At 58.9% G+C, this 81,409-nt stretch carries 79 protein-coding genes, 2 pseudogenes and 1 CRISPR repeat array (1 of these 82 only partly in view); of the genes and pseudogenes, 44 read left to right on the top strand and 37 right to left on the bottom strand.

The genetic code is table 11. From position 1 onward, the window contains the following. The coding region (locus tag HMPREF1024_RS32170) for an IS1-like element transposase (RefSeq protein ID WP_369085667.1) at window positions 1–137 on the bottom strand (137 nt) is incomplete at its 3' end. Continuing rightward, window positions 134–268, bottom strand: a complete 135-nt coding sequence (locus HMPREF1024_RS32165; RefSeq protein WP_369085666.1) for an IS1 family transposase — start codon at window positions 266–268, stop codon at window positions 134–136. The genes HMPREF1024_RS32165 and HMPREF1024_RS32170, both read right to left, overlap by 4 nt. Before the next feature lie 107 nt (window positions 269–375). Here HMPREF1024_RS32165 and cas3 point away from each other — a divergent pair. The 8 genes and pseudogenes from cas3 to cas2e all read left to right on the top strand — a co-directional run. Then, a pseudogene (gene cas3 / locus HMPREF1024_RS14500) lies at window positions 376–2,825 on the top strand (CRISPR-associated helicase Cas3'); the annotation flags it as partial. Between the two features lie 11 nt (window positions 2,826–2,836). Further along, entirely contained in the window at window positions 2,837–4,393 is a 1,557-nt protein-coding gene (gene casA / locus HMPREF1024_RS14505; RefSeq protein WP_009308515.1) for a type I-E CRISPR-associated protein Cse1/CasA, read from the top strand. Further along, window positions 4,390–4,932 carry a type I-E CRISPR-associated protein Cse2/CasB gene (gene casB, locus HMPREF1024_RS14510; protein WP_009308514.1) on the top strand — a complete coding sequence of 181 codons (543 nt, stop codon included), beginning with the start codon at window positions 4,390–4,392 and terminating at the stop codon, window positions 4,930–4,932. Before casA ends, casB begins: the two co-directional genes overlap by 4 nt. A gap of 18 nt (window positions 4,933–4,950) precedes the next feature. Beyond that, on the top strand, window positions 4,951–6,006 hold the full coding sequence (cas7e, locus tag HMPREF1024_RS14515; protein WP_009308513.1) for a type I-E CRISPR-associated protein Cas7/Cse4/CasC: 1,056 nt from the start codon (window positions 4,951–4,953) through the stop codon (window positions 6,004–6,006). Between the two features lie 10 nt (window positions 6,007–6,016). Continuing rightward, the gene (cas5e, locus tag HMPREF1024_RS14520) at window positions 6,017–6,763 is read left to right on the top strand and encodes a type I-E CRISPR-associated protein Cas5/CasD (protein WP_009308512.1); all 747 of its coding nucleotides are present in this window, start codon (window positions 6,017–6,019) and stop codon (window positions 6,761–6,763) included. Further along, window positions 6,745–7,395 (top strand): type I-E CRISPR-associated protein Cas6/Cse3/CasE, encoded by a 651-nt coding sequence (gene cas6e, locus HMPREF1024_RS14525; RefSeq protein WP_009308511.1) that lies wholly within the window; start codon window positions 6,745–6,747, stop codon window positions 7,393–7,395. Before cas5e ends, cas6e begins: the two co-directional genes overlap by 19 nt. Beyond that, window positions 7,392–8,312, top strand: coding sequence for a type I-E CRISPR-associated endonuclease Cas1e (gene cas1e / locus HMPREF1024_RS14530; RefSeq protein ID WP_009308510.1), 921 nt, complete (start codon window positions 7,392–7,394; stop codon window positions 8,310–8,312). The genes cas6e and cas1e overlap by 4 nt, the downstream gene beginning before the upstream one ends. Then, the gene (gene cas2e / locus HMPREF1024_RS14535) at window positions 8,312–8,605 is read left to right on the top strand and encodes a type I-E CRISPR-associated endoribonuclease Cas2e (protein ID WP_009308509.1); all 294 of its coding nucleotides are present in this window, start codon (window positions 8,312–8,314) and stop codon (window positions 8,603–8,605) included. Before cas1e ends, cas2e begins: the two co-directional genes overlap by 1 nt. Before the next feature lie 96 nt (window positions 8,606–8,701). Then, a CRISPR array of direct repeats spans window positions 8,702–10,984; the repeat unit is 29 nt; unit sequence GTGTTCCCCGCGCCAGCGGGGATAAACCG. Window positions 10,985–11,064: 80 nt separating this feature from the next. Here the strand turns inward: cas2e and HMPREF1024_RS14540 are convergent. The 3 genes from HMPREF1024_RS14540 to HMPREF1024_RS14550 are packed head-to-tail and all read right to left on the bottom strand — an operon-like array spanning window position 11,065 to window position 15,351. Then, window positions 11,065–13,086 (bottom strand): hypothetical protein, encoded by a 2,022-nt coding sequence (locus tag HMPREF1024_RS14540; RefSeq protein WP_009308508.1) that lies wholly within the window; start codon window positions 13,084–13,086, stop codon window positions 11,065–11,067. Continuing rightward, on the bottom strand, window positions 13,073–14,260 hold the full coding sequence (locus HMPREF1024_RS14545; RefSeq protein ID WP_009308507.1) for a DUF3142 domain-containing protein: 1,188 nt from the start codon (window positions 14,258–14,260) through the stop codon (window positions 13,073–13,075). Before HMPREF1024_RS14545 ends, HMPREF1024_RS14540 begins: the two co-directional genes overlap by 14 nt. 35 nt (window positions 14,261–14,295) lie before the next feature. After that, a complete protein-coding gene (locus tag HMPREF1024_RS14550; RefSeq protein ID WP_009308506.1) occupies window positions 14,296–15,351 on the bottom strand; it encodes an aminopeptidase in 1,056 nt (351 codons plus the stop codon). Window positions 15,352–15,597: 246 nt separating this feature from the next. Here HMPREF1024_RS14550 and cysG point away from each other — a divergent pair, with 246 nt between their 5' ends. From cysG to rpoS, 13 genes are all read left to right on the top strand, one after another. Beyond that, window positions 15,598–17,004 (top strand): siroheme synthase CysG, encoded by a 1,407-nt coding sequence (cysG, locus tag HMPREF1024_RS14555; RefSeq protein WP_074195922.1) that lies wholly within the window; start codon window positions 15,598–15,600, stop codon window positions 17,002–17,004. A 9-nt stretch (window positions 17,005–17,013) separates the two neighbouring features. Then, a complete protein-coding gene (gene cysD / locus HMPREF1024_RS14560) occupies window positions 17,014–17,922 on the top strand; it encodes a sulfate adenylyltransferase subunit CysD (protein ID WP_002915160.1) in 909 nt (302 codons plus the stop codon). A gap of 9 nt (window positions 17,923–17,931) precedes the next feature. Next, window positions 17,932–19,359, top strand: a complete 1,428-nt coding sequence (gene cysN / locus HMPREF1024_RS14565) for a sulfate adenylyltransferase subunit CysN (RefSeq protein ID WP_004181094.1) — start codon at window positions 17,932–17,934, stop codon at window positions 19,357–19,359. Then, window positions 19,359–19,964, top strand: a complete 606-nt coding sequence (gene cysC, locus HMPREF1024_RS14570; RefSeq protein ID WP_002915158.1) for an adenylyl-sulfate kinase — start codon at window positions 19,359–19,361, stop codon at window positions 19,962–19,964. Before cysN ends, cysC begins: the two co-directional genes overlap by 1 nt. A gap of 50 nt (window positions 19,965–20,014) precedes the next feature. Next, window positions 20,015–20,341: a DUF3561 family protein gene (locus HMPREF1024_RS14575; RefSeq protein ID WP_002915157.1), complete on the top strand. Its 327-nt coding sequence runs from the start codon at window positions 20,015–20,017 to the stop codon at window positions 20,339–20,341. 140 nt (window positions 20,342–20,481) lie between these two features. Next, window positions 20,482–20,799 (top strand): cell division protein FtsB, encoded by a 318-nt coding sequence (gene ftsB, locus HMPREF1024_RS14580; RefSeq protein WP_009308504.1) that lies wholly within the window; start codon window positions 20,482–20,484, stop codon window positions 20,797–20,799. A 19-nt stretch (window positions 20,800–20,818) separates the two neighbouring features. Then, a complete protein-coding gene (ispD, locus tag HMPREF1024_RS14585) occupies window positions 20,819–21,529 on the top strand; it encodes a 2-C-methyl-D-erythritol 4-phosphate cytidylyltransferase (protein WP_004151063.1) in 711 nt (236 codons plus the stop codon). After that, entirely contained in the window at window positions 21,529–22,008 is a 480-nt protein-coding gene (gene ispF, locus HMPREF1024_RS14590) for a 2-C-methyl-D-erythritol 2,4-cyclodiphosphate synthase (RefSeq protein WP_004181093.1), read from the top strand. The genes ispD and ispF overlap by 1 nt, the downstream gene beginning before the upstream one ends. After that, window positions 22,005–23,054 (top strand): tRNA pseudouridine(13) synthase TruD, encoded by a 1,050-nt coding sequence (truD, locus tag HMPREF1024_RS14595; protein ID WP_009308503.1) that lies wholly within the window; start codon window positions 22,005–22,007, stop codon window positions 23,052–23,054. The genes ispF and truD overlap by 4 nt, the downstream gene beginning before the upstream one ends. Further along, window positions 23,035–23,796 (top strand): 5'/3'-nucleotidase SurE, encoded by a 762-nt coding sequence (gene surE, locus HMPREF1024_RS14600; protein ID WP_004174648.1) that lies wholly within the window; start codon window positions 23,035–23,037, stop codon window positions 23,794–23,796. The genes truD and surE overlap by 20 nt, the downstream gene beginning before the upstream one ends. Further along, the gene (locus HMPREF1024_RS14605; protein ID WP_002915108.1) at window positions 23,790–24,416 is read left to right on the top strand and encodes a protein-L-isoaspartate(D-aspartate) O-methyltransferase; all 627 of its coding nucleotides are present in this window, start codon (window positions 23,790–23,792) and stop codon (window positions 24,414–24,416) included. Before surE ends, HMPREF1024_RS14605 begins: the two co-directional genes overlap by 7 nt. 125 nt (window positions 24,417–24,541) lie before the next feature. Beyond that, window positions 24,542–25,678 carry a murein hydrolase activator NlpD gene (gene nlpD, locus HMPREF1024_RS14610; RefSeq protein WP_004149542.1) on the top strand — a complete coding sequence of 379 codons (1,137 nt, stop codon included), beginning with the start codon at window positions 24,542–24,544 and terminating at the stop codon, window positions 25,676–25,678. Window positions 25,679–25,835: 157 nt separating this feature from the next. Further along, window positions 25,836–26,828 carry an RNA polymerase sigma factor RpoS gene (gene rpoS / locus HMPREF1024_RS14615; protein WP_002915106.1) on the top strand — a complete coding sequence of 331 codons (993 nt, stop codon included), beginning with the start codon at window positions 25,836–25,838 and terminating at the stop codon, window positions 26,826–26,828. A gap of 52 nt (window positions 26,829–26,880) precedes the next feature. Here the strand turns inward: rpoS and HMPREF1024_RS14620 are convergent, their stop codons facing one another. Further along, window positions 26,881–27,258 (bottom strand): hypothetical protein, encoded by a 378-nt coding sequence (locus HMPREF1024_RS14620; protein ID WP_009308502.1) that lies wholly within the window; start codon window positions 27,256–27,258, stop codon window positions 26,881–26,883. After that, window positions 27,255–28,457, bottom strand: a complete 1,203-nt coding sequence (locus HMPREF1024_RS14625; RefSeq protein WP_009308501.1) for an MFS transporter — start codon at window positions 28,455–28,457, stop codon at window positions 27,255–27,257. Before HMPREF1024_RS14625 ends, HMPREF1024_RS14620 begins: the two co-directional genes overlap by 4 nt. Window positions 28,458–28,565: 108 nt before the next feature. Here HMPREF1024_RS14625 and HMPREF1024_RS14630 point away from each other — a divergent pair, with 108 nt between their 5' ends. Then, window positions 28,566–29,453, top strand: a complete 888-nt coding sequence (locus tag HMPREF1024_RS14630; RefSeq protein ID WP_009308500.1) for a LysR family transcriptional regulator — start codon at window positions 28,566–28,568, stop codon at window positions 29,451–29,453. Window positions 29,454–29,461: 8 nt separating this feature from the next. Here HMPREF1024_RS14630 and HMPREF1024_RS14635 read toward each other — a convergent pair whose 3' ends face one another. Next, window positions 29,462–29,869 (bottom strand): MarR family winged helix-turn-helix transcriptional regulator, encoded by a 408-nt coding sequence (locus HMPREF1024_RS14635; RefSeq protein ID WP_002915102.1) that lies wholly within the window; start codon window positions 29,867–29,869, stop codon window positions 29,462–29,464. 173 nt (window positions 29,870–30,042) lie between these two features. Between HMPREF1024_RS14635 and HMPREF1024_RS14640 the strand changes: the two genes are divergently transcribed. The 4 genes from HMPREF1024_RS14640 to HMPREF1024_RS14655 all read left to right on the top strand — a co-directional run bounded on the left by HMPREF1024_RS14640 (window position 30,043) and on the right by HMPREF1024_RS14655 (window position 32,801). Next, window positions 30,043–30,636, top strand: coding sequence for a non-oxidative hydroxyarylic acid decarboxylases subunit B (locus tag HMPREF1024_RS14640; RefSeq protein WP_002915099.1), 594 nt, complete (start codon window positions 30,043–30,045; stop codon window positions 30,634–30,636). Continuing rightward, window positions 30,636–32,063 (top strand): non-oxidative hydroxyarylic acid decarboxylases subunit C, encoded by a 1,428-nt coding sequence (locus HMPREF1024_RS14645; RefSeq protein WP_004151060.1) that lies wholly within the window; start codon window positions 30,636–30,638, stop codon window positions 32,061–32,063. The genes HMPREF1024_RS14640 and HMPREF1024_RS14645 overlap by 1 nt, the downstream gene beginning before the upstream one ends. Window positions 32,064–32,073: 10 nt before the next feature. After that, window positions 32,074–32,310: a non-oxidative hydroxyarylic acid decarboxylases subunit D gene (locus HMPREF1024_RS14650; RefSeq protein ID WP_002915098.1), complete on the top strand. Its 237-nt coding sequence runs from the start codon at window positions 32,074–32,076 to the stop codon at window positions 32,308–32,310. Window positions 32,311–32,648: 338 nt separating this feature from the next. Then, the gene (locus tag HMPREF1024_RS14655; RefSeq protein WP_002915097.1) at window positions 32,649–32,801 is read left to right on the top strand and encodes a Hok/Gef family protein; all 153 of its coding nucleotides are present in this window, start codon (window positions 32,649–32,651) and stop codon (window positions 32,799–32,801) included. Between the two features lie 118 nt (window positions 32,802–32,919). On the opposite strand, the gene mutS is transcribed toward HMPREF1024_RS14655, so the two are convergent. The 9 genes from mutS to HMPREF1024_RS14695 all read right to left on the bottom strand — a co-directional run bounded on the left by mutS (window position 32,920) and on the right by HMPREF1024_RS14695 (window position 43,353). Beyond that, window positions 32,920–35,481 carry a DNA mismatch repair protein MutS gene (mutS, locus tag HMPREF1024_RS14660; protein ID WP_004151059.1) on the bottom strand — a complete coding sequence of 854 codons (2,562 nt, stop codon included), beginning with the start codon at window positions 35,479–35,481 and terminating at the stop codon, window positions 32,920–32,922. Between the two features lie 268 nt (window positions 35,482–35,749). Continuing rightward, entirely contained in the window at window positions 35,750–36,097 is a 348-nt protein-coding gene (locus HMPREF1024_RS14665; protein WP_008806210.1) for a DUF1493 family protein, read from the bottom strand. Continuing rightward, window positions 36,082–36,531 carry an STM2901 family protein gene (locus tag HMPREF1024_RS28755; protein WP_004188736.1) on the bottom strand — a complete coding sequence of 150 codons (450 nt, stop codon included), beginning with the start codon at window positions 36,529–36,531 and terminating at the stop codon, window positions 36,082–36,084. Before HMPREF1024_RS28755 ends, HMPREF1024_RS14665 begins: the two co-directional genes overlap by 16 nt. Before the next feature lie 11 nt (window positions 36,532–36,542). Next, window positions 36,543–37,025: an Hcp family type VI secretion system effector gene (locus HMPREF1024_RS14670; RefSeq protein ID WP_002915094.1), complete on the bottom strand. Its 483-nt coding sequence runs from the start codon at window positions 37,023–37,025 to the stop codon at window positions 36,543–36,545. Between the two features lie 278 nt (window positions 37,026–37,303). Beyond that, the gene (locus HMPREF1024_RS14675; protein ID WP_009308499.1) at window positions 37,304–38,083 is read right to left on the bottom strand and encodes a heme ABC transporter ATP-binding protein; all 780 of its coding nucleotides are present in this window, start codon (window positions 38,081–38,083) and stop codon (window positions 37,304–37,306) included. Continuing rightward, complete coding sequence (locus HMPREF1024_RS14680) at window positions 38,076–39,071, bottom strand: iron ABC transporter permease (RefSeq protein ID WP_009308498.1); 996 nt, start codon at window positions 39,069–39,071, stop codon at window positions 38,076–38,078. The genes HMPREF1024_RS14675 and HMPREF1024_RS14680 overlap by 8 nt, the downstream gene beginning before the upstream one ends. Next, window positions 39,071–39,889 (bottom strand): hemin ABC transporter substrate-binding protein, encoded by an 819-nt coding sequence (locus tag HMPREF1024_RS14685; protein ID WP_004181072.1) that lies wholly within the window; start codon window positions 39,887–39,889, stop codon window positions 39,071–39,073. Before HMPREF1024_RS14685 ends, HMPREF1024_RS14680 begins: the two co-directional genes overlap by 1 nt. Next, window positions 39,886–40,917 carry a hemin-degrading factor gene (locus HMPREF1024_RS14690; protein WP_009308497.1) on the bottom strand — a complete coding sequence of 344 codons (1,032 nt, stop codon included), beginning with the start codon at window positions 40,915–40,917 and terminating at the stop codon, window positions 39,886–39,888. The genes HMPREF1024_RS14685 and HMPREF1024_RS14690 overlap by 4 nt, the downstream gene beginning before the upstream one ends. 72 nt (window positions 40,918–40,989) lie before the next feature. Further along, window positions 40,990–43,353: a TonB-dependent receptor gene (locus tag HMPREF1024_RS14695; RefSeq protein WP_009308496.1), complete on the bottom strand. Its 2,364-nt coding sequence runs from the start codon at window positions 43,351–43,353 to the stop codon at window positions 40,990–40,992. 215 nt (window positions 43,354–43,568) lie between these two features. On the opposite strand from HMPREF1024_RS14695, the gene HMPREF1024_RS14700 reads away from it, so the two are divergent. Next, on the top strand, window positions 43,569–43,862 hold the full coding sequence (locus HMPREF1024_RS14700; protein ID WP_009308495.1) for a SelT/SelW/SelH family protein: 294 nt from the start codon (window positions 43,569–43,571) through the stop codon (window positions 43,860–43,862). 39 nt (window positions 43,863–43,901) lie between these two features. Here the strand turns inward: HMPREF1024_RS14700 and HMPREF1024_RS14705 are convergent, their stop codons facing one another. Then, on the bottom strand, window positions 43,902–45,611 hold the full coding sequence (locus HMPREF1024_RS14705; protein WP_009308494.1) for a thiamine pyrophosphate-requiring protein: 1,710 nt from the start codon (window positions 45,609–45,611) through the stop codon (window positions 43,902–43,904). 35 nt (window positions 45,612–45,646) lie between these two features. After that, the gene (locus HMPREF1024_RS14710) at window positions 45,647–46,588 is read right to left on the bottom strand and encodes an AEC family transporter (protein ID WP_009308493.1); all 942 of its coding nucleotides are present in this window, start codon (window positions 46,586–46,588) and stop codon (window positions 45,647–45,649) included. A gap of 184 nt (window positions 46,589–46,772) precedes the next feature. On the opposite strand from HMPREF1024_RS14710, the gene HMPREF1024_RS14715 reads away from it, so the two are divergent. Both HMPREF1024_RS14715 and HMPREF1024_RS14720 read left to right on the top strand, forming a co-directional pair. Further along, the gene (locus HMPREF1024_RS14715; RefSeq protein ID WP_009308492.1) at window positions 46,773–47,660 is read left to right on the top strand and encodes a LysR substrate-binding domain-containing protein; all 888 of its coding nucleotides are present in this window, start codon (window positions 46,773–46,775) and stop codon (window positions 47,658–47,660) included. Window positions 47,661–47,727: 67 nt separating this feature from the next. Further along, window positions 47,728–48,069 (top strand): nitrous oxide-stimulated promoter family protein, encoded by a 342-nt coding sequence (locus HMPREF1024_RS14720; RefSeq protein WP_009308491.1) that lies wholly within the window; start codon window positions 47,728–47,730, stop codon window positions 48,067–48,069. Between the two features lie 59 nt (window positions 48,070–48,128). Here the strand turns inward: HMPREF1024_RS14720 and HMPREF1024_RS14725 are convergent, their stop codons facing one another. From HMPREF1024_RS14725 to HMPREF1024_RS14765, 9 genes are all read right to left on the bottom strand, one after another. Next, complete coding sequence (locus tag HMPREF1024_RS14725) at window positions 48,129–48,983, bottom strand: metal ABC transporter permease (protein ID WP_009308490.1); 855 nt, start codon at window positions 48,981–48,983, stop codon at window positions 48,129–48,131. Beyond that, window positions 48,977–49,825: an iron/manganese ABC transporter permease subunit SitC gene (sitC, locus tag HMPREF1024_RS14730; RefSeq protein WP_009308489.1), complete on the bottom strand. Its 849-nt coding sequence runs from the start codon at window positions 49,823–49,825 to the stop codon at window positions 48,977–48,979. Before sitC ends, HMPREF1024_RS14725 begins: the two co-directional genes overlap by 7 nt. Beyond that, on the bottom strand, window positions 49,822–50,643 hold the full coding sequence (locus HMPREF1024_RS14735; RefSeq protein WP_009308488.1) for a manganese/iron ABC transporter ATP-binding protein: 822 nt from the start codon (window positions 50,641–50,643) through the stop codon (window positions 49,822–49,824). The genes sitC and HMPREF1024_RS14735 overlap by 4 nt, the downstream gene beginning before the upstream one ends. Next, a complete protein-coding gene (locus HMPREF1024_RS14740; RefSeq protein WP_009308487.1) occupies window positions 50,640–51,557 on the bottom strand; it encodes a metal ABC transporter substrate-binding protein in 918 nt (305 codons plus the stop codon). The genes HMPREF1024_RS14735 and HMPREF1024_RS14740 overlap by 4 nt, the downstream gene beginning before the upstream one ends. Before the next feature lie 180 nt (window positions 51,558–51,737). After that, window positions 51,738–52,700 carry a LacI family DNA-binding transcriptional regulator gene (locus HMPREF1024_RS14745; protein WP_009308486.1) on the bottom strand — a complete coding sequence of 321 codons (963 nt, stop codon included), beginning with the start codon at window positions 52,698–52,700 and terminating at the stop codon, window positions 51,738–51,740. Between the two features lie 56 nt (window positions 52,701–52,756). Then, window positions 52,757–53,671: an ROK family protein gene (locus tag HMPREF1024_RS14750; protein ID WP_009308485.1), complete on the bottom strand. Its 915-nt coding sequence runs from the start codon at window positions 53,669–53,671 to the stop codon at window positions 52,757–52,759. Window positions 53,672–53,721: 50 nt separating this feature from the next. Further along, entirely contained in the window at window positions 53,722–54,036 is a 315-nt protein-coding gene (locus tag HMPREF1024_RS14755) for a PTS lactose/cellobiose transporter subunit IIA (protein WP_002914983.1), read from the bottom strand. A 23-nt stretch (window positions 54,037–54,059) separates the two neighbouring features. After that, a complete protein-coding gene (locus tag HMPREF1024_RS14760; protein ID WP_009308484.1) occupies window positions 54,060–55,382 on the bottom strand; it encodes a PTS cellobiose transporter subunit IIC in 1,323 nt (440 codons plus the stop codon). A gap of 9 nt (window positions 55,383–55,391) precedes the next feature. After that, window positions 55,392–55,706 carry a PTS sugar transporter subunit IIB gene (locus HMPREF1024_RS14765; RefSeq protein ID WP_002914979.1) on the bottom strand — a complete coding sequence of 105 codons (315 nt, stop codon included), beginning with the start codon at window positions 55,704–55,706 and terminating at the stop codon, window positions 55,392–55,394. A gap of 177 nt (window positions 55,707–55,883) precedes the next feature. On the opposite strand from HMPREF1024_RS14765, the gene HMPREF1024_RS14770 reads away from it, so the two are divergent. From HMPREF1024_RS14770 to HMPREF1024_RS14780, 4 genes and pseudogenes are all read left to right on the top strand, one after another. Next, the gene (locus tag HMPREF1024_RS14770; protein ID WP_004151052.1) at window positions 55,884–57,155 is read left to right on the top strand and encodes a PTS sugar transporter subunit IIC; all 1,272 of its coding nucleotides are present in this window, start codon (window positions 55,884–55,886) and stop codon (window positions 57,153–57,155) included. 213 nt (window positions 57,156–57,368) lie between these two features. Further along, the gene (locus HMPREF1024_RS14775; protein ID WP_002914972.1) at window positions 57,369–58,706 is read left to right on the top strand and encodes a carbohydrate porin; all 1,338 of its coding nucleotides are present in this window, start codon (window positions 57,369–57,371) and stop codon (window positions 58,704–58,706) included. Window positions 58,707–58,718: 12 nt separating this feature from the next. Continuing rightward, window positions 58,719–60,912 (top strand): annotated as a pseudogene (locus HMPREF1024_RS0126425) (CBM35 domain-containing protein). Window positions 60,913–60,962: 50 nt separating this feature from the next. Continuing rightward, complete coding sequence (locus HMPREF1024_RS14780; RefSeq protein WP_002914970.1) at window positions 60,963–62,363, top strand: glycoside hydrolase family 1 protein; 1,401 nt, start codon at window positions 60,963–60,965, stop codon at window positions 62,361–62,363. Window positions 62,364–62,416: 53 nt separating this feature from the next. On the opposite strand, the gene flhA is transcribed toward HMPREF1024_RS14780, so the two are convergent. The 6 genes from flhA to hypA all read right to left on the bottom strand — a co-directional run bounded on the left by flhA (window position 62,417) and on the right by hypA (window position 68,337). After that, entirely contained in the window at window positions 62,417–64,489 is a 2,073-nt protein-coding gene (flhA, locus tag HMPREF1024_RS14785) for a formate hydrogenlyase transcriptional activator FlhA (RefSeq protein ID WP_004185384.1), read from the bottom strand. A 236-nt stretch (window positions 64,490–64,725) separates the two neighbouring features. Then, on the bottom strand, window positions 64,726–65,736 hold the full coding sequence (hypE, locus tag HMPREF1024_RS14790) for a hydrogenase expression/formation protein HypE (protein ID WP_009308481.1): 1,011 nt from the start codon (window positions 65,734–65,736) through the stop codon (window positions 64,726–64,728). Beyond that, window positions 65,733–66,854: a hydrogenase formation protein HypD gene (gene hypD / locus HMPREF1024_RS14795; protein WP_004145781.1), complete on the bottom strand. Its 1,122-nt coding sequence runs from the start codon at window positions 66,852–66,854 to the stop codon at window positions 65,733–65,735. The genes hypE and hypD overlap by 4 nt, the downstream gene beginning before the upstream one ends. Continuing rightward, the gene (locus tag HMPREF1024_RS14800) at window positions 66,854–67,126 is read right to left on the bottom strand and encodes a HypC/HybG/HupF family hydrogenase formation chaperone (protein WP_002914934.1); all 273 of its coding nucleotides are present in this window, start codon (window positions 67,124–67,126) and stop codon (window positions 66,854–66,856) included. Before HMPREF1024_RS14800 ends, hypD begins: the two co-directional genes overlap by 1 nt. Further along, window positions 67,117–67,989 (bottom strand): hydrogenase nickel incorporation protein HypB, encoded by an 873-nt coding sequence (gene hypB / locus HMPREF1024_RS14805; RefSeq protein WP_004181043.1) that lies wholly within the window; start codon window positions 67,987–67,989, stop codon window positions 67,117–67,119. Before hypB ends, HMPREF1024_RS14800 begins: the two co-directional genes overlap by 10 nt. Before the next feature lie 3 nt (window positions 67,990–67,992). Next, window positions 67,993–68,337, bottom strand: coding sequence for a hydrogenase maturation nickel metallochaperone HypA (hypA, locus tag HMPREF1024_RS14810; protein WP_002914928.1), 345 nt, complete (start codon window positions 68,335–68,337; stop codon window positions 67,993–67,995). A gap of 209 nt (window positions 68,338–68,546) precedes the next feature. Here hypA and hycA point away from each other — a divergent pair, with 209 nt between their 5' ends. The 9 genes from hycA (at window position 68,547) to hycI (ending at window position 76,351) form a co-directional block, all read left to right on the top strand. Continuing rightward, window positions 68,547–68,996 carry a formate hydrogenlyase regulator HycA gene (gene hycA, locus HMPREF1024_RS14815; RefSeq protein WP_002914925.1) on the top strand — a complete coding sequence of 150 codons (450 nt, stop codon included), beginning with the start codon at window positions 68,547–68,549 and terminating at the stop codon, window positions 68,994–68,996. A gap of 82 nt (window positions 68,997–69,078) precedes the next feature. After that, complete coding sequence (locus HMPREF1024_RS14820) at window positions 69,079–69,687, top strand: 4Fe-4S dicluster domain-containing protein (RefSeq protein WP_004151047.1); 609 nt, start codon at window positions 69,079–69,081, stop codon at window positions 69,685–69,687. After that, window positions 69,684–71,510 (top strand): formate hydrogenlyase subunit 3, encoded by a 1,827-nt coding sequence (gene hycC / locus HMPREF1024_RS14825; protein ID WP_004890213.1) that lies wholly within the window; start codon window positions 69,684–69,686, stop codon window positions 71,508–71,510. Before HMPREF1024_RS14820 ends, hycC begins: the two co-directional genes overlap by 4 nt. Before the next feature lie 2 nt (window positions 71,511–71,512). Next, the gene (locus HMPREF1024_RS14830; protein ID WP_004149485.1) at window positions 71,513–72,436 is read left to right on the top strand and encodes a respiratory chain complex I subunit 1 family protein; all 924 of its coding nucleotides are present in this window, start codon (window positions 71,513–71,515) and stop codon (window positions 72,434–72,436) included. Window positions 72,437–72,452: 16 nt separating this feature from the next. Then, a complete protein-coding gene (hycE, locus tag HMPREF1024_RS14835) occupies window positions 72,453–74,162 on the top strand; it encodes a formate hydrogenlyase subunit HycE (RefSeq protein ID WP_009308480.1) in 1,710 nt (569 codons plus the stop codon). A 9-nt stretch (window positions 74,163–74,171) separates the two neighbouring features. Further along, the gene (locus HMPREF1024_RS14840; protein WP_002914893.1) at window positions 74,172–74,714 is read left to right on the top strand and encodes a formate hydrogenlyase complex iron-sulfur subunit; all 543 of its coding nucleotides are present in this window, start codon (window positions 74,172–74,174) and stop codon (window positions 74,712–74,714) included. Next, window positions 74,714–75,481, top strand: coding sequence for an NADH-quinone oxidoreductase subunit B family protein (locus tag HMPREF1024_RS14845; protein WP_002914891.1), 768 nt, complete (start codon window positions 74,714–74,716; stop codon window positions 75,479–75,481). The genes HMPREF1024_RS14840 and HMPREF1024_RS14845 overlap by 1 nt, the downstream gene beginning before the upstream one ends. Then, window positions 75,478–75,888, top strand: coding sequence for a formate hydrogenlyase maturation HycH family protein (locus HMPREF1024_RS14850; protein ID WP_002914887.1), 411 nt, complete (start codon window positions 75,478–75,480; stop codon window positions 75,886–75,888). The genes HMPREF1024_RS14845 and HMPREF1024_RS14850 overlap by 4 nt, the downstream gene beginning before the upstream one ends. Continuing rightward, window positions 75,881–76,351 (top strand): hydrogenase maturation peptidase HycI, encoded by a 471-nt coding sequence (gene hycI, locus HMPREF1024_RS14855; protein ID WP_004174683.1) that lies wholly within the window; start codon window positions 75,881–75,883, stop codon window positions 76,349–76,351. Before HMPREF1024_RS14850 ends, hycI begins: the two co-directional genes overlap by 8 nt. On the opposite strand, the gene HMPREF1024_RS14860 is transcribed toward hycI, so the two are convergent. The 3 genes from HMPREF1024_RS14860 to ascF all read right to left on the bottom strand — a co-directional run bounded on the left by HMPREF1024_RS14860 (window position 76,348) and on the right by ascF (window position 79,731). Then, window positions 76,348–76,656, bottom strand: a complete 309-nt coding sequence (locus HMPREF1024_RS14860) for a SymE family type I addiction module toxin (RefSeq protein ID WP_002914883.1) — start codon at window positions 76,654–76,656, stop codon at window positions 76,348–76,350. The genes hycI and HMPREF1024_RS14860 overlap by 4 nt on opposite strands. Before the next feature lie 181 nt (window positions 76,657–76,837). After that, entirely contained in the window at window positions 76,838–78,262 is a 1,425-nt protein-coding gene (locus tag HMPREF1024_RS14865) for a 6-phospho-beta-glucosidase (RefSeq protein WP_004181034.1), read from the bottom strand. 26 nt (window positions 78,263–78,288) lie between these two features. Next, the gene (gene ascF, locus HMPREF1024_RS14870) at window positions 78,289–79,731 is read right to left on the bottom strand and encodes a PTS cellobiose/arbutin/salicin transporter subunit IIBC (RefSeq protein ID WP_002914879.1); all 1,443 of its coding nucleotides are present in this window, start codon (window positions 79,729–79,731) and stop codon (window positions 78,289–78,291) included. 267 nt (window positions 79,732–79,998) lie between these two features. Between ascF and HMPREF1024_RS14875 the strand changes: the two genes are divergently transcribed. Then, entirely contained in the window at window positions 79,999–81,012 is a 1,014-nt protein-coding gene (locus HMPREF1024_RS14875; protein WP_004174685.1) for a LacI family DNA-binding transcriptional regulator, read from the top strand. A gap of 136 nt (window positions 81,013–81,148) precedes the next feature. Beyond that, window positions 81,149–81,409: the 5' end (the start) of an electron transport protein HydN gene (gene hydN / locus HMPREF1024_RS14880; protein WP_002914875.1), read on the top strand. Its footprint extends 267 nt past the window's final position; the window shows 261 of its 528 coding nt (coding positions 1–261); it begins with the start codon at window positions 81,149–81,151; the stop codon falls past the right edge of the window.

Below are 81,409 nucleotides of genomic sequence, written 5' to 3'. Positions count from 1 at the left end.
GCGCAGACAATCACATCACTGCCCGGCTGTATGCGCGAGGTTACCGACTGCGGCCTGAGTTTTTTAAGTGACGTAAAATACGTGTTGAGGCCAACGCCCATAATGCGGGCGGTTGCCCGGCATCCAACACCATTCATGGCCATATCAATGATTTTCTTGGTGCGTACCGGGTTGAGAAGCGGTGTAAGTGAACTGCAGTTGCCATGTTTTTACGGCAGTGAGAGCAGAGATAGCGCTGATGTCCGGCAGTGCTTTTGCCGTTACGCACCACCCCGTCAGTAGCTGAACAGGAGGGACAGCTGATAGAAACAGAAGCCACTGGAGCACCTCAAAAACACCATCATACACTAAATCAGTAAGTTGGCAGCATCACCGCATGATATTGGGAAATTCTCCCGTTCATTTCAGCAATTATATACCCATGATAATCTCTGCGTGCAGAAGGATAGTCGAAATACATATGAAAAAATATCCCATGCGTCACTGGGATATTGGCTATGGAATTCCCACTTCAGCGATTGTCCAGAATTATTTCCGAACTCATCACTTTCCATTCGTAAACTTAAGCGTGTAATTACTCTGTGGATGCCCTTAACCACTGGCCATCACGGGCGTCCGCCGGTGGGGATGCGCGATCTGGATAATTTCCATCCATCCGATATTAAAGCAGCGCATGACTTTCTGTTAGCTATTAAATCGCTATTCCCGGACATGGAAATCCCGTCCTTTTGGGATGATGATGCAGGTGTGGAGCTGTTCAGTCACCTGTCGTGGTTTATTTCGGCTGCGGTGGTACTGGCTGACTGGACGGGCTCATCGATCCGCTTTTTTCCCCGGGTCTCCCAACGAATGCCGCTTGATGTCTACTGGCGGCAGGCAAACGCGCAGGCAGAGCAGGCAGTGAATGTTTTCCTCCTGCTGCGGCTGTTGCACCATTTACGGGAATAGAGACATTGTTTCCTTTTATCCAGCATCCTACGCCGCTCCAGAAGGCGGTGCTTGAGCTGGATATCAGCCAGCCTGGACCGCAGCTGTTTATCCTTGAAGATGTTACCGGAGCAGGCAAAACGGAGGCGGCGTTAATCCTGACCCACCGCTTGATGTCTGCCGGAAAGGCGCAGGGGCTGTTTTTCGGTCTGCCGACGATGGCGACGGCCAATGCGATGTTTGACCGGCTGGCACAATCGTGGCTTGCCTTATACCAGTCTGACGCGCGCCCCAGCCTGGTGCTGGCGCACAGCGCTCGCGGGTTGATGGAGGGCTTTAATCAGCGTATCTGGCCCGGCGCTGTCTCCGGTTCGGAAGAGCCTGATGACGAACAGCCATTCAGCCAGGGCTGCGCGGCATGGTTTGCCGACAGCAATAAAAAAGCGCTTCTGGCCGAGGTGGGGGTGGGCACGCTTGATCAGGCGCTGATGGCAGTCATGCCCTTTAAACATAACAACCTGCGGTTGTTGGGACTCGACAATAAAGTGCTGCTGGCCGATGAGATCCATGCCTACGATGCCTATATGTCGCGGATTCTGGAAAGCCTGATTGAGCAACAGGCGCGCAGCGGCAACTGCGTTATCTTGCTTTCCGCTACGCTCTCGCAGCAGCAGCGCGATAAGTTGGTTGCTTCCTTTAGTCGCGGTAGCGGCTGCGCGCTTGCGGCGCCGCTTCTGGGTGATGACGATTATCCCTGGCTGACGCAGGTGGCGGGGCGAGAGGTGAGCTCCCGCTATGTCGCCACCCGCAAAGAGGTCGAGCGCAGCGTGAACATCGGCTGGCTGGATAACGAAGAAGCCTGCCTCACCCGTATCGAACAATCCGCCAGCGAAGGCCGCTGTATCGCCTGGATACGCAATTCCATTGACGACGCCGTGCGTATCTATCGCCAACTGCTGGCCCGAGGCGCGATCCCCGCCGAAAAAATCTCGTTATTCCATAGCCGCTTTGCCTTTTATGACCGTCAGCGAATTGAGACGGAAACCTTATCGCACTTCGGCAAGGACGACAGCACGCAGCGGGCGGGTAGGGTGCTGATTGTCACTCAGGTCATAGAGCAGAGCCTGGATATCGATATGGACGACATGATCTCTGATTTAGCGCCGATCGACTTGCTGATTCAGCGCGCGGGTCGGCTTCAACGCCATATCCGGGATCGTCGCGGTCGGCTGAAAATCGGCGGAGAGGACGAGCGTGCGTCGCCACAGTTGCTGATCCTCGCCCCGGAGTGGGATGAAGCGCCGCAAGAAGAGTGGCTGACCAGCGCGTTGCGTAACAGCGCTTATGTCTATCCCGATCACGGCCGTCTGTGGCTGACGCAGCGCGTTTTGCGACAGCAGGGGGCCATTCGGATGCCACAATCTGCCCGATTATTGATTGAATCCGTCTACGGGGAAGATATCGCTATTCCCGATGGTTTAGCCAAAGCCGAGCAAGCGCAGTTGGCAAAATATTACTGCGATCGCGCGTTTGCTCACCAAATGCTCCTGAACTTCAAGCCGGGATATAGCCCCGATAGCAGTGATTTCCTGGCTGACAAGCTCTCTACTCGCCTGGCAGAAGAGTCGATCACGCTGTGGCTGGCGAAAAACGTCGATGGACAGTTGCTGCCTTACGCCTGCGGCGCGCATCAGTGGGAAATGAGCATGCTGCGGGTGCGGGAAAGCTGGTGGCGTAAACACAAAGCTGAATTCACGCTCCTGGCTGAAAAGCCGCTGCAGCAGTGGTGTGTACAACAGCATCAAAACCCGGATTTCGCCGTGGTGATTATTGTTACAGACTCGCCGGATTGCGGTTATTCGGCCAGTGAAGGACTCATCGGAACAATGGAGGTCTAGCAGCTAACTACATGAATACTTTCTCTCTTTTAACTACTGCCTGGCTTCCGGTCCGTTACCGCGATGGTACAACGGGTAAGCTGGCGCCGGTTGGTCTGACGGATGAGGACGTGGTGGATATTGCCGCCACGCGAGCAGATTTACAAGGTGCTGCCTGGCAATTTCTGATTGGACTGTTGCAGTGCGCTGTTGCTCCCAAAAACCGCAATGGCTGGGAAGATACCTGGGAAGAGGGGTTAAGCGCAGAGACGCTCGTTGCGGCATTAGCGCCGCTGGAGGCTGCCTTTCAGTTTGGCCCGGATACACCTTCGTTTATGCAGGATTTCGATTCGTTAGCGGGCGATAAGGTGTCGGTTGCCTCCCTGTTACCGGAGGTCCCCGGCGCGCAGACCACTAAATTCAATAAAGACCATTTTATCAAACGTGGCGTGACCAACTCTTTTTGCCCGCACTGCGCTGCGCTGGCGTTGTTTTCTTTACAGCTGAATGCGCCATCAGGCGGCAAAGGCTACCGCACCGGACTGCGCGGCGGTGGGCCGCTGACCACGCTGATTGAACTGCAGGAGTATGAGGGGGAGCGACTCACGCCGCTATGGCGCAAGCTGTGGCTCAACGTGCTGCCGCAGGATGCCGCGGATATGCCGTTACCTGCCGCTTACGATGAGTCCGTTTTCCCGTGGCTTGCTCCAACGCGCACCAGCGAACAAGCCAGCGCCATCACTACCCCGGAGCAGGTAGATAAGCTGCAGGCGTACTGGGGAATGCCCCGCCGTATTCGCCTGGATTTTGCTGCCACTCAGCCAGGGACCTGCGACATCTGCGCCAGCGAAAGCGATGGGCTACTCAGCCAGATGGCGGTCAAAAACTACGGCATAAACTACGACGGCTGGCGCCACCCGCTCACGCCGTATCGTCTGGCGCTAAAAGGTGACGGCGGCTTCTTTTCCGTCAAACCCCAGCCCGGCGGGCTTATCTGGCGCGACTGGCTGGGGTTAAGCCAGGACAATCAGACGGAAAGCAACAGTGAATACCCAGCCCAGGTCGTGAAGGTGTTCAATGCACGCGGTCTCAGGAACATCAAAGCCGGGCTATGGGGATTTGGCGCCGACTTCGACAACATGAAGATTCGCTGCTGGTACGAACATCATTTCCCGCTGTTGACGGATGAAAGCACGATCCCGGATTTACGCAAAGCAGCACAAACCGCCGCACGCCTGCTGAGCCTGCTGCGCAGCGCGCTAAAAGAGGCATGGTTTGACGATCCCAAAGGCGCGCGCGGCGACTTTAGCTTTATTGATATCGATTTCTGGAACCAGACCCAGCCGCTTTTTTTGAACCTCATCCACGAACTGGAGAATGGCCAACCCGCGCAGGAGCGGCTGGACAAATGGCAAAGAGAGCTGTGGTTATTCGTTCGTCGCTGCTTTGACGATCGTGTCTTTACCAATCCCTATGAAAACAACGACCTGGCGCGCTGCATGACCGCGCGTAAAAAATATTTCGCCACGTCGGCGGAAAAGCAGAGTGCAAAAGCCGCCAGGGCTAAAAAGCAGGAGGCTGCGCAATGAATGTTGTAAGTGATGAACATAAGGCCACTCTGCGCCAATGGCATGAAGAGCTGCAGGAGAAGCGCGGTCTGCGGGCCAGCCTCCGGCGTAGCGCGACGTTGAACGATGTCTGCCTGTCGGAAGGCTTCCACTCCCTGATGGTGCAAACACATTCTCTGTGGAACACCCAGGGGAAGGCGTGGCGTTTTACCGCGCTGGCGCTGGTGGCGGCGCTGGCGGCGCAGGTAAAAACGATTGATGACCGCCAGACGTTCGCCGCTCAGCTGGGGCAGAAAACGGGCGATACCCCGGTGATGTCGAAACTGAGGTTTGCCCGGCTTTCGGCGGTCAAAACCCCCGATGAGCTGCTGCGCCAGCTGCGTCGCGCGATAAGTCTGCTCCACGGCTCTGTCAATCTCTTGTCGCTGGCGGAAGATATCTTTCGCTGGTGTCGTGAGCAAGACGATTTACTGAATCACCGCCGCCGTCAGCAGCGGCCAATCGAGTTTATCCGTATCCGCTGGGCGCTGGACTATTACCAGGCCGGCGATGCCGAATGATTTTAAAAGGAATTTCAAATGACGACTTTTATTCAGCTTCACTTACTGACTGCTTATCCTGCCGCTAACCTCAACCGCGACGATACCGGCGCGCCGAAAACGGTGATGCTTGGTGGGGCGACCCGTTTGCGCATCTCTTCACAGAGCCTGAAACGCGCATGGCGTACCTCCGAACTTTTTGAGCACGCACTGGCCGGCCATATTGGCATCCGCAGCGGCCGCATCGCCCGCGAAGCCGCGGAAATTCTGGTGAAGAGCGGGATTGAACCCAGGAAAGCGGTGGATTACGTCAAAGCTATTGGTGAATGCTTTGGCAAAGTTAAAACTAAAGCGGATCAAAACGATCCGCTGAAGTGTTCGGAAACGGAACAGCTGGCGCACATTAGCCCCGCAGAGTTTGACGCCGTGAAAGCGCTGGCGCACCGCCTGGCGGAAGAAAAACGTGCGGCCACGAAAGAAGAAGCGGCGCTGCTGCGCCATGACCGCATGGCGGTGGATATCGCGATGTTTGGCCGTATGCTGGCGGACCAACCGACCTATAACGTTGAAGCTGCCTGCCAGGTGGCGCACGCTTTTGGCGTTAGCGAAACCATTGTTGAGGACGATTTCTTTACGGCGGTGGATGACTTACGCGCGGCCTCTGAAGACGCCGGCGCGGGCCACTTAGGGGAGACAGGTTTTGGCTCGGCGCTGTTTTATACCTATATCTGCATTGATAAAGATCTGCTGGTGAACAACCTCAACGGTAATGAAGAACTGGCGAACAAAACGCTGCGCGCCTTCACCGAAGCGGCGCTAAAAGTCTCTCCAACCGGCAAACAGAACAGCTTCGCCAGCCGCGCCTATGCGTCCTGGGCGCTGGCGGAAAAAGGTACCGATCAACCACGCTCACTGGCGGCGGCATTTTATCAGCCCATTAATGGCGGCGATCAGCTGGATGTCGCGGTGCAGCGGATTACTGCGCTGCGGGAAAATATGAATACCGTCTACGGGCAGCAGACGGCATTTCAGCACTTTGACGTGATGAATAAGCAGGGAAGCATGAATGACGTGCTTGATTTCATCTGCGCGTAAGGGGCGGCTAATGAGCCAATATCTGGTTTTTCAGCTTCATGGTCCGATGGCGTCGTGGGGCGTGGACGCCCCCGGCGAGGTCCGTCATAGCCATGAGCTACCCTCCCGTTCAGCATTGCTGGGGCTGCTGGCGGCGGCATTAGGGATCCGCCGTGAAGAAGAACAGCGGTTAAACGCCTTCAACCAGCATTACTCCTTTTTGCTCTGCGCCAGCAGCGAACCGCGCTGGGCGAGGGATTATCATACTGTACAGATGCCGAAAGAAGTGCGTAAGGCGCGCTATTTCAGTCGCCGCGAAGAGTTACAGGATCCTGAGCTACTCAGCGCGCTGATCTCCCGGCGCGATTATTATACCGATGCCTGGTGGATGATTGCGGTGGCGGTCACGCCTGATGCGCCTTACTCGCTGGAGCAGTTGCATGAGGCGCTACGTTACCCGGTATTTCCGCTGTATCTGGGACGCAAAAGTCATCCGCTGGCGCTGCCGTTAATGCCGCTGCTGCTTGAAGGCCACGCCGCAGAGGTACTTCGCCAGGCTTATCGCCAGTATCAGGAAAGATTTAACCTGCTGAGGCTTTCTCTGCGACAGCTGCAGGATCAATGCTGGTGGGAGGGTGAGCATGCTGGTTTAGTCGCCAATAAAATACTGCGGCGCCGCGACTGTCCGCTTAACCGCCAGCATTGGCTGTTTGGCGAGCGCTCCATGAATCAGGGAACCTGGCTCAGTAAGGAGGAAACGTGTACCTCTCAAGAATAACGTTGTATACCGCGCAGCTTTCGCCATTACAGCTCTTGCACCTGGTGGAACGCGGTGAATATGTCATGCATCAGTGGTTGTGGCAGCTTTTTCCAGGCGGGCAACAGCGGCAGTTTCTCTATCGGCGCGAAGCGTTGCAGGGCGCATTTCGCTTTTTCGTTTTGTCACCACAGCTGCCTGCTGAGAGCGAGATTTTTGAGATCCAAAGCCGTTCGTTTAATCCCGAACTGCGGGCTGGCCAGAGATTGTGTTTTAGCTTGCGGGCAAATCCAACGATTTGTAAAGCCGGCAAGCGCCACGATCTGCTGATGGACGCTAAGCGCCAGGTTAAAGAGCAGGTTGAACCTCGGGATATCTGGGCGCATCAGCAACAGGCGGCGCTGGCCTGGTTAACGCGGCAAGGTGAACAAAGCGGGTTTTCTTTAGCGGAGACCGTGGTGGATGCTTATCGTCAGCAGCAGATACGGCGCGAAAAATCGCGCCAGACCATTCAGTTCAGCAGTGTGGATTACACCGGCATGTTGGTGGTGAACGATCCAGCGTTATTTTTGCAGCGTCTGGCGTCGGGATACGGTAAAAGCCGGGCTTTTGGCTGCGGAATGATGATGATTAAACCCGGGGATGGCGAGTGACCTTCGTGCCGTTAAACCCCATCCCGCTGAAAGATCGGACATCGATGATCTTTCTCCAGTACGGGCAGATCGATGTACTTGATGGCGCATTTGTATTAATCGATAAGACCGGGATCCGCACGCATATCCCGGTAGGATCGGTGGCCTGCATTATGCTGGAGCCGGGAACGCGGGTTTCTCATGCGGCAGTGCGTTTGGCCTCGACCGTCGGGACGCTGCTGGTGTGGGTGGGGGAGGCGGGCGTGCGGGTTTACTCTTCCGGCCAGCCCGGCGGCGCGCGGGCCGACAAACTCTTGTACCAGGCTAAGCTGGCGCTGGATGATGATTTGCGCTTGAAGGTGGTGCGCAAAATGTATGAACTGCGTTTTCGTGAAGCGCCACCCGCGCGCCGTTCTGTGGAGCAGCTACGCGGTATTGAAGGATCTCGCGTTCGGCAAACCTACGCTCTGTTGGCGAAACGCTACGGTGTGAAATGGCACGGGCGCAATTATGATCCAAAAGACTGGGCCAGGGGGGATGTTGTAAACCAGTGTATTAGTGCAGCGACGTCGTGTTTATACGGTATATCTGAAGCAGCGATTCTGGCGGCAGGCTATGCGCCTGCCATCGGTTTTATTCACAGCGGTAAGCCGCTTTCGTTTGTTTATGATATTGCTGACATTATTAAATTTGATTCCGTCGTGCCAAAAGCATTTGAGATCGCCGCCAGCCATCCTGCGGAGCCGGATAAAGAAGTCAGGCTGGCCTGTCGCGATATTTTCCGCAGTACAAAGCTGACAGGCAAATTGATTCCGTTGATTGAAGAGGTGCTGTCTGCTGGCGAAATTGAACCGCCTCAACCACCGCCGGATATGCTGCCGCCGGCGATACCCGAGCCCGAGTCGATGGGAGATAAAGGGCATCGAGGGCATGGCTGATGAGTATGCTTATGGTGGTGACGGAAAATGTTCCACCTCGCCTGCGAGGACGGCTCGCAATCTGGCTGCTTGAGATCCGCGCTGGGGTATATGTTGGTGATACCTCAAAACGGATCCGGGAAATGATCTGGCAGCAGGTGATACAGCTAAGTGACGGTGGAAATGTCGTGATGGCCTGGGCGACAAACAGCGAATCAGGTTTTGAGTTTCAAACCTGGGGAGAAAACCGCCGTATACCGGTAGATTTAGATGGCCTACGACTGGTTTCATTCCTTCCCGTTGAAAATCAATGAGTTGGATGTTCTTTAATAATGTGAGATTGTTGTGATAAAGTTGGTAAATTGTTGTGTGCTTAAAAAGCTATTATAAAACAGTAATATATCTTTAGTGTGTTCCCCGCGCCAGCGGGGATAAACCGTTTCTTGATGCTATGTTGAAGAAGATGAGGGGGTGTTCCCCGCGCCAGCGGGGATAAACCGATTTGGCAGAGGCTGGTCGTGTCGATGTCGAAGTGTTCCCCGCGCCAGCGGGGATAAACCGATACGTCTGTTACTTTGCTATTATTAGAAAGCGTGTTCCCCGCGCCAGCGGGGATAAACCGTTTCCTGTACTGTTCAGTTGCATAGTCCAGCAGTGTTCCCCGCGCCAGCGGGGATAAACCGAAATCGCAACGCACATCGAAGCCGGAAAAGTTGTGTTCCCCGCGCCAGCGGGGATAAACCGAATACACGGGCGTTCAGGTTAAATATTTTGACGTGTTCCCCGCGCCAGCGGGGATAAACCGTGTCATACGACCTGGTAAACGACCGTTCCATGGTATTCCCCGCGCCAGCGGGGATAAACCGGTTTTGTCGACAAAGTACGTCTGCTCTCTTGAGTGTTCCCCGCGCCAGCGGGGATAAACCGGTTGTCAGTCAGGGAAAATCTATCCGCAGGGGGTGTTCCCCGCGCCAGCGGGGATAAACCGTGATTGTCGCTATACCAGCGCTCAAGGAAAATGTGTTCCCCGCGCCAGCGGGGATAAACCGGTCAGATCACGTCAACCACGCTTGATTTTACCGTGTTCCCCGCGCCAGCGGGGATAAACCGCTCACTAACGCCGTTGCCTGCGATAGCTGATGGTGTTCCCCGCGCCAGCGGGGATAAACCGGTGATCGGCCCGGCAATGCGTGAGCTAATCAAGTGTTCCCCGCGCCAGCGGGGATAAACCGCGTTTAACGCAGTGCGAAAAATTACGACACCAGTGTTCCCCGCGCCAGCGGGGATAAACCGAACTGAATGTTCCAAATCCGGTTGGACGACCAGTGTTCCCCGCGCCAGCGGGGATAAACCGTTCAGCAGCGCGCTCGTCCCCCTCCTGTCGGAGTGTTCCCCGCGCCAGCGGGGATAAACCGCTCTACTACGATAACGGATCCCACGCGGGCTGGTGTTCCCCGCGCCAGCGGGGATAAACCGGCTGCCAGCCCATTCCGTAATTGCCTGTTTCAGTGTTCCCCGCGCCAGCGGGGATAAACCGCAGTAGCAGCCATCGCTGAGGTGAAGGGCTGGGTGTTCCCCGCGCCAGCGGGGATAAACCGGCGAATATAGGCATTAATGCTTTTAATAATATGTGTTCCCCGCGCCAGCGGGGATAAACCGCTCCGTCACCAGTTCTGTGCTATCCGGCACAAGTGTTCCCCGCGCCAGCGGGGATAAACCGCTCGGTGACCGGCAGATCGTTTTGAAACACATGTGTTCCCCGCGCCAGCGGGGATAAACCGCGTCTGGCGAGGTTTACGACGAGCTGACGTTCGTGTTCCCCGCGCCAGCGGGGATAAACCGTCACGTTTGCAGAACTCGCGGAGGAAGAAGAAGTATTCCCCGCGCCAGCGGGGATAAACCGAACGTAATTGGCTTACGGGGCGGTCGGCACAAGTGTTCCCCGCGCCAGCGGGGATAAACCGCGCGCTGCGAATTTGTTGGTCGATTTCGATCTGTGTTCCCCGCGCCAGCGGGGATAAACCGTGGGTAGAGGTTAACTGGTTATTGGTCATTGAGTGTTCCCCGCGCCAGCGGGGATAAACCGATCGCGGAGGCCTTCGGTGTGTCTCTTTCCTGGTGTTCCCCGCGCCAGCGGGGATAAACCGCCGTTGTCAATATCTCCCGGCGTCCGCGCCAGGTGTTCCCCGCGCCAGCGGGGATAAACCGCTGCAGGTAAATGACTGGATGGGGGAAGAGGTGTGTTCCCCGCGCCAGCGGGGATAAACCGCACGTCCGGAAACCACGGGTTATCCGTGTAATGTGTTCCCCGCGCCAGCGGGGATAAACCGCAGAGGTCCTTATCTTTTCAACGTCAAAGTCGGTGTTCCCCGCGCCAGCGGGGATAAACCGGCAATCCCAGAGCGCGAATATCTTGGGCTCTCGTGTTCCCCGCGCCAGCGGGGATAAACCGGGGATGAGCGTTTTCCGGTGGATTCTGATGTGGTGTTCCCCGCGCCAGCGGGGATAAACCGGTGATCGTCATGGATATCACTGCCGTTCCGTCGTGTTCCCCGCGCCAGCGGGGATAAACCGCAGACAGACAGCAGGCAGCAAACAGGGAAGACGTGTTCCCCGCGCCAGCGGGGATAAACCGGGGTTCACTTGGGTGAAACTGAACTAACTGTGTTCCCCGCATTCGCGAGGATAAGCCCGTCCACTAACGTTATCGATCCTGAGAGTGGGCACGAAAGCTTGCGGAGAATAAATATCGCTACCTGCCGCTCTAGCGATATCACTGTTTTTTTACCGTCTCCTGGATCGCGCTAAAATCCGGCTCCGGGCAATCCCGACCAAAATTTTCGGCCCATGGGAACGGGGCGCCGTACTTAACATAGCGCTGATACAGGCGTTTGGTTAATTGAGCATCCCGCCCCCATACCCATCCTGTTGCATTACACAGCACGGCAGCATAGGCCTGTGATTTATATGGCAACAGGTCGGCCGCTTTTTCCGCCAGCGTCACCGCCTGCCAGCGATAGTGTAAGAAATGACTGTCCTGTTTTAGCAGGGATCGCTGAACGCGTTGCCGTTCGCCATCACTTATCCACGATGTCACGGCCGAATTATCTTCCGGTCCCTGGTTGTAATAGGGCCATGAATACCCGCCTCCATACAGCGCAAAATCGGGAGCCATCTCATAGCCTGTCAATTCCATCCCTTGATGACGCAGGATTAGCGCCGCTTGCCACCAGCCCTGCGCCTGAGCTGTTTTGTGTCCCTTTTTCGGAAAGGCATCGATAAACGCCCGGGCGGCGTCTCGATCTTCGGCCAGCGCAAAATAGACCAGCGCTTTTTGATACTGGCCCGCGCGCATCAGGCGTCGGGCGAGCAGGTTGCGTAGCCTGGCGTCAGCGCTATCGCGCCCGGCATTTTTCGGCGTAGTAGGGGCTGAAGGAGAAGGTGCCGGGACATATTTATCCACGAAAGCAAGGAGTTCATTGACCGTGAGCACTCGTTCGGCAATGTGCGCGACATCCGGCCAGTAATTTTCTTTCGCCTGATACATCAGCCGCATTGCCTGCAGATAGTCGTCGCGGTTGAGCGCGAGTATCGCCTGCTCGGCATGAATACGGCAGACCGGCGTAACAAACTCCTCGCCGACAATGTCATCACTATAGGACTGGAAACCCCAGGTTTCATTTGGCGGAAATGACGCCGCGGCTTTGGCGTACCATGCCGCTGCCGCGTTGACATCACCGGCCCGCAGCGCCATTTTGGCCCTTACCCAGGCGGTGAGCCCATTTTCTTTGGCGTTTTTCAACATCAGCGTCACCAGCGGATATTGGCCGTTACGATAGGCGAGGGCGATCAGGCGGTCGCTACCGGCCATATCGCGATCGACTTTCTGCGCCAGCTTCGCTATCAGCTCATTATGGTAATTTTTGACCTCTGTCGGATCAAAGGGCCGCGGTTCCGGCTCGTACAACAAATTGGACGAACGAGTAAAAAAACTCGCAATCAGCAGTTGCTGAATAACCGGATCGTCCAGGCCAGGTTGCAGGAACTGTTCGTTTTCCGGGTGGTTGAGGACGTCGACAGTGTAGCGTAAAGAGAGGCTGCCACTGGGGGAACCCTGCGCCGCCTGCCGGGCATAAAGATGAGCCGCGGCAATGGGGTCGCTTTGCCAGTGTTTGATACGTCCCTGCTGGCCAAGACTTGCCAGCGAGAGCAGCTCCGGATCCTGCTGACCTTCACGAACGGCGTCAATGATCTGCTGGTAGAGATCGAAGGCTTCGCGCAATTCCTGCTCACTACCGTGAGAAGAACGACTATCAGTAAGCGGATAATCACGCATCAAATTGCGGGCCAGCGAATAACGCGCCTTGAGCCCCCACTCGCCCTGTTGTTCCACGGGCAAGGCCAAAAGCTGGCGAAAATAGTCACGCGCCCGGCTATCGCGTTCAGCAAACGCCACTGCGCCGAGCACGTACAGGCGGCTGGCGGTCGGGAGATCAGCGGCCATTTTTTCCGCGGCGGCTAACGAACCGCTGGCCCGGATCGTCTTCAGCAGCGTCTCCTCGGCCGTGGGAGAGGTAGGCTTGTCGGCAGATGTATCACGCCATTGCGGAAGTCGCGGATCGGCAAGCACCAGGCGGCTGCTCTCTAAAGCAAAGCTCCCCTCCGGCAGATACAGCAGATTAGCCTGGCGATCTGCTAACAAATAGTTGGGGAAAAACGGCCCACAGGCGTGGCTGCTGGCAGCAACAAGCGTCGCCGCCAGGAAGGCGGCCAGAGGTAATTTACGGGTTAACATGAAACTTTCCTTGTGGTGGCGTTGAGCATCTTGCCCAACCAATGGCTTGCGTCCGCCCGGCGCGCAACAGCGCAGGGGCGGTGAGGGAAAACGTTTGTTCGATAAAGCGGTAGCTTCCGGCGCCGTCGGCGGCCAGACAATCTTCCGTGGTTAGCGTTATTTTCGCCGGGAGTGGGGCATCAATATTGCCTGTGTTTTTAATCGCCAGTTCGTAGAGCGTGGACTCTGCGCTGGCGTTGGCCTTATCGGGAAGCGCCAGCCACTGCCAGCGGGAGGTTAACGGCTGATGGCGGATGACTGCCGCCAGCGTACTAAGCGACCAGGCGCGGGTATCGTTATCCAGAGGCAGACGAAACCAGACGATACCTGAAAAATGATGCGGCGGCTGTTGTTCCAGTTCGCGAGTAAACGTGTCGATTTGCCGCGGTGAAACGCTCAGTTCTTGTTTTTCAGCCGCAATCCACAGCGGCGACTCGCTTTCAACGCTGGCGGGCTGTCCCGGGGCAGCGATGAGCGCGGAACCATAGGCCGGGAGCGCGAGGTAAAAAGGGTGAGGAGCGATAAGCGCATATTGCCTGCTCCAGCGCCGGGCCAGTGTCGGGTCGAACAAGCCGGTCCCCGGGGATTGCACGCTATGAAGTTGCAATACGGAGCTATCTACCGCTTTCAGCAAAGGACGCAGTCCGGGGGAGGTGAGCCAGGTCGGGAGCGCCGTGATGCTGAGCGTAATATCTGAAGGCAGCCCCTGGCGCATGGCCATCAGGAGGCGTTGATAATCGGAGAGCCGCGAAGTGGGAGCATCATAATCGATTTCAATGGCGGTGAGATTAACGCCTGCCTTGCGCCAGTGGGTCACAAGGCGCTTTATCTGCGGCAGCATTGTGGTGGTATCAAGCTGCGTCAGGCTGCCGTCCAGGCGGACGACCAGACACACCGGGCGGCCATCCTGCTGTAATAATGAAGTGTTAACGCGGGCAAGGCGGACGCCTTCCTGAGGATGAAACTGGATCCCCAGAACGCGCAAAGTGGCAAACAGCGCCTGGCTTTGCTGTAGCGCGGTCTTATGCTGGTCATTCCAGACCCGCTGCCAGATATAGACCTGGCTGTCGGCGAGGGCGCCTGCGCTGGCAGCCAGCAGCAGAAAAAAAACGCCCGAACAGCGTAAATTGATCATGGCGACAATCCTTGTTGCCGGTGATGACTACCCGATTATTTTAATGACGATGGCTTCTCCACCTTCGCCAGCTCTTTCACCAGCGGCAGCATGACTTTCACTACCTCGCGTCCGCGGTGTTCGATGCGCCCGGGCAGCGCGTGGTCGATATACTGCTGATTATCCAGCTGGACGTCATGCCAACTGGTTCCCTGCGGGAAACTGGCCGATTTGCTCCGCTGCTGATAGCCATCTTTTTTGCCGAGTGACCAGTTAGTCGCCTCGACCGACAGCACCGGGATCCCGGCGTTGTCGAAGACGCTGGCGTCATTGCAGCAGCTGGTGCCTTTCGGATAAGCCGGATTGAGTCCCGGGTTGGTGTAGGCGGCGATGCCCTTGCTGCGAGCGATAGCCAGCGCGCGATCGCGGGTCAGCTTGCGCACCGAGGCCGGCGTGCTGCGGCCGCTGTTGAAATAAAGCTTATCGCCCACCACCAGATTATCGAGATTGATCACCAGCAGGGTATTTTTCTTTTCCGCTTCGCTCATCCGCTGCAGCAGGTTTTGCGCGCCGAGACGGCCTTCCTCTTCACCGCTGGTGGCGATAAAGCGGATGCCATAGCGGGTAGGGACGTTCTTTAAATGCTCCGCCAGCTCCAGCAATACGCCAAGTCCCATCGCGTTGTCGTCGATGCCCTGCAGCGTCAGGCCGCCGAGGTTGTTCTCCACGTCTTTATCGCTCTGCGGCGCATAGGTGTCGAGGTGTGCCATGATAATAATCTGCTGGCGCACTTTACCTTCATGGGCGGCGATCACCGTACTGCCGGTGGCGTTATGCCAGTTCTTGCGCTGATTGCTGTCGGTATAGATATAGCGGGTATTGAAGCTTCGCACGTCGCTCTGATAACCCATCAGGGCGAACTGCTGGCGCAGATAGTCAGCTGAGAGCATTTCCGGCGGCGTTCCGGTCATTCGTCCCGGGAAGACGGTGGCGATATGGCGGGCCTGGCTACTGGCGGTGTCGCCCAGCGCGCTGAATGCGGGGGCGGCGGCAAAAACAAAACCGGTGCCGAGCGCCAGCGGAAGCAGACGGCGGCACAACGCGGAAAACATAAGGGGTCCTTACACGAACAAGACAATTTGACGCGTACAGTATGAAACTGTGACCGCGGTTAAACAATTTCAATTGCTCTTAAATAGCGGAAAAATAGCGCGTTAAGCACTTTTTGATATTTGTATTTCCGCCGCGTTATTCCTTTGTGTCACAACTCATTCCATTTCGTAATTTCATTTGCTCTAAGGCGCACCCTATAGTCGCAGTATCGCTGAATGTAAGAGAGTTGTTGCACCGTGGATTACTTGCCCCTTTTTGCCGAACTGAAACAAAGGCCCGTGCTGGTGATCGGCGGCGGCGAGATTGCTGAACGTAAGATCAAGTTCTTGCTGCGCGCCCAGGCGCAGGTGCAGGTGGTCGCTGAAACGCTGTCACCGGCGCTGGCCGATCTGGCTGCGCGCCAGGCACTCAGCTGGCGGGCGGCGGAATTCAGCGACTCGCTGGTGGATGATGTCTTTCTGGTGATTGCGGCCACCGAGGATGAGGCGCTTAACCAGCGGGTATTTGCGGCAGCTAACGCGCGCTACCGGTTGGTCAACGTGGTGGATAACCAGGCGCTGTGCTCGTTTGTTTTCCCTTCTATCGTCGACCGTTCGCCGCTGCTGGTGGCGATCTCCTCCAGCGGTAAAGCGCCGGTGCTGTCGCGCATTCTGCGTGAAAAAATCGAAGCGCTGCTGCCGACGAATCTCGGTCGGCTGGCGGAATCAGCAAGCTACTGGCGCAACCATCTGAAAACCCGCCTGACGACTACCGAAGCGCGTCGCCGCTTCTGGGAGCGCGTCTTTACCGGCCGCTTCGCCAGCCTGATGGTGGCGGGCAACTCTGCGGAGGCGGAAAAGGCGCTGCAGGATGAGCTGGATAAGCCCGAACGCGAGACGGGAGAAATTATTCTGGTTGGCGCCGGGCCGGGCGATGCCGGGCTGCTGACCCTTCGCGGTCTGCAGGCGATCCAGCAGGCGGACGTGGTTTTCCACGATCATCTGGTGACTCAGCCGGTTCTCGAGCTGGTGCGCCGCGATGCCGAACTTATTTGCGTCGGCAAACGCGCCGGCGAGCATTCGGTGCCGCAGCATGAAACCAATCAGCTGCTGGTGGAGGCGGCGAAGGCGGGGAAAACCGTCGTGCGCCTGAAGGGCGGCGATCCGTTTATTTTTGGCCGCGGCGCAGAAGAGCTGCAGGCTGCCGCCGAGGCGGGGATCCCGTTCCAGGTGGTGCCGGGCGTCACCGCTGCCGCCGGGGCGACGGCCTACGCCGGTATTCCGCTGACCCATCGCGATTATGCGCAAAGCGCCGTCTTTGTCACCGGCCACTATAAGCCGGACAGCGCCCCCTTCGACTGGTCGCTGCTGGCGAAGAGCCAACAGACGCTGGCGATCTATATGGGCACCATGAAGGCGGCGGAAATCAGCGCCCAGCTGATCGCCCACGGTCGCGACAGCGACACGCCGGTGGCGGTGATTTCCCGTGGCACCCGTGACGATCAGCAGACGATAACCGGCACATTGCAACAACTCGAACACCTGGCGAAAGACGCCCCGATGCCCGCCCTGCTGGTGGTAGGCGAAGTGGTGCAGTTGCATCAGCAGCTCGCCTGGTTTCAACATACATCATCCGCCGAGGGGTTTAACGCTTCGGTGGTCAATCTGGCTTAAGGAACGGTTATGGACCAAAAACGACTCACTCACCTGCGGCAACTGGAGGCGGAAAGCATCCATATTATTCGTGAGGTGGCCGCCGAATTTTCTAACCCGGTAATGATGTACTCCATCGGGAAAGATTCCAGCGTAATGCTGCATCTGGCGCGCAAAGCGTTTTATCCGGGAACCCTGCCGTTCCCGCTGCTGCACGTCGATACCGGCTGGAAATTCCGTGAGATGTATGAGTTCCGCGACCGGACCGCTAAAGCCTATGGCTGTGAACTGCTGGTGCATAAAAACCCGGAAGGGGTGGCGATGGGCATCAACCCGTTTGTCCACGGCAGCGCCAAGCATACCGATATCATGAAAACCGAAGGGCTGAAGCAGGCGCTGAACAAATACGGCTTTGACGCCGCGTTCGGCGGCGCGCGTCGCGACGAAGAGAAATCCCGCGCGAAAGAGCGCATCTACTCCTTCCGCGACCGCTTCCACCGCTGGGACCCGAAAAATCAGCGTCCGGAGCTGTGGCACAACTACAACGGCCAGATTAACAAAGGCGAAAGCATCCGCGTCTTCCCGCTCTCCAACTGGACCGAGCTGGATATCTGGCAGTACATCTATCTGGAAAATATTGAAATCGTGCCGCTGTATCTGGCCGCTGAGCGTCCGGTGCTGGAGCGCGACGGTATGCTGATGATGATCGATGACGACCGTATCGATCTGCAGCCGGGCGAGGTGATTGAAAAACGGATGGTGCGTTTCCGTACCCTCGGCTGCTGGCCGCTGACCGGCGCGGTGGAGTCTGAAGCGCAGACGCTGCCGGAAATTATTGAAGAGATGCTGGTATCGACCACCAGCGAACGTCAGGGGCGCGTCATTGACCGCGACCAGGCCGGCTCGATGGAGCTGAAGAAACGTCAGGGGTATTTCTAAGGAGCCGCCATGAACACGACCATTGCCCAACAAATTGCCAACGAAGGCGGCGTAGAAGCTTACCTGCACGCGCAACAGCACAAGAGCCTGCTGCGTTTTTTGACCTGCGGCAGCGTCGATGACGGCAAAAGCACCTTAATTGGCCGCCTGCTGCACGATACGCGCCAGATCTATGAAGACCAGCTCTCTTCGCTGCACAACGACAGCAAGCGTCACGGCACCCAGGGCGAAAAACTGGACCTGGCGCTGCTGGTGGACGGCCTGCAGGCTGAGCGCGAGCAGGGCATCACCATCGACGTGGCCTATCGCTACTTCTCGACCGAAAAGCGCAAATTTATCATCGCCGACACCCCGGGGCACGAGCAGTACACGCGCAATATGGCCACCGGCGCGTCCACCTGCGACCTGGCGATCCTGCTGATCGATGCGCGCAAGGGGGTGCTCGACCAGACCCGCCGTCACAGCTTCATCTCGACGCTGCTGGGCATTAAACACCTGGTAGTGGCGGTCAACAAAATGGATCTCGTCGAGTTTAGCGAAGCGCGCTTCAACGAGATCCGGGAAGATTATCTGACCTTTGCCGAGCAGCTGCCGGGCAACCTTGATATCCGCTTTGTGCCGTTGTCGGCGCTGGAAGGCGATAATGTCGCCAGCCAGAGCGCGAATATGCCGTGGTACAGTGGCCCGACGCTGCTGGAAGTCCTCGAAACCGTAGAGATCCAGCGGGTGGTCGAGAGCCAGCCGCTGCGCTTCCCGGTGCAGTATGTTAACCGTCCGAACCTCGATTTCCGCGGCTTCTCCGGCACGGTCGCCTCCGGTACCGTGCAGGTTGGCCAGCGTCTGAAGGTGCTGCCGTCGGGCGTCGAATCGAGCGTGGCGCGTATCGTCACCTTCGACGGCGACCTGCAGGAAGCCGCCGCCGGCGAAGCCATTACCCTTGTGCTGAAAGATGAAATCGACATCAGTCGCGGCGACCTGCTGGTTGACGCGCAAGCCTCGCTGCCGGCGGTACAAAGCGCCAGCATCGACGTGGTGTGGATGGCCGAACAGCCGCTGACCCCGGGCCAGAGCTACGACATCAAAATCGCCGGCAAGAAGACCCGCGCTCGCGTCGACGCTATCCGCTACCAGGTCGATATTAACAACCTGACCCAGCGTGAAGTCGAGTCTCTGCCGCTGAACGGCATCGGCCTGGTGGAGCTGACCTTTGACGAACCTTTAGTGCTGGATCCGTATCAGCAAAACCCGGTGACCGGCGGGCTTATCTTTATCGATCGCCTGACCAACGTCACCGTCGGCGCCGGGATGGTCAACGAGCCGCACCTGCAGGCATCGACTTCGGCATCACAGTACAGCGCCTTCGAGCTGGAGCTGAACCAGCTGATCCGTAAACATTTCCCGCACTGGGACGCCCGCGACCTGCTGGGAGGCAAATAATGGCCCAGCATGACGAAAACGTCGTCTGGCATGCCCACCCTGTGACCCAACAGCAGCGGGAACAGCATCACGGCCATCGCGGCGTGGTGCTGTGGTTTACCGGCCTTTCGGGGTCGGGTAAATCCACCGTCGCCGGGGCGCTGGAGGAGGCCCTGCATGAGCGCGGCGTCAGCACCTATCTGCTGGACGGTGACAACGTGCGCCATGGCCTGTGCAGCGACCTGGGATTCAGCGATGAGGATCGCAAAGAGAACATTCGCCGCGTCGGTGAAGTGGCCAGGCTGATGGTCGATGCCGGGCTGGTGGTATTGACGGCATTTATATCTCCGCACCGTGCGGAACGGCAGATGGTGCGCGAGCGCCTCGGGGAAGGACGCTTTATCGAAGTGTTCGTCGATACCCCGCTGGCCATCTGCGAGGCGCGGGATCCGAAAGGATTGTATAAGAAAGCGCGGGCAGGGGAATTACGCAATTTCACCGGCATAGACTCGGTCTATGAGGCACCGGAAAAGGCGGAAATTCATCTGGATGGTGAACAATTGGTAACAAATTTGGTGCACCAACTATTAGACCTGCTGCAACAGAGCGATATTATCAGATCCTGAAACGGTAGCGGCATCGAGGGGTGCCGGTTGCCCGGTCTACAGGATTCGATATGCGCAATACCCAGAACCTCAGTATTATTCGTTCAGAACCGCCTCCGGCGATCGGCGACGAGACCACCTGGTCTTTGTCGGGCGCTGCCGTGGGCTTTATTTCGTGGCTGCTGGCGCTGGGTATTCCCTTCCTTCTCTATGGCAGTAATACACTCTTCTTTCTCCTCTACACCTGGCCATTCTTCCTTGCGTTGATGCCGGTGGCGGTGGTGGTCGGTATTGCGCTGCACTCTCTGCTCAATGGCAAACTGCTCTATAGCGTCAGCGCGACCATCCTGACCGTTGGACTGATGTTTGCGCTACTCTTCCTCTGGCTGTTGGGATAACCCGTTGCTGGTATGAATCAAGCATGGGTATCGACAGCAAAAATATGGTACAGTCCCCGCGTTACGCGGCATCGTCCGCGCGCCCCGGTAGCGTACCCGGGCGAGTTTTGGGATGATGATGCCGTTTTTCAGGGGGCAGGATGGGTAAACTAACGCTGCTATTATTAGCTTTGCTGGTCTGGCTACAGTATTCGCTGTGGTTCGGTAAAAACGGCCTGCACGACTACACGTGGGTTAACGACGACGTCACCGCCCAGCAGGCGACTAACGCCAAATTAAAAGCACGCAACGATCAGCTGTTTGCCGAAATTGACGACCTCAACGGCGGGCAGGAAGCGATTGAGGAGCGTGCGCGCAATGAACTCAGCATGACCCGCCCGGGCGAAACCTTCTATCGTCTGGTACCGGATGCGTCTAAACGCAATCAGGCATCGGGGCAACAGCAGAACAATCGATAACCAGGCCCAGGATTACAACATGGCAGCCACTTTTCCGGGCGTTTGCGCCGTGGTGCCGGCAGCCGGTTTCGGCCGCCGCATGCAAACGGAATGCCCGAAACAATATCTCTCAATCGGTAACAAAACGATTCTCGAACACGCGGTCGCCGCGCTGCTGGCGGATGCGCGCGTCCAGCGGGTGGTGATTGCCGTCAGCCCCGGCGATCGCCGCTTCAGCCAGCTGCCGCTGGCGCAGCATCCGCAAATTACCGTGGTGGATGGCGGCGCCGAGCGCGCCGATTCGGTGCTCGCCGGCCTGCAGGCGTTGCCGGAGGCGCAGTGGGTGCTGGTGCATGACGCCGCGCGCCCCTGCCTGCATCAGGACGACCTCAGCCGCCTGCTGTCGCTCTGCGAAACCAGCCGCGTCGGCGGGATCCTTGCGGCGCCAGTGCGCGACACCATGAAGCGCGCCGAGCCGGACAAAACCGCTATCGCCCATACCGTCGACCGCAATGACCTGTGGCATGCGCTCACCCCGCAATTTTTCCCTCGCGAGCTGCTGGTGGATTGCCTCACTCGCGCGCTAAACGAGGGAGCCACTATCACCGATGAAGCCTCGGCGCTGGAGTACTGCGGCTTCCATCCGCAGCTGGTCGCCGGACGCGCGGATAATATTAAAGTGACGCGCCCGGAAGACCTGGCGCTGGCTGAATTTTACCTCACCCGTTCCCGACACCAGGAGAAAGCTTAATGCGAATTGGACATGGTTTTGACGTACACGCTTTTGGCGGTGAAGGCCCAATCATCATTGGCGGGGTACGCATTCCTTATGAAAAAGGGCTGCTGGCCCACTCCGACGGCGACGTCGCGCTGCATGCGCTGACCGACGCGCTGCTTGGCGCCGCGGCGCTGGGCGATATCGGCAAGCTGTTCCCCGATACCGATCCGGCGTTTAAAGGCGCCGATAGCCGCGAACTGCTGCGCGAAGCATGGCGCCGCATTCAGGCCAAGGGCTATACGCTCGGCAACGTCGACGTCACGATTATTGCCCAGGCGCCGAAAATGCTGCCGCATATTCCGCAGATGCGCGTCTTTATCGCTGAGGATCTCGGCTGCCATATGGACGACGTCAACGTGAAAGCGACCACCACCGAGAAGCTCGGCTTCACCGGCCGCGGGGAAGGGATCGCCTGCGAAGCGGTTGCGCTGCTGCGTAAGGCCGACAAATGATCGCCTTTGACCAACTGACCTGGCTGCACGGCAAGCCGCAGAGCAGTGGGCAGCTGAAAGCCAATCCGGAAGATTTTCTGGTGGTGGAAGATCTGGGATTTGCCCCGGACGGCGAAGGCGAACACGTGCTGGTGCGGATCCTGAAAAACGGCTGCAATACGCGCTTTGTCGCCGACGCGCTGGCGAAATTCCTTAAGATCCACGCCCGTGAAGTGAGCTTCGCCGGGCAAAAGGATAAGCACGCCGTCACCGAGCAGTGGCTGTGCGCGCGGGTGCCCGGCAAAGAGATGCCGGACCTGAGCAAATTTCAGCTCGAGGGCTGCCAGGTACTGGAATATGCCCGCCATAAGCGTAAGCTGCGTTTAGGCGCGCTGAAAGGCAACCAGTTTACCGTGATCCTGCGCGAGATTAGCGATCGCCAGGACGTGGAGACGCGTCTGCAGGCCATCGCTGAACGGGGCGTACCGAACTATTTCGGCGCGCAGCGCTTTGGCATTGGCGGCAGTAATCTGCAGGGCGCGTTGCGCTGGGCGGAAAGCGACGCGCCGGTGCGCGATCGCAATAAGCGCAGTTTTTGGTTGTCGGCGGCCCGCAGTGCGTTGTTTAATCAGCAAGTCAGTATTAGATTAAAAAAAACGGAATTTAATCAGGTTGTTGATGGCGATGCGCTACAATTAGCGGGGCGTGGGAGCTGGTTTGTCGTCACACCGGAAGAACTCGAGGTTTCGCAGGCGCGGGTGCACAACCGCGAACTGATGATCACGGCTGCGCTGCCGGGCAGCGGCGACTGGGGAAGCCAGCGCGACGCTCTGGCCGCTGAGCAGGCCGCCATCGCCGAAGAAACTTCGCTGCAGGCGCTGTTGGTGCGGGAGAAAGTTGAGGCGGCGCGCCGGGCGATGCTCCTCTATCCGCAGCAGCTTAGCTGGAACTGGTGGGATGACGTAACCGTTGAACTGCGTTTCTGGCTGCCGGCGGGCAGCTTCGCCACCAGCGTGGTCAGGGAGCTTATCAATACAACGGGTGACTATGCGAATATTGCTGAGTAACGATGACGGGATCCATGCGCCGGGGATACAGACCCTGGCAAAGGCCTTAAGGGAGTTTGCCGAGGTCCAGGTTGTTGCACCCGATCGTAACCGCAGCGGAGCCTCGAATTCGCTGACGCTGGAATCATCCCTGCGTACGTTTACCTTTGAAAATGGCGACATCGCCGTCCAGATGGGCACCCCGACCGACTGTGTCTATCTCGGCGTGAACGCGCTGATGCGCCCGCGTCCGGACATCGTGGTTTCCGGCATTAATGCCGGCCCCAACCTGGGCGACGACGTCATCTATTCCGGCACCGTGGCCGCGGCGATGGAAGGCCGTCATCTGGGGTTCCCCGCGCTGGCCGTGTCGCTGAACGGCTATCAGCATTACGATACCGCCGCGGCGGTAACCTGCACCATTCTGCGCGCCTTAAGCCGCGAGCCGCTGCGTACCGGGCGGATCCTTAACATCAACGTGCCGGATCTCCCGCTTGATCAAATCAAGGGCATTCGCGTGACCCGCTGCGGCAACCGCCATCCGGCCGACCAGGTGATCCCGCAACAAGATCCGCGCGGCAACACCCTGTACTGGATTGGCCCGCCGGGCGATAAGCGCGATGCCGGGCCGGGCACCGATTTTGCGGCAGTGGATGAAGGCTATGTTTCCGTGACGCCATTGCACGTCGATTTAACCGCCCATCAGGCGCATGAGGTGGTCACCGATTGGCTGGAACGTGTCGGGGTTGACAGGCAATGGTAAGTAAACGTGTTGAAAGTTTGTTGAATCAACTGCGCACGCAGGGCATCGTCGATGAACGTGTCCTCGAGGCGATCGCGCTGGTCCCGCGCGAAAAGTTTGTTGATGAAGCCTTTGAACATAAAGCGTGGGAAAACACCGCGCTGCCGATTGGCCAGGGGCAGACCATCTCCCAGCCGTATATGGTGGCGCGGATGACCGAGCTGCTGACGCTGACGCCGGAGTCGCGGGTGCTGGAGATCGGCACCGGTTCCGGCTACCAGACGGCCATCCTGGCGCATCTGGTGCATCACGTATGCTCGGTAGAGCGAATTAAGAGTTTACAGTGGCAGGCGCGTCGTCGCCTGAAACAACTTGATTTACATAATGTTTCAACCCGTCATGGCGATGGGTGGCAAGGTTGGCAGGCGCGGGCGCCGTTTGATGCCATTATTGTGACGGCGGCGCCGCCGGAAATACCGACCGCGCTGCTGGCGCAGCTGGATGATGACGGCGTGCTGGTGCTGCCGGTCGGCGAAGAGCATCAGTTTCTCAAACGGATCCGTCGTCGGGGCAACGAATTTATCATTGATACCGTCGAGGCCGTTCGCTTTGTTCCCCTGGTGAAGGGGGAGCTGGCCTGAGACCCGGATTATTCCAGGTTTTTTTTGCCTGACTTTAGGCGTAGGGTGGACACATTTTTCAGTGTCCTGGCCGGGCGCCGCCCGGTAAGCAAGATATTGGCAGTTAACATATTCCTGGGGGATAAATGAGCGCGGGAAGCACCAAATTTACCGTCAGCCGTATTGCGGCTCTTTCACTGGTTTCACTCTGGCTGGCCGGGTGTACCAACACCAATAATCCGCCTGCGCCGGTTAGCTCTGCCGGCGGCGCCGCCTCTTCCAGCACCAACTCCGGCATGCTGATTACGCCGCCACCCTCCGGCGTCAAGTCCGCTCCTCAGGCGCAGCCGATTCAGCCGATGCAGACCCAGACCATTCAGCCGCAGCCGGCGCCGGTGGCGCAGGAGCCGGTACAGACGGTAAATGGCCGGATCGTTTACAACCGCAAATATGGCGATATTCCGAAAGGTAGCTATACCGGCGGCAGTACCTATACGGTAAAACGCGGCGACACGCTATTCTATATCGCCTGGGTCACCGGCAACGATTTCCGCGACCTGGCGCAACGCAACAATATCCCGGCCCCGTACGCGCTGAACGTGGGGCAGGTACTGCAGGTCGGTAACGCCTCAGGCCAGCCGATCACCGGCGAAAACGCCGTTTCTCAGGCCAGCGCAAGAGCGAGCGGCGGTGCGACGACCAGCACAACTTCTGCACAAAAATCGACCGCGGTGGTTGCTTCACAACCGACTATTACGTATTCTGAATCTTCAGGTGAACAGAGTGCTACCAAGATGTTGCCTAATAATAAACCAGCGACTACAACCACAACGGTTGTCGCGCCGGTGACGGCACCAACAACGGTGAGCACAACCCAGCCGACTGCAAGCAGTACGTCAACCAGTTCGCCGATCTCAGCATGGCGCTGGCCGACTGATGGCAAGGTTATCGAGAACTTTAGCGGCGCGGAAGGCGGCAATAAAGGTATCGATATTGCAGGCAGTAAGGGACAGGCTATTGTCGCGACCGCCGATGGGCGCGTCGTCTATGCCGGTAACGCACTGCGCGGCTACGGTAATCTTATTATCATCAAACATAACGATGATTACCTGAGTGCCTACGCTCATAACGATACCATGCTGGTTCGGGAGCAACAGGAAGTCAAAGCGGGGCAGAAAATCGCTACCATGGGTAGCACCGGAACCAGCTCAACAAGATTACATTTTGAAATTCGTTACAAGGGGAAATCCGTCAACCCGCTGCAGTACTTACCGCAGCGATAATTTGGCAAAGTACGGATAAGCGAAGCATCAGCTAACAGGCGCCAGGGCGGTGTCTACGTTCCTCTCGCAGAGAGGGCAGGGGAAATCGTCCAGGCGTCGTTTGTTGATGTGCCGTGGAAGGTGCTTTGCTCAGGGATCACGGGTAGGAGCCACCTTTATGAGTCAGAATACGCTGAAAGTTCATGATTTAAATGAAGACGCGGAATTTGATGAGAACGGAATTGAGGTTTTCGACGAGAAAGCCTTAGTAGAAGAGGAACCCAGTGATAGCGATCTGGCTGAGGAAGAGCTGCTGTCGCAAGGCGCAACCCAGCGCGTACTTGACGCCACTCAGCTTTATCTTGGAGAGATTGGTTATTCCCCACTGCTGACCGCGGAAGAGGAAGTCTATTTCGCGCGTCGCGCACTGCGTGGTGATGTCGCTTCACGCCGTCGCATGATTGAAAGTAACTTGCGTCTGGTGGTGAAGATTGCCCGTCGTTACAGCAATCGTGGTCTGGCGCTGCTGGATCTGATTGAAGAAGGTAACCTCGGCCTGATCCGCGCCGTTGAGAAGTTTGACCCGGAACGTGGGTTCCGTTTTTCGACCTACGCGACCTGGTGGATCCGCCAGACTATTGAACGGGCGATCATGAACCAAACCCGTACGATCCGTTTGCCGATCCATATTGTTAAAGAGCTGAACGTCTATCTGCGTACCGCGCGCGAGTTGTCCCATAAGCTGGACCACGAGCCTAGCGCGGAAGAGATCGCCGAACAGCTGGACAAACCGGTCGATGACGTCAGCCGTATGCTGCGTCTGAACGAGCGCATCACCTCCGTGGATACTCCGCTGGGTGGCGATTCAGAAAAAGCGCTGCTGGATATTCTGGCCGATGAGAAAGAGAACGGCCCGGAAGACACCACGCAGGACGATGATATGAAGCAAAGTATCGTCAAATGGCTGTTCGAACTGAACGCCAAGCAGCGTGAAGTTCTGGCACGTCGCTTTGGTCTGCTGGGTTATGAAGCTGCCACGCTGGAGGATGTGGGCCGTGAAATTGGCCTGACCCGCGAACGCGTGCGGCAGATCCAGGTGGAAGGTCTGCGTCGCCTGCGGGAAATTCTGCAGGGACAGGGGCTGAATATCGAAGCGCTCTTCCGCGAATAAGACGTTTTCTGTCAAAAAGGCCCCCTCGAAAGTCGGGGCCTTTTTCTTTGGGCTAGCCGAGGCGGGTTTCCTGCAGATGGCGCCAGACAATTTTCCCTTCCGCTTGCTGAAAAATCGCCGTCGACCAGCGAACGTTCTGACTGCTATCCGCCAGCGTTTGGCTTTCACGATATAGCACTGCGGCGCCGTCGTGCCACTCGCTGATGATTTCCATCTGATCCACTACGATATCTAACCCCGGACGGCTGCCGCCGGCGTGGTGGAAAAAACGGCTCACCGTTAGGTAGTCCATCTTCTCACCGCTCAAGGGGATCATGGTAAAATCGGCGGCAAAACGCTTCATCAGCGCCTCAGCGCTTCCTTCGCCATGGCTTAACCAGCGTTCGATAAGGACATGGGCATCGAGGACTTCCTGCAGATAAGGATTCATGACTTCTCCAGAGTGGTGTGCAGGCGATGGATAATCGCCCGATTATTCAGCCGCAGGCAAAACAGCAGCGGCAACAGGGTAATGACGGCGGCGCTAATAAATACCCCCTGCCAGGCGTAGGCCGGCGGGAATACCCTCAGCAGCAGGGCGAGCAGGGCGCTGCCGGCAAAGAAGCTGAGCTGGCGGTTAAGATTCCATAGCGCGCTGGCGTCAGGCATCTCTTCGGCAGGCGTATGCAGGAAAGCGCTGCTTTGCGCGGTGCTGCTGCATAAGCTGCCTCCGCCGCCCATCAGCGTAAAGGCCAGAATCAACAGCGCCAGCGGGCTGTCCGCATCGATCTTCAGCAGCAGCATGATCCCCATCGCCTGAAGCAGGCAGCCGATGACGACCAGCGGCCGGGGCCCGAAGCGGTTGAAATATCTGCCGGTAAAGGTGATGGCGGCAAACGAGGCCAGCGACCAGGGCACCATCAGGGCACCGATTGCCCCCGGCGCCATCCCGGTGACGCGTTGCAGGTAGTACATCCCCACCACGTTGACGCCAATAAACATCCCCGGCACGCAGAGGTAGATCAGCATCGCGAAGCGCAGCAGGGGATCGGCCAGCAGCGACAGTGGAAGAAAGCGAGTCGGGCGAACCAGACGGGGGGTGTCGTTCAGCCATCGCACCGCCAGCACAAAGGTTAGCAGAGCGACAGGCAGGCTGGCGAAAAAGACCCAGCGCCAACTGAACGCCTCGACTAACAGGCCGCCGATCGCCGGCGAGCAGGCGGGGGCCAGCAGGCCGACCAGCATCACCGCCGCCGACAGCTTCGCCCGCTCATGCGGCTGAAACAGCGGCCACGTCAGCGCCTGGCCGAGGGGGATTAACAGCCCGCCGCCCATCCCCTGCAGCGTCCGCCATAAAATCAGTTCGCTCAGGCTGTTGGCAAGCCCTGCCGCCAGCGCGCCGAGGCTGAACAGCCCCAGCGAGAGTAAAAACAGCCGTTTCGCCCCCCAGCGCTCGCTGAGCCAGGCGCTGAACGGCACAACGACCGTCAGACCGAGAATATAGGCATTACTGACCCACGCCAGCTGCGAGACGGAAACCGCCAGCGCGCGGCTGATTGCCGGAAAGGCGATGCTGGCGATAAACATATTGATCAAATCGAGAAAAAAGCCGAACAGAAAAACGGTGGCAACGCGGTGGCGGTAGGTCATGGTTCACTCCCTCAGACAGGCGGCTACTGTAAACCTGCCGCAGCGAGGGATAAACGGGACTAATCGGGATATACTGTCTGAATATTTTTGACAATCATCCGGACGACGATGCTTAATCTTCAGCGCGTGACCATGTTTATCGCCGTGGTAGATGCCGGCAGTTTCACCCAGGCCGCAGCGGCGCTGGGGCAGACCAAGGCGGTGGTCAGCTTTAACGTACGGCAGCTGGAAAATGAGCTGGGGGTGACGCTGCTGCTGCGTTCGACGCGGCGTTTGCGGCTCACTGACGCCGGGGTGCTGTTCTATCAGCGCGGGGTGGCGCTCCTGAACGCGGCGGAAAATCTCCAGGATGAGGTGCGGGCCAGCCATAGCGGCTTAAGCGGGGAGCTACGGATCACCACCACGCCGGAGTATGGCGCGCAGGTTATCATTCCAGCGCTGGCCGCGTTCGCCCGTCGTCATCCGGCGCTGCGGGTGCGCCACGTCTCCTCCTCCCATCATGCCGACCTCATTTCAGAACGATTTGATGTGGCGATACGCCTCGGTACGCTGGCCGATTCCCGCTATCGGGCGACGCGGATAGCCAGTTTCGCGATCCTGCCCGTCGCCTCTCCGGCCTGGCTGGCAAGCCATCCGGTGCAGACGCTGTCCGATCTGGCGCAAGCTGAGTGGATTATTCACGAGCGCCTGCCGACGCCGCTGCGCTGGCAGCTGCGCACGGATCACCGGACAGAGGTGGATTTCGCGATAGCCAGCGCGCCGCGGTTTTCTGCTGATAGCGCTACGGCGCTGATGAGCTTTGCTCTGGCGGGATGCGGCGTCGCCTTGCTGCCCGCATGGCTGGTAGCCAAAAAGGTGGCGCAGCGGGAGCTGGTGCCGCTCCTGCCGGAATACCATTTCCCACAGCAGGGCGTGTATGCCCTTTATCCCGACTCGCAGCATTTGCCGACCCGGGTGCGGGCATTTATTGACTTCCTGCGCGAGAAGGTCGGTTAAGCGCCCGTTCAGGGCGCCATCATTTTGTGCACCAGCCGGGAGAACTGCTCGCGCTCGTCATCGCTCAGGCGGCCGAGAAACTCGTCATCGACCTCATTGCCCTGCGGAATGGAACGGTTAAGCAACGCCTCGCCTTCGTCGGTCAGATAGACAAAACGGCGGCGTTTATCGGCCGGATCGTGCTCCCGGCGCACCAGGCCGCGCGCTTCCATTCGGCTGAGCATCTCCGCCAGCGTAGCCTTGGTGCTGACCGCCGCTTCAATCAGCGCCACCTGTTCGATCCCGGGGTGCTCCGCTACCGAGCGCATCACCGCATACTGAGGTTTAGTCAGGTCCGGCAACGCCTGCTGCCAGCGGGCGGTATGCTGTTGAAAAAGCTGGCGCAGCAGGTGGAATGCTTCGTTTCGTAACTCCATGAATACTCCGTAACAAAACTGTCACCTCTATGATAGCCGTTCGTACGCCTTTTTATACCCTTTCTGCGTTTTGATTAAAAATGCGCACGTATACGAACGATCTTGCCAATAAGGGCTGGAGGGGGTAGTTTAAATATAAAGTTCGTACACGAACAAAAGTAATGAGGTCTGGAATGAAACTGATTATTGGGATGACGGGGGCCACCGGGGCACCGCTTGGGGTGGCATTGCTGCAGGCGCTGCGCGATATGCCGGAGGTGGAAACCCATCTGGTGATGTCGAAATGGGCCAAAACCACCATCGAGCTGGAAACGCCCTGGACGGCGCGCGAAGTGGCCGCGCTGGCGGACTTTTCCCACAGCCCGGCAGACCAGGCCGCCACCATCTCATCCGGTTCATTTCGTACCGACGGCATGATCGTTATTCCCTGCAGTATGAAAACGCTTGCAGGCATTCGCGCGGGTTATGCCGAAGGGCTGGTGGGCCGCGCGGCGGACGTGGTGCTCAAAGAGGGGCGCAAGCTGGTGTTGGTCCCGCGGGAAATGCCGCTCAGCACGATCCATCTGGAGAACATGCTGGCGCTGTCCCGCATGGGCGTGGCGATGGTCCCGCCGATGCCAGCTTACTACAACCACCCGGAGACGGTTGACGATATCACCAATCATATCGTCACCCGGGTGCTGGATCAGTTTGGCCTCGACTATCACAAAGCGCGCCGCTGGAACGGCTTGCGCACGGCAGAACAATTTGCACAGGAGATCGAATAATGGCTTTTGATGATTTGCGCAGCTTTTTGCAGGCGCTGGATGACCAGGGACAACTGCTGAAAATCAGTGAAGAGGTGAACGCTGAGCCCGATCTGGCGGCGGCCGCCAATGCGACCGGACGCATCGGCGACGGTGCCCCGGCGCTGTGGTTCGATAATATTCGCGGCTTTAACGACGCTCGCGTGACGATGAACACCATCGGCTCGTGGCAGAACCATGCCATCTCGCTGGGCCTGCCGCCTAACACGCCGGTGAAAAAGCAGATTGATGAGTTCATTCGCCGCTGGGATAACTTCCCGGTGACGCCAGAGCGCCGCGCCAACCCGGCGTGGGCAGAAAATACTGTTGATGGCGATGATATCAACCTGTTCGATATTCTGCCGCTGTTCCGCCTCAACGATGGTGACGGCGGTTTCTACCTCGATAAAGCCTGTGTCGTTTCGCGCGATCCGCTGGATAAAGATAACTTCGGTAAGCAAAACGTCGGTATCTACCGCATGGAAGTGAAAGGCAAGCGCAAGCTCGGCCTGCAGCCGGTACCGATGCACGATATCGCGCTGCATCTGCACAAAGCGGAAGAGCGTGGGGAAGATCTGCCGATCGCCATTACCCTCGGTAACGACCCGATTATTACCCTGATGGGCGCCACGCCGCTGAAATACGATCAGTCTGAATATGAGATGGCTGGCGCGCTGCGCGAGAGCCCGTATCCCATCGCTACCGCGCCGCTGACCGGCTTTGACGTGCCCTGGGGTTCGGAAGTGATCCTCGAAGGGGTCATTGAAGGGCGTAAGCGTGAGATCGAGGGGCCGTTCGGTGAATTTACCGGTCACTACTCCGGCGGTCGTAACATGACGGTAGTGCGTATCGACAAAGTCTCTTATCGCAGCAAACCGATTTTTGAATCGCTCTACCTCGGTATGCCGTGGACCGAGATTGACTATCTGATGGGCCCGGCGACCTGCGTACCGCTGTATCAGCAGCTGAAGGCCGAATTTCCGGAGGTGCAGGCGGTCAACGCCATGTACACCCATGGTCTGCTGGCGATCATCTCCACCAAAAAACGCTACGGCGGTTTTGCCCGCGCGGTGGGCCTGCGGGCGATGACCACTCCCCACGGCCTCGGCTATGTGAAGATGGTGATCATGGTTGATGAAGACGTCGACCCGTTCAACCTGCCGCAGGTGATGTGGGCGCTCTCCTCGAAGGTTAACCCGGCGGGAGACCTGGTGCAGTTGCCGAACATGTCGGTCCTTGAACTTGACCCAGGCTCCAGCCCGGCAGGCATTACCGACAAACTGATTATCGACGCCACCACCCCGGTTGCGCCGGACCTTCGCGGTCACTACAGCCAGCCGGTGCAGGATCTGCCGGAAACCAAAGCCTGGGCTGAAAAACTGACCGCTATGCTGGCCAACCGTAAATAAGGAGAAGAAGATGATTTGTCCACGTTGCGCCGATGAAAAGATTGAAGTCATGGCGACCTCGCCGGTGAAAGGGGTCTGGACCGTGTATCAGTGCCAGCACTGTCTTTACACCTGGCGAGATACCGAGCCGCTGCGCCGCACCAGCCGCGAACACTATCCGGAAGCGTTCCGCATGACGCAGAAAGATATCGATGAGGCGCCGCAGGTGCCGCACGTACCGCCGCTATTGCCGGAAGATAAGCGTTAATGAAAGGGGCCCGCTAAGTCGGGCCTTTTTTATATTTAGTACAATTATGGAAATTATTTTTTCATTAAATTAAAAAATTACGTGAAGGGTTAATATACCGGGATGACTTTGCGAGCCTGCATCCAGATTATTATAAATTCCGTCTGATTAATTCCTTGCAGATAAATTTCACGCCCTGACGAGTGTAGAATTGCGGCGGGTGCTTGAGGCTGTCTGGCCTTGAGCATTACCAGAACCCCAGACAGACGAAAGCCCCAGGAGATATTTCTATCAACTGAGGCTAGCGAATGAACATAGACAATTCAGATGTTAGTCTCTTCTTTGCAGGGAGGCAAGATATGCTGACAAAATATGCCCTTGTGGCAATCATCGTACTCTGTATTACGGTACTGGGATTTACGCTGTTGGTGCACAGCTCACTATGCGAGCTGAGTATTAAAGAGCGTAATATTGAGTTTAAAGCTGTTCTCGCTTACGAATCGAAGAAGTAGCATCCGCGCGAGGGCAACCCCGCGTATGGGTTGTCAGGACGCATCCTCTAGCACCCATTTTTTGTTTACTAAAACGGCAGCGCTTCACAGCGCTGCCGTTTTTCACCTTAATGGGTGGCTAGACCAGGCTTTTCAGACGGTAGATCCACTCCAGCGCCTGACGCGGGGTCAGGGAGTCCGGATCAAGATTCTCCAGCGCCTCAACCGCAGGCGAGGTCTCTTCCGGGGCGGCGAGTAGCGACATCTGCGTGCCGTCGACCTGGGTCGCCGCCGCGTTGGGCGAGATACTCTCCAGCTCGCGCAGTTTCTGCCGCGCGCGCTTGATCACCTCTTTCGGCACCCCCGCCAGCGCGGCGACCGCCAGGCCATAGCTCTTGCTGGCCGCGCCGTCCTGCACGCTGTGCATAAAGGCGATGGTATCGCCGTGCTCCAGCGCGTCGAGGTGGACGTTGGCGACGCCTTCCATTTTCTCCGGCAGCTGGGTGAGCTCGAAGTAGTGGGTGGCGAACAGCGTCAGCGCCTTGATTTTGTTGGCCAGATTTTCCGCACAGGCCCACGCCAGCGATAGCCCGTCGTAGGTGGACGTGCCGCGGCCAATCTCATCCATCAGCACCAGGCTATGCTCGGTGGCATTGTGCAGGATATTGGCGGTTTCAGTCATCTCCACCATAAAGGTCGAGCGGCCGCTGGCCAGGTCATCCGCCGCGCCGACGCGGGTGAAGATGCGATCGATGGGCCCGATCTCCACCTTCTGCGCCGGGACGTAGCTGCCGATATAGGCCAGTAGCGCAATCAGCGCGGTCTGGCGCATATAGGTACTTTTACCGCCCATGTTCGGCCCGGTAATGATCAGCATCCGCCGCTGCGGCGCCAGCTGCAGCGGGTTAGCGATAAACGGCTCTTTCAGCACCTGCTCGACCACCGGATGGCGGCCTTCGCTGATGCGAATGCCTGGCTTATCGCTAAAGGTCGGGCAGCAGTAGTTCAGGGTTTCCGCGCGTTCCGCCAGGTTGACCAGCACGTCCAGCTCGGCCAGCGCGCTGGCGCTGGTTTGCAGATCGGCGAGATGCGGCAGCAGCAGGTCGAACAGTTCGTCATAAAGCTGTTTTTCCAGCGCCAGCGCTTTGCCCTTGGAGGTCAGCACCTTATCTTCGTATTCCTTCAGCTCAGGAATAATGTAGCGTTCGGCGTTTTTCAGCGTCTGGCGGCGCACGTAGTGGATCGGCGCGAGGTGGCTCTGGCCGCGGCTGATCTGGATGTAGTAGCCGTGGACGGCGTTGTAGCCGACTTTCAGGGTATCGAGGCCCAGCCGCTCGCGCTCGCGGATCTCCAGCTTATCGAGATAATCGGTGGCGCCATCGGCCAGCGCCCGCCACTCGTCCAGCTCTTCGCTATAGCCCGGGGCGATGACCCCGCCGTCGCGGACCAACACCGGCGGGGCGTCGATCACCGCACGCTCCAGCAGTTCGCGCAGTTCGGTGAACTCGCCCATTTTCTCGCGCAATTTTTGCACCGGCTGACTGTCAACGTCGGCCAGCAGCTCACGCAGCAGAGGCAGTTGCTGCAGGGCATGACGCATGCGGGCAAGATCGCGCGGCCGGGCGGTACGCAGCGCCAGACGCGCCAGAATACGCTCCAGATCGCCGACCTGGCGCAGCACCGGCTGCAGCTCGGTATAGCGCTCCTGCAGCGCGCCGATGGTCTGCTGGCGCTCCACCAGCACGGCGGTATCGCGGACCGGCATATGCAGCCAGCGCTTGAGCATCCGGCTACCCATCGGCGTCACCGTACAGTCGAGTACCGAGGCCAGGGTGTTGTCGGTGCCGCCGGCCAGATTCTGGGTGATCTCGAGGTTACGGCGGGTGGCGGCATCCATAATGATGCTGTCCTGCTGGCGTTCCATGGTGATGGAGCGGATGTGCGGCAGCGAGGTACGCTGGGTGTCTTTGACATACTGCAGCAGGCAGCCGGCGGCGCACAGGCCGCGCGGGGCGTTTTCGACGCCGAAGCCGACCAGATCGCGGGTGCCGAACTGCAGGTTTAGCTGCTGGCGTGCGGTGTCGATTTCAAATTCCCACAGCGGGCGACGGCGCAGACCGCGGCGGCCCTCGATCAGCGACGATTCGGCAAAATCTTCCGCATACAGCAGTTCCGCCGGGTTGGTGCGCTGCAGCTCTGCCGCCATGGTTTCGCGGTCGGCCGGTTCGCTCAGACGAAAGCGCCCGGAGCTGATATCCAGCGTCGCGTAGCCGAAGCCTTTGCTGTCCTGCCAGATGGCGGCCAGCAGGTTGTCCTGGCGCTCCTGCAGCAGCGCTTCATCGCTAATGGTGCCCGGGGTGACGATACGCACCACTTTACGCTCGACCGGCCCCTTGGTGGTGGCCGGGTCGCCAATCTGCTCGCAAATGGCCACCGACTCGCCCTGATTGACCAGTTTGGCGAGGTAGTTCTCTACGGCGTGGTGGGGGATGCCGGCCATGGGTATCGGTTCGCCCGCGGAGGCGCCGCGCTTGGTCAGCGAGATATCGAGCAGCTGCGAGGCGCGTTTCGCATCGTCATAAAATAGCTCGTAAAAATCCCCCATCCGGTAAAACAGCAGAATGTCAGGATGTTGCGCCTTTAGCTTGAGATACTGCTGCATCATCGGCGTGTGGGCGTCGAGATTGTCAATTGTGCTCATGGGGTGTTATCCAGATCCCTGATTTGAAATGGCTGCGATTTTGTAGTTGTCGTCGTTATCACATGGATGAGACATAATAACGGAGATGGGCAGGTGAGGGAAACCGACGAAAGCACGCGGCGCGATCCGGATTCCAGTTGCAGAGGGGGCGGGGTAGCGTCACAGTAATTGAACCGCCGCCACGCGATCGTCTTCATACATTACGTTCGCCGTCGATGTTGTTCTGCCTTCTGGCCGTAGACCTCGTTACGACAACGGCTTGTGGTTGCTAGTCGTAAAGCCATTTACCTGCTTTTGCTGATTCGGCAAACATTTTGATAGTTAAAGGTTTACGCGTTTTTTCTACATCTTCTCGTTTTACTTTAAACCACCGAGTTAGCATTGGAGTATTCTCCCAAGGGAAATAACACGACCATTTAACACTGGAAAGATCAACATTAAATTTTTGTTCAAATTTATTTAAAGCGTCATGCAGATCGTCGCCGGGAGCATCAAATAAGTCATAATCAAGTTCCAATGGGATTTCTTTCCAATTTTTATCTAAACGGGTTGAGATCTCATCTTTAAACAAGTCTAAAACCTGATCTTGAATGCTTTTCATTAAAAGGATGTCCATTGTATACGGTCTTTGGGGCGAGCTATTAGGTTGTATTTTTCCTGAGTTTTTCTTGAAACTTGATAAATTGAGTTTACAAGTCCTATCCAACCTAACCACGGAACATAACGGGCGATAACAGCAGCAAGACTATTCGTTTTTCTCATTCTTACACCAACGGGTGTAGGAACCCTAATACCAAATGGAGTTTTTGCATTTCTCAGAAGCATCCTTCCATATTTAGAAACAACACTTGTTCCTTTTATTGCCTCTCCTGGCTTTGTTCTGGTTTTTAGCCAAGGTTGCCCGGCGAGGATAGCGGCACCAGATTCAATACCAATGCCAAGTTCGTCACAAAATTGTTCAAGAAAAATGACATCAAAAAGTTCACCAGCCGAAAGATTGGATTGTCCGTGATAGAAATAGGTTCCATTTAGTTCTTCTGTCGTATCCATTTGCTCATCTATTATGCTGTTTGTCTTTCATTCCAGGCATCGGTGAAAATTATATTTCCGTCACAATGTTTCCAGGTGATCTTCTCATATCTAAGTTCGACAGATTCAAGATGGTTGTTGTTCTTGTCTTCTGGGGAAGCCATTGTAGGAGATATTGATACGATTCGGACGCCTTCAAGTAGCATATTGAAGTATTCCACTTCTTGACCAGCATCGCTGATTTTATACCATTTGATTTCAGCAGATTTCAGGTTCTGACCAGTAGCTACTGCTTTGTAGAGGTATGGACTGGAATAGTCGAATTCTTTAACGATGATCATTGGTGAGTGCTGACGAGTGCCGGTAGGCTTGCCAGTGGCATTATCAGTGGGAATGGATAGATTGTGATGAAACCCTTTAAATTCGATGCTGAACTCCCTGTCTGCAACATCACAACCACCTTTGATTAGTGCCCCACCGTCGTCGTATATCCACATATTACCTGGAATAGCCATGCTTCTTCTTCCCTCTATTATCATTAGTAAGAAAACAGTGTATCGAGTTGATTAAGCGCAGTAAATAATCAATGTGTCGTTTTTGGATTAATACGGGAAATATCTTCTCTGTAATGATGGTTTATATTTAAAAATAGCTGTCGTAAATATTTCATTGGGTTATTACGCCATTGGTATAGATTTTAAATATAAATGACCCTCAATAATATAATGCAGGCAATTATTGCCAGAAAGCGTAAGCGCGGCGCGATCCGGATTCCAGTTGCGCCGCGCGGGGGTTACGGCGCCAGATAAACCTGGGGGACCGCGTTGTCCGGGTGCTGGACGAGGCGGACATCCGCCCCGTACCAGCGATGGATAACCGGCTGCTGGATCACCTCCGGCGGCGTGCCCTGGGCGACCAGATGTCCCTGGTGGAGCAGCAGGATGCGGTCGGCCCACAGGGCGGCGAGGTTAAGGTCATGCAGCACCACGCAGACGTGCAGTTGCCCGCCGGCGGTGAGCCGTTTGAGCAAACGCAGCAGGTGCTGCTGATAGTAAAGGTCCAGCGCCGAGGTGGGCTCATCGAGAAACAGCCAGCCCTGCGGCGCGCCGTCGCGCCATAGCTGCGCCAGACAGCGGGCCAGCTGTACCCGCTGCTGCTCGCCGCCGGAGAGGCCGGGATAGCGGCGACCGGCAAGGCCATCGCAGCCGGTGACGGCCATCACCGCCGCCAGCACCGCCGGATCCGCCGTCGCGCCCCACGGTGAGCGTCCCATGGCAATGACCGTTTCCACCGTCCAGTCGGCCTGCAGGGCCGTTCGCTGCAGCATGACCGCCCGCCGGCGCGACAGCGCCTCGGGGGACCAGGCCTCCAGCGGCTTGCCTGCAAGATGGCGGGTGCCGCTGTCCGGAGTCAGATATCCGGTCAACAGGCGCAGCAGAGTGGATTTCCCGGCGCCGTTCGGCCCGATAAGCGCCGTCATCTCGCCGCCGCGCAGCGCGACGGAGACGTTGTCGATAATCTGTCGTTTACCAAGGTGAAGTGACAGCCCCTGGGCGCAGTATTCATTAACCATGTCTGGAGTTCTCCCGACGAAAGACCAGCCACAGAAACCAGGGGGCGCCCAGCAGGCTGGTGAGCAGACCGACCGGTATCTCCGCCGGCGCCGCCACGGTGCGGGCCAGGGTGTCGGCCAGCAGAAGCAGGATCGCGCCGGCCAGCAGCGAGCCGGGGATCAGTCCGCGATGGTCCGGTCCCAGCCACAGGCGCATCAGGTGCGGCACCACCAGGCCGATAAAGCCGATGACTCCGCTGATGGCCACCGCGGCGGCCACCAGCACCGCGCTGCACAGCAGCAGCCAGCGCTGCAGCGCCTGCACGTTGACCCCGAGATAGTGCGCCTCTTCATCGCCAAGCTGCAGCAGATTGAGGCGGGACGCCATCCACCACACCGCCAGCGCAGCCGGGATAATCAAGGTCGCGGCCACCAGCAGCGTCGGCCATTCGGCCTGGCCCAGACTGCCCATTCCCCACAGCGACAGCTGGCGCAGCTGGGCGTCATTGCTCAGCCAGGACAGGACGCCGACCAGCGCGCCGCACAGCGAGTTGATGGCGATCCCCACCAGCAGCAGGCGCGACAGCGAACCCTCCTCCGCCCGACTGAGGATGAAAATCACCACCATCACCGCCAGGCTGCCAATAAACGCCGCCAGCATCGGCATATACAGGGCGATCAGCCCCGCAGCGGAGAACGGGAGCACCAGCCAGCTGGCCACCGCCAGCGCGGCGCCGCTGCTGATGCCCAGCAGGCCCGGGTCGGCAAGCGGGTTGCGAAACAGCCCCTGCATCACGCAGCCGGAGAGGGCCAGCGCCGCGCCCACCAGCAGGGCCAGCAGCACCCGCGGCAGACGGATGGTCAGCCAGATATGGCGCAGCATGTCATCCCCGGAAGGCAGCAGGTTGACCAGCGGCAAGCGCATGGCGCCGAGGGTGGTGGCAAACAACGTCAGGGAGACCAGCAGCAGCGTCATCAGCAGCAAACGGCGAGCGAGGGCAGGGCGCATCAGGGCAACTGCTCCGCTTTGTTTCGCAGCGCGATTATCGCCTGCGGTGTGCGCGGCCCGAAGCCCAGCAGGGCCATATCGTCGATCGTCAGCAGCTGTTTATGACGCCCCGCCGGGGTCTGCGCCAGGCCGGGCAGTTTCCACAGCCCGGCTTCGCCGCCCATCCCTTTGAGACCATCGGCGGAGATCACCACCAGATCCGCCTGGCTGGCGGCGACCCCTTCCTGCGACATGGCGCGATAGTGGTCGAAGCCCTGCATCGCGTTCTGCAATCCGGCGGCGCGAATGGCGCCATCGGCCGCGGTATGCTGTCCGGCCACCAGGGTATTCATTCCGCCGTGGCTGAGAATAAACAGCACCCGCTTAGCAACCGGCTGCGTGGGAATGGCGGCGATCTGCTGCTGAAGCTGCTGGCGCAGCGCGTCGCCTGCCGCCGTTTTGCCTAACGCTTCGGCAATGACAGCAACTTTGTTATCGATCGCGGACAGACTTTCGCCGCCCGGCACGTTAACCACCTTCACCCCGCTCGCCTGCACTTTGTGTAAGACCAGCGAGGGCTGCGCCTGGGCGCTCGCTAACACCAGCTGCGGGCGTAACGCGAGGATCCCCTCGGCGTTCAGCTGTCGCAGGTAGCCGACGTCCGGCAACTTTTGCGCCGCCGGGGGCCAGCTGCTGGTGCTGTCCCGCGCCACCAGGCTCTCCTCCGCGTGAAGGGCATAAACGATCTCAGTGACATCTCCGCCGAGTGTGACGAGCCGCTCAACGGCGGCGTGACTCAGCAGCGGGAAAGCGATCAAGAGCAGTAACCAGCGCATCATGCGGGCTGCCCTTCACGGGTCAGGCGGTCTACCTGCTGGCGCCATTGCGTCTGCTCGGGGTGCCCCTCGCTGCGCTGGCCGTAGAGCTGGGCAATCTGGGTGCCGTCTTTAGCGAACAGTTCGACGCTGGTGACGTGTCCGTCCGAAGTCGGCTTGCGGGTCACCCACACTTCATCGAGGCTCTCTTCGCGCAGATGCAGGGTAAAAGTAGTATTGAAGATATTCAGCCAGCCGCGCATGGGGGCCAGCTTTTCCAGGGCGCCGGTAAAGATCTGCACGCAGCCGCGATTGCCGACGAAAATCATGATTTCATTGCCCTCCTGGCGCACCGTCTCCAGCAGCGACGGAAGCGCATGGCGATCCACGCGGCAGGCGAGGTCGTCGCTCACCAGACGGAAGGCCTGCTGGCGGGAAAGCTGATATTTACGCAGCAGGCCGAAGAACTGGTGAACGTCGGTCATCGCGCGCCAGTCGTTCTCCAGGGCGGCACCGTCGGCGGTGTCGGCATATTTCACCGGCTCCAGCGGACGCAGGGCCAGCGGTGCCGGTGCCGCCACCTGATGTTCCGCGATCAGGGTGTCCCAGGCCGCCATGTCGGTCTGCGCGGTCGCATAGACCTTCAGCAGGGCATCGCCGTGGTGGTCGAAGAACTGGATGCTCTGACGGCCATTGTCGTTTAGATGGAACGCGCTGGCCCACTGGCTGAGGAACAGGCGCAGGTCGAGCGCACGCGGGTTCAGCACCAGCCCGGCGTGGCCGCTGAGGTGCTGGTGCGTGAACTGGCCCACTTGCTCATGCACGGCATACTCGTTGCGGCAGATGCATTTGGTTTCGCCGACGCGCTCCAGGTCGGCAATCAGCGCCCGGGCGTCATCGCTCAGGCGTACGGCATCGTGGCCGAGGCGGGCGGCGGTCAGCTCGGCTTCGCTGATCCCCATTTCCGCGGCGATATCGCGGGCATATTTCGCGGGGCTGGTCGCTTTGGCGGCCTGGTAGCGCTGCCACAGGTCAGGGTGGGCATTGGGCATAATCATATCCTTACTCGACGATGAATATCCCCGGCCGTTGGGCCGGGGGCAGGTGCGTTATTATTCGGGCAATCAGAAGTCGACGTTGACGCCCAGCTGCCAGGTACGGCCCGGCATCACCGCCAGCGCTTTATCGTTGGCGTCCTGGTTGGTGCCGGTCTCGATATTGCGGCTGCTCAGGTAATCCCAGTATTTACGATCGGTGAGGTTGTAGACCCCGCCATTGAGGCGCACGTTTTTCGCCACCTGCCAGTACGCGGTCCAGTCCAGCATGCCGTAGCCCGGCACGCGCATATAGTCGCTGCTGGCATCGGTGATGGCGGATCCGCTGTTGCTGTAGCTTTCGCGGTTGGTGGCGGTCGCCTGTTTCCCTTTGACAAAGGTCGCCGTCAGGGCGGTGCCGTAGCGTTTCGCCGGATCGTCCCAGGCCACGCCGACGATGGCTTTCATCGGCGCCACGCTGTCGAGGTCGACGTATTTATCGCCGCTGTAGCTGGATTTCGATTTCCCTTCGCTATAGCCGAGGGCGAGGGTGGTGCTCAGGCCGTTCACCTGCTCAAACCAGGTGCCAAAGTTAAATTTGGTGCTGATCTCACCGCCGTAGATATAGGCTTTATCGCGGTTTTCCGCCTGATAAATGGTGTAGATGTTCGACGGCACATTCGTGAACTGGCCCGGATTATTGGCGCGGGTATAGCGCGTATAGGCGATAAAGTTCTTATAGCTGTTGTAGAACAGCGCCGTGCGCACGGTGATGCCTTCGGTGACTTCCCCTTTCAGCCCCCACTCGAGATTATCGCTGGTTTCCGTCTTCAGATCGGTATTGCCGATCAGGGCATACTGCTGGCTACCGGCGTAGCTGGAGCCGAGGTTCCAGGAGCCATACAGCTGGCTGGCGTTGGGGAACTGCGCGCCGCGCTGGTACTGCAGGTAGGTCATCAGCCGCGGCGTAATGTCGTACTGGAAGGTCAACGACGGCAGCACCTGGGTATCGCTGTTTTTGCCATACAGATTCGCTACCGACGACTCGGTCAGCACGCTGCTGTTGGCGGCAAGGTCGGACAGATTTTCCGGCTTAGTCGATTGATGCACCACGCGCACGCCGGGAATAATGGCGAAGTTGTGGCTATCGAGATCGAAGTTGATCTTATCCTGGACAAAGCCGCCGAGGGTGTAGCTACGGCTGTCTGCTTCCGGCTGCATGATCTCGCTGTAGACGCTGGGGATCGGCGACTGGCTAAACGGCCGCTGGGTTTTGGTCGTGCTGGCGTTGAAGCCAGCGCTCAGATCGTGGCGGCCCAGGGTTTTCGCCAGCGCGGTCTGCAGGCCCCAGGTGTCGGTGTCGTAGTTGGAGTTCACCGTCTGCATGCGGCGGGTGACGCTGTCCGGCATATAAGTCCAGTCATGGGCTTCAGTATGCTGGTAGTAGATTTTCGTGGAGACGCTGTCGAGGTAGTCGTTCATCGGCGTCCAGTCATCCTTCAGGCTCAGGCCCCAGCGCCGGGTCTGGCTGGTCTGGTTGGCGGTGCCGATGGTGCTGTTGCCGCTGGAGTCCCAGGTATCGTAGTGGGTGTGGTTGGTTTTATGGTAATAGTCGAAGGTGCTGGTCAGCTTGTGTTCATCGTTAGGCTGCCAGATCCCGGAGGCCAGAAAAGCATCGGAGTGCCAGTTCGCCGGGTAGGCATCGACGGTGCCGCTGTTGTTTTCGGTTTCCTGACCGTCACGGCGGCTGTAGACCAAAATTCCGCGCAGGAACTCATCGCCGCCGGCGACGGTCACCCCGTTGTGCCAGCTGCGATCCGCAGAGTCGTAACCGCTGCGGTAGCCGAAGGCGCTGGTCTTGCCCGGGCGCAGGTAATCATCCGCCGATTTCGGGCGGAAAGAGACATTTCCCCCGATGGCGCTGTTGGCCGTTTCCGTCGAGGTGGCGCCGGACTGAATATCCACGCTGCCGTACATATACGGGTCGATATAATCGCGGCCGATGCCGAAGGTGTTGAGGCCAGCACGGCCGACGTAGCCGCGGCCGGTGGCGTTGGGCTGGGCGATGCCGTCCACGTCGATGCCGACGCGGTTGCTCTCCATGCCGCGAATGTTGTAGCCGGTGTAGCCGCCGCGGTCGAAGCCGCTTTTGCCGTTGCCGGAGCCGCCGCTGGCGCCAGTGGCGCTGATGAGCGGCTCATAGCGCATGATCGAGCCGAAATCGTTAGCGCCTTTATCCTCCAGCTCCCGGGCGCTGATGCTGTGTTCGCTACCGGCTTTCTGTACCGGTGCGGGAGCGGTGACGGTCATTTGTTCCGAGGTGTCATCCACTGCCTCGCCGCTAACGGTGGAAGTATCTGCTGCGACGGCAGAAGTCTGATAAATTGCTGCAAGCAAAGAGGTCACCAGCAGGCGTTTTTTACACCATGCTGCTGACGGAGTCGATGTGTACATAGTCGCCACGCCTTGATCGTTATTAGTATCGGCTCACGCGTTACTTCCAGTGTTGCAGGTTGCTCCGTCTTTTCCGTTGCGGATGTGGTCTCACTCCATTTGTTGATTGCGAATGGTAATGATAGGTATTATCGTTTGCAACAAAATATTGATGTATTCCTCATTTAAACTGCACTTTGTTTACACTTTGCCCTTTCAGACTTAGCGAGACGACGATGAATTCAAAAGCGACTATCACCATCACCTACTGTTCCCAGTGCAACTGGATGCTGCGCGCCAGCTGGATGGCGCAGGAGCTGTTACATACCTTCAGCACTGATATCGCCTCGGTGACGCTGGTGCCGGGGACCGGCGGGATCTTCACTATTGATATCGACGGCCAGCAGATCTGGGAGCGTAAGCAGGATGGCGGGTTTCCGGATGCGGCAGAGCTAAAACGCCGGGTGCGCGATGTCTGCTTCCCGGAGAAGCCGCTGGGCCATGTGGAGAAAGGTGACCAGAAGGGGTGACAACCCCCTCCGGACGACAAGCGCCCGGAGGAGAAGCTGTTAGCGGGCTAACTGTACGTCAACCAGCACGCTTTGTCGGCGGGTGCGGATGAGGGAGACCGCTTCTTCCAGCACGCCCGGGAGATCTTCGGCCCGGGAAACCGACAGGGCCGCCGCGCGACTGGAGGCGGCAATGGCGGCGAAATCCGGCGAGGTGGTAAAAGCGGTGGCCGGGATGGTCTCAGCCTGGGCTGCGTAGCCGTCCGGGTAGAGCGCTTTGGTGCCGCCCGCGACGGCGCCCCATCCGCTATTATTCCCGATCACGACGAGCACGGGGAGCTTCATCACTTCGGCAATATGGTGGCAGACCGCAGGGTTGGCGTACAGGTACGACCCGTCGCCGACGGCGGCAATAATCAGCTCTTCCCGGCGCGCAAGCTGCAGCCCCAGCGCGATAGGCAGGGCTTCGCCCAGGCCGCCGGCCAGCGCCTCCTGGTAATAGCTCTCGGCGTGGGTCAGCCCGGCGAACTGCGGCAGCGTGGTCAGTTCAGAGACGATCCGGCCGTGATGCTGATTGGCCAGATGGCCGAGGCAGTAGCTGAGCCAGGGTTTGGTAATGACCCCGGTCTGGCTGGTATGTAAGAGCGCATCGCGCTGGTTTTTCTGTTGCTGGATCCGATGGAGAGTATATGCCGCCTGCTCCGCCACATGCTGCTGGCGGGCGGCCTGCAACGGATGGAGAGCCTCTTCCAGCAGGCCAAAGACTTCGTCGGTCTCGCCCGCCAGGTTGATGTCCGCGCGATAGCCGCGCACCGGATAGCGGGAAAAGAGCGGGTCGGGGCCCATCTGGATCACCGTGCAGTCCCGGCGACAGTCGCCCTCGGCGATCATCCACGGCGCCTGCGAGTCGACCACCAGAATGACATCGGCGTCGGCAAGCCAGGCGCTGGGGTCGGCCCCGGCGAGCAGGGGATTATCGGCGCTCAGGGTGACTTCGGTGCCCCAGTATTCCACCAGCGGGATCGCCCATTCGCGCACCAGACTATCGAGGCGCGCAAAGCCTTCCGCCGTTCGGGCGCCGCGCTGGGCGAAGATGACGGGATGTCTGGCGCAGGCTATTGCTTCGGCCGCCCGGGCGATGTCTTCCCGGGTAGGCGCATAGCGGACCGGTTGTTGTGCAGGGCCAGCCTGCAGCGCGGCTTCATCGATGGCAAAGGTTTCGCACAGCGGTTCACGCGGTAAGCTCAGGTAGACCGGCCCTTTCGGCAGGGAGCTGGCAATCGCCCAGGCCCGATCGACATGCTCGCCGATCTGATCGGCCAGCCGCAGTTCAAAATCCCACTTCACCGATTCACGAATGAGCGCCGCCTGGTCGCGCATCTCCTGGCCGTAGCCAATCGGCGTATTGCGGCAGCCGAAGTGGGAATGTTCGCTTATCGGCGTGCGGCCGCCAAAAATCAGCACCGGAATATTGCTGTTCGCCAGATTGATGACGCCGCAGGCGGCGTTGGCTAACCCGACGTTGGTGTGAACCATCACCGCCTGTACCTTACCGGTGCCAAGGTAGTAGCCGTGCGCCATGCCGATGGCGGCGTTTTCATGCGGGCAGATCACCAGTTCGGGCACTTTTTGCCCGGTCGCCCGGGCCTTTGCCCAGGCTTCAATCACCGGCGGATAATCGGTGCCCGAGTTAATAAAAATATACGCCACGTCCAGCGCCTGTAGCCGATGCAGTAACAGTTCAGCAGCCGATAATGTGATAGAGGCCATATTCTCTCCGTATTCACGCGATGTTATCGCGGTAATTAAAAGGTTAAGAAAATAAATCCACCCATCGTAATGATGGAGGCAATAATACTCAGCGCCATCGTCGAGGCCATTTCCTGCTCGCCGGTTTTATACTGCATGGCAATAATTATCGCGATGGAACCCACCGGGATCGCCATCGTCAATACCACTTCCTTGATTTGCTCCATGGTGAAGCCCATTTTCAATAAAATGAGATAACAGGCGCCGGGAACCAGAATATTGCGGGCGATAACGGTGATAATGGTGGCGGTGGTAATAACAATGCTGCGCGTATAGAGCACGATACCGGCGGCAAACAGCGCCAATCCGCCAGAAGCTTTGCCCAGCAGACCCAGCGACATCGAGATAGTCTCCGGAATATGGATATCCGCCAGCACGATGAGCAGGGCGATAACCGGTGACCAGACCACAGGTTGTTTAATGGCGTTTATCACCCGTGTGCCAAAGGAGATATGCTGGCTTTTATCGCCGGTGGCGACCGACATCAGTATCATCACCAGCGGCAGCTGGAAGACGTTTTGCGTAATACTGGAAACAGTAATTAAAGATGCGCTGACGGTGCCGAATAAAAAGGCCAGCACTGACGTGCCAATGAAAGGGACTGCCGGTGAACCGATAGCCAGCGCTTGCAAGGTGCTGAGGGCGAGATTGCGTCGAAACAGATAGCGGGCAGCTAATAACGGAATAACGAAACTGAGGATCAACGCCAGGATAATGGCTATAGCGACCGGGCCCATGGTCATGACGATGTGTCGCGGCGTCATCACCATATTGCTGAAAATACTCAGCGGTAATGCATAGAGCATCACAATTTTATTGATGTCTCCCGCCTGTTGCCAGTTAAAGTCTTTTCGTTTACCGCTTATATAGCCGATGATGACGGTAATGATAACCGGTAATATAGCGCCTGAAATTAATAGAATATTGTTCTGTGTCATGGTGATATATTCTCATTATAAATTATCTTCGGGTCAGAAATGTGTTTTGCCGCGCGTGGTGAGGTAAATAAATCCCTTTGAAGCATGCGTTCCGGTGATTTTCGAGCGTATTGATAGTGACAGTTATTCGCTAAAACAAGCCGTAGGGGAAATGTAAAAACCGTTTGTTCAATGAGTAAATATCATGCCAATGAAATTTAAGCAGATTCAGGCGTTTATTACCGTCGCTCACGAAGGCAATATGACCCTGGCTGCGGAGAAAATGGGGATCACCCAGTCGGGACTGAGCCGGCTGCTATTGAGCCTGGAAGCGGACCTGAGCGCGACGTTATTCGAAAGACATAAGCATGGTATGGCGTTGAGCGAGTACGGTAGCGCCTTTTTACCCTATGCGATGACGATGCTGAATACCGAACAAAAAGCCCGTGAGGAGATTGAGCTTATCCGCGGCGCCGGGAAAGGCATCCTGCGGATTGGCTGCGTTTCCAGCCTGCTGACCAGTCATTTCATCGATAAACTGGCGGTTTTCCATCAGCGCCATCCCCAAATCCATCTGCGCATCGTCGATCGCATAGACTCCGAGCTGTTTAAATTATTGCTGATGCACGATATCGATATCGCCCTCTGCGGCCCCTTACCGCATGATGAGAAAATCGTGGTGCGCGGCAAAATCAACTGGCAGGACCGGATCTGCATCGTCGCCAGGCAGCACCATCCGCTGCATCAGGCGGCAGACGTCACTCTGGAGGCGATGCTGGACTATCCGTGGATCATGCCGCCGCCGTTAAGTACCCCGATGAACATCCTTGAGGATATCTTCCGCGCCCATCAGCTACCCTGTCCGCAGCCGGTTATCGAGTGCGCATCCTCCTCGGCCATTAAGGCCTTTCTGTGCGAAAGCGATCTGTTAACCTCGATGCCAGCCCCGGTTTACCGGCATGAAGAAGCGCTGGGTCTGCTACGCCCGCTTGAGGTTGAGGGCAGCGTCTTTATCCGCGATTTCTACGCCTACAGCCATTTCGGGGTGCTTTCCGGGGCGGCCTTACAGCTGATCCAGCATCTGAAGCAGTGAGTCTGGTCGGGTATGGACATTAAGGTGTAGAATAAATGCATCTTAAAAACAGACGAAAGGCGGGGAGATGGGGAAGCGTATCGAACGGGAAAAAATGACGATTCAGCGGATGATTGCCCTCTACCAGCGGCGCTGTCCCGAGGCGCTGGCCAATAATGATCACTATCAGGCGCTGAACGCCTACGCCGACAAGCGCCTTGATAAATGCGTGTTTGGCGAGAACAAACCGGCCTGCAAGCAGTGTCCGGTACATTGCTACCAGCCGGCGAAGCGCGAAGAGATGAAGCAGATTATGCGCTGGGCCGGGCCGCGGATGCTCTGGCGCCACCCGATCCTCACTATTCGCCATCTGCTGGACGACAGGCGCCCGGTGCCGGCGCTGCCGGAAAAATACCGACCGAAAAAATAGCGGCCTTTCCCTGGTCAGCGCGGCGCGTAGCCGGGCGACAAGTCGGCCCCGGTAAGGCATTAGCCGCCACCGGGGATGATTGCTGAAGTTTTCTGTTTCTGGCTATCCCGAATTGTGCTTGCCACAAAGGCGACCACAAACAGCGCGGTAAACAGCACCACGATCGTCGGCGCCGGCGCGCTGTCGAGATAAAACGCCAGCCACACCCCTCCCGCCGAGCAGCCGATGGCCACCGCTACCGCCAGCAGCAGGGCGTGGATAAAGCGTCTCACCAGCAGAAGCGCGATCGCTCCGGGAGCAATCAGCAGCGAAATCGACAAAATAATCCCCACCGACTGCAGCGTCGCGACGATGGTCAGGGCGATCATGCACAGCAGGCCGTAGTGCAGCAGTCCGCCGCGCAGGCCGCTGGCTTTGGCCTGCGTCGGGTCAAAGGCGTGCAGCAAAAAATCGCGCCATTTAAGGCCGATAATCAGCGCAATCACCAGCGCGATAGCCGCCGTCTGACCAATATCGCGAAGGGATATCCCCAGCATATCGCCGAACAGGATATGGTCGAGATGCACATCGGACTGGATCGCCACGTACAGCACCAGCCCGCCGCCAAACATGCCGGAGAAGACAATTCCCATAATGGTATCGCGCTTAAGGCGGCTGTTATCGTCGAGAAAACCGGTCGTCACGGCGCACAACAGCCCGGCGATAAACGCGCCGATGGCGAAAGGAATGCCAAGGATGTAGGCCAGCACCACGCCCGGAAAGACCGCGTGGCTCATGGCGTCGCCCATTAGCGCCCAGCCTTTGAGCACCAGAAACACCGACAGTAGCGCGCAGGGCACGGCCACGATGATCGATACCGCTATCGCATTGACCATAAAAGGAAACTGGAACGGCGCCAGGAACAGATTCAGCATGCGGCCTCCCTGGCGCGACGGCGGTTGGCCAGCAGGCCGTGCTTCGGCGCGAAGATAAAGGTGATGAGGAACAACAGTGTTTGCGCGACCACGATAATGCCGCCGGTGGCGCCGTCGAGATAGTAACTGAGCCAGGCGCCGAAGAAACTGGTCAGACTGCCGATAGCCACGGCGATGGCCAGCAGGCGCGGAAAGCGGTCGGTTAACAGCCACGCGGTGGCCCCGGGAGTCACCACCAGGCAGATGACCAGAAACGCGCCGACGGTCTGCAGCGCCGCCACGGTGCAGGCGGCCAGCAGGGTAAAGAACAGCAGCTTCAGGCCGCGGGTGTTCAGGCCAATCGAGCGGGCGTGGTTTTCATCAAAGAAGGTCACCATCAGGTCTTTCCATTTCAGCAACAGGATCGCCATCGAGATAAAGCCGATCGCCGCCAGCTGGATAATATCCTCCGGGGCGATGGCCAGAATATTGCCGAGAATAATGGTCTGGATATTCACCGACGTCGGATTCAGCGACACCATAAACAGCCCGATCCCGAAGAAGGAGGAGAAGATCAGGCCGATAATGGCATCCTCTTTCAGCCGCGAGCGCTGCTGCAAAAACAGCATGCTGCCCGCCGCCAGACCGCCGGAGAGAAACGCGCCGAGCGCGAAAGGCAGGCCGAGCATATAGGCCCCGGCGACGCCAGGCACAATCGCGTGGGAGAGGGCGTCACCAATCAGCGACCAGCCTTTGAGCATCAGGTAGCAGGAGAGGAAGGCGCAGACGCCGCCCACCAGCGCCGACACCCACATCGCATTGAGCATATAGTGATAGCCAAACGGCTCCAGCAGCCAGCTCATTGCGGGCCTCCTGCCGCGCGCCGGCTGATAAACGGCCGTTCGTCATCGGTGATAATCTGCGCTTCCCCGCCGGTGAGCGCGACGTGGCGCAGCACGCCGCTGAAAGCCCGCTCCAGATTCTCGGCGGTGAAGGTGGTTTCCGTCGGGCCGCTGGCCAGCACGGTGCCTTTCACCATCACCGTATAATCACAAAATTCACTCACTGACCCGAGGTTATGGGTGGAGACCAGCATGGTACAACCCTCAGCGCGGAGTTCGCGCAGCAGGCTGATGATGCGCGCTTCGGTCTGCACATCGACGCCGGTGAAAGGCTCATCCAGCAGGATCACCTGACCCTGCTGAGCGATGGCGCGGGCAAGGAAAACGCGCTTTTTCTGCCCGCCTGAGAGCTCGCCAATTTGCCGATGGCGGTACTCGCTCATGCCCACGCGGGCCAGCGCGGCATCGACAATCTCGCGATCGCGCGGCTTTGCCCGCCGCAGCCAGCCCATATGGCCGTAGCGGCCCATCATCACCACATCCTCCACCAGCACCGGGAAGGACCAGTCCACCTCTTCCGACTGCGGGACATAGGCGACCAGGTTCTGGCGCAGCGCGCGATTGACCGGCTGGCCGAGTATGGCGATCTCGCCGTGGCCGACGCGCACAAAGCCCATCAGCGCTTTAAACAGTGTGGATTTACCCGAGCCGTTAACGCCTACCAGCGCGGCAATGGAGCCGCGCGGTACGCTGAAGGAGGCGTCGCGCAGGGCAGTGTGGCCGTTGCGCCAGGTGACGGTGAGCTGGTCGACATACAGACCCGCTTGCGCTGCATTCATGGCTGCTTCCTCATCCCGTCCTGGATACCGTTAACGATGGTTTCGGTGGTGACGCGCAGCAGGTCGAGCCAGGTCGGCACCGGACCGTCGGCGGCGCTCAGCGAATCGACATACAGCACGCCGCCGTAGTGGGCCCCGGCTTCGCGCGCCACCTGACGCGCCGGTTTATCGGAGATGGTGCTTTCGCTGAAGATGGTCGGGATGCGTTCTTTCTTCATGGTGTCGATAACCTTGCGCACCTGTTGCGGAGTGCCCTGCTGGTCGGCATTGATCGGCCACAGATACAGTTCGCGCAGACCATAGTCGCGGGCCAGATAGGAGAAGGCCCCCTCGCTGGTGACCAGCCAGCGCTTATCCGCCGGCAGTTGCGCCAGTCTGGCCTGCAGCGGCGCCATGGTCTGGCGGATCTTTTCTTTATAGGCCTCGGCGTTACGGCGATAGGTGTCGGCGTGAGGCGGATCGTATTTCACCAGCGCATCGCGAATATTATCGACATAGATCAGGGCGTTATCTGCCGACATCCAGGCATGGGGATTGGGCTTCCCGCTATAGGGTCCTGCGCTGATGCCCATCGGCTGGATCCCGTCGCTGACCACCACCTCCGGAACGCCCTGTAAGTGCTGATAGAAGCGGGCAAACCACCGTTCGAGATTAAGCCCATTGCTGAGGATTAGCTGCGCCCCCTGCGCGCGTTTGATATCGCCTGGCGTGGGCTGGTAATCGTGGATCTCTGCGCCCGGTTTGGTGATGGAGCTGACGTCGGCGGCATCGCCCGCCACGTTCTGCGCCATATCGGCGATAACCGTGAAGGTGGTGATAACCCTGAATTTCTCCTGCGCGGTGGCCGGCGCCGCGGCCAGCAGGGTCAGCGCGCTGGCCAGCAGCAATGATTTCAGCGGTGTCAGGTGCAGCATAGGATCCCTCGCAATGATGTGGTTAATTTCCCGGCATTTATAGCCATTGCTATGTTATATAGCACAAGCTATTTATAAATGAAAATAATTCTTATTTGCATGCGTGGGTAATAATGAGCCGGGAAACGAAAGCGACAAGAACGGGGAGATAAGGCTGGCCCGGCGCGAACCGGGCGGAGATCAGGCGATATCGGCGACCGACTGGCGCGGGATCAGGCGGCCAGCCAGCGAGCGGCCCTCGGCGGTGAAGGTTGGCCGGTCGTCAATCAGGCTGCGAATACGCTGAATACAGTTTTCCAGCAGCGCCTCCAGTGGCCAGGAGATGCAGGTCAGCGGCGGATAGAGCAGCGAGGCGAGGGGGGAATCCTCAAGGCTCAGCAGGGAGACCTCCTGCGGGACGGCGATGGTGAATTCGCGCAGCAGGCGCATCGCCTCGGCCGCATAGCGGTCGCGTTTAACGATAATGACCGAGTATTTACTGAAGCTGTTAATTAAGGTCAGCAGCGCCTGCTCGACGTCATCGTTGGCCGTCAGCACCAGCTGGCGGTTAAAAGGAATGGAGTAGTTCTGCAGGACGTTGCGGTAGCCTTCCAGCATCTGGCGGCTGGCATCGTCGCTGTCGCTGTCCACCAGCAGGGCGATGTTGCGGTGTCCCTTGCCAATCACATAGCGGCAGGCGCTTTCGGTGGCGAAGGCGAAGTCATAGCCCTGGCTGTTGCTCCCGGCGACGCCGAAGCGGTCGAAGGCGATAACGTTGCGCGGCGCGTCGGCGGCAACGACGCCCAGCACCACCACCGCCACGCACTGGCGCTGCAGATCGTCGATTACCGCCGCCTGCTCTACCGGGTCGCTGACGTACTGGACCAGCAGGCTTTTATTCAGCCCTTTCAGCGCCTGAGAGAGCAGCGGCAGCAGACGCGCGCCGTGGCTTTCGTCCTGCGCGGAAATCACCAGACCAACATGGCTGGATGTCTGACTGGCGAGGTTTTGCGCGGCAAAGCTCGGGCGATAGTTGAGTTCTTCAACGGCCCGCAGCACAGCTTCCCGGCTCTCTTCGCGCACGCCCCGGGTGCCGGTCAGCACGCGGGAAACCGTCGCTCTTGAGACATTCGCTAATCTTGAAACATCATCAATCGTTGGCATGGCTTTTTCTGTCTGGACATTTTCGCCTAGCTTAACATACCTGCTGAAAAAAGTGTCTACCGCCGCCCGTCCGCAGCGCTGGCCAGCCGGGGCAGCCAGGCCGCGCCGCGCACGCCGCTGGCGTCGCCGAAGCGGGCCGGTTTGATCTGCGTGCGACAGCTGTCGGAGAAGATCCACGGCACGATGGCGGCAGGCAGATCGCGATAGATCTGGCTGACGTTGGACAGACCGCCGCCCAGCACAATCACCTGCGGGTCGAGAATATTGATCACCGACGCCAGGCTGCGGGCAAAGGCGTCGATAAAATGGCGCCAGTGGGCCAGTGCGCGCGGATCGCCGTTTTGCGCCGCGGCGATAATGGCTTCCGCACGCGCCTGTTCCCCATAGCGGCGGGCGAAGCCGGTGCCGGAGAGAAAGCTTTCGATGCAGTTTGTTTTGCCGCAGTAGCAGGGCTGCGGCGGGCCATCGCGCTCAGGAGTATAGCCCGGCAGCGGATTATGCCCCCATTCACCGGCGATAGCGTTGGGGCCGCTGAGCAGCTGTTGATGAACGGCAATCCCGCCGCCGCAGCCGGTACCGATAATCACCCCGAAGACGGTGGTGGCCCCGGCGCCGGCGCCATCCACCGCCTCCGAAAGGGTGAAGCAGTCGGCATCGTTTGCCATCCACACCGGCTGGCCAAGCTGCTGCATGATATCCCGGCGCAGATCGTGGCCGTTGAGCACCAGGCAGTTGCAGTTTTTAATACGCTCACTTTGCGGATCGATAGCCCCGGGCAGGCCGAGCCCCAGGGTGAACGGCTGCGGGCTGACCGCACGCATATCGGCAATAAGGGTTAGCAGCTGACGCATAAAGGCGTCATAGCTCTCTTTGTGGGTCGGCCGGCGCAGACGCTGAACGCATTCGCCCGCCGGATCCAGCAGTACGGCTTCCATTTTGGTGCCGCCAATATCTATTCCAAGATGTAACATAGTGACCTCGGGGAATCAGACCCGGCCAGCGCGCCTGGCCGGGCAAGGCGCTAGGCGTGAAGCGGTTGCGCGCGGTAAATCGCTATCAGTTCGGCAATCAGCTCTTTCGCCAGAATGGAGGTCATCAGGTGATCCTGAGCATGGACCATCACCAGCGTCATTTTGGTTTTTCCCTCGCCTTCGTCAGCTTCGATAAGCTGGGTCTGCACAAGGTGCGCCTCGCGGGAATAGTGGGCCGCTTCCTGCATTTTGGCGTCGGCGGTGGCGAAATCACCCGCTTTGGCGGCGTGCAGCGCTTCGTAGCACAGGCTGCGTGACTGACCGGCGTTGATGATGATCCCCATCACCTGTTCTTCTAATTCCATGATTATCCTCTGAATCGTTAGCGTTAAGCGGTTTGCGCCGCGTTGTCAGCCTGGCCGACGGCGTTTTCACGCTCCTGGGCCAGCAGCTGTTTTTCGTAAGCTTTGAGAAATGGCAGGTACATCACCATGGCGGTGGCCATACAGATGAGGCACAGGATCACCGGGCTAAAGCTCCAGTTCGCCGCCCATGAGGCGCCGATGGGGGCCGGCGTTGTCCACGGCGTCATCGACACTACGCGGCTGACCAGGTCCAGCTTCAGCGCAAAGTACGCCAGGGTCGCGTTGACCATCGGCACCAGCACGAACGGCAGGAAAAACAGCGGGTTCATGATGATCGGCGCGCCGAACAGAATCGGTTCGTTAATATTGAAGACCCCAGGCACGACCCCCATCCGGCCGATCGTCCGCAGATGCACGGCCTTGCTGCGCAACAGCATCAGCGCCAGCGGCAGGGTGGATCCGACGCCGCCGATCAGCAGATAGTGATCCCAGAAGCCCTGCACATAAATGTGCGGGATAGCAGTACCTGCCGCCATTGCCGCCTGATTGACCGACAGGTTGGCCATCCAGAACGGGTTCATGATCCCGGTGACGATCAGCGCGCCGTGGATCCCGGCGAACCACAGCACCTGACAGACCAGCACTGACAGCAGGATCGCCGGCAGCGTATCGGAAGCCGCGACCAGCGGCTTCACCAGCGACATGATCGCTTCCGGAATGATCATCCCCAGCTGGGCTTCGATAAACAGGTTCAGCGGATGCAGCGTCAGAATGATCGCCAGCACCGGGATCAGGATTTCAAACGAGCGCGCCACCCCGGCAGGCACTTCCGGCGGCAGGCGAATGGTGATGTTATGCCGTTTGAGGAAGGCGTACAGCTCGGTGGAATAGATGGCCACCAGAATGGCGGTAAAGATCCCCTGACCGGAGAAGTAGGCAGTAGAGATCTGGCCATCTTTCAGCGGCGCGGCTACCAGCAGAAACGACATCAGCGACAGCATCCCGGCGGTCAGCGAGTCCAGATGATGGTGTTTGGCGAGGCTGGCGGCGATCCCGACGGCGATAAACAGGGTCATCACCCCCATGCTGAAGTTGAACGGCAGCATCAGCGCATCGCGATGATCGAGCGAAAATTGCAGCCAGGCGCGGGCGAATCCCCAGGTGGTGTCGGGTGAGAAGGGGGGAAAGATAAACACCAGCAAAAACGAGCCGACGATCATAAAGGGCAGGGCAGTGATAAAGCCATCGCGGATCGAGGTGACATATTTTTGCTGGCCGATCGCGCCGGCCATAGGCGTGATCTGCCGTTCGATCACGTAGATCAGTTTAGCGTACAGAGAGCTCATGATCTTTCCTTAGTTCTTGTTTTCGATAAGGGAAAGGGCGAAATCAAGGACCGCGGCGCCTTTTTGCATGCCGTAGTCCATCATATTGATGGGTTCGACGCGGATACCGTATTTATCCGCCTGTTTTTGCAGGTCCTGCTGCATGTATTTCACCTGCGGCCCCAGCAGCACCACCTGATAATGGCCGACCTGTTCGGCAAACTCCGCTACGCCATAGGCGTTGATCTCTACCGGCAGGCCCCGCTGTTCGGCTTCCGCAATCATTTTTTTCATCAGCAGGCTGGTGGACATGCCTGCCGAACAACACAACATAATTTTTTTCATAATTACCGCTCCTGATGAGGTTGGATGAGCGGACTATAGTCAAAATGGATGCATTACGGAAAGCGCTTTCCGTTTGTGGATTTATTAATTGTGACCATGATCACCTATGGCAGGCTTTCACTTTCCGGTGTTGTGGGCGATCATCCCGGCGAGACAACCATTCGCAAAGGTAGGAGTATGAACATTCAGTTAATGAATGTGGCCGTGGACATCATCGAGCAGCGGCTGGCGCCGCTGGCGAACGTTCTGACGCGCAACAACCACATTACGGCGATGCGCGATAGCTTTGCGCTGGCTATGCCCTTTGTGATTGTTGGCAGCCTGTTAGTTCCCATTTTGTTTCCGCCCGTTTCCATCGACGGCGCCTCGCGTTTCGGCCAGGTCTATTTGCTGCTGCGGCCTATCCTGCTGCCGACCTTTCAGCTAACTATTGGCCTGGTGGCGCTGATTGTCGCCTTCGGCGCCAGCGCCAGTCTCGCCAAGCAGTACCGTCTGCCGGAACGGCTCTGCGGTTTAACCGGGTGTCTGGCTTTTCTGCTGTTTATCGGCTTTCGCGAGACTGCGGTGAGCAATGTTTATCTCGGCGGTATGGGGATATTTACCGCCCTGATATCCAGCACCTATTCCATTGAGATAATTCGCTTTTTCTACAAAAAAGGCTGGTGCATTCGCTTGCCTGATGAAGTGCCGCTGATGACCCGCAATGGCTTTCAACTGCTGATCCCGCTGCTGGTGGTGATGCTGTCGATAAGCGTGATGAATGCCATACTGCTGCAGACCACCGGACGCATCGTACCGGAGTTGATCAGCGAAGCGGTGCGGCCGCTGGTGCTGGCGTCTGACACGCTGATGGCGGTACTTATCTCTTTATTTATCTGTAACTTACTCTGGTTTATCGGTATCCACGGCGCGCTGATCATCACCGGGATCATGAACCCCTTCTGGATGACCTATTTGTTTGAAAATCAGCAGGCGCTGGCGGCGGGTTCGCCAACGCTGCCGCATATTTATCTGCAGGGGTTCTGGGATTTTTACCTGCTGATCGGCGGTATTGGCTCCACTTTGCCGCTGGTGCTGATGGCGATGCGCAGCCGCTCGCGGCAGCTGAAAAGCGTGGCCAAGATTGGCCTGCTGCCGTCGCTGTTTAATATCAACGAGCCAATACTGTTTGGTTTTCCGGTGATCATGAACCCGGTTTTTTTACTGCCGTTTCTCTTTGTTCCGCTGATAAATGCCTGTATCGCATGGTATTTAACTCAGCTGGGTATCCTCGACCGCGCGGTGGCGATGCTGCCATGGTCGATGCCTTCCCCGCTGGGGGCAGCATGGTCGGCGAACGGCAGCTGGAAAAATTTGTGCATGAGCCTGTTCGCGATGTTTAACGCCTGGATGCTCTATCGCCCCTTCTTCAAAGTGTACGAACGTCAGCTCGCGGAAACCGAACGCTGATCCTCTCGCCGTCGGCGGCTTATCCTCCGGCGGCATTCTTGTAATTTTATGCGATCAGTCTCACGAATATATTCGCCGCAGAGCTAATTTTGTGAACCAGATAGGCAATTATGGAAAGCGCTTTCCGTAAGTGGATGTACATTTCCGTTTTTGATCCGTAAATTTCCCCTCCGTTATCGGTTCGTGTTAACAAACATAACGTGGGAAAAAATAATGATAAAGCTGAAACACTCAATACCTCTGGCTCTCCTCTCGCTGGCAGGGGCCAGCAGCCCGGCCTGCGCCGATCCGAAGTATGATTTTGCGCTGCATGGCTATATCCGCTCCGGGATCCTGGCGAACTCCGATGGCAACCGCGCGGACTCCGTCGGCCTGATGCCAGACGGTAAGTGGCGACTGGGCAACGAAGAAGACACCAAGATCGAACTGATCCCCACCGTGACGCTGACGGCGGACAGCGGCGTGGTGGCGAAAGTGCAGGCCAACCTCACTCACCAGTCGAAATGCACCTCCGACTGGAACTGTCAGGATGACGATGGCCATGACGTACAGTTTCGTGAAGGGTTCGCCGAGCTGAGCAATCTGGATTTTGCGCCGGAGATGACCTTCTGGGCCGGTAAGCGCTACAGCAGCTCCAACACCTCCAGCCATCAGTTCGACTGGGAGTACATTCAGTACAACGGCACCGGCGGCGGCTTCGATAACATGGATCTCGGCTTCGCCCGCTTCGACGCCGGGGTGTACGCCTTTTCACCCACCGATGAAACCAAAGCCTACCCGGTGGATAAGGGAGATCAGGGCTACCCGGATGACTATTCCCTCAACCTGTGGCTGAAAAAGATCGCGGGGACAGGCTTCGATCTGGAGCTGATCGGCCACCACATGAACCGTAACGAAAACCATCCGACTTCCGCCGAGAAGGGCTATGGCGTGACCGGTATTTATAACTTTGACGGCTTCTATGGTCTGACCGGAGGATACTCCCGCCTCGCATTGCAGTACGGGAAAGGGCTGGCGGCGGGTGACTCGCTGGGTAAAAACGGCTGGGGCTGGGCCAACCTGGAAAACACCCAGTCCTGGCGAGTGGTGCTGGATAGCGTGGCCTCGATGGGCGATCTGGAGATCTCGACCTTCGCTTTCTGGCAGAAAGATAAAAACTACCGCTGGTGGACAGAAGATGAAAATGGCTGGGGACGCTCGATGTGGGTCGCTGGTATCCGCCCTTATCATCAGATCACCCGCAACTTTGCCATGCAGTACGAGCTGGGCTACGAATACCTGGATGACAAAAACTACAAAGGAGTAAACGGCAAAGGCAAAGGCGGCCTGACCAAAGTCACCGTTGCGCCAACGCTGACCTTTGACTCCGGTTTCTGGGCGCGTCCGCAGCTGCGCTTCTTCGTCACCTACGCGAAGTGGGATAAAGGTGTCTCCGATGCATTAGACGGTAACTACAACTGGGATACCAATACCATCACCGCCGGCGGGTATTCCCGCAGTGGCTCTACCGACACCGTTAACTTCGGCGTACAGGCCGAGGTCTGGTTCTAAGGAGAGACAACGATGAAGCCGATGAAAAACCTGCTGCTGATGGGGCTGCTGTCCGCGCTGGGGGCCGGCGGGGCGCTGGCCGCCGAGCGCTCGCACTTTACGCACTTTATCACTCGCGACGGCGCCACCCTCAAGGACGGCGACAAGGTGTTTCGTTTCGCCGGGATCCACGCGCCGGAGCTACACCGCATTGAAGACGACGCCCGCGGCCCCTGCAGGGCAGATCCGCGCGGCTGGGGGCAATACTTTAAATGGCCAACGGCCCAGGAGCAGCAAAACTGGATCCAGGCGATGGTGCAAACCTGGGCGAAAGCCCAGCGCGTCTACGTGCTGTCGGTGCAGCAGGAATTTGATAAGGCCTGCGGGCGTGAGACCCATATTCTGGCGCCGGAAACGGCGGACGGCATGCCGCGGCTGAATGAGAAAGCCATGCGGGTGTATGACAACATGATTGCCGAAGCGGATAAACAGGGATTGCGTCTGATCCTGCCGTTTATCGACCACTGGTGGTGGTGGGGCGGGCGCGAGCAGCTTGCGGCGTTCTATCATGAAAAAGCGGAAGACTTTTATCGGACCGATAGCAAGACCTTCAAAGCCTATCTGGATGTGATCCGCCAGGTCATCACCCGGACAAATACCGTCACCGGCCGCGCCTATTATGATGAAAAGGCGATCATGGCCTGGGAAACCGGTAACGAGCTGGAGGATACCAACGCCGATTTCCTGCATCAGACCGCGGCGTGGATTAAAAAAATGGGCCCCTCATCAGCTGGTGGTGGATGGTACCTATAAGAAAATCAATTCCTTTGCGCTGACCGACCCCAATGTGGATATCGTCAGCAATCACTATTACACCAATGCCGATAATAACCATCCCGGGCAGGTGACGCAGGATCTGCGCGCCGTCGGCGGGCAAAAAGTCTATCTCGTCGGCGAGTTTGGCCTGCTGCCGGCGGATCAACTGAACGCCATTATGCAGTCAATTGTTCACAGCGAGGTCAACGGGGCGCAAGCCGCCGGCGGGCTTATCTGGGGCTTCCGCGGCCATCGTCACGACGGCGGCTTCTACTGGCATAAGGAGTCGACCGGGCACTACAGCTACCACCTGCCGGGGTTTGCCAAAGAAGGCGAAGCGAACCAGGAGCAGGCGGTGGTCGATCTGGTGCGCACCGCCGCGGCGCAGATGGCCGGGCAGCAGACGATGGCACCGCTGCCGAAGCCGGACGCGCCTTTGCTGCGCGAAACCACCTCGCCCTTCGCGATCAACTGGATGGGCGCTGCGGTAGGACGCAGCTACGATGTCGAACGCGCCGCCTCACCGACCGGGCCGTGGACGGTGGTGGGCCGGGATATCTCCGATGGCGTTAACGAATGGAATCCGGAAACCATGGTTCTGTTCCGCGACGATTATCGTCAGCTTCAGCTCGGGCACACGTATTACTACCGGGTGACGGCGAAAAACGAGAGTGGTCGTTCGGCCCCTTCCAATGTGATTAGCGTGCAGCATAGCGAGGAGAATCAGCCACCGGTTGTCACGCTGGAACCGGCCCTAACCACCACGCAGGACCAGGGCGTCGAGCTTACGGCCAGCTGGCAGGACGATGGCCTGCCGTCGCGAGAGGTTAAGGTGGGCTGGCAGCACGCCGGCGATGGCCAGGTGCATTTCTGCCATGCCGATCGGGCTCAAACCCGGGCCTGGTTTACGACGCCAGGTACCTATGCGCTGACGTTCACGGCGGACGATGGGCTGTTGAAAAGCAGCAAAACCGTGACCGTGACGGTGGGCGAGGCGGCGGGGAAAGCGCCAGCGGATTTCTGTCGTTATCACGGCGAAGTTTATGGCGTGGCTGAGGGGCGGCTGACGGTGATGAAGAGTGATAAAGACGCGCTGACAGTTGGCGAGGACGGCTTCCTCGGCCCATTTGCCAACGAGGGGGATAAGGTCAGCTGGCAGGTGCAGGCGCCGTGGAGCGGTCAGTTCCTGCTCAATGTAACCTTCAACGGCAAATGGGGCGGTAAGCAGAACTCATTTGTCGTCAACGGGGGCGCTCCGCAGACCGTGGCCTTCCCGCAGACGGATGAGCAGGGCCAGCAGCTGCGGATACCGGTGACGCTTAAAGCCGGGACTAATCAGATTGACTTCGGCCGCTTCGCCGGCGACTGGGGCTATATGTTCATTAAATCGATCGAAGTGGTCGCTGAGTAGTACGTTCAGGCTGCGCCAGACGGGCGCAGCCTTTTTTCGAAGGAGAGGTTATGCAGCAGTATCAGTTTCCGCAAGGGTTCCTGTGGGGGGCGGCGGCGTCCGGCCCGCAAACGGAAGGGGTCACCAATAAGCGCCATCGTTCCATCTGGGACAGTTGGTTTGCCGAACAGCCGGAGCGATTTTATCAGCAGGTAGGGCCGCAGACCGTGTGTGATACTTATCATCAGTATCCGCAGGACGTAGCGCTGATGAAACAGACCGGCTTCAACTCATTTCGTACCTCGATACAGTGGTCACGACTGATCGCTGATTTGGAAACCGGCGCGCCGGACCCGGACGCGGTGCGTTTTTATCACGCCTATCTGGATGAGATGATCGCTAACGGCATTGAGCCGATGATCAATCTCTACCACTTTGATATGCCGGAAGCGCTGCAGAAACAGTACGGCGGCTTTGAATCGGCGCACGTAGCCGAGCTGTTTGCCCGCTTTGCCCGCACCGCCTTTAGCCTGTTTGGCCATAAGGTTAAATACTGGATAACCTTCAACGAGCCGATTGTGCCGGTTGAGGGAGGCTACCTGTACGACTTCCACTATCCATGTAAGAAAGATGGCCGGCTGGCGGCGCAGGTGGCGTTTAACATTATGCTGGCGCACGCCAAAGCGGTAACGGCTTATCGTGAACTGGCGCTGGCGGGCGAGATCGGCGTGGTGCTCAACCTGACCCCGAGCTATACCCTCACCGACAGCGACGCGGATAAAAAAGCCGCCGGGTATGCCGACCTGTTTTTTAACCGCAGCTTCCTTGACCCGCTGGTAAAACATGAATTCCCCAAAGCGCTGTGCGAGATCCTTGCCGCCCACGACTGCCTGCCGACGACCAGCAAAGACGACGCGGCGTTGATCCTCAGCGCGGATATCGATTTTCTTGGGGTAAACTATTACGTGCCGCGGCGGGTAAAAGCGCGTGAGAGCGAATATGACCTCGATTATTTCACCCCGGAATACTATTTCGAAAACGCGGTGAACCCGCAGGGCCGCTTTAACCCTTATCGTGATAACAACGAGATCCTGCCGCAGGCGATCTATGACATTGCCGCCAATATTCGCGATAACTACGGCAATATTAAGTGGTATCTCGCGGAAATCGGCATCGCGATGGATCGACAATCAGAGGGCGAGCCCGGGGCGGACGGGGTGATAGACGATACTTTCCGCATCCAGCTGATGGAGGAGCATCTGGTGCAGCTGCATCGGGCGATAGCCGACGGCGCGAACTGCTTTGGCGTGCACCAGTGGACGTTTATCGACAACTGGTCGTGGATCAATGCCTTCAAACGGCGCTACGGCTTCTGGCGACTGGATCTGGAGACCGGCGAGCGACAGATAAAACGCAATGCGCTGTGGTTTGCCGAACTGGCGACCAGCAACGGTTTTACCAGCGATAAATAGCGCGCTGCGCCAGCGCTCCCTCTCACCGGCGCGGAAAGGGGGAGCGCGCGAGGTTACACCAGTTCGTCTTTATTAATACCCAGCCGCTTCATGCGTGACAGGAGCGTGGTGCGCTTGAGCCCCAGCCGCTGGGCGGCGCCTTTCGGCCCGGCCACCACGCCGTTGCTCTCCTTCAGCACCCGGACGATCAGCTGATATTCATCCTCACCTTCCTCAGGCAGGACCGCCGGCGTCCGCGGGGCTTCCACGATATCCCGCTCCGGCAGGGAGAGCTGCAGTACGTTGCCGCGGGTGAGCAATACCGCCCGTTCGATAACGTTTTCCAGCTCGCGCACGTTGCCCGGCCACTCCATACGCGTCAGAGTACGCAGGGTTTCCGCCGGAATGCTGTCGATATTGCGCCCCATGCGGCGGGCGATTTTAAAGGTAAACGCCTTCACCAGCAGCGGGATATCGTCGGGACGTTCACGCAGCGGCGGCAGATGGATCGGGAACACGTTGAGCCGGTAGTAGAGATCGCTGCGGAATTCCCTGTCGATAACCATCTGCTTGAGATCGCGGTTGGTGGCGGCGATCAATCGAACGTCGGTCTGAATCAGCTTGTTGCTCCCCAGACGTTCGAACTCCTGCTCCTGGAGGACGCGCAGCAGTTTGGGCTGCAGTTCCAGCGGCATATCGCCCACTTCATCGAGGAACAGGGAGCTTTTGTCCGCCAGTTCGAAGCGGCCGATACGCTGGGCGCTGGCCCCGGTGAACGCGCCGCGTTCGTGGCCGAACAGATCGCTCTCCAGCAGCCCGGCGGGCATCGCCGCGCAGTTCATCTTCACCATCCGCCGACCGTTGCGTCCGCTGAGGTTGTGGATAGCGCGGGCGATAAGCTCTTTGCCGGTGCCGGTTTCGCCGAGGATCAGCACGGTGCTGTCGCTCTGCGCCACCATCTCTACCTGCTTGAGCACATTGTTCATCGCCTCGCTGCGGCCGATAATCTCGCCGAATTCGCTCTCGACATTATTGAGCTGCTCGGTGAGCGCGAGGTTCTCATCCACCAGCCGCTCTTTCAGGCGCTGAATTTCGCGGTAGGCGAGGGCGTTATCGATAGCGATCGACACCCGCTCGGCGATCTGCCGCAGCAGCTTGAGATTGGTGGTGGTGAAGACCTGTTCGTCGCACTGCGCCAGCTTAAGCACCCCGAGCAGGGTATTGCCGGACATCAGCGGCAGCAGGCACAGGGTCTGGATCTTATTGCCCCACATCTCGAAGAGCATTTTCTCATACGGCGCGAGAGTGTCATGTTCGTGCAGATTAAGCAGCAGCATCTCTTTGCTTTTGAACACGCGCTCGGTGAGGGTACCGGCTTCATCCACCTCGCTCTGGTCGTGAACCGGGTGGCTGGCGTCAAGATAATGCGTGGAATAGATGTTGAGCTTCCCCTTGCGGTCGCTGCGCAGCACCACGCTGATGGCGTCGATCCGGAAGTAGCGATGGATCTCTTTCGCCACCTCGCTGACCAGCTCGTCGATATCCAGTCGCGAGAGCACCGCGTTGGTGATCGCCACCAGGATGCGAAAGTTGTCGCGCTCGTGGCACAGCAGATCGTAATCGACGTTATTGCTGACCCGGTTCTGAATCTGTTCGGTGACGACGGCGACGATCTGCGCGAAGGTATGCAGCCGCTGGAACTCTTTCTCGCTCCACGGCCGGTTGTCACGGCGGAGGAATTCGCAGCCGCCGAAGATCCGCCCGTCCGCCGCCAGCGGCAGCAGCGAATAGTATCCGAACGGACGATACAGTCCGCTGCGGATAAGCTGCGGCCAGGTGTCAGCAAAGGTTTCATGATCGCAATGCAGGGCATCCGGCCGGGAGAGTAAGCGACGCACCGGACCGTGGGCCAGGACGGTTTCATCCTCGTAGCTTACCGGATGGCCGGCCTCATCGCAGGCGTACCTGGCCGCGCGGTGATTACCCGCGTTCCACAGGATGATGGCCGCCTCATCGGCCAGCGCGGACTGTTGCACCAGACGGGTCAGGGTTTCGCTTAGCGCGGCCAGATCGGGCTGCTGTAATAAAAGCCGGGTGATATCGAACAGCCCCTGCTGGCCGAGATCGCTCATCGGTGTATACGACATTGCTTACGTCCAAAACGCGCCGACAACGCGGCGCATAAGAAAATGATGGTACAAATAATAGTATGTTAATAAAGCGGTTATTGCCGCTTTAACCCATCCATGGGCGCCCGCTGGTTTGGGCAAAATAATTACGCTGGCTTTTTCCCGGCTCGCGCTGCGCTTAGCCGGGCTACATATGCGCGCAGTTTTGTAGCCCGGATAAGGCGCCAGCCGCTATCCGGGACCCGACGCCGTCGTTAACAAATTCTCGGCAGCGGTTCGGCGTGGGGAAGATCGAGCGTCCGCTTCACGCCGTACAGCCCAACGGAACGTACGCCCGGGCGGGCGACCACTTCGCCGATTATCGCCGCATCGCGTCCTAACGCGTGAGACCGCAAATGCGCCAGCACGTTTTCCGCCTCGTCGCGGGCGACGGCGAGCACCAGCTTGCCTTCATTGGCGAAGTTCAGGGCGTCCAGACCAAGCAGCTCGCAGACGCCGCGCACCGTGTCGTTGACCGGCAGCGTTGCCTCCTGCAGTTCGATGCCGCAGCCGCTGGCGGCGGCGAACTCATGGGCGACCGCGTTAACCCCGCCGCGGGTGGCGTCGCGCAGGGCTTTCACTCCGCTCAGCGGGCGCAGGGTCTGGATAAGCGGCGTCAGCACCGCGCAGTCGCTGGACAGCGCGCCGTCCAGCCCCATCTGCTCGCGCAGGTTAAGGATGGTGGCGCCATGATCCCCCAGCGTGCCGCTGACCAGCAGCACATCACCGGCGCTAATCTGCTGCGTCCCCCAGCGAACGTCCGCCGGGATGGCGCCGATGCCGGCGGTGTTAATAAACAGCTTATCCGCCGCGCCGCGCGGCACCACTTTAGTGTCGCCGGTGACGATGGCGATCCCTGCCGCCCGGGCGGTGTCGGCCATGCTGGCGACCACCGCTTCCAGGGTGGCCATCTCCAGCCCCTCTTCGAGAATAAAGCCGCAGGAAAGATAGCGCGGGATGGCGCCGCTGACCGCCACATCGTTGGCGGTACCGCAGACGGCCAGCTTGCCGATATTGCCGCCGGGAAAGAACAGCGGGTCAATCACGTAGCTGTCGGTGGAGAAGGCGAGGCGGTCCCCCTGGGCGGCGAGCGCCGCCAGATCGAGGCGCGCCTGATCCTCCTGCTCCGCCAGCCAGGGGTTGGCGAAGGCCTGCATAAACAGGTCGCCGATCAGCTGCTGCATTGCCTGTCCCCCGCTACCGTGGGCTAACTGGACGCTTTTCATACTTCATTTTCCTGACTGCGATATTGATACCAGGCGGCGCAGGCCCCTTCAGAGGAGACCATTAGCGCGCCAAAGGCGCTTTGCGGATTGCAGGTGCTGGCGAAGAGCGGGCACTGGTGCGGTTTACAGCGGCCGGTCAGCACCTCGCCGCAGCGGGCGCGCGGGTCGTCGCACACGCGCTGCGGCGCCGGGCGAAAATGCGCCTCGGCATCGAAGCGCTGATAGGCTGGCGTAAGCTGCACGCCGGAGTCGCTGATGACCCCCAGGCCGCGCCATTCGCTGTCGCCATCCAGGCGGAAGACGTCGGCCATCGCCGCCTGCGCCAGCGGGTTGCCGGCATCCGGCACCACGCGACGGTACTGATTTTCCACATCGCTGCGCTGCGCTATTGTCTGCTCAACCAGCATCACCGCGCCTTGCAGTAGATCAAGCGGTTCGAAACCGGCGACCACTAAAGGACGGTGATAGTCGCTGGCGATAAAGCCGTAGGCCTCGGTGCCGATCACCATACTGACGTGGCCCGGGGCGAGAAAGGCGTCGATTCCGTTCTCCGGCTGGTCCAGCAGGCTGCGCAGGGTCGGCAGCAGGGTGATGTGCTGGCAGAAAAAGTAGAAGTTATCGACGTTGCGCTCTCGCGCCTGACGCAGGGTCAGGGCGGTAGCGGGCATGGTGGTTTCGAAACCAAGACCAAAAAAGACCACCTCGCGCTGCGGATTTTGCTGCGCCAGCCGCAGAGCGTCCATCGGCGAGTAAACGATGCGGACATCGGCGCCGCGGGCTTTCGCCTGCAGAAGCGAGCCGTTTTTACCCGGCACGCGCATGGCGTCGCCGAAGGTGCAGAAGATCACTCCCGGGCGGCTGGCAATCTCAATGCAGGCGTCGATGCGCCCCATCGGCAGGACGCACACCGGGCAGCCGGGCCCATGAATAAATTCGATGTTCTCCGGCAACAGCTGGTCGAGCCCGAATTTAAAAATGGCATGGGTATGGCCGCCGCAGACCTCCATGATGCGCAGCGGTCGCGCGGCGGTGTGCGGCAGCAGACGAGCACGCTGCTGAAGATGGGCCACCAGCTGCATCACCTGTTCGGGGGCGCGGTATTCATCTACGTAACGCATTATCGCTCCTCGCCGTACAGCAGCGCGCCGACGTCCGGCTCCACGTCAAACATATTTTGCAGCGCCTCGAGGGTGTCGCGGGCTTCGGCTTCATTAATGACGCTCATGGCGAAGCCGACGTGCACCAGCACCCACTGGCCGAGCCGCGGCTGGCCCTGCTCATCTACGGCGCCGACCAGCGTCAGGTCGACGTCGCGCTGAATACCGCAAACTTCCACCTTCGCCAGCACGCCGTCGATGGCGCAAATTTGTCCCGGAATGCCTATGCACATCGCTGCGTCTCCAGCCAGGTGAGCCACTGCTCCATGCCTTCGCCGCTGGTGGCGGAGACAAGAATAATTTCAATATGCGGATTGACCTCGCGGGCGCAGGCCAGGCACCGCTCAACGTCGAAATTGAGATACGGCAGCAGGTCGACTTTGTTGAGCAGCATCAGGCTGGCGGCGGCGAACATATGCGGATACTTCAGCGGTTTGTCTTCGCCTTCGGTGACCGACAGCACCGCCACCTTATGGCGCTCGCCGAGATCAAAGCTGGCCGGGCAGACCAGGTTGCCGACGTTTTCGATAAACAGAATGCCGCGGTCAGCCAGCGGCAGGCGCGGGGCGGCGTCGGCGATCATCTGGGCGTCGAGATGGCAGCCTTTCCCGGTATTGACCTGAATCGCCGGGGTGCCGGTGGCGCGAATGCGGGCAGCGTCATTGACCGTTTGCTGATCGCCTTCAATCACCGCACAGTCGGCGCGTCCTTTCAGCCGGGTGAGGGTTTCGGTGAGCAGGGTGGTTTTGCCGGAGCCGGGGCTGGAAACCAGATTTAGCACCAGCTGCTGTTTTGCTGCGAAGCGTGCGCGGTTGCGTGCCGCCAGGCGGTTGTTTTTATCCAGCACGTCGATCTCCACTTCCAGCATTCGCCGCTGGCTCTGCCCCGGGGCGTGGGTACCCGCTTCGCCGTGGCCGTAATGCAGGTCGCCCTCTGGCGTGCGGGTGGGGGCGAAGTGGTCGGTTTTGACACCGGTGATGGTCATCGTCTGGCGTGGGGCGGGCGCGAAGGGGGCGCTGCGGAACGCGGAATGCGGGTTTCGTTCGTCTCCTTCAATATAGAGGTTGCCTTCGCCACAGCCGCATGTTGTACACATAATTTACTCCAATTCTAAACGCTGAATCTGTAAGCCGTCATCCGCCACGATCTGCAGCTGGTCGTTATTGCAGTGCGGGCAGCGGCGAACGTGCTGCGAGACAAGATGGACGTACTGCTGACAGCGATCGCACCAGCATTCAGCCTGTTGTTCGGCGATATGCAGTTCGCACCCCTCCGCCAGCGTGCCGCGGCAGACCAGCTCAAAGCAGAAGGTCAGGGCGCTGGCTTCCACGCAGGAAAATGCGCCGACCTTGAGCCACACGCCGGTAACCCGCCGCGCGCCGGCCTGCTGCGCCTGTTGTTCAATAATTTCCAGCGCCCGCTGGCTGAGGGTGATTTCGTGCATAGTCGCCTCCGTATCGCGATGCGCCTTCTATGCAATAACGATGCCAGAATGAAATCGTCGTGGCAGTCAATGTCGATGTCGACGCCCCGGGGCTGTCATCGACATGTCGTATCGGCAGAGGTCGATATAAAAACATAGTTAAATCAATTAAATAAAATCTGGCATGAAAAATGCTTAGAGGGTGCATCTCATGCTACGGAGAAACCGATATGACTATTTGGGAAATAAGTGAAAAGGCGGATTACATCGCCGACCGTCACCGGCAGCAGCAGGAGCAGTGGCACATCTACTGTAACTCGCTGGTTCAGGGGATCACCTTGTCGAAGGCCCGCCTGCATCACGCGATGAGCTGCGCGCCGGACAAAGAGCTGTGCTTCGTGCTGTTCGGCCATTTTCAGGTGTTCGTCGCCCTCGCGGAAGGCTTCAACAGCCACACCATCGAGTACTACGTCGAAAACAAAAACGGCGGTGATAAGTATCTGATTGCTCAGGCCACCCTCGCAATGGATGGCACGGTGGACGGCCGCATCAGCAACCGCTCCCGCGACCAGGTGCTGGAGCACTATCTGGCGATTATCGCCACCGTCTATGACCGTCTGTATGACGCCATGGAACAAGACCAACCGGTGGATTTAAGCCATCTGGCGCTGACCCACTGATCGTAAGGTGTCGACACGTGTCGAAAATGACACCTGCGCAACCTGATTTCGTCAAAAATGACTTTCACCCGAGGATGACCCGGTGAACCGTTTTGTAATTGCTGACTCCACTGTCTGTATCGGCTGCCGCACCTGCGAAGCCGCCTGCTCTGAGACGCATCGCCAGCACGGCCTGCAGGCTATGCCGCGGCTGCAGGTGATGCGTAATGAAAAAGAATCGGCACCGCAGATGTGCCACCACTGTGAAGATGCCCCCTGCGCCACCGTCTGCCCGGTTAACGCCATCCAGCGCGTCGATGGCGCGGTCCAGCTCAACGAGAGCCTGTGCGTAAGCTGCAAACTGTGCGGCATTGCCTGCCCGTTCGGCGCCATTGAATTTTCCGGCAGCCGCCCGCTGGATATCCCGGCGAATGCCAATACCCGGCTGGCGCCCCCCGCGCCGCCGGCGCCGGCGCGCGTCAGCTCGCTGCTCGACTGGGTACCGGGCGTGCGCGCTATTGCCGTGAAATGCGACCTCTGCCACTTCGATGACCAGGGCCCGGCCTGCGTGCGGACCTGTCCGACCAACGCGCTGATGCTGGTGGATAGCCGTGATATCGCCCAGGCCAGCAAGCGTAAACGTCAGCTGACCTTTAATACCGACCTTGGCGACTTGTCGCTGTTCCAGGCGCAACAGGGGGAGAGGGAATGAGTGTAATTGGATTAGTGAATCAGGCGGTGGCGTGGTATGCCGCCAGCGCCGTACTGGCCTTTCTGTTTGCCATGCGCAAACCGCTCAGCGGCGCCATTGCCGGGATCGGCGGCGCGGTGGCCAGCGCCATGCTGGTGGTCGCCGGCGGCGCCGCGCTGCTGATGCCGGAGCGGATCCACGGCGGCATGCTGCAGTTTCTCCACCTGACGATACGGGTGGGGGGCGTCAACGCGCTGTGGCTGCTGGCCATCGGCCTGTCGGCGCTGCCGGTGTCATTGTTCAATATTAGCTGGCATCGCCACCCGCAGGTGAAGGCCAACGGCCCGCTGGTCAACCTGCTGCTGGCCGCCGCGACCTGCGCGGTGGTGGTGACCAATATCGGTTCACTGGTGGTGATGGCGGAGATCATGGCGCTCTGCGCGGCGTTTCTCACCGGCTGCGCCGCCTCCGGTAAGCTGTGGTTTGCCCTGGGGCGTCTCGGTACTTTGCTGATGGCCTGGACCTGCTGGCTGGTGTGGTCAACCTACGGCACCCTCGAGCTGGCGCAGATCAACCTTCAGGCGGTGGATATGATGCAGAACCCGCTGCTCTGGCTGCCGGGTCTGGTGGGGTTCGCCCTGCTGGCCGGGGCGATCCCGCTGCACGGCTGGGCGCCGCAGGCCCACGCCGGGGCCAGCGCGCCGGCCGCCGCGCTGTTTTCCACAGTAGTGATGAAAGTCGGTCTGTACGGCATGCTGACCGTTTCGCTGGCCGGCGGCGTGCCGCCGCTGTGGTGGGGCGTGATGCTGCTGGCGCTGGGGATGATCACCGCCTTTATCGGCGGACTGTATGCGCTGATGGAGCATAACATTCAGCGCCTGCTGGCCTATCACACCCTGGAGAATATCGGCATTATCCTGCTGGGGCTGGGCGCCTTCGTCACCGGCGTGGCGACCCGCAACAGCACGCTGATGGTGCTGGGCTTTATCGGCGGCATGTATCACCTGATTAACCACAGCCTGTTCAAAACCACGCTGTTCCTCGGTGCCGGAGCGGTGTGGTTCCGCACCGGCCATCGCGATATCGAGAAGCTGGGCGGCATCGGTAAAAAAATGCCGCTGATCTCCCTCGCCATGCTGGTGGGGCTGATGGCAATGGCGGCCCTGCCGCCGCTGAACGGCTTCGCCGGCGAATGGGTTATCTATCAATCCTTCTTCAAAATGAGCACTGGCGACCTGTTTATTGGCCGTCTGCTGGGGCCGCTACTGGCCGTTGGCCTGGCGATCACTGGCGCACTGGCGGTGATGTGTATGGCGAAAGTCTATGGCGTGACCTTCCTCGGCGCGCCGCGGACGAAAGAGGCGGAAAACGCCACCTGCGCCCCCTGGCTGATGACCCTGAGCGTGGTGCTGGCGGCGGTCTTCTGCCTCGTTGGCGGCATCGCCGCGCCGTGGCTGCTGCCGCTGGTGAGCGGCGCCTTCCCGGTGCAGGCTCAGGTATCGAGCGTGGTGTCGCAGCCGATGATCGCGCTGCTGCTTATCGCCTGCCCGCTGCTGCCGTTCCTGCTGATGATCTTCTTTAAAGGCGATCGCCTGGCGGCGCGCTCGCGCGGCGCGGCGTGGGTCTGCGGTTACGACCACGAGCAGTCGATGGTGGTAACGGCCCACGGCTTTGCCATGCCGGTGAAAGAGGCCTTTGCGCCGTTGCTGAAGCTGCGTCACTGGCTGAACCCGGTGCGTCTGGTGCCGGGCTGGCAATCGGCCTCGGCGCCGGCGCTGCTACGCGGGATCGCGCTGGTTGAGCTGGCGGTGCTGGTGGTGATTGTCATTTCGCGAGGAGCCTGAGAATGAGTCTGTTAATTGCATTGCTACAGGCGCTGGTGCTGTTTGCCGTCGCGCCGCTGTTGTCCGGGATCGTTCGCGTCGCCCGCGCGCGGCTGCATAACCGCCGTGGACCGGGGGTACTGCAGGAGTATCGCGATATCCTGAAACTGCTGGGCCGCCAGAGCGTCGGTCCTGACGCCTCGGGCTGGGTGTTTCGCCTGACGCCGTACGTCATGGTGGGCGTGATGCTGACCATCGCCACCGCGCTGCCGGTGGTGACGGTAGACTCCCCGCTGCCGGTGCTGGGGGATCTCATCACCCTGATCTACCTGTTCGCCATCGCCCGTTTCTTTTTTGCCATTTCCGGTCTGGACACCGGCAGCCCGTTTACCGCGCTGGGCAGCAGTCGCGAAGCGATGCTCGGCGTGCTGGTGGAGCCGATCCTGCTGTTGGGCCTGTGGGTGGCGGCGCAGGTCGCCGGCTCGACCCATATCAGCGCCATCACCGATACCCTTTACCACTGGCCGGCGGCGCGCAGCATTCCACTGATTCTGGCGTTATGCGCCTGCGCCTTCGCCACCTTTATCGAGATGGGCAAACTGCCGTTCGATCTGGCGGAAGCGGAGCAGGAGCTGCAGGAAGGGCCGCTGTCGGAATACAGCGGCAGCGGCTTTGGCATCCTGAAGTGGGGCATCAGCCTCAAACAGCTGGTGGTGCTGCAGATGTTTGTCGGGGTCTTCTTCCCGTGGGGCCAGATGACCAGCTTCAGCGTCGGCGGCCTGCTGCTGGCGCTGGTGGTCGCCATCGTTAAGCTGGTGGTTGGGGTGCTAATTATCGCGCTGTTTGAAAACAGCATGGCGCGTCTGCGTTTTTGTGCCACCTCCCGCGTCACCTGGGCCGGGTTTGGTTTCGCCTTTTTAGCTTTCGTCTCCTTGCTGGTGGCGTGATTAAGAGAGTTTGAGCATGTCTGAAGAAAAAATCGGTCAACACTACCTTGCGGCGCTGCACCAGGCCTTTCCCGGCGTGGTACTGGACGAAGCCTGGCAGACTAAAGACCAGTTAACCATCACCGTGAAGGTCAACTACCTGCCGGAAGTGGTGGAGTTTCTCTACTACCAGCAGGGCGGCTGGCTGTCGGTGCTGTTCGGCAACGATGAACGTAAGCTCAACGGCCACTACGCGGTCTATTACGTGCTGTCGATGGAGCAGGGCACCAAATGCTGGATCACCGTGCGCGTGGAAGTGGACGCCAACAAACCGGAATACCCGTCGGTGACGCCGCGCGTCCCGGCGGCGGTATGGGGCGAGCGCGAAGTGCGTGATATGTACGGCCTGGTGCCGGTCGGCCTGCCGGACGAACGCCGGCTGGTGCTGCCGGACGACTGGCCGGACGAACTCTATCCGCTGCGCAAAGACAGCATGGATTATCGCCAGCGTCCGGCGCCGACCACCGACGCCGAAACCTACGAGTTTATTAACGAGCTCGGCAGCAAGAAAAACAACGTGGTGCCGATTGGCCCGCTGCACGTCACCTCTGATGAACCTGGCCACTTCCGCCTGTTCGTTGACGGCGAGAACATTATCGACGCCGACTACCGCCTGTTCTACGTCCATCGCGGGATGGAAAAGCTGGCGGAAACCCGCATGGGTTATAACGAAGTGACCTTCCTGTCGGACCGGGTGTGCGGCATCTGCGGCTTCGCCCACAGCACCGCTTACACCACCTCGGTGGAGAACGCGATGGGCATCGTGGTGCCGGAGCGGGCGCAGATGATCCGCGCCATTTTGCTGGAGGTGGAACGCCTGCACTCGCACCTGCTGAACCTCGGTCTGGCCTGCCACTTTACCGGCTTTGACTCCGGCTTTATGCAGTTCTTCCGCGTGCGCGAAACCTCGATGAAGATGGCAGAGATCCTTACCGGCGCGCGTAAAACCTACGGCCTGAACCTGATCGGCGGGATCCGCCGCGACCTGCTGAAAGAGGACATGATCCAGACCCGTCAGCTGGCGCAGCAGATGCGTCGCGACGTGCAGGAGCTGGTGGATATGCTGCTCAGCACGCCGAATATGGAACAGCGTACCGTCGGTATTGGCCGTCTGGACCCGGAAATCGCCCGCGACTTCAGCAACGTCGGCCCGATGGTGCGCGCCAGCGGCCACGCCCGCGACACCCGCGCCGACCACCCGTTTGTCGGTTACGGCCTGCTGCCGATGGAAGTTCACAGCGAACAGGGCTGCGACGTGATATCTCGCCTCAAGGTGCGGATCAACGAGGTTTACACCGCGCTGGATATGATTGATTTCGGTCTCGATAACCTGCCGGGCGGCCCGCTGATGGTGGAGGGGTTCACCTATATTCCGCACCGCTTCGCGCTGGGCTTCTCCGAGGCGCCGCGCGGCGACGATATCCACTGGAGCATGACCGGCGACAACCAGAAACTGTATCGCTGGCGCTGCCGGGCGGCGACTTACGCCAACTGGCCGACCCTGCGCTATATGCTGCGCGGCAACACCGTTTCCGATGCGCCGCTGATCATCGGCAGCCTCGACCCGTGCTACTCCTGTACTGACCGCATGACCGTGGTCGATGTACGCAAGAAGAAGAGCAAAGTGGTGCCATACAAAGAGCTGGAGCGCTACAGCATCGAGCGTAAAAACTCGCCGCTGAAATAAGGAATCGCCATGTTTACCTTTATTAAAAAAGTTATTAAGACCGGCACCGCGACGCACGCCTACCCGCTGGAGCCGATGCCGGTGGACAAAAACTTTCGCGGCAAGCCGGAGCATACGCCACAGCAGTGTATCGGCTGCGCGGCCTGCGTGAACGCCTGCCCGTCGAACGCCCTGACGGTCGAGATCGATCTGGCCACTAACCAGCTGGCGTGGCAGTTTAACCTCGGGCGCTGCATCTTCTGCGGTCGCTGTGAAGAGGTGTGCCCGACGGCGGCGATTAAGCTGTCGCCGGAGTATGAGCTGGCGGTGTGGAAGAAAGAGGATTTCCTCCAGCAGTCGCGCTTCGCTATCTGCCACTGCCGGGAGTGCCAGCGTCCGTTCGCGGTGCAGAAGGAGATCGACTACGCCATCGCGCTGCTCAAGCATAACGGCGATACCCGCGCCGAGCTGCACCGCGAAAGCTTCGAAACCTGCCCGGAATGCAAGCGCCAGAAATGCCTGGTGCCGTCCGATCGTATTGAACTGACCCGCCACATGAGGGAGGCCAGCTGATGAGTACTTTACTTGGCCCGCGCGATGAAAACGGCATTCCCGTGCCGATGACGGTGGATGAATCCATCGCCAGCATGAAGGCCTCGCTACTGAAGAAGATTAAACGTTCGGCCTACGTCTACCGCGTCGACTGTGGCGGCTGCAACGGCTGCGAAATCGAAATTTTCGCCACCCTTTCGCCGCTGTTCGACGCTGAACGCTTCGGGATTAAGGTGGTGCCTTCGCCGCGCCATGCCGATATTCTGTTGTTTACCGGGGCAGTGACTCGCGCGATGCGCTCCCCGGCGCTGCGCGCCTGGCAGTCGGCGCCGGATCCGAAGATCTGTATCTCCTACGGCGCCTGCGGCAACAGCGGCGGCATCTTCCACGACCTGTACTGCGTCTGGGGCGGTACCGATAAAATCGTACCGGTCGACGTCTATATTCCGGGCTGCCCGCCGACGCCAGCCGCCACGCTGTACGGCTTCGCCATGGCGCTTGGCCTGCTGGAGCAGAAAATTCATGCCCGTCTGCCGGGTGAGCTCGACGAACAGCCGACCGAGCTGCTGCATGCCGATATGGTGCAGCCTCTGCGGGTGCGCATCGATCGCGAAGCGCGGCGTCTGGCGGGCTATCGCTATGGACGGCAGATTGCCGATGACTATATGCGTCTGCTTGGCCAGGGCGACAGTCAGGTGCTGCGCTGGCTGGAGGCGGAGAAAGATCCGCGTCTGACCGAGATCGTCACCCATCTCAACCAGGTGGTCGAGGGGGCGCGTATCCGATGAGCGAGACGGTGGTGTTCAGTCAGCTGAGCCGTAAATTTATTGATGAGAACGACGCCACGCCGGATCAGGCGCAGCAGGTGGTCTATTACAGCCTGGCGATTGGCCACCACCTCGGCGTCATCGACTGTCTGGAGGCGGCGCTGAGCTGCCCGTGGGACGCGTATCTGGCATGGATCGCCACCCTTGAGGCCGGAAGCGCCGCGCGGCGCAAAATGGAGGGCGTGCCGAAGTATGGCGAAATCGTCATCGACAGCAGTCATGTGGCGATGCTGGCCAACGCCTTTGATAAAGCGCAGTCCGCGCAGACCCCGCAGCAGCAGGCGTGGAGCAAAACCCTGCTCAGCATGCTGCATGATATTCACCAGGAGAGCGCCATCTACCTGATGGTGAGGAGATTACGTGACTGACGTTTTACTCTGTGTCGGCAACAGCATGATGGGCGACGACGGCGCCGGCCCGCTGCTGGCGGAGATGTGCGCGGCGAACCCGGCCGGCCAGTGGGTGGTCATCGACGGCGGCAGCGCGCCGGAAAACGACATCGTGGCGATCCGCGAATTACGCCCCGAACGCCTGCTGATTGTCGATGCCACCGATATGGGCCTAAACCCCGGCGACATTCGCATCATCGATCCCGACGACATCGCCGAGATGTTTATGATGACCACCCATAACATGCCGCTCAACTATCTGGTCGATCAGCTGAAAGAAGACGTCGGCGAGGTGATTTTCCTCGGCATTCAGCCGGATATCGTCGGTTTTTATTATCCGATGACCCAGCCGGTGAAAGAGGCCGTTGCCCGGGTGTATCAGCAGCTGGCAGGCTGGCAGGGCAAGGGCGGCTTTACTCAGCTGGAGGCCGCGGACGACTAGCCCTGCGGCGAACCGGGCTCTCCGCCGGCGCACGACTGGCCGGAAGGGAGCCCCGTTCCCGGCGCTGCCAGCTCAAGATTCTCTATCACTAATTTACCGGGCGACACCGAGACTCTGACCTGCGTGCCGACCGGAAACCCCGCCTGCTCCAGCCAGTCGCCGTTTAAGCTTAATGCCGCGTGGCGGGTGTAGCGCCGCGTCTCCCGCGTTTTGCGGTCCTCATGGCGTTTTCTGACATATCCCACGGTTAACTGGCGAATGGCCCTGGCTATCCCTCTGGCTGCGGTAGGGTGCTGTGCGCTCATGATGTGCTCCTTGCTGAAGATACCCCGGTAAAAGTACTGGATAAAATACCAGTTATTGTAAACAGGTGGCAAACCAGAAACTGGAATCAGGCTCGAGAAAAAAGCATGTAATGGATGCAACAGATAGCCGACGTCCGTCCCCCGGTTATCGCGGGGAACGGGCGCGCGTGGGCGAGGGTGCTTAGTCGAGATCGGCGCCGTTACTGGCTATCACCTTCTGGTACCAGAAGAATGACTTTTTACGCTTACGCGCCAGGGTGCCGTTGCCGGCATCGTCGCGATCGACATAGACAAAGCCGTAGCGCTTGCTCATCTCGCCGGTGGACGCCGAGACCAGATCGATGCAGCCCCAGCTGGTGTAGCCCATTACCGGAATGCCGTCGCCGATAGCATCGCGCATCGCCCTGATGTGCTCGCGCAGGTAGCTGATGCGATAGTCGTCATTGATGTCCCCATTGGCATCGATCTCATCGCGGGCGCCAAGCCCGTTTTCCACCAGGAACAGCGGTTTCTGATAGCGGTCGTACATCATGTTCATGGTGATGCGCAGGCCCAGCGGGTCGATGCCCCAGCCCCATTCGCTGGCCGGAATGTGCGGGTTCTTCAGCGACTTGACGATGTTGGCGGCATTGGTGTTGCTGGCGTTCATCTCCGCCGAGGCGCAGCGCGACGCGTAGTAGCTAAAGGAGACGAAATCGACGGTGTTTTTGAGGATCTCGTCATCGCCCGGCTGTTTCGCAATCGTGACCCCTTTTTCCCGGAACACCCGCGCGGCCCACACCGGATAGGCGCCGCGGGCCTGGACATCGATAAAGAACAGGTTTTCGCGGTCCTTCTCCAGCGCCATCCATACATCTTCCGGCTTGCAGGAGTAAGGGTAGAAATTACCGCCGGCCAGCATACAGCCGACCTGATTTTGCGGGTTAATCTCATGGGCGATTTTCGTCGCCAGCGCGCTGGCTACCAGCTCGTGATGCGCGGCCTGATACTTCACCTGCTCCTGATTTTCTCCCTCCTCAAACACCAGACCGGCGCCGGAGTAGGGGCTGTGCAGCATGATGTTGATTTCATTGAAGGTGAGCCAGTATTTCACCAGGCCGTCAAAAGCTTCAAAGCAGGTGCGGGCGTAGTGGCTGAAAAAATCCACCATTTTGCGGTTGCGCCAGGAGCCGTACTCCATCACCAGATGCATCGGCACGTCAAAATGGCACAGGGTGACCAGCGGCTCGATACCGTGCTTTTTGCACTCCTCGAACAGTGAGCGATAGAAGGCGATGCCCTGCGGATTCGGCTGCTGTTCGTCGCCGCGTGGGAACAGGCGGCTCCAGGCGATGGAGGTGCGAAAGACGCTGAACCCCATCTCGGCCATCAGGGCGATATCTTCTTTATAGCGATGGTAAAAATCGATCGCCTGGTGGCTGGGGTAAAATTCGTCTTCACGCAGCGTAAAGCGCTTCTCCAGGCCTAATTTTACCGGCAGGCGATGCGCGCCGTGGGGAAGGGTATCCACGGTGGTCAGCCCCTTACCGCCTTCAAGATAAGCGCCTTCAGACTGGTTGGCGGCCAGTGCGCCGCCCCATAAAAATCCCTGTGGGAAACTCGCCATGCATTACCTCATTATCAATAGTGTATTCAGGCGTGGGATGCCTGGGCCCGGGCCTGGCGCGCTCTGGCGTCGGCAGCGGCCTGCTCAACGGGAATGTCCTCAAAGCCAAGGATCAGCGTCAGGGCAAACGACAGCACCACCGACAGCGCCATCACGCCAAACACCCAGACGATGGTCATTGGATTGGCCGGATCGAAAAACTGCACGCTGGTAAACAGCCCCGGCGCCGCCATCGAATGGCTGGCCAGTCCGGCAATGCCTGCCACCGCGCCGCAGATAAAGCCGCTGATTAAGCTGGCGATCAGCGGGCGCTTCAGGCGCACCGCCACGCCGTACAGCGCCGGTTCGGAAATCCCGGCCAGAATCGCCGATGCCGCGGCGGCCAGCGCCGTCTGGCGCAGCTCCGGGTTTTTGGTTTTCCACGCTACCGCCAGCGAAGAGCCGCCGAGCGACAGGTTGGCGCCGATCTCCGACGGCATCACCATACCCTCTTTGCCGGTTTCGGCGATGGTCTGAATGATGGTCGGCGTAAAGACGCGGTGCATACCGGTCATCACCAACAGCGGCCACAGCCCGCCCATGATCGCCACCGACAGCCAGCCGAGATAGCTGTGGATCGTATACACCAGCGCGGAAATGGCGCTGCCGATCCAGATGCCCAGCGGGCCAATCAGCAGGATCGCCAGCGGGGCGGCGATCAGCACGATCAGCATCGGCTTCAGAAAGTTTTTCGTCACCGCCGGGGTAATGCGATCCACCCAGCGCTCGATATACGACAGGCACCAGGTCATCACCAGCGCCGGGATCACCGTATAGGTGTATTTCACCGCGGTAACCGGAATAAAGGCGAATTCAACGTGTTCTCCCTGGGCGGCTTTGGCCATCAATTCGATAAACCCAGGATGCACCAGCACCCCGGCGATGGCGATAGCCAGCGACATATTAGTTTTGAATTTCACCGCCGCGGAGGCGGCCACCATCAGCGGCAGGAAGAAAAATGCGCCGTCGCCGATAAGCGCCAGCAGGGTCAGCGTCGGCGAGCCTTTCGGCAACGCGCCGCTCATCTCGAGGATCATCGCCAGCAGCTTGACCATCGATCCGCCGATAATCGCCGGGATCAGCGGAGACATGGTGCCGATCAGCGCGTCGAGGATCCCGGCGCCGATGCGTTTCAGGGTCAGCGGCGCTTTGCCCTGCGGCTCAGCCGGGCGCAGGTCGCCTGGCAGCAGATTCACCACCTCGCGGTAGGCCTGGGAGACAGTGTTGCCGATGATCACCTGGCACTGGTTATCGCTGCGCACGACGCCGAGCACCCCGGCCAGGCCTTTCAGGGTAGAGCTATCGACCTGTTCGTCGTCTTTAACCACGAAGCGCAGACGGGTCATACAGTGGGTAACGGCGGCGACGTTGTCGACCCCGCCGATTGCCGCGACTATCTGTTGCGCCAGGGCTGCATAATTTTTCGACATCGGATTTTATCCTGTTTATCAATAGGGTACTGATCTGCCACCGCCCCGCATCGCCGGGCGATACCATGTTTTTATAGGAAACCGGTTCCACAAAATCATGGTGAGTTTCAGTTAATTGCACAAGAAATAAAAAAATATGATCTCAATTTTGTGATTTTGATCGCTAAGCGTCGCCGTGAGCCGGATCGCGGTGATGAACAGGGGAGTGCTGTAAAAGCGGGAAACGTGCAGTACACTGCCTGCAACTTTTGCAACAGGAAGAATCACATGGCAACGATGCTGGAGGTCGCAAAGCGCGCGGGGGTATCGAAGGCGACCGTTTCGCGGGTGCTGTCGGGCAACGGCTATGTCAGCCAGGAGACCAAAGACCGGGTGTTTAAGGCGGTGGCGGAGAGCGGCTACCGGCCAAATCTGCTGGCGCGCAACCTGGCGACCAAAACCACGCAAACCCTCGGCCTGGTGGTGACCAATACCCTGTACCACGGCGTCTATTTTAGCGAACTGCTGTATCACGTGGCGCGGATGACGGAGGATAAAGGGCGGCAGCTGATCCTGGCCGACGGCAAGCACAGCGCGCAAGAGGAGCGGGAGGCGATCCAGTACCTGCTGGATCTACGCTGCGATGCGATCATCATCTACCCGCGCTTTCTCACCGTTGATGAGATGGACGAGATCGTTGAGAACCACTCGCAGCCGATCATGGTGCTTAATCGCCGCCTGCGCCGCCACGCCAGCCACTGCGTCTGGTCCGATCAAAAAGCCTCGGCGATGCGGGTAGTGGAGCGGCTGATTGCGCTTGGCCACCGCGATATCGCCTTTATTACCGGCTCCCTTGACTCTCCCACCGGCGTCGAACGCCTCGCCGGCTACAAAGACGCGCTGGCTGGCCACGGCATCGCCCTGAACGAGGCGCTTATCGCCGAAGGGCGCTGGACGCCGGAAACCGGGGCGGCGGGGGTGGAGAGCCTGCGTCAGCGCGGGGTTACCTACAGCGCGCTGGTGGCGAGCAATGACGATATGGCCATCGGGGCGATGAAGCAGCTTCACCAGCTGGGCGTTAAGGTGCCAGAACAGGTCTCGGTGGTGGGGTTTGACGATATTGCTCTTGCGCCGTATATGGTGCCGTCGCTCGCCAGCGTCCGGGTGCCGGTGACGGAGATGATTAAAGAGAGCATCAATCGGCTGATCTTTATGCTGGATGGCGGGGAATTCAACTTTCAGCAAAGCTTTCCCGGAGCGCTGATTGAACGCGAGTCGCTGGTGGCGGGCCCCTGTGCCTGACGTCGTCAGCTGTCATCGTCACTACTGACGATGACAGCAAAGCCCAGCTATAATAGTCTTTATAATCAATATATTAAAAAGTTGGAACGTATTATGCATACTCCGGCGCGTAACCTTCTTACTGCTGGAGAAATGGATGAACCGTTTCATTATCGCCGATGCGAGCAAATGTATCGGCTGTCGCACTTGCGAAGTGGCCTGCGTGGTATCCCATCAGGAACATCAGGACTGCGCCTCCCTGACGCCTCACACCTTTCAGCCGCGTATTCACGTGATCAAAGGGGTCAATGTTTCCACGGCGACCGCCTGCCGTCAGTGTGAAGACGCCCCCTGCGCCAATGTCTGCCCGAACGGCGCCATCAGCCGCGATAAAGGCTTTGTCCATGTGATGCAGGAG

Origin of the sequence: Klebsiella sp. 4_1_44FAA (assembly GCF_000238715.1) — a bacterium.
Classification (GTDB): domain Bacteria; phylum Pseudomonadota; class Gammaproteobacteria; order Enterobacterales; family Enterobacteriaceae; genus Klebsiella; species Klebsiella pneumoniae.
The sequence above is the reverse complement of the archived record's forward strand: the minus strand, read 5'-3'. Positions and strand labels throughout refer to the sequence as shown.

Excerpts from the sequence above, each read along its gene's own strand:
- hycA (WP_002914925.1), top strand. The coding sequence starts at position 68,547 with ATGACTATTTGGGAAATAAGTGAAAAGGCGGATTACATCGCCGACCGT.
- HMPREF1024_RS14745 (WP_009308486.1), bottom strand. The coding sequence starts at position 52,700 with ATGCCAACGATTGATGATGTTTCAAGATTAGCGAATGTCTCAAGAGCG.
- mutS (WP_004151059.1), bottom strand. The coding sequence starts at position 35,481 with ATGAGCACAATTGACAATCTCGACGCCCACACGCCGATGATGCAGCAG.
- cas7e (WP_009308513.1), top strand. The coding sequence starts at position 4,951 with ATGACGACTTTTATTCAGCTTCACTTACTGACTGCTTATCCTGCCGCT.
- HMPREF1024_RS14630 (WP_009308500.1), top strand. The coding sequence starts at position 28,566 with ATGCTTAATCTTCAGCGCGTGACCATGTTTATCGCCGTGGTAGATGCC.
- cas5e (WP_009308512.1), top strand. The coding sequence starts at position 6,017 with ATGAGCCAATATCTGGTTTTTCAGCTTCATGGTCCGATGGCGTCGTGG.
- HMPREF1024_RS14685 (WP_004181072.1), bottom strand. The coding sequence starts at position 39,889 with ATGATGCGCTGGTTACTGCTCTTGATCGCTTTCCCGCTGCTGAGTCAC.
- HMPREF1024_RS14670 (WP_002915094.1), bottom strand. The coding sequence starts at position 37,025 with ATGGCTATTCCAGGTAATATGTGGATATACGACGACGGTGGGGCACTA.
- HMPREF1024_RS28755 (WP_004188736.1), bottom strand. The coding sequence starts at position 36,531 with ATGGATACGACAGAAGAACTAAATGGAACCTATTTCTATCACGGACAA.
- HMPREF1024_RS14695 (WP_009308496.1), bottom strand. The coding sequence starts at position 43,353 with ATGTACACATCGACTCCGTCAGCAGCATGGTGTAAAAAACGCCTGCTG.
- HMPREF1024_RS14650 (WP_002915098.1), top strand. The coding sequence starts at position 32,074 with ATGATTTGTCCACGTTGCGCCGATGAAAAGATTGAAGTCATGGCGACC.
- HMPREF1024_RS14605 (WP_002915108.1), top strand. The coding sequence starts at position 23,790 with ATGGTAAGTAAACGTGTTGAAAGTTTGTTGAATCAACTGCGCACGCAG.
- HMPREF1024_RS14760 (WP_009308484.1), bottom strand. The coding sequence starts at position 55,382 with ATGAGCTCTCTGTACGCTAAACTGATCTACGTGATCGAACGGCAGATC.
- HMPREF1024_RS14635 (WP_002915102.1), bottom strand. The coding sequence starts at position 29,869 with ATGGAGTTACGAAACGAAGCATTCCACCTGCTGCGCCAGCTTTTTCAA.
- rpoS (WP_002915106.1), top strand. The coding sequence starts at position 25,836 with ATGAGTCAGAATACGCTGAAAGTTCATGATTTAAATGAAGACGCGGAA.
- HMPREF1024_RS14700 (WP_009308495.1), top strand. The coding sequence starts at position 43,569 with ATGAATTCAAAAGCGACTATCACCATCACCTACTGTTCCCAGTGCAAC.
- ispD (WP_004151063.1), top strand. The coding sequence starts at position 20,819 with ATGGCAGCCACTTTTCCGGGCGTTTGCGCCGTGGTGCCGGCAGCCGGT.
- HMPREF1024_RS14710 (WP_009308493.1), bottom strand. The coding sequence starts at position 46,588 with ATGACACAGAACAATATTCTATTAATTTCAGGCGCTATATTACCGGTT.
- HMPREF1024_RS14675 (WP_009308499.1), bottom strand. The coding sequence starts at position 38,083 with ATGGTTAATGAATACTGCGCCCAGGGGCTGTCACTTCACCTTGGTAAA.
- hypE (WP_009308481.1), bottom strand. The coding sequence starts at position 65,736 with ATGAAAAGCGTCCAGTTAGCCCACGGTAGCGGGGGACAGGCAATGCAG.
- HMPREF1024_RS14545 (WP_009308507.1), bottom strand. The coding sequence starts at position 14,260 with ATGATCAATTTACGCTGTTCGGGCGTTTTTTTTCTGCTGCTGGCTGCC.
- HMPREF1024_RS14645 (WP_004151060.1), top strand. The coding sequence starts at position 30,636 with ATGGCTTTTGATGATTTGCGCAGCTTTTTGCAGGCGCTGGATGACCAG.
- ftsB (WP_009308504.1), top strand. The coding sequence starts at position 20,482 with ATGGGTAAACTAACGCTGCTATTATTAGCTTTGCTGGTCTGGCTACAG.
- HMPREF1024_RS14765 (WP_002914979.1), bottom strand. The coding sequence starts at position 55,706 with ATGAAAAAAATTATGTTGTGTTGTTCGGCAGGCATGTCCACCAGCCTG.
- HMPREF1024_RS14740 (WP_009308487.1), bottom strand. The coding sequence starts at position 51,557 with ATGCTGCACCTGACACCGCTGAAATCATTGCTGCTGGCCAGCGCGCTG.
- HMPREF1024_RS14800 (WP_002914934.1), bottom strand. The coding sequence starts at position 67,126 with ATGTGCATAGGCATTCCGGGACAAATTTGCGCCATCGACGGCGTGCTG.
- HMPREF1024_RS14875 (WP_004174685.1), top strand. The coding sequence starts at position 79,999 with ATGGCAACGATGCTGGAGGTCGCAAAGCGCGCGGGGGTATCGAAGGCG.
- HMPREF1024_RS14655 (WP_002915097.1), top strand. The coding sequence starts at position 32,649 with ATGCTGACAAAATATGCCCTTGTGGCAATCATCGTACTCTGTATTACG.
- hycE (WP_009308480.1), top strand. The coding sequence starts at position 72,453 with ATGTCTGAAGAAAAAATCGGTCAACACTACCTTGCGGCGCTGCACCAG.
- HMPREF1024_RS14620 (WP_009308502.1), bottom strand. The coding sequence starts at position 27,258 with ATGAATCCTTATCTGCAGGAAGTCCTCGATGCCCATGTCCTTATCGAA.
- HMPREF1024_RS14770 (WP_004151052.1), top strand. The coding sequence starts at position 55,884 with ATGAACATTCAGTTAATGAATGTGGCCGTGGACATCATCGAGCAGCGG.
- HMPREF1024_RS14625 (WP_009308501.1), bottom strand. The coding sequence starts at position 28,457 with ATGACCTACCGCCACCGCGTTGCCACCGTTTTTCTGTTCGGCTTTTTT.
- truD (WP_009308503.1), top strand. The coding sequence starts at position 22,005 with ATGATCGCCTTTGACCAACTGACCTGGCTGCACGGCAAGCCGCAGAGC.
- nlpD (WP_004149542.1), top strand. The coding sequence starts at position 24,542 with ATGAGCGCGGGAAGCACCAAATTTACCGTCAGCCGTATTGCGGCTCTT.
- HMPREF1024_RS14755 (WP_002914983.1), bottom strand. The coding sequence starts at position 54,036 with ATGGAATTAGAAGAACAGGTGATGGGGATCATCATCAACGCCGGTCAG.
- HMPREF1024_RS14840 (WP_002914893.1), top strand. The coding sequence starts at position 74,172 with ATGTTTACCTTTATTAAAAAAGTTATTAAGACCGGCACCGCGACGCAC.
- HMPREF1024_RS14725 (WP_009308490.1), bottom strand. The coding sequence starts at position 48,983 with ATGCTGAATCTGTTCCTGGCGCCGTTCCAGTTTCCTTTTATGGTCAAT.
- HMPREF1024_RS14690 (WP_009308497.1), bottom strand. The coding sequence starts at position 40,917 with ATGCCCAATGCCCACCCTGACCTGTGGCAGCGCTACCAGGCCGCCAAA.
- HMPREF1024_RS14865 (WP_004181034.1), bottom strand. The coding sequence starts at position 78,262 with ATGGCGAGTTTCCCACAGGGATTTTTATGGGGCGGCGCACTGGCCGCC.
- surE (WP_004174648.1), top strand. The coding sequence starts at position 23,035 with ATGCGAATATTGCTGAGTAACGATGACGGGATCCATGCGCCGGGGATA.
- HMPREF1024_RS14575 (WP_002915157.1), top strand. The coding sequence starts at position 20,015 with ATGCGCAATACCCAGAACCTCAGTATTATTCGTTCAGAACCGCCTCCG.
- flhA (WP_004185384.1), bottom strand. The coding sequence starts at position 64,489 with ATGTCGTATACACCGATGAGCGATCTCGGCCAGCAGGGGCTGTTCGAT.
- casA (WP_009308515.1), top strand. The coding sequence starts at position 2,837 with ATGAATACTTTCTCTCTTTTAACTACTGCCTGGCTTCCGGTCCGTTAC.
- HMPREF1024_RS14750 (WP_009308485.1), bottom strand. The coding sequence starts at position 53,671 with ATGTTACATCTTGGAATAGATATTGGCGGCACCAAAATGGAAGCCGTA.
- HMPREF1024_RS14830 (WP_004149485.1), top strand. The coding sequence starts at position 71,513 with ATGAGTCTGTTAATTGCATTGCTACAGGCGCTGGTGCTGTTTGCCGTC.
- HMPREF1024_RS14780 (WP_002914970.1), top strand. The coding sequence starts at position 60,963 with ATGCAGCAGTATCAGTTTCCGCAAGGGTTCCTGTGGGGGGCGGCGGCG.
- HMPREF1024_RS14705 (WP_009308494.1), bottom strand. The coding sequence starts at position 45,611 with ATGGCCTCTATCACATTATCGGCTGCTGAACTGTTACTGCATCGGCTA.
- HMPREF1024_RS14640 (WP_002915099.1), top strand. The coding sequence starts at position 30,043 with ATGAAACTGATTATTGGGATGACGGGGGCCACCGGGGCACCGCTTGGG.
- hycC (WP_004890213.1), top strand. The coding sequence starts at position 69,684 with ATGAGTGTAATTGGATTAGTGAATCAGGCGGTGGCGTGGTATGCCGCC.
- hypB (WP_004181043.1), bottom strand. The coding sequence starts at position 67,989 with ATGTGTACAACATGCGGCTGTGGCGAAGGCAACCTCTATATTGAAGGA.
- sitC (WP_009308489.1), bottom strand. The coding sequence starts at position 49,825 with ATGAGCTGGCTGCTGGAGCCGTTTGGCTATCACTATATGCTCAATGCG.
- ascF (WP_002914879.1), bottom strand. The coding sequence starts at position 79,731 with ATGTCGAAAAATTATGCAGCCCTGGCGCAACAGATAGTCGCGGCAATC.
- HMPREF1024_RS14715 (WP_009308492.1), top strand. The coding sequence starts at position 46,773 with ATGCCAATGAAATTTAAGCAGATTCAGGCGTTTATTACCGTCGCTCAC.
- HMPREF1024_RS14720 (WP_009308491.1), top strand. The coding sequence starts at position 47,728 with ATGGGGAAGCGTATCGAACGGGAAAAAATGACGATTCAGCGGATGATT.
- ispF (WP_004181093.1), top strand. The coding sequence starts at position 21,529 with ATGCGAATTGGACATGGTTTTGACGTACACGCTTTTGGCGGTGAAGGC.
- HMPREF1024_RS14540 (WP_009308508.1), bottom strand. The coding sequence starts at position 13,086 with ATGTTAACCCGTAAATTACCTCTGGCCGCCTTCCTGGCGGCGACGCTT.
- HMPREF1024_RS14850 (WP_002914887.1), top strand. The coding sequence starts at position 75,478 with ATGAGCGAGACGGTGGTGTTCAGTCAGCTGAGCCGTAAATTTATTGAT.
- HMPREF1024_RS14860 (WP_002914883.1), bottom strand. The coding sequence starts at position 76,656 with ATGAGCGCACAGCACCCTACCGCAGCCAGAGGGATAGCCAGGGCCATT.
- HMPREF1024_RS14665 (WP_008806210.1), bottom strand. The coding sequence starts at position 36,097 with ATGGACATCCTTTTAATGAAAAGCATTCAAGATCAGGTTTTAGACTTG.
- hypD (WP_004145781.1), bottom strand. The coding sequence starts at position 66,854 with ATGCGTTACGTAGATGAATACCGCGCCCCCGAACAGGTGATGCAGCTG.
- casB (WP_009308514.1), top strand. The coding sequence starts at position 4,390 with ATGAATGTTGTAAGTGATGAACATAAGGCCACTCTGCGCCAATGGCAT.
- cas2e (WP_009308509.1), top strand. The coding sequence starts at position 8,312 with ATGAGTATGCTTATGGTGGTGACGGAAAATGTTCCACCTCGCCTGCGA.
- HMPREF1024_RS14845 (WP_002914891.1), top strand. The coding sequence starts at position 74,714 with ATGAGTACTTTACTTGGCCCGCGCGATGAAAACGGCATTCCCGTGCCG.
- cysD (WP_002915160.1), top strand. The coding sequence starts at position 17,014 with ATGGACCAAAAACGACTCACTCACCTGCGGCAACTGGAGGCGGAAAGC.
- HMPREF1024_RS14735 (WP_009308488.1), bottom strand. The coding sequence starts at position 50,643 with ATGAATGCAGCGCAAGCGGGTCTGTATGTCGACCAGCTCACCGTCACC.
- hypA (WP_002914928.1), bottom strand. The coding sequence starts at position 68,337 with ATGCACGAAATCACCCTCAGCCAGCGGGCGCTGGAAATTATTGAACAA.
- HMPREF1024_RS14680 (WP_009308498.1), bottom strand. The coding sequence starts at position 39,071 with ATGCGCCCTGCCCTCGCTCGCCGTTTGCTGCTGATGACGCTGCTGCTG.
- cysC (WP_002915158.1), top strand. The coding sequence starts at position 19,359 with ATGGCCCAGCATGACGAAAACGTCGTCTGGCATGCCCACCCTGTGACC.
- HMPREF1024_RS14775 (WP_002914972.1), top strand. The coding sequence starts at position 57,369 with ATGATAAAGCTGAAACACTCAATACCTCTGGCTCTCCTCTCGCTGGCA.
- HMPREF1024_RS14550 (WP_009308506.1), bottom strand. The coding sequence starts at position 15,351 with ATGTTTTCCGCGTTGTGCCGCCGTCTGCTTCCGCTGGCGCTCGGCACC.
- cysN (WP_004181094.1), top strand. The coding sequence starts at position 17,932 with ATGAACACGACCATTGCCCAACAAATTGCCAACGAAGGCGGCGTAGAA.